General features: G+C 37.1%; 90 protein-coding genes (1 of these 90 only partly in view). 32 read left to right on the top strand and 58 right to left on the bottom strand.

Features of this window, described 5'->3' with window-relative positions; genetic code table 11:
* Positions 1-382: 382 nt before the first annotated feature.
* The 4 genes from QM491_RS03820 to QM491_RS03805 are packed head-to-tail and all read right to left on the bottom strand — an operon-like array spanning position 383 to position 3,034.
* Positions 383-1,153: a TIGR02757 family protein gene (locus QM491_RS03820; protein ID WP_283325913.1), complete on the bottom strand. Its 771-nt coding sequence runs from the start codon at positions 1,151-1,153 to the stop codon at positions 383-385.
* Between the two features lie 19 nt (positions 1,154-1,172).
* Positions 1,173-1,343, bottom strand: a complete 171-nt coding sequence (locus QM491_RS03815) for a hypothetical protein (RefSeq protein WP_166553315.1) — start codon at positions 1,341-1,343, stop codon at positions 1,173-1,175.
* A 52-nt stretch (positions 1,344-1,395) separates the two neighbouring features.
* A complete protein-coding gene (locus QM491_RS03810) occupies positions 1,396-2,418 on the bottom strand; it encodes a LysM peptidoglycan-binding domain-containing protein (protein ID WP_283325912.1) in 1,023 nt (340 codons plus the stop codon).
* The gene (locus QM491_RS03805) at positions 2,375-3,034 is read right to left on the bottom strand and encodes a DUF4905 domain-containing protein (protein ID WP_283325911.1); all 660 of its coding nucleotides are present in this window, start codon (positions 3,032-3,034) and stop codon (positions 2,375-2,377) included. Before QM491_RS03805 ends, QM491_RS03810 begins: the two co-directional genes overlap by 44 nt.
* Positions 3,035-3,717: 683 nt before the next feature.
* On the opposite strand from QM491_RS03805, the gene kdsB reads away from it, so the two are divergent.
* The 3 genes from kdsB (at position 3,718) to QM491_RS03790 (ending at position 6,174) form a co-directional block, all read left to right on the top strand.
* Positions 3,718-4,470, top strand: a complete 753-nt coding sequence (gene kdsB, locus QM491_RS03800) for a 3-deoxy-manno-octulosonate cytidylyltransferase (RefSeq protein ID WP_283325910.1) — start codon at positions 3,718-3,720, stop codon at positions 4,468-4,470.
* A 127-nt stretch (positions 4,471-4,597) separates the two neighbouring features.
* Positions 4,598-5,587 carry a DUF1028 domain-containing protein gene (locus QM491_RS03795; RefSeq protein ID WP_283325909.1) on the top strand — a complete coding sequence of 330 codons (990 nt, stop codon included), beginning with the start codon at positions 4,598-4,600 and terminating at the stop codon, positions 5,585-5,587.
* Positions 5,588-5,694: 107 nt separating this feature from the next.
* Complete coding sequence (locus QM491_RS03790) at positions 5,695-6,174, top strand: hypothetical protein (protein ID WP_283325908.1); 480 nt, start codon at positions 5,695-5,697, stop codon at positions 6,172-6,174.
* A 13-nt stretch (positions 6,175-6,187) separates the two neighbouring features.
* Here the strand turns inward: QM491_RS03790 and QM491_RS03785 are convergent, their stop codons facing one another.
* A complete protein-coding gene (locus tag QM491_RS03785) occupies positions 6,188-6,889 on the bottom strand; it encodes a hypothetical protein (protein ID WP_283325907.1) in 702 nt (233 codons plus the stop codon).
* Positions 6,890-7,027: 138 nt separating this feature from the next.
* Positions 7,028-7,777: a L,D-transpeptidase family protein gene (locus QM491_RS03780; RefSeq protein ID WP_283325906.1), complete on the bottom strand. Its 750-nt coding sequence runs from the start codon at positions 7,775-7,777 to the stop codon at positions 7,028-7,030.
* 240 nt (positions 7,778-8,017) lie between these two features.
* Here QM491_RS03780 and QM491_RS03775 point away from each other — a divergent pair, with 240 nt between their 5' ends.
* From QM491_RS03775 to QM491_RS03765, 3 genes are all read left to right on the top strand, one after another.
* Complete coding sequence (locus QM491_RS03775; RefSeq protein ID WP_283325905.1) at positions 8,018-8,311, top strand: hypothetical protein; 294 nt, start codon at positions 8,018-8,020, stop codon at positions 8,309-8,311.
* A gap of 26 nt (positions 8,312-8,337) precedes the next feature.
* Positions 8,338-9,291, top strand: coding sequence for a methylenetetrahydrofolate reductase [NAD(P)H] (gene metF / locus QM491_RS03770; protein ID WP_283325904.1), 954 nt, complete (start codon positions 8,338-8,340; stop codon positions 9,289-9,291).
* Between the two features lie 206 nt (positions 9,292-9,497).
* The gene (locus QM491_RS03765) at positions 9,498-13,235 is read left to right on the top strand and encodes a sensor histidine kinase (RefSeq protein WP_283325903.1); all 3,738 of its coding nucleotides are present in this window, start codon (positions 9,498-9,500) and stop codon (positions 13,233-13,235) included.
* A gap of 60 nt (positions 13,236-13,295) precedes the next feature.
* Here the strand turns inward: QM491_RS03765 and QM491_RS03760 are convergent, their stop codons facing one another.
* Positions 13,296-13,892: an NUMOD4 domain-containing protein gene (locus QM491_RS03760; RefSeq protein WP_283325902.1), complete on the bottom strand. Its 597-nt coding sequence runs from the start codon at positions 13,890-13,892 to the stop codon at positions 13,296-13,298.
* A 393-nt stretch (positions 13,893-14,285) separates the two neighbouring features.
* Positions 14,286-16,328 (bottom strand): hypothetical protein, encoded by a 2,043-nt coding sequence (locus tag QM491_RS03755; protein WP_283325901.1) that lies wholly within the window; start codon positions 16,326-16,328, stop codon positions 14,286-14,288.
* A gap of 166 nt (positions 16,329-16,494) precedes the next feature.
* Between QM491_RS03755 and QM491_RS03750 the strand changes: the two genes are divergently transcribed.
* Positions 16,495-16,857 (top strand): CoA-binding protein, encoded by a 363-nt coding sequence (locus tag QM491_RS03750; RefSeq protein ID WP_283325900.1) that lies wholly within the window; start codon positions 16,495-16,497, stop codon positions 16,855-16,857.
* Between the two features lie 194 nt (positions 16,858-17,051).
* Here QM491_RS03750 and QM491_RS03745 read toward each other — a convergent pair whose 3' ends face one another.
* The 6 genes from QM491_RS03745 to QM491_RS03720 form a co-directional block, all read right to left on the bottom strand.
* A complete protein-coding gene (locus QM491_RS03745) occupies positions 17,052-18,053 on the bottom strand; it encodes a beta-ketoacyl-ACP synthase III (protein WP_283325899.1) in 1,002 nt (333 codons plus the stop codon).
* Positions 18,054-18,296: 243 nt separating this feature from the next.
* Positions 18,297-19,046, bottom strand: a complete 750-nt coding sequence (locus QM491_RS03740) for a CDP-alcohol phosphatidyltransferase family protein (protein WP_283325898.1) — start codon at positions 19,044-19,046, stop codon at positions 18,297-18,299.
* A gap of 12 nt (positions 19,047-19,058) precedes the next feature.
* Positions 19,059-19,700 carry an MBL fold metallo-hydrolase gene (locus QM491_RS03735; RefSeq protein ID WP_283325897.1) on the bottom strand — a complete coding sequence of 214 codons (642 nt, stop codon included), beginning with the start codon at positions 19,698-19,700 and terminating at the stop codon, positions 19,059-19,061.
* A 110-nt stretch (positions 19,701-19,810) separates the two neighbouring features.
* Positions 19,811-20,506, bottom strand: coding sequence for an SAM-dependent methyltransferase (locus tag QM491_RS03730; protein ID WP_283325896.1), 696 nt, complete (start codon positions 20,504-20,506; stop codon positions 19,811-19,813).
* Between the two features lie 7 nt (positions 20,507-20,513).
* Positions 20,514-21,284 (bottom strand): alpha/beta fold hydrolase, encoded by a 771-nt coding sequence (locus QM491_RS03725; protein ID WP_283325895.1) that lies wholly within the window; start codon positions 21,282-21,284, stop codon positions 20,514-20,516.
* Positions 21,285-21,361: 77 nt separating this feature from the next.
* Entirely contained in the window at positions 21,362-22,198 is an 837-nt protein-coding gene (locus QM491_RS03720) for a glycerophosphodiester phosphodiesterase family protein (RefSeq protein ID WP_283325894.1), read from the bottom strand.
* 401 nt (positions 22,199-22,599) lie between these two features.
* On the opposite strand from QM491_RS03720, the gene QM491_RS03715 reads away from it, so the two are divergent.
* Together QM491_RS03715 and QM491_RS03710 are read left to right on the top strand one after the other, a co-directional pair.
* Positions 22,600-25,917 carry a TonB-dependent receptor gene (locus QM491_RS03715; RefSeq protein ID WP_283325893.1) on the top strand — a complete coding sequence of 1,106 codons (3,318 nt, stop codon included), beginning with the start codon at positions 22,600-22,602 and terminating at the stop codon, positions 25,915-25,917.
* A gap of 362 nt (positions 25,918-26,279) precedes the next feature.
* On the top strand, positions 26,280-27,674 hold the full coding sequence (locus QM491_RS03710; RefSeq protein WP_283325892.1) for a hypothetical protein: 1,395 nt from the start codon (positions 26,280-26,282) through the stop codon (positions 27,672-27,674).
* A gap of 76 nt (positions 27,675-27,750) precedes the next feature.
* Here the strand turns inward: QM491_RS03710 and QM491_RS03705 are convergent, their stop codons facing one another.
* The 4 genes from QM491_RS03705 to QM491_RS03690 all read right to left on the bottom strand — a co-directional run bounded on the left by QM491_RS03705 (position 27,751) and on the right by QM491_RS03690 (position 32,528).
* Positions 27,751-28,740: a UDP-glucuronic acid decarboxylase family protein gene (locus QM491_RS03705; RefSeq protein ID WP_283325891.1), complete on the bottom strand. Its 990-nt coding sequence runs from the start codon at positions 28,738-28,740 to the stop codon at positions 27,751-27,753.
* Positions 28,741-28,813: 73 nt separating this feature from the next.
* Complete coding sequence (locus QM491_RS03700; protein WP_283325890.1) at positions 28,814-30,127, bottom strand: UDP-glucose dehydrogenase family protein; 1,314 nt, start codon at positions 30,125-30,127, stop codon at positions 28,814-28,816.
* 202 nt (positions 30,128-30,329) lie between these two features.
* Positions 30,330-32,006 (bottom strand): alkaline phosphatase PafA, encoded by a 1,677-nt coding sequence (gene pafA / locus QM491_RS03695; RefSeq protein WP_283325889.1) that lies wholly within the window; start codon positions 32,004-32,006, stop codon positions 30,330-30,332.
* 78 nt (positions 32,007-32,084) lie between these two features.
* Positions 32,085-32,528, bottom strand: a complete 444-nt coding sequence (locus tag QM491_RS03690) for a type I restriction enzyme HsdR N-terminal domain-containing protein (protein WP_283325888.1) — start codon at positions 32,526-32,528, stop codon at positions 32,085-32,087.
* 514 nt (positions 32,529-33,042) lie between these two features.
* On the opposite strand from QM491_RS03690, the gene QM491_RS03685 reads away from it, so the two are divergent.
* Positions 33,043-33,816 (top strand): AMP nucleosidase, encoded by a 774-nt coding sequence (locus QM491_RS03685; protein WP_283325887.1) that lies wholly within the window; start codon positions 33,043-33,045, stop codon positions 33,814-33,816.
* Positions 33,817-33,874: 58 nt separating this feature from the next.
* Here the strand turns inward: QM491_RS03685 and QM491_RS03680 are convergent, their stop codons facing one another.
* Positions 33,875-35,221, bottom strand: coding sequence for a tetratricopeptide repeat protein (locus QM491_RS03680; protein WP_283325886.1), 1,347 nt, complete (start codon positions 35,219-35,221; stop codon positions 33,875-33,877).
* Between the two features lie 165 nt (positions 35,222-35,386).
* Here QM491_RS03680 and QM491_RS03675 point away from each other — a divergent pair, with 165 nt between their 5' ends.
* Positions 35,387-36,070 carry an OmpA family protein gene (locus QM491_RS03675; RefSeq protein WP_283325885.1) on the top strand — a complete coding sequence of 228 codons (684 nt, stop codon included), beginning with the start codon at positions 35,387-35,389 and terminating at the stop codon, positions 36,068-36,070.
* Positions 36,071-36,122: 52 nt separating this feature from the next.
* On the opposite strand, the gene QM491_RS03670 is transcribed toward QM491_RS03675, so the two are convergent.
* From QM491_RS03670 to argS, 3 genes are all read right to left on the bottom strand, one after another.
* Positions 36,123-37,022, bottom strand: coding sequence for a 1,4-dihydroxy-2-naphthoate polyprenyltransferase (locus tag QM491_RS03670; protein WP_283325884.1), 900 nt, complete (start codon positions 37,020-37,022; stop codon positions 36,123-36,125).
* Positions 37,023-37,343: 321 nt separating this feature from the next.
* Positions 37,344-37,970, bottom strand: coding sequence for a glutathione peroxidase (locus QM491_RS03665; RefSeq protein ID WP_283325883.1), 627 nt, complete (start codon positions 37,968-37,970; stop codon positions 37,344-37,346).
* 83 nt (positions 37,971-38,053) lie between these two features.
* A complete protein-coding gene (gene argS / locus QM491_RS03660) occupies positions 38,054-39,832 on the bottom strand; it encodes an arginine--tRNA ligase (protein WP_283325882.1) in 1,779 nt (592 codons plus the stop codon).
* A gap of 295 nt (positions 39,833-40,127) precedes the next feature.
* Between argS and QM491_RS03655 the strand changes: the two genes are divergently transcribed.
* The 4 genes from QM491_RS03655 to QM491_RS03640 all read left to right on the top strand — a co-directional run bounded on the left by QM491_RS03655 (position 40,128) and on the right by QM491_RS03640 (position 46,196).
* A complete protein-coding gene (locus tag QM491_RS03655) occupies positions 40,128-41,729 on the top strand; it encodes a hypothetical protein (protein ID WP_283325881.1) in 1,602 nt (533 codons plus the stop codon).
* 142 nt (positions 41,730-41,871) lie between these two features.
* The gene (locus QM491_RS03650) at positions 41,872-42,435 is read left to right on the top strand and encodes an L-threonylcarbamoyladenylate synthase (protein ID WP_283325880.1); all 564 of its coding nucleotides are present in this window, start codon (positions 41,872-41,874) and stop codon (positions 42,433-42,435) included.
* Positions 42,436-42,600: 165 nt separating this feature from the next.
* Positions 42,601-44,022: a CCA tRNA nucleotidyltransferase gene (locus QM491_RS03645; protein ID WP_283325879.1), complete on the top strand. Its 1,422-nt coding sequence runs from the start codon at positions 42,601-42,603 to the stop codon at positions 44,020-44,022.
* Positions 44,023-44,198: 176 nt separating this feature from the next.
* Positions 44,199-46,196 carry a sialate O-acetylesterase gene (locus tag QM491_RS03640; RefSeq protein ID WP_283325878.1) on the top strand — a complete coding sequence of 666 codons (1,998 nt, stop codon included), beginning with the start codon at positions 44,199-44,201 and terminating at the stop codon, positions 46,194-46,196.
* A gap of 88 nt (positions 46,197-46,284) precedes the next feature.
* Here QM491_RS03640 and frr read toward each other — a convergent pair whose 3' ends face one another.
* From frr to dusB, 6 genes are all read right to left on the bottom strand, one after another.
* A complete protein-coding gene (gene frr / locus QM491_RS03635; RefSeq protein WP_283325877.1) occupies positions 46,285-46,845 on the bottom strand; it encodes a ribosome recycling factor in 561 nt (186 codons plus the stop codon).
* A 114-nt stretch (positions 46,846-46,959) separates the two neighbouring features.
* Positions 46,960-47,670, bottom strand: coding sequence for a UMP kinase (gene pyrH, locus QM491_RS03630; RefSeq protein ID WP_283325876.1), 711 nt, complete (start codon positions 47,668-47,670; stop codon positions 46,960-46,962).
* A gap of 243 nt (positions 47,671-47,913) precedes the next feature.
* Entirely contained in the window at positions 47,914-48,411 is a 498-nt protein-coding gene (locus tag QM491_RS03625) for an acyl-CoA carboxylase biotin carboxyl carrier protein subunit (protein WP_283325875.1), read from the bottom strand.
* 21 nt (positions 48,412-48,432) lie between these two features.
* Positions 48,433-49,320, bottom strand: coding sequence for a DMT family transporter (locus QM491_RS03620; RefSeq protein WP_283325874.1), 888 nt, complete (start codon positions 49,318-49,320; stop codon positions 48,433-48,435).
* Positions 49,321-49,508: 188 nt separating this feature from the next.
* Positions 49,509-50,066 carry a hypothetical protein gene (locus tag QM491_RS03615; RefSeq protein WP_283325873.1) on the bottom strand — a complete coding sequence of 186 codons (558 nt, stop codon included), beginning with the start codon at positions 50,064-50,066 and terminating at the stop codon, positions 49,509-49,511.
* Positions 50,067-50,169: 103 nt separating this feature from the next.
* Positions 50,170-51,168 (bottom strand): tRNA dihydrouridine synthase DusB, encoded by a 999-nt coding sequence (gene dusB / locus QM491_RS03610; protein WP_283325872.1) that lies wholly within the window; start codon positions 51,166-51,168, stop codon positions 50,170-50,172.
* Positions 51,169-51,270: 102 nt separating this feature from the next.
* Here dusB and QM491_RS03605 point away from each other — a divergent pair, with 102 nt between their 5' ends.
* The 4 genes from QM491_RS03605 to QM491_RS03590 all read left to right on the top strand — a co-directional run bounded on the left by QM491_RS03605 (position 51,271) and on the right by QM491_RS03590 (position 54,553).
* Positions 51,271-52,200: a CPBP family intramembrane glutamic endopeptidase gene (locus QM491_RS03605; RefSeq protein WP_283325871.1), complete on the top strand. Its 930-nt coding sequence runs from the start codon at positions 51,271-51,273 to the stop codon at positions 52,198-52,200.
* Between the two features lie 130 nt (positions 52,201-52,330).
* Positions 52,331-52,552: a DUF2007 domain-containing protein gene (locus tag QM491_RS03600; protein ID WP_141234719.1), complete on the top strand. Its 222-nt coding sequence runs from the start codon at positions 52,331-52,333 to the stop codon at positions 52,550-52,552.
* Between the two features lie 95 nt (positions 52,553-52,647).
* A complete protein-coding gene (locus tag QM491_RS03595; RefSeq protein WP_283325870.1) occupies positions 52,648-53,484 on the top strand; it encodes a phosphatidate cytidylyltransferase in 837 nt (278 codons plus the stop codon).
* Between the two features lie 334 nt (positions 53,485-53,818).
* Positions 53,819-54,553, top strand: a complete 735-nt coding sequence (locus QM491_RS03590; RefSeq protein WP_283325869.1) for a carboxypeptidase-like regulatory domain-containing protein — start codon at positions 53,819-53,821, stop codon at positions 54,551-54,553.
* A gap of 413 nt (positions 54,554-54,966) precedes the next feature.
* Here the strand turns inward: QM491_RS03590 and QM491_RS03585 are convergent, their stop codons facing one another.
* The 3 genes from QM491_RS03585 to QM491_RS03575 all read right to left on the bottom strand — a co-directional run bounded on the left by QM491_RS03585 (position 54,967) and on the right by QM491_RS03575 (position 58,684).
* Positions 54,967-56,892, bottom strand: coding sequence for an OmpA family protein (locus QM491_RS03585; RefSeq protein ID WP_283325868.1), 1,926 nt, complete (start codon positions 56,890-56,892; stop codon positions 54,967-54,969).
* A 78-nt stretch (positions 56,893-56,970) separates the two neighbouring features.
* Positions 56,971-57,600 carry a 7-carboxy-7-deazaguanine synthase QueE gene (locus QM491_RS03580; RefSeq protein ID WP_283325867.1) on the bottom strand — a complete coding sequence of 210 codons (630 nt, stop codon included), beginning with the start codon at positions 57,598-57,600 and terminating at the stop codon, positions 56,971-56,973.
* 64 nt (positions 57,601-57,664) lie between these two features.
* Positions 57,665-58,684, bottom strand: coding sequence for a glycosyltransferase family 2 protein (locus QM491_RS03575; RefSeq protein WP_283325866.1), 1,020 nt, complete (start codon positions 58,682-58,684; stop codon positions 57,665-57,667).
* A 694-nt stretch (positions 58,685-59,378) separates the two neighbouring features.
* Here QM491_RS03575 and QM491_RS03570 point away from each other — a divergent pair.
* The 3 genes from QM491_RS03570 to QM491_RS03560 all read left to right on the top strand — a co-directional run bounded on the left by QM491_RS03570 (position 59,379) and on the right by QM491_RS03560 (position 63,854).
* Positions 59,379-61,652 carry an NADP-dependent malic enzyme gene (locus tag QM491_RS03570; protein WP_283325865.1) on the top strand — a complete coding sequence of 758 codons (2,274 nt, stop codon included), beginning with the start codon at positions 59,379-59,381 and terminating at the stop codon, positions 61,650-61,652.
* A gap of 458 nt (positions 61,653-62,110) precedes the next feature.
* Positions 62,111-62,470, top strand: coding sequence for an Hpt domain-containing protein (locus QM491_RS03565; RefSeq protein ID WP_283325864.1), 360 nt, complete (start codon positions 62,111-62,113; stop codon positions 62,468-62,470).
* 172 nt (positions 62,471-62,642) lie between these two features.
* Positions 62,643-63,854 (top strand): glycosyltransferase family 2 protein, encoded by a 1,212-nt coding sequence (locus QM491_RS03560; RefSeq protein WP_283325863.1) that lies wholly within the window; start codon positions 62,643-62,645, stop codon positions 63,852-63,854.
* 220 nt (positions 63,855-64,074) lie between these two features.
* Here QM491_RS03560 and QM491_RS03555 read toward each other — a convergent pair whose 3' ends face one another.
* The 10 genes from QM491_RS03555 to QM491_RS03510 form a co-directional block, all read right to left on the bottom strand.
* Positions 64,075-64,971 (bottom strand): glycosyltransferase family 8 protein, encoded by an 897-nt coding sequence (locus QM491_RS03555; protein WP_283325862.1) that lies wholly within the window; start codon positions 64,969-64,971, stop codon positions 64,075-64,077.
* 107 nt (positions 64,972-65,078) lie between these two features.
* Positions 65,079-66,242, bottom strand: a complete 1,164-nt coding sequence (locus QM491_RS03550) for a glycosyltransferase family 2 protein (RefSeq protein ID WP_283325861.1) — start codon at positions 66,240-66,242, stop codon at positions 65,079-65,081.
* Between the two features lie 62 nt (positions 66,243-66,304).
* The gene (locus QM491_RS03545) at positions 66,305-67,198 is read right to left on the bottom strand and encodes a glycosyltransferase family 2 protein (protein WP_283325860.1); all 894 of its coding nucleotides are present in this window, start codon (positions 67,196-67,198) and stop codon (positions 66,305-66,307) included.
* 109 nt (positions 67,199-67,307) lie between these two features.
* Positions 67,308-68,522 carry a glycosyltransferase gene (locus QM491_RS03540; RefSeq protein WP_283325859.1) on the bottom strand — a complete coding sequence of 405 codons (1,215 nt, stop codon included), beginning with the start codon at positions 68,520-68,522 and terminating at the stop codon, positions 67,308-67,310.
* Positions 68,523-68,548: 26 nt separating this feature from the next.
* The gene (locus QM491_RS03535) at positions 68,549-71,179 is read right to left on the bottom strand and encodes a GumC family protein (protein WP_283325858.1); all 2,631 of its coding nucleotides are present in this window, start codon (positions 71,177-71,179) and stop codon (positions 68,549-68,551) included.
* Positions 71,180-71,184: 5 nt separating this feature from the next.
* Positions 71,185-71,928 (bottom strand): TolC family protein, encoded by a 744-nt coding sequence (locus QM491_RS03530; protein WP_283325857.1) that lies wholly within the window; start codon positions 71,926-71,928, stop codon positions 71,185-71,187.
* 10 nt (positions 71,929-71,938) lie between these two features.
* Positions 71,939-73,117 carry a sugar transferase gene (locus QM491_RS03525; protein WP_283325856.1) on the bottom strand — a complete coding sequence of 393 codons (1,179 nt, stop codon included), beginning with the start codon at positions 73,115-73,117 and terminating at the stop codon, positions 71,939-71,941.
* 68 nt (positions 73,118-73,185) lie between these two features.
* On the bottom strand, positions 73,186-73,572 hold the full coding sequence (locus QM491_RS03520; protein WP_283325855.1) for a response regulator transcription factor: 387 nt from the start codon (positions 73,570-73,572) through the stop codon (positions 73,186-73,188).
* Entirely contained in the window at positions 73,541-74,977 is a 1,437-nt protein-coding gene (locus QM491_RS03515) for an O-antigen ligase family protein (protein ID WP_283325854.1), read from the bottom strand. The genes QM491_RS03520 and QM491_RS03515 overlap by 32 nt, the downstream gene beginning before the upstream one ends.
* Entirely contained in the window at positions 74,977-75,945 is a 969-nt protein-coding gene (locus QM491_RS03510) for a hypothetical protein (protein WP_283325853.1), read from the bottom strand. Before QM491_RS03510 ends, QM491_RS03515 begins: the two co-directional genes overlap by 1 nt.
* Positions 75,946-76,485: 540 nt before the next feature.
* On the opposite strand from QM491_RS03510, the gene QM491_RS03505 reads away from it, so the two are divergent.
* Positions 76,486-76,662 (top strand): hypothetical protein, encoded by a 177-nt coding sequence (locus tag QM491_RS03505; RefSeq protein ID WP_283325852.1) that lies wholly within the window; start codon positions 76,486-76,488, stop codon positions 76,660-76,662.
* Positions 76,663-76,851: 189 nt separating this feature from the next.
* Here QM491_RS03505 and QM491_RS03500 read toward each other — a convergent pair whose 3' ends face one another.
* The gene (locus QM491_RS03500) at positions 76,852-78,135 is read right to left on the bottom strand and encodes a cation:dicarboxylate symporter family transporter (protein ID WP_283325851.1); all 1,284 of its coding nucleotides are present in this window, start codon (positions 78,133-78,135) and stop codon (positions 76,852-76,854) included.
* A gap of 471 nt (positions 78,136-78,606) precedes the next feature.
* Between QM491_RS03500 and trxB the strand changes: the two genes are divergently transcribed.
* The 4 genes from trxB (at position 78,607) to bshB1 (ending at position 82,981) form a co-directional block, all read left to right on the top strand.
* Complete coding sequence (gene trxB / locus QM491_RS03495; protein ID WP_283325850.1) at positions 78,607-79,545, top strand: thioredoxin-disulfide reductase; 939 nt, start codon at positions 78,607-78,609, stop codon at positions 79,543-79,545.
* A gap of 85 nt (positions 79,546-79,630) precedes the next feature.
* Positions 79,631-80,749 (top strand): peptidoglycan DD-metalloendopeptidase family protein, encoded by a 1,119-nt coding sequence (locus QM491_RS03490; RefSeq protein ID WP_283325849.1) that lies wholly within the window; start codon positions 79,631-79,633, stop codon positions 80,747-80,749.
* Positions 80,750-81,010: 261 nt separating this feature from the next.
* Positions 81,011-82,120, top strand: a complete 1,110-nt coding sequence (locus QM491_RS03485; protein WP_283325848.1) for a peptidoglycan DD-metalloendopeptidase family protein — start codon at positions 81,011-81,013, stop codon at positions 82,118-82,120.
* A gap of 141 nt (positions 82,121-82,261) precedes the next feature.
* Positions 82,262-82,981, top strand: coding sequence for a bacillithiol biosynthesis deacetylase BshB1 (gene bshB1, locus QM491_RS03480; RefSeq protein ID WP_283325847.1), 720 nt, complete (start codon positions 82,262-82,264; stop codon positions 82,979-82,981).
* Between the two features lie 79 nt (positions 82,982-83,060).
* Here the strand turns inward: bshB1 and fabV are convergent, their stop codons facing one another.
* The 3 genes from fabV to pdxH all read right to left on the bottom strand — a co-directional run bounded on the left by fabV (position 83,061) and on the right by pdxH (position 86,155).
* A complete protein-coding gene (gene fabV / locus QM491_RS03475; protein WP_283325846.1) occupies positions 83,061-84,254 on the bottom strand; it encodes an enoyl-ACP reductase FabV in 1,194 nt (397 codons plus the stop codon).
* A 209-nt stretch (positions 84,255-84,463) separates the two neighbouring features.
* On the bottom strand, positions 84,464-85,318 hold the full coding sequence (locus tag QM491_RS03470) for a glycosyltransferase family 2 protein (RefSeq protein ID WP_283325845.1): 855 nt from the start codon (positions 85,316-85,318) through the stop codon (positions 84,464-84,466).
* A gap of 189 nt (positions 85,319-85,507) precedes the next feature.
* A complete protein-coding gene (gene pdxH / locus QM491_RS03465) occupies positions 85,508-86,155 on the bottom strand; it encodes a pyridoxamine 5'-phosphate oxidase (protein ID WP_283325844.1) in 648 nt (215 codons plus the stop codon).
* 261 nt (positions 86,156-86,416) lie between these two features.
* Between pdxH and QM491_RS03460 the strand changes: the two genes are divergently transcribed.
* Positions 86,417-89,896, top strand: a complete 3,480-nt coding sequence (locus QM491_RS03460; protein WP_283325843.1) for an amidohydrolase family protein — start codon at positions 86,417-86,419, stop codon at positions 89,894-89,896.
* Positions 89,897-90,039: 143 nt separating this feature from the next.
* Here the strand turns inward: QM491_RS03460 and acs are convergent, their stop codons facing one another.
* The 10 genes from acs to QM491_RS03410 form a co-directional block, all read right to left on the bottom strand.
* Entirely contained in the window at positions 90,040-91,992 is a 1,953-nt protein-coding gene (gene acs, locus QM491_RS03455) for an acetate--CoA ligase (RefSeq protein WP_283325842.1), read from the bottom strand.
* A gap of 570 nt (positions 91,993-92,562) precedes the next feature.
* A complete protein-coding gene (locus QM491_RS03450; protein ID WP_255491972.1) occupies positions 92,563-92,694 on the bottom strand; it encodes a hypothetical protein in 132 nt (43 codons plus the stop codon).
* A gap of 22 nt (positions 92,695-92,716) precedes the next feature.
* Positions 92,717-94,627, bottom strand: coding sequence for a propionyl-CoA synthetase (locus QM491_RS03445; RefSeq protein WP_283325841.1), 1,911 nt, complete (start codon positions 94,625-94,627; stop codon positions 92,717-92,719).
* A gap of 208 nt (positions 94,628-94,835) precedes the next feature.
* Positions 94,836-95,222: a response regulator transcription factor gene (locus QM491_RS03440; RefSeq protein WP_166551244.1), complete on the bottom strand. Its 387-nt coding sequence runs from the start codon at positions 95,220-95,222 to the stop codon at positions 94,836-94,838.
* 150 nt (positions 95,223-95,372) lie between these two features.
* The gene (locus tag QM491_RS03435; protein WP_283325840.1) at positions 95,373-98,081 is read right to left on the bottom strand and encodes a sensor histidine kinase; all 2,709 of its coding nucleotides are present in this window, start codon (positions 98,079-98,081) and stop codon (positions 95,373-95,375) included.
* A 757-nt stretch (positions 98,082-98,838) separates the two neighbouring features.
* Positions 98,839-99,066 carry a DUF6814 family protein gene (locus tag QM491_RS03430; RefSeq protein WP_283325839.1) on the bottom strand — a complete coding sequence of 76 codons (228 nt, stop codon included), beginning with the start codon at positions 99,064-99,066 and terminating at the stop codon, positions 98,839-98,841.
* 155 nt (positions 99,067-99,221) lie between these two features.
* Positions 99,222-100,784 carry an MFS transporter gene (locus QM491_RS03425; protein WP_283325838.1) on the bottom strand — a complete coding sequence of 521 codons (1,563 nt, stop codon included), beginning with the start codon at positions 100,782-100,784 and terminating at the stop codon, positions 99,222-99,224.
* Positions 100,785-100,904: 120 nt separating this feature from the next.
* Positions 100,905-102,380, bottom strand: coding sequence for a hypothetical protein (locus tag QM491_RS03420; protein WP_283325837.1), 1,476 nt, complete (start codon positions 102,378-102,380; stop codon positions 100,905-100,907).
* A 294-nt stretch (positions 102,381-102,674) separates the two neighbouring features.
* Complete coding sequence (locus QM491_RS03415) at positions 102,675-103,094, bottom strand: IS1/IS1595 family N-terminal zinc-binding domain-containing protein (protein ID WP_166551250.1); 420 nt, start codon at positions 103,092-103,094, stop codon at positions 102,675-102,677.
* Positions 103,095-103,584: 490 nt separating this feature from the next.
* Entirely contained in the window at positions 103,585-105,075 is a 1,491-nt protein-coding gene (locus QM491_RS03410; protein WP_283325836.1) for a helix-turn-helix domain-containing protein, read from the bottom strand.
* Positions 105,076-105,445: 370 nt separating this feature from the next.
* Between QM491_RS03410 and aceB the strand changes: the two genes are divergently transcribed.
* From aceB to fbp, 4 genes are all read left to right on the top strand, one after another.
* Positions 105,446-107,071: a malate synthase A gene (aceB, locus tag QM491_RS03405; RefSeq protein WP_283325835.1), complete on the top strand. Its 1,626-nt coding sequence runs from the start codon at positions 105,446-105,448 to the stop codon at positions 107,069-107,071.
* 498 nt (positions 107,072-107,569) lie between these two features.
* Positions 107,570-108,859, top strand: coding sequence for an isocitrate lyase (aceA, locus tag QM491_RS03400; protein WP_166551253.1), 1,290 nt, complete (start codon positions 107,570-107,572; stop codon positions 108,857-108,859).
* Positions 108,860-109,239: 380 nt separating this feature from the next.
* On the top strand, positions 109,240-110,817 hold the full coding sequence (pckA, locus tag QM491_RS03395) for a phosphoenolpyruvate carboxykinase (ATP) (RefSeq protein ID WP_283325834.1): 1,578 nt from the start codon (positions 109,240-109,242) through the stop codon (positions 110,815-110,817).
* A gap of 838 nt (positions 110,818-111,655) precedes the next feature.
* On the top strand, positions 111,656-112,699 hold the full coding sequence (gene fbp / locus QM491_RS03390; RefSeq protein ID WP_283325833.1) for a class 1 fructose-bisphosphatase: 1,044 nt from the start codon (positions 111,656-111,658) through the stop codon (positions 112,697-112,699).
* Positions 112,700-113,028: 329 nt separating this feature from the next.
* On the opposite strand, the gene QM491_RS03385 is transcribed toward fbp, so the two are convergent.
* The 3 genes from QM491_RS03385 to QM491_RS03375 form a co-directional block, all read right to left on the bottom strand.
* Positions 113,029-113,898: a carbon-nitrogen hydrolase gene (locus QM491_RS03385; RefSeq protein WP_283325985.1), complete on the bottom strand. Its 870-nt coding sequence runs from the start codon at positions 113,896-113,898 to the stop codon at positions 113,029-113,031.
* Positions 113,892-114,884 (bottom strand): glycosyltransferase family 9 protein, encoded by a 993-nt coding sequence (locus QM491_RS03380; RefSeq protein WP_283325832.1) that lies wholly within the window; start codon positions 114,882-114,884, stop codon positions 113,892-113,894. The genes QM491_RS03385 and QM491_RS03380 overlap by 7 nt, the downstream gene beginning before the upstream one ends.
* A gap of 357 nt (positions 114,885-115,241) precedes the next feature.
* A protein-coding gene (locus QM491_RS03375) for a hypothetical protein (RefSeq protein WP_283325831.1) crosses the window boundary here: on the bottom strand, positions 115,242-115,343 show its 3' portion. Its footprint extends 603 nt past the window's final position; only the last 102 of its 705 coding nucleotides appear in the window; its start codon lies off the right edge, out of view; it ends in the stop codon at positions 115,242-115,244.

The raw sequence follows: 115,343 nt of genomic DNA, 5'->3' as shown, positions 1-115,343 counted from the left end.
GCCCACCGCCGAAAGCCGTTACCTGAAAGCCCAAAGCCCAATCTTAAATTTTATTTTGCCCACTAACTCAAGTAGCAGTTAATATTAACTATTAGTATTTAGCGTTGGTAAATCTTTTATTCTATAGCCTAAGGCACTGAATATTAAGGTTGATTTTATCTGCTTTAATAAGCTAAAACCTAATAATATTTTCTGAAAAAAATATATTACACACCTAATACTACAGCTTATAGCCTACTTTGTAATAGCGCAATTTTGTTGTGCACTATTACTTACTTTTGGAAAAACATAGTTTTCCAAAAGTAACATACCTTTAGTCTAAAGATGTTGTTATTAAATATCAATGAAAAAATAAAAGTATTGTAGATTTTGTGGCGGAAACCTACATTTCTTTTTCTACACCAAGGCCAAATAAAGCAAAATCGTACTTAACAGGGTCGTTTGGGTCAAGAGTTCTTAAATTTTCGGTAAGTTCTAATGCTGTTAGCCAATCTGTATTTTGACGTTGAATCAAACCTAATTTGCGTGCAACACGGTCAACATGAACATCACATGGGCAGATTAACTGCGCAGGTTTGATACGATGCCAAATACCAAAGTCAACACCTTTGTCATCTTGGCGAACCATCCATCTCAAAAACATATTAATTCTTTTACAAGTAGATTTTCGCAATGGCGTTGCGATATGTTTTTGGGTTCTTTGCGGATAGTCTTCCAAACTAAAAAATAGTTGATGAAAGCCAATCAGTGCATTTTCTGTTGTATAGTCAGTCTCTTGCAAAAATCGTGCAAAAGCATCCTCTAAGGAGTCATATTTTGCATAATATTCTTTAAACCATTCGATAAAATAGAGGGTATCGGTAGCATTGAAGGTTCGATGCTTAAAATTGAGGAAACGTTTTAGGTCAGAAGATTGATGTTGGATAATGAACTGATGTGGCGCACCATCCATCAAAGTAACAAGTTCATTGCATTTATTGATAATGGTTTTGCGTTGCCCCCAAGCAAGTATTGAGGCCCAAAATCCCATAATTTCAATATCTTGTTTTTGGCTAAAAGAGTGAGGAATACAGATAGGGTCGTTGGGTATAAAATTAGGTTGGTTAAACTCTTGGAATTTTTCTTCCAAGAGTTCTATCACAAATGAGTTCATTCTTAGGAGTTAAAGCTTGCTATTTTTTGATTTTTGATGCCACAAAGGCAATAATTTTGGATGGAATAGATAATATCCAAACCAATACAGTATATAAAAATGCAAAAGTAGCAATAGCTGGAAAAGCTAATGTATAGAGGATATTAAAAATGATTCCTCCAGTTGTCAGTGGTCTTTTTTGTCTTGGCATAATATAAAAACAAACAAGGGATAGTTACTTCCGTAAATATCCCTTGCTCGAATTAAGGAGTCATATAATTAATTTCTGCTTTGATTCGTTTGTCAACGGGATTGAGTTTTTCAAAAGCCCGAGGCGATAATTTAATCACCACTTTGTCGGCACCAAGATCTGGCAAACGACCGATAACTTTCACCCAAATACTTTGTCCATTAGCAACGTTTTTTACATTCACTAAAGTTCCCACTGGAGCAGAGCGATGTAACGCTAGGTATTTTCCCGATTTGTCTTCTACATCAATTAGCTCAGCCAAACCTGTTTCAATTGTTTTCTTAAATCCTGATTGCGAACGACTCACCTCTGAAGACAGTTTTACCTCTGGTTCGGCAGTGTTCACTGGTACACTTGTAGCTGGCTGATTGTTGGTGGTGGTAGTTGGATAATTAGGCTGAACATCTACCTTTTGAATAAAATTTCTAGCCTCGGTATTATTTCTTTTGTTGGCTTCAGCTGGGTCGATAATTAAGACTTGCCCTACTTCCAAATTATCAGAAGATAGGCTATTCCATTTACGAATGTCTGCTACTGCAATATGGTATTTTGCCGCAATTCCGTATAATCCCTGTCCTGGTTCTACAAGGTGCGTAACCATTTTAGGAGCACTTGTACTAGAAGGCGCTTGTTGTTGAGGTGGCGTTGTTGGATATTGTGGTGTTGGATCAGGCTTACGTACAGGAGGTATCGACGCAGAAGATGAGCTACCCATAGTACGTAAAGATTTATTATATGGAATCTTCAGAATATCTCCAACCTTGATACCGTCTGGTGCACCTGGGTTTGCCGCTTTGTATTCGGGCACATTACTTCCAAATCTCTTTACGATTGAGAACAAAGTTTGCTTAGGATCCACTTTATATTTAACAAAAGTTTTGTCTCCTTCTCTAATCAAACCCAAAGAATCTTTTACTACCTCTTTGGCTTCGGCAACGACTGCTGAACCTGTCAAAACCAAGCAGGTAAATGTTAATTCACTAATGGATTTTTTAATTGAGCTCATAACCGTGTAATTGGCTTTTGTTCTTAACATATAGTAAAATTTCTGGTTTAACAGTGAAGGTGCCGAGACCTAATCCCTCTGATTCAGTAAGTAATTCGTTGAGCAATACTTCTTTACGATTGTTCACAACTAGAAGGTAATTCCAGAGCTTGTTTTCTTGGTAAAGATAGTAAGAAATAATAATCTTGTCTTTATATTCTAAATAATCTACTCCTTTTTGAATATCAACATTTAATAAACGGTAAAGGAATCGATGAATTGCTGGAAAATGCTCGTTTTGCTCAGTGTAATGGACTGGTTGCAAATAACGATAAGTCTGGCTGGAAAAATTATCTGGTACTTGAGGTATATACTCTGTTAGCTCGCCTGTTTGTATGTTTAAGTAATGTTTTTGAGTAACTTGAGGCTTTGTTTCTTCCGAAAACTCGATGAGCTCCACTAGATTATTATTGAGTTTTCCGAGACTTTGCCACCATGTATTGATTGGACTGGCTTGCTTCCAAATTAGTGCCACATGGACTAAATCTATGCAAATGAGCTCCACTTTTCGAAGTGTTTCATTCCTTAGTTCTGCAACCAAATGGTGTTCACTAAGTTGAATATTCCAGATTTTTTCTTGAAATGTAAATGCAAATAGTTTTTTCACAAACAAGTAATTGATTAACGAAGAAAAAAGGTTTTAGGTATGAATAATGTACTCCTAATTTTTGGAGAGATAGTTGGTGTCTCTACTTTTTTGACAAATACTCAACATTTGTTAAGCTATCATCCTAACGCAAAATTAAGACTTTACTAACAAAATATTTTATTTATCAATACCCTTTCCTTAAATTTAACGCCCTGATTAAAAAATACTTTTGTCATCTCAAATATCAATTAATAATCAATTCTGATGCCAAAAACGTATATAGTATTAGACTTTGTATAAATCTTGTTTAGGAATATTTAAGCATAAGTACAGAATTGTGAATGCTGAGTTTTAAGTTTAATTTTTTGTTTATCAACAATTGAAATAATCTAATGCTGCTTCATTAGGCATAATACTTCTATTATTTCATAAGAAATACTTTTTAACTTTTAGCCTACGGCATAAAGCCTAGAGCTTAAAGCAGGTAAAATTAAGTGATTTTTGCCCACTAACTTAAGTAATAATATAAATAATATTCACTCTGTTTTTAGTGTAAAGTGTTGATAAATAAAAAGTTATATTTAGGGTTACCAATTCAGTACTGATATTTAAGTATTCGTAGAGATAACAAATAATTCAAACTCTTGTTTAAGTACCGAGAGAAATGTAAAATTAAGCTCATTTTATTGAAAACTAATTGTATGAAAATTCTTGGAATAATTCCAGCTCGATATGCTTCTACTCGATTTCCTGCCAAACCTTTGGTGGATATTGGAGGTAAATCAATGATTCAACGTGTTTACGAGCAAGCTAGTTCAGCCAAAGTACTGACCAAAGTGGTGGTTGCGACTGACGATGAGCGAATTTTTGAACATGTACTTGCTTTTGGAGGAGAGGTAGTGATGACCTCTACCGAGCATCCAAGTGGCACAGATCGCTGTTTTGAGGCATTACAAAATGTAGAGGCTAAATCAGGCAATGTATTTGACTATGTGGTTAATATTCAGGGTGATGAGCCATTTATTCAACCGAAGCAAATTGAAATTTTGGCGGGTTGTTTAGATGGAGATACTGAGTTAGCAACTTTAATCAAAAAAATTGAAGATGAAACTACCTTGTTTAACGTCAATACTCCGAAGGTAATTTTTAATGAACTGAATGAAGCTATCTATTTTTCACGTCAAACGATTCCGCACTTGCGTGGGGTTGAGCAAAGTCAGTGGTTACATACACATGATTTTTATAAGCACATTGGAATCTACGCTTACCGTCGTGATATTTTAGGGAAAATAACATCGTTGCCCATGGCCACACTCGAAAAAGCCGAATCGCTGGAGCAACTTCGCTGGTTGGCTCATGGCTACAAAATTAAGGTAGCAGTAACGCCTTATGATAGCTTTGGAATCGACGTACCCGCGGATTTAAAAGAAGCAGTAGAAAGACTTAAGAAATAATATACTTCAGGTTATCAATAATGTTTTGATAACCTTTTTTATGCTCCGATGTTCACCCTTTGTAATGTGTATTCCAACAATTCTTTTGCAATACAAATTTTAAATCAACTTCAAATAACAAACAATAATGAAAAAACTATTTTACTTAATGACCTTTTGCCTTACGAGCTGGGCTAGTGTAGCTCAAAAAACACAACATAAAGAAGCGTTTGCTCATACTTTTTCAATTGTAGCACGTGACCCTAAGACTGGAGATATGGCGGTTGGTGTACAAAGCCACTGGTTCAGTGTTGGTACAACAGTTTCGTGGGCTGAAGCTGGTGTTGGAGCTATTGCCACACAAAGTTTTGTGAACAAGTCTTTTGGCATCAGAGGCTTGACTTTGCTTAAGGAAGGGAAAAATGCGCAAGATGTATTGGATATTTTATTGTCGGATGATCAAGGAAAGGAGGTTCGTCAAGTGGGTATTGTGGATGCCAAAGGAAATGTAGCAGTGCACACAGGCAAAAACTGTGTTGATTATGCAGGACATGTGAAAGGCACCCAGTTTTCGGTACAAAGTAATATGATGCTTACCGATAAAGTACCTGCTGCTATGGCAAAAGCTTTTGAATCAAGTGCTAATTTACCACTTGCCGAAAGAGTTTTAAAAGCAATGGAAGCAGCTCAAGCTGTTGGAGGAGATATTCGAGGAAAACAATCTGCTGCATTATTAGTGGTAAATGCTACAGACACAGGAAAGCCTTGGGATGATAATCACAAAGTCGATTTGCGAGTAGATGACCATATATTGCCCCTAGTTGAGCTGGCTAGATTACTGAAAGTGCAAAGAGCCTACGAGCACATGAATGAAGGAGATTTGGCTGTTGAAAAAAATGATATGAAAAAGGCAATGGAAGAATATGGCGCAGCTATGAAAATGTTTCCTAATAACTTAGAAATGCAATATTGGACAGCTATAGCTTTGGCAAATAGCCACGAAATCAAAAAAGCTGTGACGATGCTTAAAAAAATTTATAGTAAGGATATGAACTGGTTAGAGATGACCAAACGCTTGCCTAAAGTTGGTCTTTTGACTGTTTCAGATGCCGAACTCAAGCAACTTGTTCTGAGATAAAATAGTCCGAATACTCAATTCTAAATAATAAATAATGAATTTTATCTTTATTTAAGAAATTCTCTGCTTTTGTACGTTTAATTTTATTGCTTAAATATCCTTAATTTATGAAAACTAAATTCTTTTCTTTTATCCTTGTTTTGGCGTTAATGACGGCTTTTAGTCAACGTTCTCACGCACAATTATACAAGTCGGCATTGGGCTTACGCTTGGGAGCTGCTAATGGAATCACTTTCAAAACCTTTGTGAATGGCAATGCCGCTTTTGAAGCAATTGGTACTTTCCGTTATCGTGGATTCGGTCTAACAGGCTTGTATGAGGTTCATGGAAGGGCCTTTAACTCGAGAGATTTCAACTGGTTTATTGGTGGTGGTGGGCACGTCTACACATGGGGCGACGACAGACCAAGTTGGTTGACTGGCGATAAGCGTACAGTTTTGGGTCTAGACGGTATTCTGGGTTTGGAAGGCAAAGTTCGAACTATCCCTTTAGCGATAAGTTTAGACTGGAAACCTACTGTAAACATTATCAATTATTCTGGTTTTTGGGGCGATGAATTTGCCTTATCTTTCAGATATACGTTTTAAAAAGCAAAACACTTTAGTGTAATTCCTCCTCAATGTTTAGTTGAAGAGCTTTGATTTTTACAATGATATCTTCGTAAATATTCAACACAAACATTCTATTTCGTTTGATTCTGTAAAGGTCAAGAAGTAGAATGTTTTTTTGTTTAGTAGTAAGAACAATTGGGCTATTAATACCTGTTACCACGCCTTTAGTGTCAAAAATCAAATTTTCGGCAAAGTTGTCATTAAATTTAGAATAGTAGTTTTTATGAAATTGTAATTCTGAATATTCCTCCTCTAATTTTCTAATAGAATTATAGTCGTTTTCATATAGAGAGAGTATTTGTGACCTAAGGGAATCATTATCGATGATTTCTAATCCTTTCGACTTAAGAGTCTGATAACCAGAAGAGTTTTGGGTTGAAATAAAATCACGAAACAATCGAAAGTAGTAAACATTGGTCGAGTCATGATTGATAGGGAGTGATAATATAGCTTTTTGAAAGAAAGTGGTAGCTTCAATTCCCTGATTATGTCCCAACACATTGAGCTCTATATCTTGAATGTCCTGTTTTAAACCATTATTGATTTCTGATAAAATCTTGATTTCAACATATTTATCTTTCCGAGTTTCGTTCCAGTTATCGAGTGCAAAGGCTGCAAAAACACCAATAAAGATAGATAAAAACTCAAATCCAAACTTTTTGATAGCATCAATAGATATATTTTTTTTCATAAAATGATTTGATTCAGGGCATGAATGAAGGTATTAGTTTCGAATATTACGAGATATATCGCTTATAAACAACAGGAGGCACGAGCTTTATCGTGCCTCCTGTTGTTTATAGAAATACTAAGTTCTTGGTTTTGTTATTTAGTTAACAACATATTTCCCATCAGACGCAATCGTCACCTTAGGAAGTTTGTGAGTAGTTTCGAAGTACTGATACCCTGGTTTTAACCAAGACCAAAATTCGATTAAGTCGTTATTTGAACTAAATTCTTGTTTTAAAGCACTGTAATTTTCATCACTCAATTTTGTAGGGAAGATATGCACAGGAATATCATTGCCGCTATTTTTTGCTTTAATCGCAAACAGATATAGTTCGTTGATAAGTTCGTCACCAACAGGAATACAGCCGATTGTCAGGCATGAGCCATGGATAAAGATATTATCGCCAGGGTTGATTGGGTCGGCAAATTTGAGATCGGAGGCATTGGGATAACCTACTCGAAACGATAACACATACTCGCTTTGAGGATTGAAAGCATTCACGTTATAAAAACCTTCAGGCATTTGTCGGTCGCCAGAACGGCGTTTGGGGCCTAATACACCTGTGGTAGCACAAAAATCGTATGTTTTGGCTAAAGTATATTGTGTACTTTCTTGGTTTTTGACCCAAACTTCTAGGATTCGTTCTTTCTTGAAGGCCCGAATAAACATATCATACTTTTGCGTATTGATACCCTTTGCTTTTAGTAAATCCTCCACAGCCTTTCCTTTGAGTTTGACAGCTTCTCGCACACGTGGAAACTGTAATTGTTTAGAATAAAAAGAAGGATTTGTCTGGGCAAAACCTTCAAAGCCTAGGAGTGTAATAAAGGCTAGGAAAATGTGTTTCATGGTTCGGGTTGAATATTAAAGGTTCGAATAAATCTAAAAGCCAATTAGTAAGCTTAAGACGTGTTTATGTCAGAAAGTCTCACAAACAAGGTACAAAAAAGTGTGTAAAAGTCAAGGGAGGGGGTGGAATTCCTTTTGTGCCAAAATTAATACTTGCAATCAGATTTTCTGTAAAATATTTTATTGAATTGACCATATAGCGTAACTTTCCAACTTTAAAATGGAATCCTATACACAACAATGATTACAGCCTCTTATTTGAAAAACACCTTGTCGGAAGAATTTCCTCCTCAGGAATGCAATATATTTCTGAAAGCTCTTTGGTATGATGCAAAAGGCGATTGGGAATCGGCCCACGAAATAGCTCAGTCAAACGAAGGAAGTCAACCTTATGATCGTTTGCACGCATATTTGCATCGTAAAGAAGGCGACAACTGGAATGCCAACTATTGGTACTCACGTGCCAAATCCAAAATGCCATCTTATTCACTAGAAAAAGAATGGGAAAATTTGGTACTTGAATTACAACAATAGATTTAATTTTTAATTACAACTCACAAATGACTAAAATTACCCAATATATAGAAGAAGCAAAAGGGAAAACACTTTTCTCAATTGAGATTATTCCTCCCGTAAAAGGCGAAAGTATTCAAACATTGATGAATAATATTGAACCATTGATGGAGTTTCAGCCTCCTTTTATTGAAGTGACCTATCACCGAGAAGAGTTTATCGAGAAAGTAGTCAATGGAAGAATTGAGAAAATACCTACTCGTAAACGTCCAGGAACAGTTGGTATTTGTGCCTCGATTATGAATCGCTTCAAGGTAGATGCTGTACCACATGTGATTTGTGGAGGTTTTACGCAAGAGGAAACCGAAGACTTTTTATTTGATTTGCACTACATTGGTATCGATAACGTATTGGTATTACGTGGCGACCCCGTGAAAGGTAACGCAGCTTTTGTGCCAGAAAAAGGCGGTCATGCTTATGCTAGCGAATTACTCGAACAAGTAGTAAGTATGAATCAAGGAAAGCTTTTGCATGAGGAAACGGAAAGTTCGCCAACAAATTTTTGTATAGGTGTGGCAGGATATCCTGAAAAACATTTTGAAGCTCCCAACTTCCAAGTTGATTTTGAATATTTGCGAAGAAAAGTAGCATTAGGAGCCGATTATATCGTAACACAAATGTTTTTTGATAATCAAAAGTATTTTGATTTTGTGAAAAAATGCCGTGAAGAAGGAATCAATGTTCCTATTATTCCGGGACTCAAACCTTTGGCTACCCGTAAGCAGTTGACAGTATTACCAAGAATATTCCATTTGGATATTCCGATTGATTTAGTCAATGCCGTAAATACTTGCAAATCAGATAAAGATGTCAAACAAATTGGTATTGAATGGTGTATCCAACAATGTAAAGAATTGATAGATTTTGGGGCTCCAATTTTGCATTTTTATACCATGTCAAAATCAGAAAGTACACAAAAGATAGCTCAAGCTATCTTTTAAGATATAGATTAAAAACTAAAGGAAAGGCAGACTTCTTAGAGTCTGCCTATTTTTTTTAACGCTAGTTCATAAACGAAAAGCTGTTTTCAACGCCATTTAAACAGTTTCATCATGAATTACTCAAAGAATCCAAGTTACTTGCTTATTTTTGAGATAATAGAATCCAAATCAATTGCAAAACATCATTAAAGAGATAAGCGTCATACATGGTAATACATTTACAATCCTTCATAAGATTTATAGTACAAAAAAGAAAAATATTTCTTGGACTAGCTTTACTGACTTTTAGTTTAGCATTTTTGGTCTATTTTTTAAGTGAAAAAGGACCTGTAAGTGCTACTGAAGATAAGTATCTGTATGACGTCCAACAGAAAGTTCAGGAAGAGGTAAATGTTTCGCAGGAAGATTTACGAAAAATAATTGCTACGCTACAAACACTAGGAGCGAAGCCTCAATTTTCTCAATTTGCTGTTCAGGCAGCACATCCGTATTTTATCTTTAAAAATCACGAACTAATTTATTGGTCAGATTCAAGGTTTGTGCCTGAATATGAAAAAATAAGAGGAACTTATACTGCACGTTCTTTTGAGATAGATAGAAATAAATTTGTTGTTAATCATGGACAGTCGGGGGGGTACGAGATATTTTCATTGATAGAGTTATTTCGCTTGTACGAATCCGAAACCAATCATTTGAAATCTACGTATAATCCTTCTATTTTTTCAATTGATCCTCAAAATTTAAGTGTCGAAAAATCTAATAACCCACACTTAAATATTCATACCGAAGACCAAATATTTTTGTTTGTTGTTACTCCACCTAAAGCTGATAGTTTAAAAAATCAATCAATACCTGTCAATGTCATTGTGCTGGGGGTATTGGGTCTATTATTACTAACAGTATTTGTACTAAGTGTTATTTGGGTACTCAACCATGAACATCAATACGAAAAAGCTTTTGTATTATTAGGTGTTTTCTTGTTGGGGCTCAGAGGGATAATGTTATTTTATTCGTTGCCTTTTATTTTCTATGAAAGTAACCTCTTTAATCCCAAGTTTTATGCTTCATCGGCGATTGTCCCTTCATTAGGAGACTTGATGCTTAACTTGATAGTAGTATTTTTCTTGTTACTATATTTGGTCAATTACTACTACAAAATGAAGTTTTATCTTTGGGTGATGCACGTGTCCCAAAGTCTAAAAATAACTATAGCAAGTATTTTAGTATTTTTAAGTTTTTATATTTACAAAAGCCTCTATTTTGTTCTTGTAAATATTTATATTTTTTCTCAGTATCGACTCGATATTTCTCTAAGCATTGATTTTTGGGATAGACCCCTCAAAACCTCGTGTATTGGTATATTTTTGCTGGTAAGCTTAGTGTATTTCTTGGCAACACATGTATTTATCAATTTGTTTATTAAGCTTTTAAGGCTTACTAAGCCATTGGTTTATATGGGTATACTATTTGTTATATCCTTGTTTTGTATGGTGTTCTGGGCCTTGTTTTTTGATATTGGCATTGGCGTTCTAAGCTTACACGGATTATATATTGGACTCATAACTTGGATGCAATTTCCTCGTTATCTATATACTTTTCGATACCAAACTACCATCTATTTCTTTTCGGCATCGATTATTTGTGCAGCTATGGCTACCAATGTGGTATATAAACAAGCTATTCGAAGAGACTTGGTTATGAAACAACAATTGGGAAAGAAATATTTAGCTGAAAATGATGAAATAGGAGAGTTTTTATTGAGCAAACTTACGACTCAAGTCAAAGAAGATACGGCATTGTTGAGAATTGCCCGGAAGGCTGTTTTGCCAAGAGAAGAAGTGCAGAATTATTTCAAAAAGTCTTTATTAGATAACTACTTCGATTATTATGATGTAGAGATATCAGTATTCGACCCAGCGGGCAATTCGCTTTCTAACGTTGATGGCTCTTCTAGTTATGCCATGTACGAAAAAGAGTACAATAGATTAAAATACAAAACCAATTATCCTGACTTATTTTTTATTAATGAACCTCGCAACGGATTTGTAAAACAATATGTAGAGTTTATTCCTTTGGCAACTAATTTTGAAGATAAGGTAGGCTATATTGTTTTAGATCTTCGAGAAAGAGACGGTATCACAAAAGATGCTTTTTCTGATTTGACGATGTCTGATGGTTCCCAATTAGAACTTGGTAATTTCAGCTTTGCGGTCTATGAAAACGGACATATTGTTAATTCTGGTGGGAAAGGCTATAACTATGAGCGTAAAATGCCTTTGTCAGTTTTGAATAATCCTTTTTTGTTTACCGAAGGACTTACCAACAACGGGTACAAACACTTGGGTGTAACAGGAAAAAACAATAGAAAGATTATTGTTTCTTCAGAAGAAATGACTCCATCTGGATTGTATTCAAACTTTTCATTCTTGTTTTTGGTATTGGTGGTTACCATTATCTGTGTGATGTTGCTGTATTCGGTCAGATATGGTTTTACTCGTATGAATGTGAGTTTGGCAACGAAAATACAGATTTATTTGAATGTCGCTTTTTTGCTTCCATTGATATTAGTGGTGGGTATTACTTTAAGTATTATAGGAACAAAATTGGCAGAAAGCCAATCGCAGTCCTATTTGAGCCAAACTGAAAATGTAAGTATTAGCGTATGGCCAGCAGTAGAAAAATACGCTCAAGGTAAAATGAGCGAAGAGTTTTTGTCAGATACGCTGATAAAAATTGTTTCGAATAGTAAAAAATTCGTCAGTATTTTTGATACAACAGGAAAGCTATTAGCAACTAATAAAAACTTAATCTATCAAACCAACATGGTTTCAACATACTTGAATCCCTTGGCATACACAAAATTGATAGAAGAAAAAGAATTAAAAGTCAGCTTGAGCGAACAATTAGGTAATCTAACTTTTACAACCTCATTTTTAGGAATGCGCTCCAATGAAGGTCGTTTGTTGGGTATCATCAGTATTCCTTTTTATGATTCAAAAGTATGGTATGAGAAAGAAGTAAGCGCCGTGATTGGCTCTTTGCTAAATGCCTTTACTACTATATTTGTGATCTTGCTACTCTTATCATTTTTTGCCTCTAATGCACTTACTGTACCCCTACGGATTATTACGAATAAACTGCGAAAAATAGATTTGAGCAAAACTAATGAGGCATTAAGTTGGCGCTCAGACGACGAAATTGGGGTTTTGATTAAAGCTTATAATCAAATGCTTATTAAGCTAGAGGAGTCTAAAATTGCTTTGGCAGATTCAAATAAGCAGTCGGCATGGCAACAAATGGCAAAACAAGTAGCACACGAAATCAAGAATCCTTTGACACCAATGAAGTTATCTTTACAATTGTTGCAACATAAACTTTCGCGTGGGGTAACGATTGATGCTGTTCAGATAAAAGACCAAATAGATTCACTTACGGGTCAAATAGATAATCTATCTTATATTGCTAATTCCTTCTCGGATTTTGCCAGAATGCCTATTCCTAAGAAAGAGGTTTTTGACATTGTTGCAGAAGCCACCATGGTGATTAATCTATTCTTAGAAGATAAGACAATTCGTTTGATTAAAGATATTCCTGCCAATTCAATTTATGTAGTAGGAGATAAGCATCTTACTGGGAATATTATCAAAAACTTGATAGTGAATGCGATTCAATCAGTGCCTTCACACCGTAGTCCCATTATTACGGTACGTTTAATTAGAGGTATTGAAGCCATAACGTTTAGTGTAACCGATAACGGTATAGGTATTCCTGAAGAAGACCGAAGTAAGATTTTTATGCTTGATTTTAGTACTAAAGAACAAGGCTCTGGCGTAGGTTTGGCATTGGCAAAATGGGTAGTAGACAACGCCAAAGGGAGTATTTGGTTTGACACACAAACTAGCTCAGGCTCTACGTTTTACTTTACTTTACCTTTGAATCAATAAATGTTGAATTGAGGTAATACTTATAAAATAAAAGCGGTCGGAGATTAACTCCGACCGCTTTTATTTTTCATCATCCAATTTTACATGGCCCCAGTTTTCACCAGAGCGAATACGGTTAAGTTGGGTGTGAGTGATGCCAAATTGCTTTGCAATCATTTTCAGACGGTTTTTGTCTGAACGAAGCATCTTTTTAATCATCAAAACCTTACTTTCTGTGAGCTTATAGTTTTTGGTTCTTCTTGGAATAACTTTGTCTCTCACGGCTGGATTATCACGGTTATGAATGGTCATTTCATCACGTGTAACCCATTTCAAATTTTCCCAATGATTATTAAGCTTGTCGTGGTCGAGGTGAATCACAAATTTCTTCTCATCCGAGTCTTTTTTCAAGAAAAACTCAGCCACAAGTTTATGTACATAGCGATTTAAAGATTTATTGCCTTTTGCTCTGATATTCAATGATTTATATCCTTGAATTTTGGAGCCAGCAATAATTTCGCCATTTACAGGGTCATTTTGGAAACTTTTAAGTCTTCCATAGTTGGATACCTGATAACGAGGAGGATTTTCTACTTCAGTGAACGGAATATCCACCCATTTCTCGTTCCAGAAACTACTGATTTTGTTGATTTTCAACGCTGTTTTCTTTTCTGTCATGGGTGTAAAGATTAAGGATTATACAAATAAGATGGATTTAAACCTATTGTGTGATTGGTTTATTTCTAATCAATTAAATTTTATAAAGTAAGTAACGTAATTAAAGTGATTTATAGAGTTATTTTTTGAAGTTTAACCCCAATACTATTTATTTTGATAGCATTTGGTGCATCATTTAATAACCACAAATCAAATAGTGTCAATGATAATTGATTTATTGTAGCGAGCAATCCAACAATAAGATTACGAGAGTTAGTCATTTTATTGGGTTAGGTCTAATCAAATTATAGCACTCTAGAATAACTCTGAAATTAGTGATTTTGTTTCAAGCAATTCGTCATAAATATAACGAACTGCCTGAGTAAATATATTAAAAAGAGAATTAAAAATTGCTTATAATTTAAAAATTTTACATTCTCCTGCTAACATGCTATTAACGATAAAACCTCCATTTGATTGCTTAATGTTTTGCAATGGAGATGCAAAAGTTGAAAAAATATTTATGAGTTCTGTACCGTTTGATATACCTTTTAGCTCAATAGCAGTAATATGTTGCTCAATATCCAGATTGGCTAGAAATACGTAATTGGTTTCTCCCTCAATTTTCCAAGCAATAACCTTGTGCTGGTTCTGAATCGATGGCGGAATCAACCATTCTATTTTTTGATGTATGATCCTTGGCATCAATTGGTCAGCAATTATTTTGATTTGCTCTAAATTATGAAATAATTGTCCGTTTTTACCCCAAATGTACGGGCTATGAGTGGCTTTTGGTCCTTTCTCAAGCTGAAATACATACAATTTAGTGTAATGTTCGTTTGGAGCAGGTGTAGGATGTGAGTCACGTTGTTCGTAGCCCAAGCTCATGTACGATGGCATATCGGTCAGAAATAAGGCCATAAAAAGACGTAATTCGTTCCCTTTAAGATAAAATTCATCGAAACGAGGGTCATCTTTATCTGCTGTGATAATGGTAAAATTGGGTGCAAAACTGCGAGTTTGTGCCAATTCATGATAACGAGCAAATTCTGCAATAAATCTTGGCGAACCTACCACCATAGATTGCAAGTCGCCAAGGGTAGAATCAGTATCTGAACCTTCCAAATGTTCTTCTTCTATACCGTAGGCCATTTCGTTAGGAGGAGCCAAAAAACTTTCGGCAAAATATCCAAACGAAGGTTTATGTTGACGAATATAATGTTTAATGTATTTGTGAATATCGTAATACAAATCAGGATTAGGAGGTGTACCCTCAGGGCGCATTTGCACGTGTGACATATCGCCACGCATGAAATCAAAATTAAAATCGAGTGCAAAAGATAAGTAACGATTAGCCACATACTCCCAAACTTCTACACGGGGCTTTTCGAAATCTATCTCCCAATCGACATTATTATTTTTGGCTTCATGGAGTTTAAATCTTCCCAAAGGCCCAAAAACACGTGACATATTTTGTGGTTTAGCAATCACATAATCACGCCAAACTCTACCATCTTCATCTACAGTTTTTGCCTCATCGTGTGGGTCTACAACCAAACCACGATACGGTGGCGCCATAGTGGCAGGCACAGGCTCATAACCTTCTTCAAACAAATAACTAATAAACTGATTACGTCGTCCATTGCGTCCCCAAAGGTCTTTTTTCTGACCAAATAATACCAAAATTCGGTCTGATTCGCTTATTTGAGTATTGTCAAAAAATGCCTGAACATTGTTTGGATAAGGTATTTCTACCGAAGGTCCTACTTTTTGTAAGAACTCAAAAATACGTTCTTGAACTAGTATATGTAAATTCTCTTCATGATTTACTATGTCAAATTCTTTCCGTTGTAACCATTCAAAATATTGAGGATTGGCAAGAGCAATTTCTGAATAACGGTCAGTATGCGGAATCACATCCATGCCCACAGTTTTGCCTAAAGCATGTAGGATATTAACCACCACTTTCAACTGCTTTTCGACAGTATCCAAATGAGGATAATAACTAGCTAGTTCGGCATCATAGAACTCTGGATTGATGTTCCATCCAGCCATACCATACAAACTTGCTACCACGCCACATTCCCAAATAGGTAATAAATGAATCGAGGATTGCGAAGCTGGTAGCGTAAGTGAATATTTTACTACATTCCAAAAGCTCTGTATAGTTCGGACATTGATGCCGACCATATTGACTGTTTTGAGCCATTGACCATCAGGTAGTGATTTGACAGGACTATCGACAGTATTATTGGGGTTAATAGCTTGGTAAAAAGTAGTTTGCCCCAATTTTTTTTCTAATAAATAAGCAATCTGGGCGGTAGGAACCTTAACTGCTAATTCGGGCAAAAGATGTGGTATAAAGTTACTTTGCCCATTGAGATAGGGCGCAATTAAGTGCTGCTGATTGTTTGCCCAAAGCTGGCAAAAATCATCATGTGTATCTGGGATGTTCATAGATTAATATAAAAATGGATAATGGAACATAACAAATGTCAGAAATTCTGAAACTATTAGTTCTCTTAAATTTGTTTTAAAAGTAAACAAATTCTTGAAAATTACATATTTTTTACCTTTGATATTACTTTTAGTAGTAGGGTAAGGGGATGATATATAAATACTTATGGCAAAAAAAACCTTAGTGCTTGGCGCAACGAATAATTCGGCAAGATATGCCTACATCGCAACCAATATGCTTTTAAGTCACGGGCATGAAGTAGAGCTGTTAGGAATTAAAAAAGGAGAAGTGGCTTCTATTCCTATTCAAAATGGTTTTCCCGAACTGGAAAATATTGATACAGTTACTATGTACATTGGACCACAGCATCAGGCTGAATATTATGATTATATTCTGAATTTGCATCCAAAACGTATTGTATTTAACCCCGGAACCGAAAATGCGGAATTTGAGACTTTGGCACAAAATAATGGAATAGAAGTAGAAGAAGCTTGTACCTTGGTATTACTCTCAACAGGACAGTACTAATTTGAAAATTTGAAGATTTGAAAATGTGCTAATTGGGAAATTTAATGATAATTGAAAGGATTGATAAAAAATATGAGGTTGTTTAGCTCTATTTATCGACCTTATTCTCTATCTACGAAACATTTTCAAATCTTCAAAATGACAAATCTTCAAATTGATTAGTCTTCAAATCAGCACATTTTCAAATTAAATAACTACCACCTAATCAAAGCAGAGCCCCATGTAAAGCCACTTCCAAAAGCGGCCAAACATATCAAGTTTCCGTCTTTGACTTTTCCCATTTCCCAAGCTTCACTTAAGGCAATTGGGATGGAAGCTGCGGTGGTGTTTCCATATTTTTGGATATTATTCATCACTTTTTCCTCTGGTAGCCCCATTTGTTGACGAACATATTCTGAAATGCGTAGATTGGCTTGATGTGGTACTAATAGGTCAATATCTTCAGGAGATAAACTATTCTGTGCCAAAGCCTCTTTAATTACTTCAGGAAAACGAACTACAGCGTGTTTGAACACCATGTTTCCGTTCATAATGACTTCACCTGTATTTTTATCATCAAATAAATCATCATAAAAACGCTTTGGACGGCTACTGCCTGGGTCTTTTACATACAAATCTTCTGCGTAAGTTCCGTCGGCATGTAAGTGTGTCGAAAGAATTCGATGAGATGGGTCAGTAGTTGCTTGTACGACCGCAGCACCTGCGCCATCTCCAAAAATTACAGCAACGCCTCGACCTTCAGTCGAGTGATTGAGGAAAGTAGATTGTATTTCGGCACCTATGACCAAGATGTTTTTGTACATCCCCGAACGAATAAATTGGTCGGCTGTTGAAAGCGCATATATAAATCCCGAACATTGATCACGAATATCTAGTACTCCAATGTTTTGCATACCCAAATTACGTTGCAATACAAAGCCTGGTCCAGGGAAATAGTAGTCAGGAGTAATAGTAGCGTACACAATAAAATCAATTTCCTGTGGCGTCAATCCTGCCCGTTCAATCGCAATTTTAGCGGCTTCGGTAGCCATTGAGGCATTAGTGTCCTTACCATAAGTAAAATAGCGACGTTCTTTAATACCAGTTCGCTCGGTAATCCAAGTATCGTTGGTATCCATAATGGTTTCTAGATACTGGTTGGATATGATATTTTCAGGAACATAATGTCCTAGTCCAACAATTTTTGAATAATACATATTTTGCCAAGTGAATTAGTTTGTTGTTAATGCTAGTCAGAAATAATGAACGACTATTCTTTTTCGAAAAGCTAGTTGTTTATATTTCTGTCTAGATTTTGTGTAAAAGTAGGAAAAAATTATCTTTTTCAGTGGTAGTGCTTGTTTAAACAAAAAGTATTAGAAATCCATCATACCTAAAATATAAAGAGCTTCTTTCAAACTTTTGTTTAAAAGAAGCTCTTTTCATGATTTTGGAAATAGTTACTTTTTCTCCCCCATCAAATTATCAGCAATCGAAATCAAGATATAGATAAAGATAACCAATGGAATCGCAACAAACTTGAAAACCAAAATTAAGGCTAAGGAAAGTATTAAAAAGATATATTTAACCTGATTAGATTTCCAATCAAAGTTCTTGAATTTCAAAGCAAATAGGGGTATTTCGGCTACTAACAAATAAGACATTACGATAGAATAAATAATCAAAATATTGTAATTGAGTACATATTCACGGTATTCGGGATGATACACCAAAATCAATGGCAACGACGCCACTACCATACCATTGGCTGGCGTAGGCACTCCAATAAACGAATGACTTTGGCGGGTATCCACATTAAATTTTGCCAATCGTAACGCCGAAAATACAGCCAGCGCAAAAGCAATATAGGGTTTATAAAACCCAAATAACCCTACGGTACAAGTACCTGTTGTGCAACTTCCTTCAATCAGTTTGAGCATGATAAAGGCTGGCAAAACACCAAAAGTTACCATATCTGCCAAAGAGTCTAATTCTTTACCGATAGGAGATTGTGCATTGACCAATCGAGCAATAAAACCATCGAGCCAGTCACAAACCAATGCCATACCAATAAGGATAGATGGCAAAATTAATTTGTCAGGCTGGTCAATAAAATCTGGCGTGGAAAGAACAATATTTAACCCAAAAATCCCACAAAGTAAATTTCCACATGTGAGAGCATTAGGGATATGATTTTTGATTGAAAACATGCTATGTTGTGCTTAAAGTCTGACAAATGGATTATTCTTTTTCTCAAAACCAATTGTCGTACTTGATCCATGGCCAGGGTAAACTACGGTTTGGTCGGGAAGTGTGTAAAGTTTTGTTTTGATACTTTTTTCTAAATCTGCGAAGCTACATAAAGGTAGGTCTGTACGCCCTACACTACCTTTAAACAATACATCGCCACCAATCACAAAATTTTGGTCTTTGGCATAAAACACCACGTGCCCAGGCGCGTGTCCCGGCGTAAAGAAAACCTGTAAGGTACTATTGCCAAAGTTTATGTCTTTACCTTCTTCCAAATACTCATCTACAGAAGAATGCTCGTAGGCAGGAAATCCCCAGAAGGCTGCTCTATCAGGTGCTGTGTTTAATACTGGAAGGTCTTTTTCGTGTAAAAAGTAGCTAATGTTATAGTTTCTTTTGATGAAAGCATTACCCAAAATATGATCTATATGAGCGTGTGTATTGAGTAGCTTGACTGGTTTTAACTTTTTCTCTGAAATAAAATCGGTCAATGCCTTACGTTCTTCATACACATGACAACCCGGATCGATGATGACACATTCTAGGGTTTCGTCCCATAGAATGTAGGTGTTTTCTTGGAAAGGATTAAATGTAAATATTTCTATCTGAATCATTTTCTTGTAAGAATAAGTCTATATCGACAAAGTTATAAAAATTACTGAATAGTAAATGTTGCAATATAATGGTGGAACCTAGTATACCGAACTGTCTATTTACCTATCCGTTAAGCGCTCATCAAAAACATGGTTGGTTTTTTGTGTAAATCGGGCTTTTGTTTTTTCCATTCCGAAATAGTTTTGGTTTGGATAAACTCATCTTCGGCGCTTACATTACTCGCAATACAAAGCTTAATATTGCCTTGACAGGTTTGTAAAATATCCTCCAAAAATTGATTATTACGGAATGGAGTTTCCATAAATATTTGTGTTTGGAGTTTCTGAGCACTTTTTTCTAAATTTTTTAAAGATTTCTGTCTTTCAATTTTATCAATTGGTAAATAGCCATGAAAGATAAAAGATTGTCCTGAAAAACCTGAAGCCATCAAACCCAACAGAATAGAGGACGGTCCGACTAAGGGACATACTTTTATTCCTAATTCGTGTGCGATTTGTACAGCAACAGCGCCAGGGTCAGCTACGCCAGGGCAGCCTGCTTCAGACATTACACCAATGCTTGCATCGGCAGGAATTTGTTTAAAATAAGAACGAACTTTGTCGGAAGTGGTATCTTTATCTAATTCAAAAAATACTAGCTCGTCAATGACTTTGCCTAGCTTGAGTTCGCTAATACATCGACGAGCCGTTCGGATATTTTCTACAAAGTAATAATTTGTTTGTTTGACTACCTCCAATATTTGTGGTGCCAATACCTGCTGAGCGGTATTGGGTGCCAGCGTAGTTGGAATAAGATATAAGGTCATATACTCGCTATTGTACAAATTCTCTGGTGATTCTGATAAATTCTTGTGGATTGTCGGCCTGTATCCAGTGACCAGCACCCTCTACAGTAACTAACTCATAATTGGGGAAAATTTCCCAAATACGGCGTTCATCTTCGGGTTGGATATAGTGCGATTCGGAGCCACGAACAAATAATACAGGTTGGTCTACCACGTGCTCGTTGTTTAATTCATGTCCAACTACATCGATATTCTTAGTGATAACAGGGACATTGATACGCCAATCAAACTGATTTCCTTTTTCTGGATTTCTCCAAAGGTTTTTAATCAAAAACTGACGAACTCCTTCTTTTTCTTCAAAACGTTTTAATATTTCGTTGGCTTCGGTGCGGCTTGTAAGATTCGGGAGATCAACAGCGGCAAGCCCTTGCAAAATCATGTGATGATGCACGGGATAATATTTGGGCGCTATATCAACCACCATCATTTTTGAAAACGAATCTGGGTAGTTAAGTGCAAACTGCATAACGGTTTTTCCACCCATTGAGTGACCAATAATTACTGGATTCTCGATTTGATGATCGTCAATAAATTCTTTTAAGTCGGCAGACATCACTTCGTAATTGAACTCGTCGCTTCTTGGTGACTGACCATGATTACGCTGGTCGACCATATATACCTGATAAGTATCGGCCAAAACTTTCCCGATTGTAAGCCAGTTGTCCGACGAACCAAAAATACCGTGAAGAATAATAATTGCTTGGCCAGTTTCGCCAGCTTTTCTAAAATATAGTTTCATTTTCGAATATGAGAGCTTTCTAGTAAATGTACATTCCGAATGAAATACGCCTATCTGCTAAAATCTAAGAAGGAATGTTATTTGTTTTTTTCTGCAAAGATACGACTTACCTCGACAGGGTAATCAGTAATCATTATATCTAATTGAAGACTTTGTGCTAAATTCTGATAAAACGATGGCTCAAAAGGCTGAGGATGATTTTTAGTATTTTCGCTACAATCTGCCATAAGTCGAACACCTTTAGTTTTTAGTGCTGAAATAAGGGATACAGGAGTTTGAGGACTGACATAGGCAATTAGCTGCTTGAAATTAGGCTGAAAAGCTTGGATACTGTTCCAATCATCTTCATTCCTAATCAATGCAGATACATGTGTAGTAGACGAAAGTTGAAAAACCTCCTTCGTATCTTCAGGTTTGAAGGTAAGAAAAAGTACTCTCGAATCGAGTTGGTATTGCTGTACCGCTTCGTACACTTTTTTCAACAATCCACCTTTTACATCGAGCATTAGCCAAGCGTTTGGATGATTTTTGAGCCAAATCAGCATATCATTGAAGGAAGGGATAGGTATTTTTGAAATATTACCTTGACTATTTTTCAAAAAAGTTTTTGAAAGTAATGAGTCGCTGGATGTTTTAAGGAAGCCCGTAGAAGTTGTTGTTCTATCAAGACTTGTATCGTGTAAGATAAAGAGAGTACCATTCTGGTTTTCTCGAATGTCTAGCTCAAGAATAATAGGAGTGGAACTGGTATTTTTGTATGTATAGTTAAAAAGTGAAGGACTATTTTCAGGGAAATTTTGATAAAATCCTCCACGATGCCCACAAATTTTGAGATTTTGTGCAAAACTTTCTATACTATTAAAAAGTAGCATAGTAGAAGCAATCAGGAAAATAAAATTTCGAGTAGTATTCATTCCTCAAAAGATTTTTTAAAATGTTTGTTGAAAAGATTTTGGGAGCTACAAAAAACTAAATAAAATTCGGATTAAGTCATCTTTAAAATTGACTTGACTTATAGCAAAATTAAAACCTTTATCATGAAATATAGGTATATACATCAATTTTAAAGAATCTTTAAAAAATACTAATCTTATAGATTAACAAAATCTGATTGGTTTAGAATTCTTTTAGTTAAACTGTTTGGGTAAAAATTAGTATTATTTTAAGAGGCTAAATGACCAAAACTTAAAAATCAGTATATTACAATAAGGAAATTTACATTCAGTTAATTTTCGAATTTTGTTGTTACTAAATTTTTGTTGTTATTTTGTAGCCAAATCATCCATTCAGTTTCTAACTAAATTCCAAATTCACTATGTTGAAAAGAATCTTTACCACTAACGTAGTTGTATCATTGCTTTTTGCAATTATGGCTACAATTTCAAGTGTACAGGTTTTTGCACAGGTTACATCTTCATCAATTTCTGGTATTGTTACTGATAAGAAAGGTGAAGCACTTCCCGGCGCAAGTGTAATTGCTGTACACACTCCATCAGGTACACGTTATGGTGTATCCACAAACGCATCAGGTCGCTATACTCTACCAGGGGTACGTGTTGGCGGTCCTTTTACAATTAAAGTAACATTTGTTGGTTACAAAGAGCAAGTAAGAGAAAATTTATTTACAACACTTGGTACTGCAACAAACGCTAGCTTCACAATGGATGAAGATGGTGGAAAACAATTGGATGAAGTAGTTGTAAAAACTTCTCGTTCAGACGTATTTAGTTCTGGTCGTACTGGTGCCGCTGCTACTTTCGGTACAGGTGCAATCAATAGCTTACCTACAATTGGTCGTACAATTGATGATATCACCAAATACAATGCTTATAGCAATGGACGTTCTTTTGGTGGTCAAGATAGCCGCTTCAACAACTTTACCATTGATGGTTCTGTATTCAACAATGGATTTGGTTTGGGTAGCTCTTCACAAGCAGGTGGTCGTACTGGTACAACTGCTGTATCTTTAGATGCTATCGAACAAGTGCAAGTAAACATTGCACCATTTGATGTTCGTCAATCTGGTTTTGCTGGTGCTGGTATCAACGCTGTTACTCGCTCAGGTACAAACGAATTTACAGGTTCTGCTTACCATATCTTTAGAGGTAGTAGCCTTGTAGGTAAAAAAGCTGACGGTAAAGATTTACCAACTGTAAATATTGATGAGAAAACTACAGGTTTCAGAATCGGTGGTCCAATCATTAAAGATAAATTGTTCTTCTTCGCTAACTACGAAAACTTTAAAAGCTCAACTCCTGCATTGACTTGGTCTGCAAACCGTGCTGGAGCAACAGGTAACGTATCTCGTGTTACTGCGGCTGATTTAGAAGATTTAAGTAGTTTCATGAAAACCAACTTTGGTTGGGATGGTGGAGCCATCGATAATTATAATAATGATGTAACTTCGGCAAAAGCATTGATTCGTTTGGATTATAACATCAACAACAATCATAAGTTGTCTGTACGTTACTCACACCATGATTCTCAATCTGGTTCTATTATCAGTAACTCTAACTCAAGTAATACTGCTGGTAACGGTAACAGAACAAACTCTGCACTTGCTTTGTCAATGCAGAATACTGGATATGTGATTCAAGATAATACTCGTTCGATTGTAGCAGAATTAAACTCTACATTTAATAGTAAGTTTGCTAACAACTTTATTGCAACATACAACAAGCAAACTGAGGACCGTGTTCAACAAAACTTGTTTCCAACAATTGATATCTTAAAAGATGGATCTACTTATACTGCATTGGGGATGGATCCATTTACTCCAAATAACAAGTTGAATTATTCTACATTGAATTTGACTAACAACTTGTCTTATTTTGCGGGTAACCACACATTGACATTAGGTCTTGCTTACGAATACTTCACTTCAAATAACGTATTCTTCCCATCTTCAAATGGTGTTTGGGTGTATAACTCAATCGACGATTTCAAAACAGCAGCTTTAGCTTACAAAGCTAATCCAAACTTGACAACTTCTCCTGTTCCAATCGCTCGTTTCAACTATAGATATTCATTGTTACCTAACGGAGAAGAACCACTTCAAACTTTGAAGATTTCTACTTACTCTGCATATTTGCAAGATGAATTCCAAGTAAATGATCGTTTGAAATTGACAGGTGGTGTACGTTTTGATATTTTCAGCTATGATAACTCAACTTCAGCTTCATTCTATAACCCTGTTGTTGCTGGTTTGACATACAAAGATGAAGATGGCGCTAATTTGAAGGTAAATACAGGAGCATTCCCAACAGCTAAACTTTTGGTTTCTCCACGTATTGGATTTAACTACGATGTTAAAGGTGACAAAACTACTCAAATTCGTGGTGGTACTGGTATCTTTGTTTCACGTATTCCTCAGGTATTGGTTTCAAACCAATTGGGTAATAACGGTGTAAACACTGCATTGATTAGCCCTACAACAGCTGCTGATAGATTGAAATATCCATTCACATTGGATCCAAGTATTTATAAGCCAACTACTACAGATATTACAAAATTGCCTGCTTACGTAGTGAATGCTTCTAAAGAAGATTTGAAAAACCCAATGATTTGGAAGTCAAACATCGCTATTGACCAGAAATTACCTTTAGGTTTGATTGGTACAGTTGAAGCTATCTACAACAAAAATATCAACGCATTGCGTTATATCGATGCTAACTTGAACGCTCCAACAACAAAATTCGCAGGTGTTGATACGCGTGATAGATTCACTGGTACAAGATTTATCAACAGTGCTACTACTAACGTATTTGTTCTTTCTAACACTGACAAAGGCGAATCTTATTCATTTACTGCTAAATTAGAAAAACCTACTACTGACGGTTTTGGTGGTATGTTGGGTTATACTTATGCAGTTGCAAAAGACCTTCAATCAGTTGGTTCAACTGTTCAGGCTAACATTCCTACAGTTGCAGGTCAAAACTACTTAGGTGCTGCTTATTCTGATAACGATTTGCGTCACCGTATCGTTGGTTATGTTAACTACCGTTTGAACTATGGTGGTAAAATGGGTGGTTCTACTATGTTTACTTTAGGTATGGTATCTAACAGTGGATTTAGACAGTCTTATACTTTTGGTAACGACTTCAACAACGATGGTCAAATCAACGACTTGATTTTTGTTCCAAATAAAGGCTCTGACTTGAATTTTGTTAACCAAACAATCAGTGGACGTGTTTATACTGGAGCTGAACAAGCTGCTGCATTTGATGCATTCATCGAAGGTAACGATTACTTGAAAACTCGTCGTGGTCAATATGCTGAACGTAACGGTGGTTATTCTCCTTGGTTGACTCGTTTTGACTTTACTGTAGAGCAAGATTTCTATATCAAAGCTGGTAAAAACAAGAAAAACATTATCCGTTTGCGTGCAGATATCTTGAACGTTGGTAACTTAATCAACAACAAGTTTGGTGTAGGTTGGGTTGCTACTAACTTAAACCCATTGAGAGCAACTGTAGCTAGCGACGGTTCTGTAACTTACACATTAGGTACTCAAGTAGTACAAGATGCTGCTGGTGCTAACCAAACTATTTTGTTGCGTGACTCATTTGTTAAGAGTATCAACGTAAACAACGTATGGCAAGCACAATTCGGTATTCGTTATATTTTCGAATAGTTGAATATTTGACGACTTAACATATAAAAAAATCCCGCCTCACAAGGGCGGGATTTTTTTATATAACCCATAAGCTTAGATATTTCATGATATATAAATTTACTTAAAAGTTATTTTAATAGTTTATCCCATAAAATTGGAGTTAGTAATTATTATCGAAGAAAAAATAAATTAAATGAAGTAAAATAGCTTTTTCATTATTTTTTCATATTTTTATATCTATTGTACTTAGCTTCTATAATATTTGATTTTTATCTAAATATGCTTAAGCATATTGGTTTAAGACCTATTGATCTTAGTTATTATATCTATGATATTTTTATAAGTAAATTAGTTAGTTCACCAATAAATCAAATCAAATAATGAAAAAGTATAAATTTATTTTCTACCTATTCTGTTATGTTCTTGTGTCATGTAATCAAGATTCCCTCCTTAAAGAGCAAGACTTACATAAACCTTCTGCTCAAAGAACATTACCTGCGGGAGACCCTAATTTAAACCCTAATTGGGACTGGACTACCTCTAATTGGTATGTCTATTTTAATAATGCATCGGGTAGTATAGGCTCTGTATCAACTTTGAATCCATTCTTAGATGGTTCTCAGAAAATTTTTGGAAATACAAATCCAAGTCTAGCTGATATGTATCCAAATCAAGGATGGATGCTTGTAGCTCGTGATTTTGGAACCTCGACGGACGCAAATACTTTCCCTTTTTTATTACTGTACAATAAATATAGAGGGCTGTTAAGGGTTTGTGTTTTAAATACATCAAATGTACTTGCAACTTCGCAGCAAATTAAACTTAGTTTTGCTTCAGCTAGTTCCTATCCAAACTCATTCAAATTTTCTAGTACAAGAGCTGATTTGATAAATGGAAATGCAACGAATAACTTTTCACAAAGTGCTGTAACATTTGCAGGTCCGCAGCAATGGATGGTTGCTGAATTTAATGTTCAGGGTTATTCTTCAAATTTTGATGATTTTTCAGCATTTAATATTTCTGTATCAGATATTGTAGATCAATCATTGCAGTTAACTGGAAATATATCACTCGATGGAAGTGCACAGCCACAAGTAGGTGGTATGAGTTTTTGGGATGGAACAAAAATATTATCGTCATTTATTGCTTCAACTGTTGACCCAATTGCAAAAATCGTAAAAAAAGATATAAATTCATTGGTATGGCAGAATTCAGGAACTATTTTAGGTTCACTTATTGATGCAGTTTCAGGTTTTACTGGTGGAGGTACTCCTAGTAGCTACAATATAAAATTAAATGGAACTATTACTCAAAACGGTACATTAAGTCTCATTTCTCCCAAAACATCATTTAGTGTATATTTGAAGCCTATTAACACTACTGCATACCATGCAATTCAATCGATTCCATGGGGAGTATATAATATTAATCCAATCCCATATTATTTAGTGGAATATGCTGACAATGAAAACCCAGGTTATACAAGTTATTATTATGAACTAAGATTACCTGCTAACTTTATCACCTCTGTTCTTTCAATTAATCCAGCTATTTCGGGGCAAATTTCTCAAATAAAGGCAAAATTTATCGATAAAGGATTTCCTCAACAAACATTAAATTCTCCATTTATACCATTAAATGATTTTGAAAGTAACTATCAAAACTATATATTCCCTTTATCTAATAGTACATTCTCTCTTCAAGAGATTGGGTTACAAATTATTTATAACGATGGGACTATTGTTTATAATTCAATTCCTCTACATAATTTGTAATACGTTCTCAAAATAACTTTAAGTTTAAGTAAATAGCCCACTAAACACTTAGTGGGCTATTTACTTAAATTTAAAGTTATTTTCTTTCGTAATTTTCAAAACCTCTGTGATCTGCCATTTTGTATAGCTCATCGTTTGGTAATGACTTGAAGTATTCGTAAGTGATCTTTAGACCTTCTGCACGATTAACTTTTGGCTCCCAACCTAAAAGCTCCTGTGCTTTTGTGATATTTGGTTGGCGTTGTTTCGGGTCGTCTTTTGGTAATGGTAATGAAATCAATTTCTGGTTTGTTCCAGTTAATTTGATGATTTCTTCACCAAATTCTTTGATTGTGATTTCATCTGGATTACCAATGTTTACTGGATAAGCATAGTCGCTCAACAACAAACGATAGATACCTTCTACTAAATCGTCAACGAAACAGAATGAACGTGTTTGTGAACCGTCACCAAACATTGTTAAGTCCTCTCCACGCAACGCTTGACCGATAAATGCTGGCAATACACGACCGTCGTTCAATCGCATTCTTGGACCGTAAGTATTAAAGATACGAACAATACGAGTTTCTAAGCCATGATAGGTATGGTATGCCATCGTCATAGCTTCTTGGAAACGTTTTGCTTCGTCATATACTCCACGTGGACCTACTGGGTTTACATTACCCCAATATTCCTCTGTTTGTGGGTGTACCGTTGGGTCACCATAAACTTCCGAAGTAGAGGCAATCAATACTCTTGCATTCTTAACACGAGCCAATCCCAAACAGTTATGAATACCCAATGAACCTACTTTCAAGGTCTGAATTGGAATCTTCAAGTAGTCAATCGGAGAAGCTGGTGAAGCAAAGTGAAGAATATAATCTAATTCGCCTGGAACGTGGATAAACTTCGATACATCGTGGTGATAAAACTCGAAGTTAGGTAATTTGAACAAGTGCTCAATATTTTTTAAGTCACCTGTAATAAGGTTATCCATTGCAATAACATGATAACCTTCTTTGATAAATCTATCGCAAAGGTGAGAGCCTAAAAAACCCGCTCCACCTGTGATTAATACTCGTTTCATATTGTTTAGATTTCGCGATTTAGTGAACGAATATTTTTTATAATACACTCATTCACTAAATCACAATTCACCATTATTTAACTGCGTCTCTACCTACTGAGTAGTAAGTATAACCTAGTTCTTTCATTTGATCTAGTTCGTACAAGTTACGACCGTCGAAGATTACTTTGTTTTTCAACAACACATCCATTACCTCAAATTCTGGTGTACGGAATTGTGGCCATTCAGTCATAATCAATACCGCATCAGCATCTTTGATTGCTTCGTAAGGACCTTTTGTATAGGTGATAACATCTCCGATTACTCCCTTCACATTTTCCATTGCCTCTGGGTCAAATGCCTTGATAGTTACGCCCTCAGCCAATAACTCTTCAATATTGTATAAAGCTGGAGCTTCACGAATATCATCAGTGTATGGTTTGAATGCCAAGCCCCACATCGCAAATACTTTGCCTTTCAAATCACCACCGAAGTGTTCTTTGATAGTTGGGATTAATTTAGTCTTTTGGCCTTCATTTACGTTCATAACAGCCTTCAAGATTTGGAACTCGTATTCATTATCTGACGATGTTTTTGCTAAAGCCTGAACGTCCTTAGGAAAACAGCTACCGCCATAACCAATACCAGCAAATAAGAAGCGCTTTCCGATACGAGAGTCTGTACCAATACCACGACGGATATCGTCTACATTAGCACCCACTTTTTCACAAAGGTTGGCAATCTCGTTCATAAACGTGATTTTAGTAGCCAAGAACGCATTCGCTGCATATTTGGTCATTTCAGCCGAACGCTCATCCATGAAGATAACAGGATTACCCTGACGTACCAATGGTGCATACAACTTGTTCATCACAGCTTTTGCTTTGTCCGAACGAGTACCAATAACCACACGGTCAGGCTTCATAAAGTCTTCTACAGCTACACCTTCACGCAAAAACTCAGGATTGGATACCACATCAAAAAGTTCTTCAGAAGCATTTTTAGCAATAGCTGCGTGTACTTTCTCGGCAGTTCCTACTGGAACAGTACTTTTATCGATAATAACCACATACTGGTCAAGAATAGGGCCTAAATCATCAGCAACTTTCAAGATATATTTCAAATCTGCTGAGCCATCTTCGCCTGGAGGGGTTGGCAAGGCCAAAAAGATTACCTTGGCATCTTTGATTCCTTCTGCCAAATTGGTCGTAAATTTCAATCGCCCTTCAGCAGTATTTCTGTTGAACAATACGTCCAAGCCTGGCTCATAGATAGGAATGATACCATTCTTCATTTTTTCGACTTTCTTTTCGTCGATATCAACACAGGTTACTTGATTGCCTGTCTCGGCAAAGCAAGTCCCTGTTACAAGACCCACATAGCCTGTTCCAATTACAGCGATTTTCATAAATTCAGATGATATATTCGATTAAAGTTGGGAAAATATAAAATGCGGGTTAAGCGTTAAAAATTCTTTATGAATTTATACCTTTTCCTGCATGAATCATACCAAACTAGTTATTTTTCAAAAATAAGTTATTTTCTCTAGAAAAGTAAAAGAGACCCAATCTTAATTAGGTCTCTTTTAGTAAAAGGAACAAACATTCGTACTATTTTACGACATCTGTAATGATATTACCAACGGTACCGTTGGGTTCTAGTACATCTAATAAATCTGCAACTGTAGGGGCAATATCAGATATATTTGTACGCTTAGAGGTTTCACCGTGTTTGATTTTCCAGCCATACCACAACAATGGAATATGCGTATCATAGCGATATACCGAACCGTGTGTTGTACCTGTTTTACGTCCTGTAAACCATCCTGGGTTTAAGAAGTAAAGAATATCTCCACTACGTTTGACATTGTAGCCATTTTTGATATAACCAATCTGATATTCTGGTACAGTAGCATTCGCAAGATTTTGAAGATCAACTACATTGGCAACTTCAGGCCTTTTCAAGAGTGCTGCTTGAACTACCTCAAATACTTGAGCACGAGAAATATTTCTTGTTTTCAAGGTCTCATGGTTTAAGTAAATTTGATTGTTTTCATCAGCTCTTACATAATCTCCCTCGCCAAAAGAAGCTTTTAGTGCGTCTTTTACAGTATTAGTGATTGCAAGTCCGTCGGTTGTTCCAGCAGGAAGTTTTTTGGACTGCCAATAGCCAGGCACGTCTGCTACACCGTGGTCGGCACTCAAGAATACTAGTACATTGTCTTTGCCTAAGTAAGTATCTAAGAAACTTAACAATGACGCAATTTCTCTATCCAAACGGATATAAGTATCTTCTGCCTCAATCGAGTTTGGCCCAAAGGCGTGACCTACGTAATCTGTTGAAGAAAAGCTTACTGTCAAGAAATCGGTGCTTGCGCCTTTTCCTAATTGCTCATTTTGGATAGCCGAAACTGCAAAATCTTTAGTTAGTGAGTTACCATACGGCGTCGAACGAATCACTTCCAATAGATTCACACCTGCTTGTGCTGCAAGCTCATGAGGAAATACTGGTTTTTGTTCACCGCTCAATTTCCCTTCAAATGGTTGATCATCAGGAGTACTTTCAGTGTATTGCTCGATTGGTAACAAAGTATTCCAACCTTTTGCTACATATTTTTGAGGATTTTTCTGAGCATTAAATTCTTTAACCCAGTTTGGCAATTCATTCATATAAAATGAAGATGAAATCCAGAAACCATCTTTTGAATCAAACCAATAAGCAGCGTTGGCTGTATGACCAGCTGGTAAAATAGCGCCACGGTCTTTCAAGGCAATACCAATTGTTTTGCTTTGATGATTTTGAGCAATTTTTACTTGGTCTGTAATAGTTGAAACCAATAAGTTTTTGGGTGACATCAACCCCGCAGAAGTAGACGCTCCTACTGTTTTTACTGTCGAATCTTCTACACAATAAACGGTACGTCCAGATTTGCTATCAAACCATTCGTTTCCGATAATACCATCTACCGCAGGCACTGAGCCTGTAAAGATAGCTGCGTGCCCAGCTGCTGTAACAGTTGGTACATAATCGTAATGGTGATTACGGCAATTGAAGCCTTCGCCCATCAAACGCTTGAATCCTCCTGCTGTATATTTATTGCTGTAACGGTACAAGTAGTCATATCTCATTTGATCGACAACAATACCAATCACCAATTTGGGTTTACTAGGAACTGTTTTTACAACTGCTGTGGTAGCTTTAGAGGTACTCTTTATTGAAGTTTGAGCAGATAAATCTGTGACAACAGCACAAAGTCCAGCAAGCAGTGTTATGAGTTTTTTGTTCATAATGAAGGTAGTTTTTTGACAAAGATACATAATCATACAGCAATGATAGTGTGGCTTTGTAGTTATGAATTTATGAAATTATGGGAATAGGGGTAGGTTTTCCAAAAAGTTAATCTGGAAGGTATCCCAATTTGTTTGACAACAGTATTGACTCATGCCATTAGTAATTACTACATAAGGACTACGCAAAGTATGATTATATTGAGCCACTTGTTCAAACACCGCTTGTGTAAGTGGAACATAGGGAGCTTTACATTCGATAACCATAAATAGCTGACCCATTCTGTCAAATACCTGAATATCAGTACGTTTTTGGACATTGTTATAAGAAAGCCCCGATTCAAGTTTGATAAGACTTTTTGGATATGACAAATGAACAATAAGATAGTTGACAAAGTGTTGTCGAACCCATTCTTCAGGAGTTAGAAACAAATACTTTTTACGAAGCTGATCGAAAATGTATAATTTCCCATCTTTTTTTTGTAACTTGTAGTCAAATGTAGGAAGGTTCAATAATTCCATGTATTTCTACTGCACAGTTTGTTATGAAAATTAGATAAATCTTAACAGACTCGTAGCCTGTCAGTTAGCCTCAAAAAGGCAGTACTTCTTGTCTAACAAAATTTAGTAATAAAAATTAGACACTTTTAGTTAAAACAAGTTTAAGATTCGTTTAAATCATGACTTATTCTTGTTTCTCAGAAAATACCATCGTAGTATTAAACTGTTAAAATAACATTCTTTTTTGTGTTTTGATATGTTACGCATTTAAAAAATGGCGTACCTGCTTCAGCACACCTTATTTTAAAGGGCTATAGATAATAAATATTAGTGATGAGTTTTGAGTGGTGAATTTTGAGTGTAAATTTTTAATTATCACGATTTACTATTCAAAATGGGTTGAATTTCATAGTATTGTAGCTATCGGGTCAATAGTATTTTACATTCACAATTCATCACTCAAAATTCATCATTTAGATCAGTCTCCCTTTTCCCAATTAATTAACTTTTAAACAAAACCACGACTTCATCAAGTATGAAAACAAAAGAAGAAATTGTGACAAACTGGTTGCCACGATATACTGGCACAGCTATCGAAGACTTTGGTCAATACATTCTATTGACAAACTTCAAAAATTATGTTGATATGTTTGCAGAACAATTTGATGTACCAATTAATGGTATAGATAGACCCATGCAAACAGCCACAGCAAATAATATTACGATTATCAATTTTGGTATGGGCTCGCCAATGGCCGCTACTGTAATGGATATTTTGACTGCTATTTCTCCCAAAGCTGTACTATTTTTAGGAAAATGTGGGGGGTTGAAAAAGAACCTTGGTCTTGGAGATTTGATTTTGCCTATTGCAGCAGTAAGAGGAGAGGGTACTTCGGATGAGTATATGCCCAAAGAAGTTCCTGCACTTCCTTCTTTCCGTTTGCAAAGAGCTGTTTCTTCAATGATTAAAAAACATGAACTAGATTATTGGACAGGCTTGGTTTATACCACAAACCGTCGTGTTTGGGAGCATGATGAGCAATTCAAGCAATATTTGACAGATATTCGTGCGATGGGCATCGATATGGAAACGGCTACTATCTTTACGGTAGGTTTTGCCAACAAGATACCTCATGGAGCTTTGTTGTTAGTTTCGGATAACCCAATGACGCCCGATGGTGTAAAAACTGAAGAAAGTGATAAGAAAATCACCGCTAATTATGTAGAAAAACATCTTCAAATAGGAATTGATTCTCTCGAAGAACTAGCCATGTCAGGTGAATCGGTGAAACACTTAAGATTTGAATAAGCAATAAAAAAAACCTGCTGATGAGGCAGGTTTTTTATTTACCAGAAAAACTTTTATACTAGTTGCAATAATCACGAATTACTGCATAAGCTGCTGTATAACCTAATTCACCTGCTTTACTTAAGTCATTACATCCGTCAGTATCACCCAAAGCATGGCGAATAATACCACGAACGTAGTATGCTTCTGCATATTTTGGATTTAGCTTAAGGGCATTTGTACAATCCTGAATAGCACCACGTTGGTCACCAATCTGAGACTTTACCATTCCTCTAGTAAAATAAGCTTCTGCAAAAGTTGGATTAAGAGCAATAGCTTTGTTGTAATCTTCAATAGCGGCTTTGGTATCACCAATTTTTGCTTTTGACAGCCCACGGTTATAATATACTTCTGAGCGTTCAGAAGTCATTTCTGCCATTTTCAAACGCTCACTTACACCACTGCGTAACTCGTCCAAAACTTGTTTGGTAATAGGACCTGTATAAAGCACTTTTTTGGCTTCGATGTTACCAATTGCAATAGCTTTATTAAAATCATCGATAGCTTCTTTCGTGCGTCCAAGCTTATTTTTTGCAAAACCACGACCATAATACGCTGGTGCGTTTTCTGGGTCTTGGCTCAATGCACGGTCAAAATCGATTTGGGCACCAGCAAAATCTTCTGTTTGACTTTTGCAGTAACCACGATAGTAAAGTGATTCAGCATCTTCTGGGCTAATTTCAAGAGCTTTGCCATAATCAGCAACAGCACCTTTGTAATCACCCATTTTCATTTTACTGTAAGCACGACCAGAATAAGAAGATGGACGCTTAGGACTTAGTTCAATGGCTTTCGAGAAATCTTCCAAACTACCCTTAAAGTCTTCCAATTTTTGCTTTACTACGCCACGAGCAGCATAACCCAAAGCATTATCTGGAGTCAAGTCCAAGGATTTGTTGTAATCCGAAAGGGCTCCTTTATAGTTTTCTAATTTTGATTTACTGTAGCCACGACTAAAATAAGCATTAGCATCTACAGGATTCAAATCAATACCACGATTGTAGTCTTGAAGAGCACCTTTATGGTCTTCTTGTCTTGCTTTACTAGTTCCACGACCAATATAAGCATCAGAATATCTTGGGTTTAATTCGATAGCTTTGTCAAAATCATTGATAGCACCACGGTTATCTTTAAGGTTTGACTTAGTGACACCACGGCTATAATATGCTACCGCGTTGTCTGGTTGAAGCTGAATTGCCTGTGTGAAATAATTTTGAGCTAGTGGATAGTTGCCCTGACGACTCTGAACTACCCCTAAGTCCATTAACTCCTGAAAAGTCTGGGTGGGCGCAGTGGTTTGTTGTGAATATCCAGTAAAACTAAGCAGAGATATAGACAGCAGAGCAGAATAAAAACTCTTTTTCATAGGGTTAAATTTGAAAAAATAAGTTTTAGTGATAGGTTAGCTATCAAAATGATAGTAAATAGATAGATTAACCTTTAGATTTGTTTTATAACTTTGTAATTGCCAAAGTTTCAGCCAAATTACTGAAAAAATACCTTACAGCCAAAAGTTAAAAGATAAACTGTCATGAAATTTGCCTTTCCAAAGAGTAGAAAAAAGATATTGCTTGGGCTTATGCTCGGGACAACTGTCAGCTTGGATGGCTGTCGAGTAATCAATAAAAATCGTATCTATACCGATGAAAGATGGCATACTGTTCAACAGTCGCCTGCTACAACCAATCGGTCAGCTAACGACAAAACAGCTCCTTTGCTAACAGCCGACGAGAGGGTGGCTCAATATTTTGATCAGCAATTGGTCGACCTTCGAAAGCAAGTAAAGGTGAGCCCTGTTACTCGTGTCAATACCAAGCTTATACATATACGTTTTGATACCGATTCTTATTTTATCGGCAATTCAGATATACCTTCTGAGTTTGGTAAAATGAATATGGCTAGTCTTTCTCGTGTATTACTGTCGTATCCGCATACTGCAATCATTATGGAGAGCTATACCGATGCTAATGGTACAGATGCTTTTAATGATCGTTTGTCGTTAAAAAGAGTGGCACAGGTAGCCAATTGGTTAGTATTGAGTGGAGTATCCCCTAATCGTCTTAAGGCATTATGGTATGGGAGGCGTAATCCTGTAGCAAGTAATGATATTGAAGATGGACAGCGTATGAATCGCCGTGTGGAAGTGTTTATTATGCCAAATAAAACCTTGTTTGACAAAATCTCAACTGAAATGCGTGTATCAGGTACTAACTGACAAGGCCAGAGTATTGTATAAATTATACTCATACTCTAGCCCGAAAATGCTATTACAAAATTTGACTTAGTCCAAAAGTAAGTACAAAGAGAAGTGTTGTTAAAGCCATTCTTTTTAAAAATGGATCAATCTGAGCAGGTGTTTGTCCTTGAGAAATACCACGACCAATTTTTATTAATAAAGGAAGAGTAACAACAAACAGCCAATGAACCCAATTATTGCCTGACTCGTTGATTAATGTGTAAACTACAGCACACAAAAAGCCAACAATCAAAAGCCCCCAGTGATATATAACCGCCTTTTCTTTTCCTAACCTTACAGGAATTGAATTTTTCCCTGTTTTAGTGTCTGATTCTATATCTCGGATATTATTGATATTCAGGACGCCAACTGCAAATAAGCCACATGAACTAGCTGGTAAAAAATTTAACCAATCCAAGTTGTGTGTATATAAAAAGTACGTTCCTAATACCCCAACCCAACCAAAAAATATTAATACCGAAATATCTCCTAAGCCCATATAGCCATAAGGACGTTTGCCAACGGTATAGGTGATAGCCGCAATAATTGATAAAATACCAAGTCCAAAAAAGCCAATAATCGTTTGTGTATTAGTGTCTTTAAGTCCTTCGTAAATCAATAAAGAACCAGATGCCAATGACAATATAGACATGATAATCATAGCTTTGGTCATTTGTTCTCTGGTAATTGCCCCCGTTTGTACGGCACGAGTTGCTACGGTTCTTTCTACGCTATCTACACCACTTACTGTATCGCCGTAATCATTGGCAAAGTTGGAAAGAACTTGCAAAAAAGTAGTGGTAAGCACTGCCAACCAAAAGATTTTCCAAGAAAAAGCATCATGACCTGCTGCCAAGAAGCTTCCCATCAAAATACTCGCAAGTGCCAAAGGCAATGTACGAGGACGAGCCGCCAAAATCCAATTTTTCATTTTTTATATAAAAGTCTTTAAAGTATAAAATAAAACGAAAATAAGTAGAAAAGAATCCCTAGCAACACGCCAGACGATGACTCTTTTTCCAACAAAAATACCGAACATACAGTTACAAAAATAACCTGTACATTCGGTATTTGGATGTTTTTGTTTGAAATAAGTTAATGGGTAAAATAAAATTAATTTTACCCGCAATAGGCATTAAGCTATATGCCGTAAGCAAAAAGTATTTTTAACAAAATCATGAATACAATTTTTGCCTAGTGCCTACGGCTTACTGCCTAAAGCGTGTTTTAAGTTATCAAAAACAATTCATGATTACTTGTTCAACGCATCTTGGAATTCCTTGCTGTTTGGTTTTACGCCAGAAGCAAAAAAGTTTGTTAACTCTCCTTTTTCGTTAATCAAGTATTTGCAGAAGTTCCAACTTGGTTCTTTGTCGTTCCAACCATTCAATTCTTTTGTGGTAAGCCACTTGTACAAATCACATTTGCCTTCGCCTTTTACTACAACTTTTTCAAACATTGGGAATGAAACACCGTAGTTTTTTTGACAGAAAGAAGCAATTTCACTATTTGAGCCAGGCTCTTGTCCACCAAATTCGTTAGCTGGAAAACCTAACACAATTACTTTCGCTTTGTTGGCTTGATAGAAAGCTTCCCAGTCAGCATATTGTGGCGTATAACCACATTTCGAAGCAGTATTAAGGATAATTACTTTTTTACCTTTGTAATCTGCAAGATTTACATCTTTGCCATCTAATGATTTCATTTTGAAATCATAGAGCGTTTTTGCGGCTGCAAATTCAGCGTTCATTGGTCTGCTTTCAATAGAGTTTTTGGTAAAAGGAAGGGCTAATGCACTTAGCAAGCTTCCCACTTTCAAAAGTTTAAGAATCATGACAGTTACGATTGTTAAAAGGATGATAAACAAGGGCTTTTTCATAAAAACTAAAGCTGTAAGTTATCCAAGATTGCTAATCTAATCAAGCGAATAACAGATTTGGAACTGGATATTCGACAAACGGATTACATTCTTGTTGGTACTTTTATACCTAATAACGCCATAGCCTTCTTAATTGTTTCGCCAACTGCTTTTGAAAGCTGTACTCTGAACTGCATAGCTTCTGGACTTTCAGCATTAAAAATGCTCAATTCAGCAAATAAACGGTTATATGACTTTGCCAAATCATAAGCATATTGCGCAATGAGCGCTGGAGAATATTCACGTCCAGCATCGGCAACTTTTCTTGGATATTCGCTCAATGCAAAAATGATTTCACGCTCTACTTCATGTAGGCTTGTGTAGGTACTTGCGTCTTCGATATTGATATTTAAACCTTCTGCTTTTTTCAAAATCGAGCAAATACGTGCGTGAGTATATTGAATAAATGGCCCTGTATTTCCTTGAAAATCAATAGATTCGGCTGGATTGAAAAGCATACGCTTTTTCGGGTCAACTTTCAATAAGAAATATTTTAGCGCACCCATCGCCAACGTGCTATATAATTCCTCAGCTTCTTCGGTAGTAAATCCGTCGATTTTGCCTAATTCATTGGTACGCTCACGAGCGGTATCCTTCATTTCTTGCATCAAGTCATCGGCATCTACTACGGTGCCTTCTCTTGATTTCATTTTACCTGAAGGCAAGTCAACCATTCCGTAACTCAAATGGTAACAACCTTCGGCATAAGGGCGACCTAATTTTTTTAAAATTTTGAATAACACCTCAAAGTGGTAATCTTGCTCGTTACCTACCACATAGAGTGATTTTGACATACCAAAATCCTTGTATTTCAAATCGGCAGTTCCCATATCTTGAGTGATATATACCGAAGTGCCATCTTTACGAAGTACTAATTTTTGGTCAAGACCTTCATCGGCAAGGTCAATCCAAACCGAGCCATCTTCTTTTTGGAAGAAAACCCCAGAGGCTAAACCTTCCTCTACAGTTTCTTTTCCTAAGAGATAGGTATTAGATTCTTTATAGATTTTATCAAAGCTCACACCCATGGTTTCATACGTTTGATTGAAGCCTTCAAAAACCCAATCATTCATTTTTTGCCAAAGAGCTACTACTTCTTCATCGCCTTGTTCCCATTTCAAAAGCATTTCTTGTGCTTCTTTCATCAAAGGTGCTTGCTTTTTGGCATCGTCTTCCGACAAACCTTCAGCTTTCAGCGCTTCTACTTCTACTTTGTAGTGCTTGTCAAACTCTACATAATATTTACCTACCAAATGGTCGCCCTTCATGTCAGCAGAGGCTGGTGTTTCGTTTTGACCAAATTTTTGGTAAGCCAACATCGACTTACAAATATGGATACCACGATCATTTACAAGATTAGCCTTGATAACATTGTATCCATTGGCATCTAAGATTTGAGCTACAGAGTATCCCAAAAAGTTGTTACGAAGGTGACCCAAGTGAAGAGGCTTGTTGGTATTGGGAGAAGAATATTCCACCATGACAGTCTCATCTTTGGTAGGAAGTTTACCAAACGACGCATCACTTTTAAGGTGATTAAAAGTATCCTTCCAAGCAGTATCGGCAATAGAAATATTCAAAAAGCCTTGTACTACATTGAAGGTACTAACAACGGTAGTATTGCTGACCACGTAATTTCCGATGGCATTTCCAATTTCTACTGGAGACTTGCGAAGTGCTTTTACATAAGGGAAAACCACAAACGTGTAAAATCCTTCAAAATCCTTGCGGGTAGGCTGAAGGGCTATAGTTGGTTCGGAAACTTCAAACTCGGCCAAGAGGGCAGCTTGAATACTGTCTTGTAGTATTTTTTCGATATTCATTGCGCTAGGAAAATTTTCCAGTGTTTACTAAAAGGAAGAAAGTGAAGACCATAAAATATGGTAAAAAATCGTGTTTGACGAAGTGTACCTTCTACCGAAGTGCAAAATTAGCCAAAATCCCTTCGATAACCATATCGGAATAAGAAAACCTCTGTGCTTTTTCTTTTTCAGAAACCTTGAAATGTGTAAATTGTAAAATAGATATTGAGAGATAACAATCTGATGTAATGTTTGTTTTCTATTAAAAATGAACCAGTTGTCCGTTTAGTGCTATCATAAACCTTTTACCAATGCTATGAAAAAACACCTTACTATATTCCTTTCTTCTTTTGGGGTTTTTCCTATTGCTAGGAAGAATTTTTGGCGTATTGGCTTTGGGATGCTTTATATGCTATGTTGTTTGGCTAACTTTTCAGTTTGGGCTCAACTAGAAAAGGTCAACGAAGTTGAGTACATTAAAGACTATGGCAAAACGAAGGACTGGTCGGTAATTCCACTCAAAGAAAAAGGCGCTTTAGTAGTTTTTGATAATGCTGAGATATTTGGGAGAAATAGCCAATGGGAGTTTTATAGAATCGATTCTACCCTCAAAGAACAGTGGAATGTTAAATACACGCCTCCAGTAAGAATGGAAAACCTACTGACTTACTCAAATGCTGATTATATGTATTTCTTATTTGCAGAAACCGATGCGGATGATGTTGTCATTACTCGTGTCAATCTGAATTTGGGAGAAATTGATGAATTTAAAGGGAAATTAGTAGGTTTACGAACCATCAGTCATTTCAAGGTATTAGGAAATACAGCCTATTTTGCGGGTACTTATTTCGACAAGCCAGTTGTGATTTCATTTGCTTTTTTTAACGCTACCACAAAAGTTTTATCAGGAATATATGACAAAAATGTGACCATTAATTCTTTAGAGATAGATGAGATACGTAACGAAGTCAACGTAATTATTAATGAAAGAAGAAAAGGTATTTGTAGCATGTCTGTGCTATCTTATTCGTATATGGGCGATTTGCTGAGAACCAATCAAGTGCCGTTGGCTGATCATAAAAATGTCAATTTTGTCAGTGGAAGACTCCTATCTGTGTCGGAACAAGAAACGATTTTGGTGGGTAATTTTTCTACTAACTGTAGCAATTATTCAAAGGGCTTGTATCTGACACATTTTGAAAATGGAGAACAAACAGGAACGACTATGATTGATTTTTCGGAGTTGAGTAATTTTTTTGGATACTTGTCTCCCAAACGTCAGCAAAAACTAAAAGAAAAAATAGTCAGGAAAAAAAATGAAGGGAAGGACACTAATTTTAGCTATTTGCTACAAGTACATGATTTAATAAAAACAGAAAAGGGCGCCTTAGTTTTGGCAGAGGTCTATTATTATTCTCCTAACAATAATAATACCTTAGGTATCTACAATTATGCACCTGTAAGTATTGCACAAGTACAACGTATGCGAGCTAGGGCGGGGCGCTATCGTTATACACACGCTATTGTTTGCGAGTTTACGAAGGACGGGAAAGTACTTTGGGACGATGCCGTATCTTTGGGCTCTCTTGAGGGAAGTGGCTTGGCAGAGCAAGTGCAGGTATCCAAATACAAAGGAGATTGGGTAACTACTTATCTGGATAAAGGAAAATTAAATATTCAAAACTTACATAACGGAACAGGGGCATCAGATAAGGAATTGTTTGAGATAAAGTCTGATATTGAAAACCGCCATGTCGATGAGGAGGCAGAAGTGGCAGCTTGGTATGATAAGTATTTTCTAATTTGGGGAACACGTCAAGTGCCATCTAGAGGCGAAAACACTACAGGTTCTGAGGTGCTTTATATTCGTAAAATGTCCTATGCTCCAGAGCAATCTAGCCCAACTAGCCAAAAATGATATGTTGTATCCTCCATTGAAAACCCCCGAAGAAGGATAGAATGTTGTATCTTTGCGTGAAAATTGAAAAAAAATAGTTTTTCAGAGATGTATTTCATGGAAAACTTTTGCCAATAGAAATCTAAGACTAACATTTATAACAATGGTAGAACTATACAGAGAGGCATTGACACACTTGAAAAAAGGTGATACTTTGCTTTACCCGTCTGATACAATTTGGGGATTAGGCTGTGATGCACGCAACGAAAAGGCTGTAGAAAAAATCTTGTCAATTAAGCAACGGCCTCAAAACAAGGCATTTATTGTGCTTATATCAAAGATTGAACAGTTGTCTGAGTATTTGATTGAAGTGCCCGAAATTGCTTGGAATTTGGTGGAGTTTGCCGAAAAGCCTCTAACAGTTATTTATCCTAAAGGTAAAAACTTAGCGCCCAATTTAATGGGACCAGACGGTAGCGTAGCAATTCGTTTAGTAAAAGATGAATTCTGTAAAGGTTTGGTGCATCGTATGGAAAGAGCGATTGTTTCTACTTCGGCTAATATCTCAGGACAGCCAAGTCCAACACAATTTTCTGACATCGACCAGTCAATTATCGACAATGTAGATTTTATTCTTAAAAATCCTAAAGGGGAAAATCTCAATGCTCAGCCGTCCCAGATTGTTAAGATTGGCATGTACGGAGAGTTTGAGTTTATCAGAAAATAGTTATTGATTATCTGTTAGTATTATCAGTTTTCTATGCTTTGTATGAGCAAGAAAAATGGTAAATCCCAATAGACAATTGATTCAAAGCGATACACTTTGTTCAAATGTCATCAGAGAATGGAAAGAAGGGAGCAATAGCTTCAGGGTCTTTTACAAAACAATTTTATGAATTTTACAGAAACTTTAAATAATAATCCCATCTTCCAATTGGTGGCTAATTCGGCTCAACAGTTGAATGTACGAGCCTTTGTTGTAGGTGGGTTTGTACGTGATTTAATTTTAAATCGTCCTTCAAAAGACATTGATATTGTGTGTGTGGGTTCGGGGATTGAGTTGGCCGAACTAGTAGCCAAAAATTCTGGACGAGATGACACTTACTTGTCAGTATTCAAAAATTTTGGAACGGCAATGATACGTATTGATGATTGGGAGGTCGAGTTTGTAGGTGCAAGAAAAGAGTCATATCGTAGCGATTCTCGTAAACCAATTGTAGAGGATGGTACTTTAGAGGACGATCAAAATCGTAGAGATTTTACCATTAATGCTATGGCTATATCGTTGAATGTTAATGATTTTGGTCAGTTGTTGGATCCGTTTGATGGTGTTTCTGACTTGAGAAGAAAAATTGTTAAAACACCACTTGAGCCAGGCATTACTTTCTCTGATGATCCCTTGCGAATGATGCGTGCAGTACGTTTTGCAACACAATTAAATTTTGATATTCATCCCGACACATTTGATGCTTTGTTGTCGATGAAAGACCGTATTTCGATTATCTCGAAAGAACGTATCACCGAAGAACTAAATAAAATTATTCTTTCAAAAGTACCTTCTTACGGTTTTAAGTTATTGGATTCTTGCGGATTGTTGCAACTAATATTTCCTGAATTCTGTCAATTAAAGGGTGTAGAAACAGAAGAAGGAAAAGGGCACAAAGATAACTTTTACCACACTTTGCAGGTATTGGACAATGTCGCCAAAAAATCGGATGACCTTTGGACTCGTTGGGCAGCTATTTTACACGATATTGCCAAACCCGCTACTAAGCGTTTTGATAAGAAAAAAGGATGGACTTTTCATGGTCATGAGGAGTTAGGCGCCAAAATGGTAAAACCGATTTTTACCAATATGCGTTTGCCTCTCAATGAGAAAATGCGTTATGTTAAAAGCTTGGTTCGCTTACACTTACGACCAATTGCCTTGTCGAAAGAAACCATTACAGATTCTGCTTTGAGAAGACTACTTTTTGAGGCGGGCGAAAATTTGGAGGGATTAATGATTTTGTGTCGTGCAGATATTACTTCCAAAAATGGTGAAAAAGTAAAACGCTACCTACGTAATTTTGATATAGTTGAAATTAAGCTGAAGGAGGTAGAAGAAAATGATAAGCTACGTAATTTTCAACCAGTTATTACAGGTGAGATTATTATGGAAACTTTTGGTTTGACGCCCTCAAAAGAAGTAGGAATCATTAAAATAGCTGTTCGTGAGGCGATTATCGAAGGACAAATCGAAAATACTATGGAATCTGGTATGCCATTTATCCTTGAAGAAGGTCGCAAATTAGGTTTGAGTCCCAAATTGTAAGTTTTTGGTGGTAGGCTTTAGGTAATGTCGAGTTATTGCCTAAAGTCTATTACTCGTTGTATAAAACTATTTTGAATTCTATCATCCATATATCACTTCCACACAATTTGTTCCCCCGAACAAACATTTGAATCTTCTGAATTGTAGGCCACATATTTAAACAAACTCCTTGCTCAATGAAGACTTCCAGATTGTGGATATTCTCACTATTGCTACTGTTTCCCTGTCTTCTTTGGGGACAAATGACCGTTTTACATCCTTTCAATCGTCTGATTTTACAAAGAAACCTCTTTAATCAAGCAGATTTGGTGATTAGTGGCTATACCAATGTAGCCGCTACCAAAATAGAATATCAGCTTGTAGAAATAGGCAAGCCAGCCAAGGGATGGCAGATACTCGCAAGCAATGTTTTAAATCATGAATTTTCTGGAAAAGTAAAAGTCAATGCTGGTTTTTATGACCTTTATATACGTGCTTGGGTCAATAGTACGATTATCGATGAAAAAATCATTGAGCAAATTGGAGTAGGTGAGGTATTCTTGATTGCTGGACAATCCAATGCAATGGGGGTACAAGGGCTAGGCTCAAAAGATGCTTCTGAAAGAGTAATTGTAATTAATGATTTGAATAAGTATTTAGATGAAAAAGAGAACCTAACAATTGCTTCTAATGAGCCTATGCGACTACATAAAATGGAAAGAGCTTTGGCTAATACTAATATGTATCCATCGGGGGAGTCGTCATGGTTGTGGGGCGAGTTAGCAGACAAAATTGTTCAAAAATATCAAGTCCCTGTTTTTCTGTTAAATTGTGGTTGGGCGGCAGCTACTTCTGAAAACTGGAGTAAGTCTGCCAATGGAGAATTGGCTTATAATCAATATGTCAATAAAAATTGGCCTAACCAACAGCCTTATACAAATCTAAAAAACACGCTACAATATTTGGCTTCGCATACGGGTCTTAGAGCTGTACTATGGATGCAAGGCGAGTCTGATGCAGCTCATAATCAGACTTCTGCACAAAATTATGAGGCCAATGTGAAGAATTTAATTGAAAAATCTCGACAAGTTTTTGGCTACAATATACCTTGGTCAATTGCCCGTTCGACAGTTTCGAGCCGTAATGAATGGGCTGATTTGGTTATTAAAGGGCAGAATTCAATCATCAAGAATGTACCAAATACTTTTGCTGGCCCTGAAACAGATACTATTCAAAATCCCAGACCTATTACTCATGGGCATTTGGAAAATGTCAAAAATGGTATTCAGGGATTGACATTGGCAGCCACAGCATGGATGCGTACAATGGATACGACGTTTTTCAAAAAAGCAGTTCCCTATCAACCGCAATCTACACTGGTACCTAGGCTATTACCAGCACACTTACCATTTGGGCGAAATTTTGCGATTTATTTTCAAGGAATTACCAATCAAAATAAAATCTATCGAGTAGAACTTTTGGATAAGGATGGAAAATTTGTTGCGCAAATAGGTCAAGGAACAAGTAATCCAATTGTTGTCAATATTCAAAATGTGTCTCCTCTCGAAGTATATCGTTTGCGAATTGTTTCTGATGCTCCATTTTTGCAAAGTACGCTTTCAAATACTTTCACTTTGTCTGGAAGTTGGACGCCCTTAAATCAATTTACATTAGTCGAAAAAATAGATTCTCTACAGTTAAACTGGTCGTACGTAGAGGCATATTCTCCATCAAAAATCACAGTACAATATAGTAACAATCAACAAAGCTTTACGGATGTGTACACCGAAAACGCTAATAATACCTTGGAAGGAAAGTGGACAGTGATTCGCCCGAAAGAAGTATTTTCTTACTATAGATTAAAATTGATATTAGCCGATGGGTCGATAGTTTATACTGATACAAAATTAGTGATTGATTATTCTCAGGTTTTGGGAGTTGAAAACCCTAATTTATCGGTAAAAATCTTTCCGAATCCTACAAGTACCTATTTTGTGATTCAGGGAGTGAATGATGTCAGACAACTACAACTTTTTTCCAGTAATGGACAAGAAATTGTTGATATTAAATCGAATAGAGTAGGGGATGAATATGTAGTAGAGTTTTCAGAGACTATTCAGAATGGGACTTATTTGTTGAGGTTGCAAATGGCTAATAATCAGACATTATATCAGAAAATAATGATTCTAAAATAAAAAAAATAAACTTTCATATCGTTTTCTCAGTAACAAGATGAACTGAGAAAACGATATGAAAGTTGCATATAAAAATTTTGTAGCGAAATTACACCGACATAATATCTTTTTCTTTCTCTACAAAAATAGCTTCAACTTTTGCAATGTAGTTATCTGTAAGTTTTTGAACACGCTCTTCACCAGTTTTAACAGCATCTTCTGATACACCGTCGTTTTTCAACTTACGAATAGAATCATTCGCTTCTTGACGAACTTTTCTAACGTTTACCTTAGCTGTTTCGATTTCAACTCTTGCTTTTTTTACCAATTCTTTACGTCTTTCCTCAGTCATTGGGGGCAAGTTCAAACGAATAACTTCGCCATCGTTCATAGGCGAAAGACCGATATTTGAGTTGCGGATAGCCTTTTCGATTTCTGCAATCATTTTTTTCTCAAAAGGCTTCACTACGATTGAACGAGCATCAGGAATTGCAATAGACGCAGCACCTGTAAGAGGAGTCATCATACCATAGTATTCCACCTGAATCCCGTCGAGCATAGCGGGAGTTGCCTTTCCTGCACGAATCTTGGCTAATTCAATAGTTAGGTGCTTCATAGCGCCATCCATTGTTTCTGTGGCAGCATCAAGATAAAATTCTATTTCTTCCATTTGTTGTAATGAGTGGGTTGTGAAATTCAAATAGTTCGCTAGAGACTTTCAAAAAAAATCGGACAGCTCCAAGGTAAAACTACTTTGGGCTATCCGATGTTTGAATGCTATTTATTAGCTAATAAGAGTTCCTACATCTTCACCTTGAACAAGCTTAGTAAGATTGTCGGGTTTGTTCATATCGAACACGATGATTGGGAGTTTATTTTCTTGGCAAAGCGTAAACGCTGTTGCATCCATAATTTTCAGACCTTTACCTAAAGCCTCAGAGAATGAAAGCTGAGCATAGCGTGTAGCAGTAGGGTCTTTTTCTGGATCGGCAGTATATACACCATCTACACGAGTTCCTTTTAATACAACATCAGCTTCGATTTCGATAGCACGAAGTGCTGCTGCTGAGTCAGTTGTAAAATAAGGGTTACCAGTTCCGGCACTAAGGATAATAATTCTTCCTTTTTCGAGGTGGCGAATAGCACGACGACGAATCATTGGTTCACAAACTGCTTCGATTTTGATGGCAGTCATCAAACGTGTAAACATTCCATGCTTTTCTAATGAAGCTTGAATTGCCATACCATTGATTACTGTAGCCAACATACCCATGTAATCACCTTGTACACGGTCAATACCAACTTTGGCAGCACTTGCGCCACGGAAGATATTACCGCCACCGATTACAATTGCAACTTCGACACCTAAATCGTGTATTTTCTTGATTTCTTGGGCATATTGCTCCAAAATTGAAGGTTCGAGAACTTCGCCATCCGAACTGAGGGCTTCACCTGAAAGCTTAAGAAGAATTCTTTTGTACTTGGGTTTGTCCATGAGAATTTTTTTTTTCGGTCGCAAAGATAAACAAAGTTTTTTAGTTTGGAATAGCCCCGATTTGAAGTTCAGTGATTTTTATCTTTCTCTACACCGTATATGGGCTATTACCTAACGGCTTAGCGATTTGCGAACTCGCATGCACACAAAAATAGCCCAATTACTCAAAATATGTAATTGGGCTATTCAGTATTTATCAAAAGTGTTAGTAAATGGTTGAATTCACAGGTATTAGGTCTGATTTTATTCAAATTCAATCATTACTTGATTCTTTTCAACATTTTCACGTGCAGCTACTTTAATCGATTTTACTTTTCCGTCACCTGTAGCTTTTAGTACATTTTCCATTTTCATGGCTTCCAGAATCAATAAAGTATCGCCTTTTTGGACAGAATCCCCTACCGAAACTTTAATGTCGACCACTAAGCCTGGCATTGGCGCTTTGAGGTCATTCACTTTTGAGGAAGCCGCATTGCTCATCCCTAATTGGTCTAACAAAATATCAAAACGGTCTTTTACGCCAACAGTGTAAACGGAGTTATTGATTTTTAGGACAAAACTTTTACTTGCATAATCAGCTTCGATTACTTCAGCATTAAACGAACGGTTATTGTACAAAATACTGAAATTACCGTCTTGTGTCTTGGCAAAATCCCAGTCAAATGGCGCTCCATTTAGGAGGGTTTCGGTAGCATTTTGTTGAATATCGAAAGTCTTATTATTTACACTTGCTTTTAACATGGCTCCTTTAATTTTGTTTTGTTACGAACTTTTATTGACCAAATATACACCAACTAAAATAATTGACATACCTAAATAGTGCTCAATAAGTATAGCTTCGTGGTCGAGCGCCCCCCATATCATTGCAACAATTGGAATTAGATAAGTAACCGAGCTGGCCAAAACTGCTGAAGTCATCTGAATCAGTTTGTTAAACAATACCATTGCTATGGCAGAACCCATCACACCAAGCAAGGCTGCATAGCCCAAAGCTGGCAAGGCTCCATCTTGAGAAAGCCTGTCTACAAAATCTGTACTAAACAAAACTACACCTGATACAGGACCAATAGTCATAAATATACAACTGGTAATGACCAATGAGTCTAGCCCGATATTAGTAAGATATTTTTTGGTAAACTGTAGATTGATGCCGTATAAGAGAGTTGCCAAAATAACCAATAACGCGTACAAGTTGATGGAGATTTTTTCTTTTCCTGCCAAAACCAAAATTAGAGCACCCACAAAGCCAAGAATAATACCATAGAATTGTCGTTTTGTAATGCGATTTTTGAAAAATAATCCACCAATAATAAGAGTAAACAAAGGAGTTGTTGAGTTTAATGCTCCTGAAATGGCACTATCTAGCTTTGTTCCTGCCAGAGAGAAAAGAAAGGCAGGAAATAGATTCCCTAAGCACCCCACAATCAGAAATTTATACCAATCTTTAAAAGGAATTTTTTTGAGATTGTATAAAAAAATAGGGACAAAAAAGCAAAACGCCGAAAAGATTCGCAGTGAACCTACTTGTGATGCTTGAAATACATGAAGACTTTTTTTGACAAGGATAAAAGAACTACCCCAGACCAAGGCTAATAATATTAACAAAAACCAAGCGATGGCAGAAGTAGATTTGGTAGTAGTGTTGCTCATAAGAAACAATGTTGAATGAAGCTTTGACTATACATATCGTACAGCAAAACAGTTAGTAATGACAAGTTAATGCTTTTTTAACAACTAAAAATTGAAATAGAGTTTCCGAAATTTGAAAAAGAAAGAAATACGAGAAAGGAAGTCAAGATAGGAGAAGCAAGAACTACTGAAAAATAGGTCAATGAAACTTAAAACCTTGGACAATCGGTGCCTTTGCGAGTGCGGGAAGGAAGCTTTAGTCCACTTTTAAAACAACTAGTAATTCCCATTTGAAAAATTATCCCACTGTTATGAGAAGAGGAGGATGTTCCGATTTCGAAGTGAATACCAACAAAGGAACGAACCATAACCCTGATACCCAAAAGAATACCGACAGATGGCGCAAATTGTTTTTGATAATAATCACCTCCAATCATCGCTCCAAAATAAGGGTCTATATTGGCTTCATCAGAATTGATTAATTCTCCAAAGTGTTGATATCCTCTAAAACTAAGTTGCTTAAAATCTGAAAATTCTGAGGTGAATTGAGTGTACTGAATACCTAGTCCATAGTAGGGGCTTTTGGTTATACGTTTTTCGAGTCCGATACAAAAGAGTTGCGGACTGTTTTCGAGAATGCGTGTGGATTTATCCTTGTTTAGGTCGGAGCCATGGGCAAAGTAAAGATAGATAGGATGTAGTTGTTGCGCCGCAAGTATATGACTCAGCCCTATAAGGATAAGGGTTGATAGTATTATCCTTTTCACAGGTTCAAAAATTTCTACTTAGGATGGATTCTTGGTTACAGAGAGTATGATTATTTAAGTTCATACTCTCTAAAATAACGATACAGGCAAAAACTATACCGAATTACTCTACAACTAGCTCTCCTTGAGCATAGAATGCTTGTACATTGGCTAATATTTCTAAGATTTCATCATAACTAAAAGCAGTTACGAGACGCATTCTAAATTCTTTGAAATGAGGAATCCCCTTAAAGTAATTGGCATAGTGGCGGCGCATTTCGACGATTCCTACATGGTTACCTTTCCAGCGAATACTAAAGTCGAGGTGATGTTTACATACATCTATTCGGTCTTGAATGGAAGGTAGTGCTAAGTGCTCGCCCGTTTTTAAGAAATGTTTGATTTCGTTAAAAATCCAAGGATATCCAATTGAGGCACGCCCAACCATGATACCGTCGACACCGTAACGATTCTTATACTCCAAGGCTTTTTCAGGAGAATCAATATCACCGTTTCCAAAAATTGGAATTTTAATACGTGGGTTTTCTTTGATTTTGCCAATCAAAGTCCAATCTGCTTCTCCTTTGTACATTTGTACACGTGTACGCCCATGAATAGTCAAGGCTTCGATACCAATATCTTGTAGTCTTTCGGCTACTTCTTGGATATTTTTGGTAGATTCGTCCCAACCCAAACGAGTTTTTACAGTCACAGGCAAATGCGTGGATTCTACCACGGCCTTGGTCATTGCTACCATTTTAGGAATATCTTGCAACAAAGCCGCACCTGCACCTTTACAGGCTACTTGTTTGACAGGACATCCATAATTAATGTCAATCAAATCTGGACCTGCTTTGGTGGCAATTTCTCCACAAGCACGCATCGTTTCAATATCTGAGCCAAAAAGCTGAATGCCAATTGGTCGTTCGTACTCAAAAATATCCAATTTTTGTACTGACTTTGCCGCATCACGAATCAAGCCCTCCGAGGAAATAAACTCAGTGTACATTAGGTCGGCTCCGTTGGCTTTGCAAACCGCTCTGAAGGGAGGGTCAGACACGTCTTCCATCGGGGCAAGTAAAAGTGGAAACTCACCTAAATCTATATTTCTTATCTTTGCCATATTCAATTCTTGCCTGCAAGTGCTAGGTTTTGGTAAATTCCTATAACAAACAGCCTTTTAGAATTATCAAACTCACAATTTTGCTGTAAATTTACAACCAATATGGCACAATTTGATACTTTTTCGTCACAAACTGACAGACCCCTTTTCGCTAAAGTTTTGATTTTGTTTGGATTAACCCTTGTTTTTCTGGCGGTTGGTTCGGCAATTGGGCTAGCTATTTTCTCTAATATGACTGGTGTGCCAATGGCGCAATTCGCTACATTTCAGGCTAATCCTGAGCATTATCCTGATGCGTGGTATGCCATGATGCTCTTGCAAGCGCTTAGTACGCCTATTCCTTTTATTCTTTCGGCCTTAATTTATTGGAAGTATGTCGAAAAAAAGGAAATTAATCAGTGGTATCAACGCCAACCTGCGATATTAGTTTGGGGTATGGTGCTAGTATTGGTGATAGGTTTTATGCCCTTCGACTCGTTGTTTATAGAGTGGAATAAGTCAATTCAGCTACCGAATGCCTTGAAAGGGCTAGAGCAATGGATGCAGGAAAGCGAAGAGGCAGCTAAAAAAATCACTTTGTATTTTACTGATTTTAAGTCGTTTCCTCAATTTGTTGTGGCGCTTGTGGTAGTTGCAGGAACGGCTGCTATTAGTGAAGAGTTACTTTTTAGAGGGGTTTTACAAAATATATTACTCAAAAAATGGAATAATCCTCATTTGGCTATTTGGGTAGCAGCATTTTGGTTTAGCTTTATCCATTTTCAATTTTATGGATTAATTCCTCGAATGTTACTTGGAGCCATGTTTGGATATTTGTACTATTGGTCGGGAAGTTTAAGTTTGCCGATTTGGGCACATTTTGTGAATAATGGTTTCACGATTTTGATGAGCTATTTGTATAAAATTGGCGTTTTAGAAATAAATATTGTGGAAACAGATTCTGTACCTTTGACTACAGCCTTTGCTTCGGCATTGGCATCGGTGTTGATTTTTAGGAAAATTTATCAAGATACCGCTTTGAAAATTGAATAGTGAGTCAGTTGGACATCATAAGGGTAAATATTATCGCTGAATTATGAATGTAAAATGCTGATAATTAGAAATTCACAATTCATAACTCACAATTCAGCACTAATATTGAGTTTATAAACCATTTGAAATAATGAACGATTGGCAGAAGATATATGTGTCTGATAGTCCTTTCAAAACAGATTTGGCGAAAGCCTATTTAGTCGAAGAACATCAGATAGAAGCAGTTGTGATTAACAAAAGAGATAGTTCGTATCTATTGGGTGTATGTGAGCTATATGTACCTGCTAGTCGTGCCACTTTGGCGAGGTTTTTATTAGAAAATGAAGGCGGTTTTCAGGATTCGCTTCAATAAAACACAAAGCCTTTAGTTTACAAGAAGATAATTTATGCTTACTTAAAACTTAAGAAGCTATTCTAAATGAAATTTTAAATTTATTAAAGAAAAGGATGAAGGAAAAATTACAGGGTATGTCCAATCTTCAGCAACGTGTGATTGCTGCGGTCATTGCAATTCCATTTTTATTGTTTTGTATTATTTATAGCGACTGGACTTTCTATGTCTTATTTGCTTTGATTTCGGTATTGGCTCAATTAGAGTTTTACAAATTGCTAGGTTTGGATGGCAACGAGCCATTGACGTATTATGGTACTTTTTGTGGCTTTGTGCTCGTAACAGTCACTTTTTTGATTGAAAAAGGTATTATTCCTTACGAAGATTATTATGTATTGTCTCCGCTGATGGCTTTGATATTTTTTATAAAGCTTTACAAATCGGAAGATGAAAAGCCATTTAAGAATATCGCTTACACATTTTTAGGGGTAATATATGTTGCTTTGCCTTTTGCCTTAATTATCATTTTGGCTTTTTTAACACCAGATTTCAAATTTAGCTGGCAGCGACCTTTAGGTTGTTTGTTCTTACTTTGGGCGAGTGATACAGGAGCGTATTTTGCGGGTACAAAATTTGGCAAAACTAAATTGTTCGAAAGAGTTTCGCCTAAAAAATCGTGGGAGGGAAGCATCGGTGGTTTTGCAGCAGCTATGTTGATTGCATTTGTATTGACTCAATATTTCGATGATTTACAAGATTGGCAGTGGTATGTATGTGGCGCTATTATCGTAGTGGCTGGTACGTATGGCGACTTGGTTGAATCGCTTTTCAAAAGAAGTATTAAAATCAAAGATTCGGCCTCTACAATCCCAGGTCATGGTGGATTTTTGGATAGATTTGACGGTTTGTTATTATCGGTACCATTTATCATTACATTTTTGAAAATGTTTTAATTATTATAAACAATACAAAAAGTGCCAATGTTTCATAAAAAGAACATTGGCGCTTTTGCTTTTATAGGGGTGGATCATATAGATTTCTTAGTATTTTTTGTAAAAGAGAATTTACGTAAAAGATTAAATCTTATTGAGATTAGATTGAACTTAGATCTGAAAAAGGTGCTTTACTTTTGTGAGGTAATTCCGTATTTTAGTGTTGTAAATAAATATAGTGTTTTGGTAAAACGTTAAAAACTGTTAAACCAATACAGGACTACAAGGTCTAATCCTTTAAATTGTATAAGTTTGCGTATTCAATCCGTTGAAATTTCAAATTAAATATTATACCATGCGATTAGCATTTAGATATATTACCATACTAATACTCTTGGTGACAGGATTTTCTGTTAAGACTTTTGCTCAGGGGCAAGATAAGAGTGTTATTTTTTCGGGTAGGGTTGTTGCGGACCGTAGTTCTGAATTTTTGCCAAGTGCTTACGTTTTTAACCCAAATTCAGGAAGAGGTACTTTGACTGATAACTTAGGTAATTTTGCCTTGTATGTATATCCTGGTGATACGATTCAGTTTTCGTATGTGGGGTATAAAAAGCGATATTATGTAATTCCTAGAGAGGTAGAACAAACGCATCAGGCTTATGTGCGTATGTCCGAAGAAACCAGAATGTTGGCGGAGGTAAGGGTATATCCATATAGCACAGAAGAAGATTTTAAAAAGGCGTTTCTAGAAATGCAGTTGGATAATCAGGCAGGTCGTAAGGCATTAGCGAAGAATTTGGAACAATCAAAGTTGAATGTGTTAGCGCTAAAAGCAGGCTTGAGTGGGGCTGGTAATTTCCGAAACTTCTCTGACCAAATGACTTACAGTATGGCCAACCGTAACTTTATTTCGAGCCCTTTAATGACCTTAACAAACCCATTTGCATGGGCACAATTTATTCAATCAATCAAGCGTGGTGATTTGAAAAAAGATGATTATAAAAAGGCTTATGAGGATGCCCCAAGCGAAGGAGTAAGTCGTCAGAAAATTATGAAAGAAATTAAGTCTGGGGGCGGAGGTCAGTAATATTGAGTGAATTGTGATTTAGTGAATGGGTTATTATTTTTAGATTGAAATTTCACCAGTATAGATGCATTGTGTTAAGCATTCAAACTGTTTAAGTTTTAGAGAAAAAAGGTGCTTAGTTTGAGTTTATCGCATTCAACGTTTTAGTAAACAATACGATTCTTGACCATGATTTCATTTAGCGGGTAAATTTATTAATCCGTCATAAAATGTTTAAATAGTTTCATTATCAAAAAAGCGGTTGGAAATTATTTTTCCAACCGCTTTTTTGATATGCTATATCTGACTCGGCTCAAGACGTAATCATTGCGTCTCTACTGGTGAATTTCTTCTTAAAATAATCACTCATTCACTCACTCTCAATTCACACAATGAACTAGGGGTGACTCATGTTGGCGCTAGTCACACATTCTCTACAAAAACTTAACCTCAATTCTTCTATTAAGCTTTCTGTTTTCGTCTGAAGTATTGGGTACATAAGGCTTTGTTTCGCCGTATCCTTCTGCTTTAATTTTATTACTCGGAATACCTTTATTGACTAAATAATTCATCACTTCTTTAGCTCTTTTTTGTGATAAAACTAGATTGTCGGCATCTTTGCCTACATCGTCGGTATGCCCCGATATTTCGACTGAAAGCATAGGATTACTTTTTAGGAGAACTACTAATTTGTCAAGCTCAGTGGCAGATTGAGGTTGTAAATCCCACTGATTCGTCGCAAAGAAGATATTGTTCAAAATTTCTTTAGCATCTTTTTGAATAGGTTCAAGGCTGATATTTAATACTTTGTCGAGTGCGTGAGTTTGGCTGAAATCAAAATGAAGGCTTTTGAAAAAATACCCTTGTTTATTCACAAATAAGGCATATTCGCCCGAAGTATTTAATACCGAAATATACTGACCCGTTTGGGCATCAGAGATAAATTTTCCGACCGTTTGTGAAGGGTTTAAGGCTACTAATTCTAACTCTGCGGAAAGCTTTTGCTGTGTTTTAGCATCAGTTATCGTGCCTTTAAGATACGTTGTAGCTTGGATTTTGGCTTGTAATGAGCTGGGTAAAGTGATTTCTACGAGCTTAGATTTTTTATATCTTTCTCCTGTATCTTGTTCTAATGAGTAGTATCCTTTTTGTCCATCGGCAGTAATAAATAAGGCAACTTGGTCGTCCTGGGTGTTGATAGGATAGCCTAAGTTTTGAGGTGTAGTCCAACTAACCCCTTGCTTTTGAGACATAAATAAATCTAAGCCACCCATGCCTGCGTGCCCTTCAGAACTAAAGAATAGCGTTTGTCCATTGGCATGAATAAAAGGCGATAAGTCATCTTCTGAGGTATTGATGGTATTCCCTACATTTTGGGCCTTTTGCCATTGCCCTGTCGAATCTTGCTTACTAACCCAAATATCTCTTTTTCCGATACTTCCTCTTCTGTCAGATACAAAATATAAAGTTCTTCCATCGGCCGAAAGAGACGGTTGAGAGTCCCATTCGCCTGAGTTGACAGCCTGCCCCATATTTGCGGGCTTTGTCCAGTCGTTGCCATCTCTATAACTCACAAACAGATCACAACTTCCTAAGCTATTACGTCCTCCGCAGGCCGTAAATACCAACGTTCGACCATCGGCAGCAATACTGGCGGTTCCTTCATTTTGTGAGGTATTGATTAGTTCTGACAAACTTTGTGCTTGTTGCCACTGACTATTTGTCCATTTAGAAACATATAGATTCTCGTCACGATTGCTATAATTCTGTGCCGTGAATATCAATGTTTCTTTATCGGCAGTCAGAGTAGGAAAATACTGTGTGTCGAAAGCATTAATGGTATTAGGCAAGGTAAGGGGTTTTATATCGAGCGGCTGCTCAAGGGCTTTTAAGGCAAATTCGGCATTGGCGATACTTCTTTTGATTCGTTGAATAGTAAGGTTATTAGCTGGAGGAATTTTGGGAAGTAGTAATTCGAGGTAAGCTTTGGCTTTTTGGTACTCACCTTTTCGCATGTATAAACTGCCTAAAAATTGTAAGGCATTATTGGCAACACCAGCTTCGGGATTAGCATTATAGCTTTTTTCATAATTCAAGATTGCATTGCCAAACTGGCGATTTTGTTCGTACAAACGACCCAATTGGTAATAAGCTTCGGCAAAAAGGTTGTCTCGCTCAATAGCCTCCTCAAATTGTTGAAAAGCCTCATCAATTTTTCTTTCTTGCAAAGCCTGAAGTCCATCCTGATAGGCATTAATGGCCTTTTTATTAGTAGTAGAAAGATTTTGCTGAGCAGATACCTCGCTCATGATGAAGCATAAAAAGCAACCCAAAAGTGTCCAAAATCTAAAGGTATTCATAGTTGTTATAAGTAATAGGACAATGTTAAATAAAAAAGCCTGTCAGATGATTCATCCAACAGGCTTTTGTTTTTGACCTTACGGAATGTTCATAAATTTATGAACTTGTAACGAAATTCTCCACTTTGGATTGTCTTTTATGTATTCAATAATCAGCGGAAGAATTGTTTCTGATTTACTCCATTCGGGTTGGAGATACAAAAGGCATTCTGGAGCCATTTGTGCGGCATAGCCTTCGGCCCATTCAAAGTCACTAGGATGAAAAATAACTACTTTTAATTCATGTGCTTTTTCGAAAATGGCTGGATTAGGAGCTTTGAATTTTTTGGGCGAAAAACAAATCCAATCCCAATAACCTGTCACAGCTTCGCACACACCTGATGTTTCGATATTGGTTTGAATACCTGCATTATGAAGTGCATTTGTGAGCTCATCAAGTTGATGCATTAAGGGTTCACCACCTGTGATTACGGCCAATTTGCCTGGGTGCTTGGCTGCTTCAGTTACAATTTCATCTAATGTCAATTGTGGGTGTGCATTTACATCCCAAGATTCCTTTACATCACACCAGTGACAGCCAACATCACACCCGCCCAATCGGATAAAATAAGCGGCTTTTCCTTGGTAATACCCTTCTCCTTGTAGCGTATAAAATGCTTCCATCACTGGAAGAGTATTCCGTTTTATATTTTCTTCAATAATTGTCATATTTCTTATGCTCAGTAGTTTACTAATTAGTTTGTTATTAATCAAATGTACATATATGGCAAAATTACTCAACAATATCCCCAATCATAGCTTGTAATATTCCCAATTGACTAGAACCCAAGTGACAGTATTTGTGATAATTGCCCTTATAATAATTAACCAAAGCAGGAATAAAACGCTTGTATCGTGGTTTGAAAGGCAATTCAGCTCTTAAGTTATAGTGCTCAAATGCTCTGGCGAGAGGGTCTAACTCTTCAATTTTATGAGAGGTGTTTTCTAAGATATAGTCTATTATTTTTTTATAAAAAAGCGCTTTTGACAAGAATGGTCCAATTTTTTCGGTTTTAGGACGTGTAAAACGATTTTTTAAAGTTACCTTTTCTTGCACAATAGACTCATAACTTTTAGCTCCAACCTGTTGGGCTGGGTGTTGGCGATACCATATCAAATCTTCATTAATAAAGTCGATGGAGTTGGTAATAGATGCCAACATAGCAATCCAACCGTCATGGATAAAATCCTTATCTATTTGTGTTGGAAATGGGATAACTTCGCTGACAAAGCTTTTTCGAAAGCACATAGTGCAACCAGTAACACGATTTCCTGCCATCAAAATCTCAGTTGAATGACCATTTTTCCAACGTTGTAATTCATGTTCATAAAGGTTAACTGTTTCCCACATTTTCTTGCCCAAGCTATTCAAGTTTTCATCGACTAATAAGGCATTAGAAAACAAAACGTTTGTCTTGGGGTGTTGCGTCATGTACTTGCTCATTACCTCCAATTTGGTAGGAATCCAAAAGTCATCTTGGTCACAAAGCATAATTAAATCACCTGTACATAACGAAACTGCTCGCTCAAAGTTTTTGACTGTGCGCAATGCGGGCTTATTTTCATAAATATGTATTGGAAAGGGGGCTTCTATCGAACGAATTATTTCAAGGGTATCATCCGACGAATTATCATCACAAATGATGATTTCACTAGGTTTGAGTGTTTGATTGATTAAACTAGTGATTTGTGTTTTGATATACTTACTACCATTATAAGTACAAAGTGCTATCGAAATGGTGGGTACGTTCATTTTAATAAAGTCTTTCTACTAAAATACAATTAGTGTCAGTCTGTTTATGGGTTATTAGTGGAAAAGAGATTTATACAGGGCTTAGCTTATCGCAATCAGTTGTTTAGCAAGAATTATGTTATTGAAAATTAAGCTTGATACTAGTTAAATTAGAATTGCAAATTTACAGATAACTTCCGATTTTATCATGCGGATTTTATAAATAGCCCAAACCGTTTACTAAAAGGGTAAATTTGTAATCAAATACATTGTTACTTCTGCTTGTACCTACTTTTGTATTTACATTGCTAAATGTATATCAAATTGAAGGATATTTTAGGCTAAAATCCTATAGGATTGTACTTTTTACAAAAAAACTTTTCTTAAATCTTCGAGTGTCCTTTTATCGTTTTTTACTAAAGTTTAATGGTTTTCTTTTGTTTAAGCTTTTATCTAAATGTAATTATTCTGAAAAAAGTAAAAACTCTTCTAAAATATGTGCTTTTTGAGTCTGCTGTGATTTGGTCACTTGATATATTTTTTATAGACTTTTCAAAATCTATACGCTAATTTCGCCACTCTTTTATTCATCTAAAACTAATAAACTGGCGTATAACGTAAGGATACCAAGCGTAATGCCTAACGTTCGATACTTCACAAGATCGAGCACTTTTTTAACTTAAGATTATCCTCACGGGATTGTCGCCCAATCAACATGAAACAAAAATCTATTCGCAAGCAAGATGCCTTGGATTATCACTCCAAAGGCAGGCCAGGAAAAATTGCAGTTGTTCCGACCAAAGAAACAGAAACACAGCGTGACCTTTCACTGGCCTATTCTCCAGGTGTTGCAGAACCCTGTATCGAAATTGCCAACAATGTAGAAAATGTTTACAAATACACTGCTAAAGGAAACTTAGTAGCGGTGATTTCGAATGGTACTGCTGTACTCGGACTTGGGAATATTGGCCCCGAAGCAAGTAAGCCTGTTATGGAAGGTAAAGGCTTATTGTTTAAAATCTTTGCTGATATTGACGTGTTCGATATTGAGCTAAATACTCAAGATCCAGAAGAGTTGATTCGTACAGTAAAAGTATTGGAACCAACATTTGGAGGGGTAAACTTGGAAGATATTAAATCTCCTGAGTGTTTTGAAATTGAAGAGAGACTCAGACAAGACCTCAAAATTCCTATTATGCACGACGACCAGCACGGAACAGCGATTATTTCGGGTGCTGCGCTCATCAATGCATTGGAATTGGTAAATAAGAAAATTGATGAATGTAGATTCGTAATTTCTGGAGCAGGTGCTGCGGCTTTGTCTTGTGCTAAATTGTACTTGTTATTAGGTGCAAAAATTGAGAATATTTTGATGTTTGATAAGGACGGTTTGGTGCACAAGCGCCGTACCGACCTCAATAAATATGTTGCGCCATTTGCTACCAACACCGAAGGTATCGAAACCTTAGCCGATGCGATGAAAGGTGCTGATGTATTCTTGGGCTTATCGGTGGGTAATATTGTATCGCAAGATATGATTCGCTCGATGGCAAATGATGCTATCGTATTTGCAATGGCCAATCCAACACCAGAGATTTCGTATGAAGACGCTGTAGCTGCTCGTCCAGATATTATTATGGCAACGGGACGTTCGGATTATCCTAACCAAGTAAACAATGTATTAGGATTTCCGTATATTTTCAGAGGAGCGCTTGATGTACGTGCTACAGGAATCGACGAAAATATGAAAATGGCAGCAGCAAAAGCACTTGCTGAACTAGCCAAAAAACCTGTGCCAGATATTGTAAACTTGGCCTACAACGAAAAAAACCTGTCTTTTGGTCGTAACTATATTATTCCAAAGCCTGTTGACCCTCGTTTGATTACAACGGTTTCTATTGCGGTTGCCAAAGCTGCTATGGAATCAGGAATTGCCCAAAATCCTATTACGAATTGGGAAGCTTATGAGCAGGAATTGGCAAAACGTTTGGGATTGGATAACCAGTTGATGCGCTATATCATCAATCGTGCTAAGAGAACGCCAAAACGTGTGGTTTTTGCTGATGCTGAAAACCTGAAGGTATTAAAGGCCGTTCAACAAGCAAAAGACGAGGGTATTTGTATTCCTATTTTGTTGGGAAATGTGCAAAAAATCCAAGGCATTATCGAAGAACATAATTTGGAGCTAGGCGATGTAAGAATTATAGATACTCGTGACCCACAACATACAGACCAATTGAAGCATTACGGTGATATCTTCTTCGAAAAGCGTAAACGTCGTGGCTATAATCAGTACGAAGCTCACAAACAAATGCAGGTACGTAACTACTTTGCTGCTATGATGGTAGAAACTGGTGATGCAGACTGTGTTATTTCTGGTTTGACTCGTAATTACCCGAATGCTATCCGCCCTGCGCTTCAAGTAATTGGTCGCGACGAAGGTGTGAAAAAAGTATCGGGTATGTATATCTTGTTGACGAAAAAAGGACCATTGTTCTTCTCTGATACTACAGTAAACTTCAACCCGAGTGTTGAAGAAATTGTAGAAATTACAGAGTTGACAGCCAAAGCTGTTGAGCAATTCAATATTCGTCCGAGAATCGCCATGTTGACGTACTCTAACTTTGGTACTGCCGATGGTGAAGATGCAGTGAAAATGCGAGAAGCCACAGCGATTCTTCAAAGAAAGCATCCAGATATGATTGTAGAAGGTGAGATGCAAGCACACATGGCATTTGATACTGATTTGGTTCGTGAAAATTATCCATTTTCAAAATTGGCAGAAGAAGGGGCAAACGTATTGATTTTCCCGAATCTTTCGGCAGCAAACATTTCTTATAACTTATTGAAAGAAACAGGGGATATCGAATACATCGGACCAATTTTGCTTGGTTTGCGCAAGCCAGTACACGTATTACAATTAGGTTCGTCCGTTCGTGAAATCGTAAATATGGTGGCTATCGCAGTGGTAGAGGCGCAATCAAAGTAAAACTATTCAGAAAAAAGATATAGATAAACTAGAATATAGACAAAATAAACTCTTATGTTACCGCTTTGAGCAACAAGTTAAAAACAAACATTGCCTTTCGATAAATAGAGGAATTATTTTGCCTAAAGCATTTTTAGATAAAGTGCAATCCTAGATATAACCATAATTAGCAATTGCCTGTAGCTTTTTGTCTATGATCTTTCTTTTGAGTAATAAACTCACTTTGAAGGAAGTTTCGAGGTTTTTTCGGAGCTTCCTTCTTTGTATTTATAGGAATGCTAAAAAATAAACAAACTTACTTAAACAGATTTTTCATCACTTAACTATGTTAATCTTGATTATATCCTAAAAGGTTTTGAAACAAAAAGATAATGTAAGCCGATTTTTTTAGTATATTTGGCAACAGACTACCTTATCTTGTTCTAATACAAAAGCCCTAATCAAGACAATTTATAAAGATGTATTCATTCAGACGAAATATAGACCATACATACTTGGATGAGGTGTATGGAGGCGAACGTGACATTATTATTATGATGATGGGAGTATTTTTGTCAGACTCTGTACCTTCATGGGAAAGTGTAGGCACTCTTTTGGCAAATAATGATTTGGTTGCAGCTGGTCAGGTGGTACATCGCATCAAGCCTTCATTTACTATGGTTGGTCTTCAAGATTTTCATGAACCCGTTCAAGCTTTAGAGCATGCCTTAAAACAAGGTGTTGGGTCATCGATTATCCGAGATTTACACAGTTTAATTGATGAGGAATTAGCATTGATTATACCACAAATAGAGGCTTATTTATCGGAAAAAGCATAAAAATCAGCCTAAGTCCCCTTAAAATAGTTTATTAGAACGTATCGAAGCGTGCTTGACGGTGGTTGGAGGATATTTTTCTGATTATTGATTAAGTGGAATGGTGTTTGTTGAGTTCGATAACCATAAAACGTACTAAATCCTTCCTACTAATTATATCAAATATTCTAAGGGTATGAAACAATTTATTGAGATTCTCCTCGTCCTTGCATTATTCTTGGTTTTTTATACTTATATCGGCTATGGTATTGTAGCTTGGGTGTTAGTGAAAACTCGAAGCTTGCTAGGAAAAACCTTTAAAACTCATTTTGACCCCGAATATCTTCCTGAAGTTACTTTGGTAGTACCTGCTTATAATGAAATGAGCTGTATCGAAAGTAAACTTTTCAACTCTTTGAGCTTAGATTATCCTACCAAAAAAATTGAATTCCTTTTTGTGACTGAAGGGTCAACCGATGGTACTAGCGAGTATATCGAGTCGATATGCGCTCAATATCCCCATGTTCGAATGATTGGAGGCACCGCACGACGAGGTAAAATTGAGGCTATGAATATGGCTGTTCCGACTATTCAATCTCCAATTGTAATATTTACAGATGCCAATACAACGTTGAATAATCAAGCTATCAAAGCAATAGTACGACATTTCAAGGATGAAAAGGTTGGCGCTGTAGCTGGCGAAAAGCGTATCCAAACCAACGATACTGAAGCTGCCGCAGGAGCAGGCGAAGGTCTTTATTGGAAATATGAATCATTTTTGAAAAAACTTGATACTCAATTATATAGTGTAGTAGGTGCTGCGGGCGAGCTTTTTGCTGTGAGAACTCCTTTATTTAATCCTGTCGAAAAAGATACTTTGCTTGATGATTTTGTGATTTCTCTTCGTATCGCAGCCGAGGGCTATCGTGTTATATACGAGCCAGAAGCTTATGCCATTGAGCGTCCATCATTTTCTATTCAAGACGAAATGAAGCGTAAAATCCGTATCGCTGCAGGTGGTTTTCAAGCGATTGCGCGTCTAGGATTTTTGTTGAACATTTTCAAATATGGTTTGCTGTCCTTCCAGTATGTATCGCATCGGGCAATGCGCTGGGCTGTGGCTCCTTTTTGTTTACCTATTATTTACTTTCTCAATTTACTCTTGGTATTACAGTCTGAGCAAGGCTTTTTGCCACAGTCTTTCTATCTGCTTTTGTTGCTAGCACAAACGGCGTTTTATGTGATGGCTTTTGTAGGATATACTTTAGAAAACAAACAAATCCGTATCAAATTACTTTTTGTGCCTTTCTACTTTTCGTTTATGAATTGGTGTGCTATCAAAGGTTACGCTCGTTATCGCAACGGTCTTACTTCAGGTATCTGGGAAAAAGTTAAAAGAGCGGAGTAGTTTTTTTGAGGGGATAGCGGTGATGGTATAGGGTTTAGTTTTTTCTTTTAAGTGAACAGGCACAAAGTGTTTTTTGGGTATAGGGGCAAGGGTATAGGGTTTAGTTTTTTTTGAAAAAAGTGGGAAAAAGTAGGTTAAAAGTGAGTATATAGGATGTGACAGCGTTTTTCCCTAATCCCTAATCCCTAATCCCTAATCCCTAATCCCTAATCCCTAATCCCTACTTTTTAAAAAAATCTGGAATTTTCTCAATAATATTCATAATCTTCTTCAAATAGCGTTTGGTCTCGCCAACGGGCTTGTAGCCTTTCCACGCAGTTTGATTAAGGTAAAAGTCAAAACGCTCTTTATATTTGGGCAAGCTATCGTAGGTTTGATACATAGGTTTGCGACCAATAAAGTGAATCAAGTATGGTGGCTCAGGGTATTCGTCTGAGGCAAAGGCGTTCCATAATGGACTTAATTCAAGCCAACGATTTGCCATCACGATATTGAGACCGTACTGATCTGGATAGTTAGCATATTTTTCATTGTCTTTGATACATTGAACCACCTTTTCGGGACAGTTCTCTTTTCTCCATTTTTCAATATCAATAACCAAAATTCCTGTGTTGAAATATTTGGTATCAGCTTCAAATCCTAATTCTTTGTAATTGAGAATACCTCCCCAAGAATTACTAAAGACCAATAGTCGAGGGTCGATGACCGCACCCAATAGATTATTTCCTAAATCGATATTCCAAAGTTCTGCAATATCTTTCTCTACAATCATATCTACATCGAGGTAGATAATTTTGTCGTATTTTTCTGGGATAAAATAAGGAATAAAAATACGTGTATGAATATTTTTTGGATAAGAACTACGGTCAAAAGGTATATGTAAATTGTCAGGAATAGCGTCGTCAAGAGGAATCCAGTGTAGTAGCATTTTACTAGCATCCAACGATTGTGTTAGTTTTTTACGACTACTATTAGATACTTTATCTTCTACAATAAATACTTCAATCAAATCAGAACCTTTATGGTTCACTTCAATAGATTTTAAAAGTGCTGCCAGCAACACCAAATAATGGTCATCGCAGGCTACAATAATGGCTATATTAGTATTCTTTTCCATGTTTGGAGAATTAAATTCTTACTGAAAAATAAAAGAATGTTGTAGACAAAGTAACTGAATTTTGATGTGCTAAAAACTACTTTGCCCAATGCTAACAGCTGATATGCCTACGAATCATGTGGTGTATGAAGAAATTTCTTTTTGGCTTCACCCATTTTTAAAATCGCACGAATAAATCTAAAGAATAAAGAAGGTAATAACATGATTTCTTTCCATGTAATCAGACGTTTGAGAAAATCGGGTGTCGAGATATAGAAAGTAAATAATAATGTGACAAGCTGTCCCCATGCTAATACTTTAAAATTGAGGTCTCCAGAAAATATTGATATAAAAGAGAAAAACATTAACATTCCCAATAATATAATACGTGGAGGCAGAAGCGCCTGAAATACCTTATTAGCATAGTCGATATTGCCTTTGAAAAGATGTACGACCCCAGATGCAAAGTTTTGCTTTAGATATTTGAATTGAGCTGCAATCCAGCGAGTGCGTTGTTTTTCGAAAACTTCAGCATTTTGTACTTTTTCATCATATACAAATGCGTCTTCGATATAATCAAAAACAATTCCGCGTTTGAGCAGACGCATTTCGAGCTCTTTATCAAAACCTCCGATAGCATGAATTTCGGACATTACATCCACAAAAAGCGCATAATCAAAAGCCATACCTGAGCCAATCAATGCCGAAGATAAGCCTAATGCTCGGTGTCCTTTGCGAAGAATATGGTTGTTGATTTCTTCGCTTATGGCATCTAAGATAGCTGTAGGGGAATTGGTGTTTTTGGCAGTGCGGTGTCCTTGAACAACTTGATACCCTAAGTCAAAAGTAGCGTTAAGCTTGGTAATAAAATCAGTTGCCATAATGTTATCAGCATCCAAAATGAGTGCTACGTCGTATTGCACAGTTAATTGAGACATTGCATAGTTCAACGCTTTAGCTTTGGTCGAAGTTTCAAAGGTAACTTCGTAAGTCGTTATGGGTAACTCTTGTAATTGTGCAACAGTTTCGGGTTTGAGGGAGTCTGCAATCACAATTACATCAAAAAGTGCTTTAGGATAATCCTGAATCAGAGCTTTTTTAGCTGATTCCAAAATCACTTTATCTTCCTTGTAAGAAGGTAAAAATACGGCAAATTTTCTCTGAGTTTTTGGCGTACGTGTAGTTGTATTGGCATTTGTTGCTTTGCCAGCAATAGCAAATACCAATAGGTATAGGGTGAAAATTCCCAAAAAAATCAGAAAAAGAATAGCTAAGTTCAGAATAATACCCATCTGCTTATTGGTTTATAAGTTTGAAATTTTATATCAAAAATGATTAGGGAAACACTAAGTTGTTAACTTTTAAAGCTTTGCCAATACCCATTCAAGAATGGTTTAAAATATTCGAATTGACGATTTTTTAAGAACACTAATAAGTTTTTGGGAATAGACACAAACGTGAAAAAGCTTAAACTGATGAGCCATTGCCAAAGCTTAAAGTTGCGTCTCATAAACCGAAGTCGATTACGAGTAAGATAAAACATCTTGAGTGGGCTATTACGCCCTGTCGATACCGATTCTTTGTGTAATACTGTTGATTCGGCCACATACCAAACTACAAAACCATCGTTTCGGCACCTTTTGCACCAATCCAATTCTTCGTAATACAGAAAATAATCGTCGTGCATAGAGCCTGTTTTTTCAAGAACTTTTCTCGAAACGATAACAGCAGCGCCATGTATGTAGGAGGTTGGACCGCTTTGGTCGTATTGACCTTCGTCTTTTTGTTTTTTTCCGTAAGGTTCACCTCGTCCTGTAAGTACACTGATTTCGGGGGCACCAGCGTATTGAATCAAATTGTCTTCGTGAAAATATTTGATTTTGGGACTAGCCATGCCAATTTGTGTGTTTTCTTGCATGACTTTTACTAATGGCTCCATAAAGCCACTAGGAACTTCAGTATCGTTGTTGAGCAATAGCAAAAAGTCTCCCTTTGCCTGTTGAATGGCCAGGTTATTTCCTCCAGCAAACCCTAAATTTTCTTTACTATAAATAAAGTTTACCCAAGGGTAATCAGGCTCCAATGATTTGACATCATGTTGCGGACTACCATTATCAACGACAAAAACTTCGTAATTAGGATAGCTGATTTGATGGAAGGAATCCAAAAACTCACGGGTAACTTGCGGCTGATTATAGTTCACCGTAATGACCGACACGAGAGGATATGTGGAAAAAGAACTATTCATATAATGGCGGTATTATGGTAGCTTTTGGTTAGTATAATTACTGCTTGAGATTTTAATGTGAAGCAATCGACTGTCAGGTCAAAAAAGTTCATTGCTGGTAATTCAGATATTACGATGTCTTGGTATATCCTTTATAGAATTGCTCTAGTAAAGCATCTAATTGGAGTCCTCTTTGTTTCCAAGAGTTTTGCTGGGCTATTTCTACTCTGACTTGTTGTATATCGTCAGAGTCATTTTCTAATAAATCACGTACCGCATGTATGAAATTTTCGACATTTTCTGATACATGAATAGCCTTCCCAAACTCAGTCAAAGGCGCAAAATCTGTAGCTACGACTCCTAAACCAGCCGCCAAATATTCATTGATTTTCATTGGATAAATTGCGGCAGTCTGCTCATTTTTGATAAAAGGAATAATACCAATATGAAACTCTTTGAGATATTCCATTAATGCCGAAGGAGATTTAGCTCCTTCAAATTTGATATTAGGTATCTCTTTGAGTGGATCAGTTTGTATTTTAACATCAGACATATCATCTAGTACGCGTCCTACTATAATGATTTCGGTGTCTGGAAATTCAAGGGCTAATCTCTTTAAAATGTCGTAATCAATACGCTGGTCGATTGTACCAATATATCCAATTTTTTTCTTAGGGTTCTTCTGTGAAAGAGGAATAAAAGCCTTGTGAAAAAGCTCAAAGTCAACACCATTTTTTATGGTATAAATATTATTGTTAAGTAGTTTTTTGGAGTTTTGTAAACCTTCAGATGACACAATCACATAATGAGCCATTTTCATATACTGTGCTTCTAATCTAGGTCCATGTTCTTTGGCCCAATGACTTGCTCCAATTTCGTCATAACAATAATAGGTTTGAATATGTGGCTTAAAACTTTCATATAAACCAATACCATAGCTCGGGTTAAAGGCATTGATGACCATATACTCTTTACTTTTCAATTCATGAAGAGTTGTTTGTATGGTCTTGGCTTGCCAAAAGGAATTGAAACGTAATAGTTTATCAAATAAGGATAGTTTTTTGATAAAATTAATAGGAATTACAGGTGGGGTTGACAATACATAAATTGTAGCGCCGTTTTCCAGTACAATACTCCTTAATCGTTTTTTAAGTCCTAATATTCTTGCTACAGGAATCCCAAAAGGGTTTTTGAATATAGCCTGCACAACATCCTTAATGGTATATTGATAATCGACGTACAGTACCCTTCGGTGAGCGGCTAGCTCACTCATCAACTGAATGGTACTTTTGACGTAATCACCTTCCCAAGCAGGAAAAGCTACGCAAACGACATCGAATTTCATATAATAGGGTTATGTTATAAATACTTTTATGGTTGAATCTCTTTCTGACGAATTAAAGTTTTAACCGAATCATGACGTACCGAATCGGGAATAGAGTCTAACTGTGAAGGGTCAATAATTACCTCATCCAAATTATGGATAAGTCTATTACTTCGCACTTTTGCCAATGAGTCGATTTGATTACCTATGACAAAATCAGTAAACTTCTCATATTGTGATTCTGGAGTAGTTTTCCAGAATAAATATAAGGCGCAGATTCCCACAAATCCCATAGTGCCTAAACCCGCAGCGATTTTTATCCAACGATAACGACGTTTTTGTAATACCCGATAGTAACCTAAACCTTTCCCTTTTTCGGGTTTGATACTAGATTGTTGATCAACAGTGTTAGACGTTTCGGTACGAGATTCTACAAAATAAGTAAGTCCATTTTCTGTAAACCAAGCGCTTTCTTCTTCCTTCTTGAGCATCTCGTACTTCAATTTGACATTGGTACGTTTGCTTTGGTGGCGTTTGATGAGTAAATCTTTGAATTTGCGTCTAAACCATGAGCGCACCTTCGGGATTTCTCCAATAATACTTTCCAAGAAATCATGCTTTACTTTGTTGAGTAGTAAACCAATAGGATTTTGGGTGTTTTCTGTGTAGGTCTGAAAAACATACTGGTCGGCACTGTCCCATACGCGGGTGGAGTCAGCCAAAATTAAGGTAAAGGCTGCTTGTTTAACCAAATTCACAGGAATAGGATGACTAATAAGCGGAGGCAGCTCAAAAAAGATATATTCACAGTCGTCAAAAGTGTCTGTGACGTCTACATCATTTAAAGAAGTGGTACTAGCAAAGTTACCTCTGAGCATATATGCATACGAAAAATCACCATCGGTATAATTATGAGGGTTGATCCAAACGGACTTAGCACCACTTTCATTCAGTTTTGAGCATAATTTACTGATAAAATAGCTTTTCCCTTCGCCTTTACGAGTACTACAAAGGAGAACGAGTCTGGGTGTTTGGGCATTTTCACCATTGAGTCTCTTGATTCTCGAAATACATTGGTTGAGGGTATAAGTTTCAATAACATTGAATAAAATATTATGTTTTTGAGGGTCTATTAATGGTAAAGCACCCACAAATGGGACTCCAATTTCTTTTTCGGCTTTGGTAGGATGTTTGAGAGAATTATCCAAAAACTCACGACCTATAATCGAAACAATAACTAAGATTAATCCCGCCATAAAGGCAGCAACTATCAAGGTTGAACGTTTGGATGGTTCGGCCTTACTAGGATAAATAGGGGGGTCTATCACTCTCAAATTGATAGACATCATAAGGTTTTGCTCTCTTATTTTACTAAGATTCAAGCTTCCTAATATACTTAGATATTCCTTTTCGATTACACCAATTTCTCGCTCATAACGGCTAACAGTTGAGCCAAGTGGAGCAAAACGGTCATATTTCAAATCATATTCATGTTTTATATCTTTCAAAATCAAAAGTCGAGCTTGGCTTTTGTCGATAGAGATTGAGGCATTAATCCATTCGGAGAAATACATTTTAGCAGGTATGCCTGTTTTGGTATTACTCAGTTCATAATACTCAATAACGTTACTTTTAAACTTGTTTTCGAGTTGAGTTAATCGCTCACGTACTTGTGCAATTTCTTGTTCACGAGGCTTACTTTCAAACTCCATCAAGGTCAACCGTGTTGTGTAGAAATTGATAGAATCTCGTAAAGAAGCAAACTTTTTGCTTTTTGCCACAAGGTCATCTTTGAATCCGATTTTGTTTTCTAAATCCCTTAAAACAGCTCTATTAGATTCTATTTCAGAAATTAATGCTTGAATACGTTCTTCTAAGTCACCATCTTTTACGGTTACCATTTTGGTTTGCTCATAATAGTTGATGATACGATTTTGGCTTGAGAAGTTAGTAAGTTTATCTTCTGAGTTTTTCAATTTTGCACTTACATTACGAAGTTGCTCTTCAAAATAAGCTACAACATTGCCTGTCTCATGAATTTTGATTTGTTTATATTTACCAATAACGACATGAGTAATAAGCTCTAGGGTTTTCTTGACTACAGCAGGATCGCTTGCCGAATAAGAAATTTGAACCATGTCGCTATTGTTTTGGCGACTGACGCTAAAACGTGATAGAATTCCTGGTCCTGAGTAAATGCCTTTTTCGGCACCCATTAAGACTTTTGCTATTTTGCTTTCTGGCTTGACGATGTCGTCGTAAATATTCTGTAAAGTTTTGTCGTATGTAGAATCAGCAAGAGCATGAATTTCTTTTTCAGACAACACCTCTCTAAGTTTACCAAAAGTATATTTGCTTGCAACTGCTGAGTCAGGTTTTGTGAGCATGACATGCTGTGCTAGTAGGCGCAATCCTACCTCTTCCATGGAGCTTTTGGACTTCATGGTATTGAATAGGTTGTCGAAAGCGTTGCTTACCGTTACATTGTCGATTTTTGTAGCACCACTAGATTCGATGTTATAACCCGATGCCAAACCCGTATATAAAAGAGAGTTGGCTGTATATTCACGTACCTCATTTTTAGTCAGTCGAAAAACTGTAGCAGCAAGCGTAATTGGTAGAAGAATCACCAACCACTTGAACTCAATCATTAATCTGACAAAGCGAATCAAACTCATAATTTTTAAAATAATCTTTTACCTATCAATATCTCTAATAGCCTTACATTCATGATAAAAGTTTGTTTGGCATTTTCGTAAGCAACAGCCGCACTCGATGTCGATTCAAGAATTTTGGCCATATCAGCCACATTGATTTGACCTTCGGCAAATTCACGTTCTGCCATTTTTTTGTTTACTAATGATGATGTTTTCATTTCAATTGCAATTTTGAGAGCTTCGTGAGCGCCTGCTACTGCATAATATTTGGCGATAACATCATTTTTGATTTGGTCAATCACTAATTGCTTAGATTCTATTGCAATTTGCTTATCAGCTTTGGCAATTTTGGTAATATTTTTTTGAGTAATAAGCGTATTTATCGAAAAAGCGGCACCCAGTGACATTCGATAACCGTTGTTATAATTAGAAAAAGCTTCTAAATTTCCTGTTGCTTGTTGTACCAAAAGTGATTGATTTCCTGCTGAATAGCTTGTGCCTAAGCTAATACCACTTGTCCAAGATTTTTTCTGAACCATCAATTGTTGGTCAGCTTTGTGAATAATTTGCTCTTGTTGTTTTAGGGCAGGCGAATACTGGATAGCTAAGTCTATAATTTCATCGAGTGGAGGTAGTTGAAAATCCGTTTCGGGGGTTTTGGATGTTGTAACTTGGGCAAATGCCTTCTCATTGCTGACAAGTAATAGACAGCATATACTTAGGGCAATTGACCAAGTTTTCAACAAAGTAAGTTGTATGTTAATTATCATATATTCCAAATCAGACATTCTCAGATTGTAATAAAGCAGGGAAGGTCTTGAGGATAATCATCAAATCCATTTTGAAAGAAAAGTTTTTGGCATATTCTATATCCAATTGAATTCTTTCTTCTTCGGTCATATCTGTTTTACCTTTTCCCCTTTTGGTTACTTGCCAAAGCCCTGTTAATCCTCCTGGACCTGCAAAGCGATAAATATAGTCATCAGTTGTTAGCTTTTCGGCTTCGTACAAGGGTAAAGGTCTATTGCCTACCAATGAAATGTCGCCTGTAAAGATGTTGAACAACTGAGGTAATTCGTCGATACTGGTATTTCTCAAAAACTTCCCCAAGCGTGTGATACGAGGGTCGTTTTGGAATTTCATAAAAGCAACTTTACTATTTTTTTCTTGTAGATATTGTTTTTCACAAATACTCTTACCATCTAAATACATCGATTGCTCACATTTGACACCTTTGTTTCGGCAAGTATCACATAGTCCATCATTGGCATTTTCAGAAGGTTTTTCTTTAGTGTACATGTTTAAGTCGCCCATGTTCTTGATGAGCTGATCGGCATCTGTACGCATGGTTCTGAACTTATACAAGTCAAAAATCTTATATCCAGCGCCTACACGCTTTGATTTGTAAACAATAGGGCCTTTTGAATCGAGCTTGATTAAAATTGCTACCAAGATTAATAAAGGCGATAGCAACAAAATAGCAGTTCCTGTCGAAAGCACATCAAAAGTGCGTTTCCACCAAGGAATTTTTACGTCAAGTACATTTGACTTGGTTTGTTGCATAGCTACATAATGTCGTCGACGAACAAAGTAGTCTAAACGAACCAGAAGGTCACCTCTATCAAATTTATTCGTAAAAATATCGTCTCCTTTTTTTGATACAACTTCCTTAATCAAGCCTTGGTTTAGCTCAACCGAAGTGATAATTACAGGTAATGTTTTGGTCCATGCGTTATCTCGAACTTGCTCCAAAAATTTTAGTCCTCCCAAATATTTACTAATAATAACAGCATCTGGAGCATAGCTCGTTTTGAGTAGCTCTAAGGCTTCATCGGCAGATCCCAGTACCTGAACTTGGAGATCTTGTCCGAATTTTTTAAGGAAGTTGACCACAACATTTGAGTCATTTTCCACAAGGAATATTTTTTTTTGTGGAGAAGTATATTCATAATTTTCCATATAAAATATAAAGTCGGTGGGTTAGCTTAATGTGGTTGTAAGAAATATACTGAGGAACGTTTGGTCTTTTAAAATGGCTGTACACGTCGCATAATCGCTCTGATTTTGGCCTGTACTTCCATAGGATTAAAAGGCTTGAGCATGAAATCATCTGCACCAATATTCAGACAATCGATACGCTCTTTACTTTCGTCGGTTCCTGAAAGAATAATTACTGGAATTTGCCCAAAAAGGTTACTAGCTCTAAGAATCTTTAAAAATTCTTTTCCACTTAGATTTGGCATATTCAAGTCGGCTATAATAAAGTCTACGTCAAACCCTCCCTCGAGTAAAGAAAGAGCTTCCATTCCATCACCTTTTACCACTACATTGAAGTCTTTTTTTAGAAAATGCTCTAGGACAATGCGTGTGCTTTGTTCATCATCAATGATTAGTAGTGTCAATTGCTTGTTCATAATATTCATCTTTAGTAAAAACGTACAAAAACGAGATAGTCAAATATATTGCCACATTGGTGGGTAGTTGTCCGAGGATTTGGTTGCCATAACAAGCTACCAAAATACCAAACATCCCACTGTATAGTGACACCAATTTGTCTCGTAAAAGACAGGGCGGAATTTTCCAGAGCCTCAGTCCAAAATATATCATAAATGTGAGTAACATACCAACATGCACATAGAGACCCACTACGCCACATTCTGCCCAAATTTTGACATACCAACTATCTAGTGCTGTAACTGCTAAGAATGTTCCAGGAGAAAAACGTGTTCCCCAAAAACCAGCTGAGCCGATACCACCTCCAATAGGTCTGGAAGCCAAATAACCTCTTAGTTTTGCCTGATTTATCAAGCGTAATTGTAAAGAGGGGTCGTTGGGGTCAAGCCCTGTTCGCATTCGGTTGATTTGGTAATTACTTTGTCCTATTTTGGTGAACTTTAACATTCCAAAAAACATGACTGCTGCCATCCCGCCAATCACCAACATTTTATAGTTTTTGGACATTCCCAAATAAGCCATAAAGCCACCCATAACAACAAATAGTGCTCCTCGTGTGCCTGAAATAGACATTCCCCACAAACAAAAAAGTCCTCCTATCAGATAAAAAAGCTTGAAATTGCGATTCCCAAAGGGAGAAAGACTTAATAAAATACAAATCAAACCTATATGTCCCATGGCTGCACCATATTGCCCTGCATCAGAGTAAAAAGAAAAAACTCTTAGCTTTCCAAATAAGATATGTGTGGTGGCATTGCCTGAGCCCATCCAAGCTTGTTCCCAGCGGTCTAGCCCTACAAAAAGCTGTCGAGCGCCCCACAATGTAGCTATACAAGAAGCTATCATCCAGATTTTTAGGACTCTATCCAAATGCTTTTCTGTACGCATAAGTACAATTCCTAAAACTACAATAAGAATTAGATACAAAATCACCGCACGCATAGCATAAAACCATGCTTCTTTGCTTCTTGCTTCGGGGTTAAAAAACTCTAACATACAGTAAGCGCCCCAAACATAGATTGCAATAAGAATAGGATTGCGCTTCATGTCTGGCCAAGGGTCGCCTTCAAATCCTTTAAAGAACTCTGCCAGTAAAGCTATGACCAAAAATACGTCAATTGACAGACCAAGAGGACCTGCGTTGGCGTATCTTCCTACGCCGTTTACAAAAAAAGAAAATACTAATACCGTATAAAGCCCCAATACAGGATTACGAAAAATAGCAATTAGATACCCAATTACAAATGGCAAGGCAATAATGGTTGCCGCACCCATAATTTGGGCTTTGGCAACAAATATGCCAAGAATAATACCAGCAAAGATTATTCCTGATAAATATAGAATGTGTTTGGTTGTAACTCCCATCAAAGCGTAATAATTGACACTTGGTTGCCATAGCTAATTCCTTGAGAATTAATGGCATAAGCTCGGATATAATAGACTGTTTTCGAGCTCAGTCCCGACAAAGCACTACTAAAATTCCCTACAGAGCCTTGTTTGAAAATTGTTCGTTGACTAGCAGTAGAAGGATTAGGAGTTGTACTCCAACAATGCCCATATTCTGTTATTTCCGAACAACCAATATTAGAAATCGTACCATTGGCAATCGCACTCTGTGCTGAAATATTATCAATATTGTTAGACACCACTGTTGGCGCTGATTTACAAGATGTTATATATGTTATTTCATTTCCATAGGATATTCCTGTTGCATTTTTGGCGTAGGCGCGGATAATATATTTAGTGTTGTTATTTAAGCCACGAAGCTGACTAGTAAAATTTCCTTGAAATAGGGTAGACGTAAGAATTGTACGCTGATTATTGATAGTTGGAGTTGAAAGACCCCAACAATGCCCATATTCAGTAATAGCAGTGGCACCTTGGGCATTGATAATTCCTTGAACATTCAAAGTTCCTATACCTTCATCAGAGGCGTTTCCAGTAGTTACACTAGGTAATTGAACCGATAAAGTTTTGAAAGTTACTTGATTTGAATAAGAAGTTTTCAGCCCAATTCTTGAAAACGCACGTGCATAATACGTAGTAGCAGGTGCCAAATCATTGAGAGTACTCGAAAATACCTCTATCTGTGGTTGACCAGAATAGCTAACCAATGAATCGCGCGTAGTAGGCTCGCCTGTTTTGTTCCAACAAATGCCGTAAACATTGATAGAAGCATTACCCAAGCTTACAAATTCGGCAGTTATAGTGGCATCATAGTCCGTTACAATCCAATTGGGTCTTATCGTCAATTCAGGATAAACGAGCTGGTCTTCCAACTTGCATGCTCCTGTAATGAAGATTAAAAGGATTAGCAATGAATGTCTTAACATCTCAAACAAAGTATGGTTCAATAATTCATTAATTGACAAAAACCTTGCCAAGCCTAAATCGCACACAACACTGAAATTACTTAAATATACAAAAAATTCACTATTCAACACTAAATAAGTGAAAGGTGTCTTACTTAAGTATGATTATTGACATCTTGATAATATTAAATAATAAAATAATGGTTATTCTGTTTGCACATGTTTAGGCTAAGCATACACGCTTTTTCTGAAAAATACCTATGAATAATCTACGAATCTGATGGTGGCATTTTCAGAATTTATATTGATACACACTACTTAGGCTGGAATGTATTAAAGTTAGGAATAAATTTAATGGGAGTCCGTGCTTTAACTCTTAAGGTGTAGATAACATTAGTCATTTGTTTAAACTAAAGTAATACATCTAAGTTTATTTTTTCAACTTTTTACTCAAAAACTAAAACTATAGCTACACATATTGCCATGTTGTCGCATTGGAGCAACGTTTTCTGTTGTGAGTATGTCTAAATGGGTATAAAATCACTGCAAACACACTTACTCATGGACCAATTGTTAATAATTATTCAGATTTTTTTATTGATTTTTTCGGTAATATTTGTATTGAAATCTAAGCAAAATGTAGAAGAAAAACAGATAAGTATCAAAGGAAAAAAAGCTATTGTAGGTTTGAAAGCAAGGCACTATTTGACTGTAATTAACCGAAGTCATAAAGACTAAAATGATTATTAGGGTTCAGCTATTGAATATATAAAAAGTAAAATTAATTAAATTTGAGAAAGAACCTTTGGTATCAATGCAGAAATATGAGTTTAAAACCAATTTACGCTTCAAATAATTAATCTTTATCAGGATTCGATGGCAGTTTTTGATAGATAATATTCTAGATTTTAAACTCAAAATTCATTTTTAAGAGATTGCACCTTCGCGATCAAAAGCTTTTTTCATTTTTTCATGATCAAATTCTCTTTCATTGTTTGCAAGGAAAATCGTAGCAACGCCATTGCCGATAAAATTAGTGATTGCTCTTGCTTCAGACATAAATCTGTCGACACCCAGTAACAAGGCTAAACCTTCTACAGGGATAACGTGTACGGCTGTAAGGGTCGATGCCAGTACAATAAAACCACTTCCTGTAACCCCTGCGGCACCTTTAGAAGTGACCATCAGAATTCCAATAATGGTAAAGATTTGCTCCAAGCTCAAATGTACATTGAATACCTGAGCAAGAAAGATAGTGGCCATCGAAAGGTAAATCGTAGTGCCGTCCAAGTTGAAAGAGTATCCAGCAGGCACTACCAACCCAACTACCGATTTGGCACAACCCATCCTTTCAAGTTTTTCCATTAATGAAGGCAAGCCAGCTTCGGAAGAAGAAGTGCCAAGTACAATAAGTAATTCCTCTTTAATGTATTTTAAAAAGCTCCAAAGATGAACTTTGTAATATCTTAGAATAAAAAAAAGTACAACAAATACAAACACCCCCATCGTGATATACACCGTTATCATAAGCTTTGCCAAAGGAATCAGTGTTTTTAGTCCATACTTCGCAATAGTAAATGCCATACCCCCAAACGCTCCCACAGGAGCTAATTTCATAACCCCATGCAGACCAGCAAAGATATATTTTGATACCTTTTGAAAGACTTCAATGATTTTATCCTTTCCGTTAACATAATTTAATACTGAGCCAAGAACAATTGCTAATAACAAAACTTGCAAAGTACTATTATCCCAAAAGAATTTCATCCAACTAAATTCTGAAGCACCTTTGGTATATTTGGAGATGTCTCCGCCTTTAATAGCGTCGGTCACTACACCGTCTCCGGGACGAATCACATTGGCCACAATAATTCCGACGAGCAAGGCGATGGTCGTTACTATTTCAAAGTATAAAAGTGCTTTTCCTCCTAATTTTCCTACTTTTTTAAGGTCACCCATACTGACGATGCCTAGGGTAATGGTCAAGAAAATGATAGGATTAATAAATTGCTTAACAATACTAATAAAGATACCGCTCAAAAATTCACTCAAGGTATTGCCAATACTGACTTCGTTGCCCAAAAGCTTGAATTTAATTGGGTTTTCAAAAAACTTATAAAGTGCAATTTCTGGAGCAAAATGCCCTAACAAAATACCTGCTGTAATGGCCGTAAGTACCCAGAATGTTAAATTGGTCAGTAGTTTTTTCATAAAATTGGATAGTGATGATATATCTCTTTAAAATAGTTAGTTGTTTGGGTTTTATTCTCTTTTCGCTAGTCTTTGTATCCTCCATTTACAAATTTGATTAATTTTTGCACTTTTTTTGCATGGAAAACTACAGATATATGAAAAAACTGGTCATTGAACAGTAATAACTGTTTTAGTTACTAGGCGTTGATTCAAAATTTATTTTGATTAAGTAAATGATAGAACAGACTATTTTCTCTATAAATCTGATGACAGATACCCTGAAAAGTTATTCTCATGGCTTTGACTCAAAAGAATTTGGCGTTTTGGCATTAATCTGCAATTTTTGTATTCTCAAATGTGTTTATTCTGTAGACATATATGTAGGGGTAGGCCTTGCTGGATGCCATTTCCCTAATGTATAAGTCAAAATCTTCTGATTTTTAGAGGTTTCTAATAAAAATCAATCCAGTAAATATCTTAAATATTACAATGGCAGAACATATTAAATGCCTTATTATAGGCTCAGGGCCAGCAGGTTATACTGCGGCAATTTACGCATCACGCGCAGGTTTAGCACCAGTAATGTACCAAGGGGGTCAACCTGGCGGACAGCTAACAATCACTAATGACGTTGAAAACTTCCCTGGCTATCCAGATGGTATCCAAGGACCACAAATGATGCAAGATTTAGAAAATCAAGCTCGTCGTTTTGGAACTGATATTCGTTTTGGTATGGCTACTTCTGTAGATTTCTCGGTTTCTCCTAAAAAAGTAGTAATTGATGAAAGTATAGAGCTTACTGCTGATGCGGTAATTATCGCAACTGGGGCTTCGGCAAAATGGCTTGGTTTAGAATCAGAAAAAAAATATAACGGTTTAGGAGTATCGGCTTGTGCAGTTTGTGATGGTTTCTTCTACCGTAACCAAGTAGTGGCAATTGTAGGTGGTGGAGATACTGCTGCTGAAGAGGCTACTTATTTGGCTAATATTTGTTCAAAAGTACACATGATTGTTCGTCGTGAAGAACTACGTGCTTCTTTGATTATGCAAAAGCGTGTATTGAACAATCCTAAAATTGAAGTTCACTGGAATTCAGAAACTGATGAGATTTTGGGTGATGCTTCGGGTGTAACAGGCGCTCGTTTGAAAAATGTAAAAACTGGAGAAACTGAAGAGTTAACATTAACAGGTTTCTTTGTTGCCATCGGTCACAAACCAAATACAGATATCTTCAAAGACTATTTGAATTTAGACGAAGCAGGATATATCCAGACAATTAAGGGCTCTACAAACACTAATATCGAAGGCGTTTTTGCTTGTGGTGATGCACAAGACAACATTTACCGTCAGGCTGTAACAGCAGCAGGTACAGGTTGTATGGCTGCTTTGGATGCTGAACGTTGGTTGGCTGCAAATGAATTACACTAGTTATGAAATTTAGAGTAGTAAATGCTAATAGAGTCAACAATTACGTTTACTACTCAGATTCCTCTATAACTATAAATACAATACAATGAATATAAGAAGTAATTTTCTTACTGCATTTTTTGTATGTTCGGCTATGGTAGCTTGGTCGCAAGAGAAGGGTAGTTTTAAAAATAACCCTAAAATTAAAATCAAGGACAATACCGGACTTTACAAGGAAAAAGAAAAAAAGCAGGACGATTTGCTTGACGAAATGCCTAAACTTCAATTCAGAAACGAATTTGAAGTAGTAGATAAACAATCTACAACTACGGCAGGTAGTCAAAAGTTCGAGCCTGTTAGAGAAGTTAACGCTACTGTAAGTGCTTTTGATACTACATCAATCGATGAAAGAGAGCCTTTAGTGATAGAGATAGAGGAGGAGATGAAACCTTCAGGAAGTGACGACTTTGTAACAGTTGCTTCTTATTTTTCTATTTGGGATACCAACACTATTGATCCTTATGGAATCGATGTCAAAGATTTTGATGATGTAGTTGACCTTGAACTCTTTAACAAAGAGCAAGGTCGTTATTGGAGTGCCCCTACCAACGCCCCTAAATTGACTTCACAGTTTGGTCCTCGTTGGGGTCGTTTGCACGCAGGTGTAGACGTAGACCTCGAAACTGGCGACCCTGTGTATTCGGCATTTGATGGTATTGTAAGGGTATCTGGCTATGATGGTGGTGGTTATGGTAACTTCTTGGTAGTAAGACATTACAACGGTTTAGAAACACTCTATGGTCACCTTTCACGCAAAGGTTACGAGTCAGGAATGTTTGTAAAAGCTGGTGACGAAATTGGGAAAGGTGGTAATACAGGTCGTAGTACTGGCTCACACTTACACTTCGAAACTCGTTACGAAGGTAATCCTTTCAATCCTACTTATGTGATGAACTTTGCAGGAGAAGGCACTCAGCCAGTATCTGACCATTTGTTGGTTTCGGCACGTGTATTTGATACTTATGGCTTAGCTTTGGGTAACGAATATGGCGATGCTGGTAACAAAGTTGTTACTCGCCGTACTGCATGGACGGTAGCTCGTTCAGGTGATACGCTTTACTCTATTGCTAACCGTGCTGGAATTTCGGTAGAACGTTTAGCAAAAATGAATGGAATGAAGCTAAGCTCAAACTTGCGTGCAGGTCGCCGTTTGCGTATTCATTAGACGAAAAGATATTATTAGGTTATAGTATAAAAGCGAGATTGCCCATCGGGTAGTCTCGCTTTTTGTTTTCGAAGAATTCAGCATTTCTTTGCTTTAACCACTCGACCTTTTTTATTAAGATTTCCTTAGACCAAATAATAAAACTCTTTTATTCTGGTTTTAGTTATATATCACTAATTGAAAAGAAAGAATTGTTTATCAGAAAAAACTTACTGATTAGTAAACAGTTTATTGAAAATCAGACCCTAGAGTTAAAGTTTTATGAAAAAAGTATTTTTATTTTCTTTGAGTTTGCTGTGTATTTGTACTGTCGATTCGTTGGCGCAAAATGAAAGTGGGAGATATAAAAAACAGACAAAAATCAATAAACAGATTGTAACTGCACCCGCTAAAACCACCAAACAAGAAGAGTTTCTTCCTCCTTTAAAGCTCAAGCCAGAATACGAGACTTCTGCTCAGCAAAGTGTTACTGATGTTGGACGCAATCCGTACGAACCCATCCGTGCTATCAATTCTACAGTGAGTGCTTTTGACACAACGTCGGTTGATGAAGGAGATATTCGTCCAGTCGAGGTGATCGAAACTGTCAAAATCAATGGTTCAGATGATGTCGCTATGGTGGCAACCTACTACTCAATTTGGTCTTCCAAAAATATTGACCCTTATGGAATTAATGTCAAAAACTTTGAAGGGGTTGTAGATATAGAATTGTATAATGATGCCATGGGGTATCATTGGTCGTCTCCCCTGAAATCTGGTGATATTACCTCGAATTTTGGCCCAAGGTCACGTCGTTTACACGCAGGTGTTGATTTGGATTTGACTACAGGAGACCCCGTATATTCTACTTTCGATGGAATTGTCCGAATATCAGGTTATGATAGTAAAGGTTATGGTAAGTATTTTGTCATTAGGCATTACAACGGCATCGAAACGGTTTACGGTCACCTTTCACAAAAGTTTTTAGAGTCTGGGACTTATGTAAAAGCTGGCGATGTAATTGGCAAAGGGGGTAATACAGGAAGAAGTACAGGCTCACATCTTCATTATGAAACTCGTTATGAGGGCAAAGCATTTAACCCAACGTATGTGTTTTCATTCATAGGAAAAAATACTAAACCAGTGGATCAGCATGTCATGATTTCGGCAAGAGTTTTTGATACTTATGGAGAGATTTTACCGAATGAGTTTAATGAAAATGTTGAAAATGAAGAAGAATACCGCACCACTACATGGGTGACAATTCGAGAAGGAGATACCTTAGCATCTATTGCTAACTTTGCCAATATTTCTATCCCACAATTGGCAAAATTGAATGGAATGAGTACTTCTACTAAATTGAAAATCGGAAGAAGGCTCCGAATAAATTAATTTCGAAAATTTTGTTCTCTTTAGGATAGAGTCGAATTTTTGATTTAATATATTTGTTCAGAAGTAATTGGGCAATAATTATATATCTTGCTCATAAGACTTTTTATTTTATTCAAAACTGTTAGATAGATCTTCCATTAGATGAAATTAGATATTTTGGTGATGGCTGCGCATCCAGATGACGCAGAGTTGAGTTGTGCAGGAACAATTTGTTCTCATATTGCACAAGGCAAAAAAGTTGGTATTGTTGACTTTACTCGTGGTGAATTAGGTACTCGCGGTACACCCGAAATCCGCCAAGCCGAATCAGATGCGGCTTCTGCCATAATGGGGATTCATGCACGTGAGAATTTGGGCTTTAGAGATGGATTTTTTGTCAATGACGAAGAACATTTGATGAAGTTAATTCGTGTAATACGTCGTTATAAGCCTGAAACCGTTTTGGCAAATGCTATTTTCGACCGTCATCCCGACCATATCAAAGGTGCTGAATTGGCGGCAGATGCTTGTTTTAAGGCTGGTTTGCGTATGATTGAAACCTTCGAGGATGATGGAACACTACAGACAGCTTGGCGTCCTAAAAATGTCTATCATTATATTCAAGACCGTTATATTCAACCAGATTTTGTGGTAGATATTACGGCTTATTGGGATAAAAAAGAAGCCTCTATCCGTGCATTCAGAAGTCAATTTTTTGATCCTAGCTCAAAAGAACCAGAATCATATTTGTCTTCTCCAGAGTTTTTGAAATTTACAGAAGCACGTAATCGTGAGATGGGTCATGCCATTGGCGTTACCTTTGGCGAGGGCTTTACGAGTTACAAAAGAATAGGAGTAAAAGACCTTTCAGCATTGATTTAATTAGCTATTGAGTGATTTGTGATTGAGTGAATGAATAATAAATCACTCATTCACTCAATCATAAATCACTCAATATATTTTATGCTTGTAAGCCTGGGATTTCTACTACTTCATTAGTATCAGCAGTGTAATCAACGCCACCTACTTTGAAGCCGAACAAATTGTAGAAGTCATTGCTATATCCTTCCAAATCACCAATACTTGATAGGTTTTCGGTAGTTGCTTCTTCCCAAAGTGCTGCCACTTTAGCTTGTACATCTGCACGCATTTCCCAATCATCGATACGGATACGTCTTTTTTCATCAACTGGCACATTGCTACCTGTGTAAAGACGCTCGCTATACAAACGTTGAATTTGCTCGATACAACCTTCATGGATACCCTCTGCTTTCATTACTTTGTACAATAACGAAATATACAAAGGAATAACAGGAATCGCCGAACTAGCTTGTGTTACCAAAGCTTTGTTTACAGAAACATAAGCATTACCGCCAATATCGCTCAATTTATCAGCAATAGTGAAAGCCGTTGATTCCAAATGATCTTTGGCACGACCGATAGTACCTTTACGATATACTGGTTCTGTCAATTCTGGTCCGATATACGAATAAGCGATTGTCAAAGCATTTGGCGCTAACAAATTAGCAGCTTTCAAGCCATCAATCCACATTTCCCAGTCTTCGCCACCCATTACTTTAATGGTATTTTGGATGTCTTCTTCAGTACAAGGGTCAATTGAGATTTCAGTTACTTTTCCAGAGTGGAAATCAACCGTTTTATTTTTGAAAGGAGCACCAATCGGTTTCAATACCGAACGGTGAGTAATACCTGTAGTTGGGTCGGTACGTACTGGCGAAGCCAAGCTATATACAACTAAGTCAATTTGACCTAAATCTTCCTTAATAAGGGCAAGCGTTTTTTCTTTTACCTCGTTAGAAAAAGCATCGCCATTAATACTTTTTGCATACAAACCAGCTTCTTGAGCTTGTTTCTCGAATGCCGCAGTATTATACCAGCCTGGTGTAGCTAATTTGCCAGGTGCTGATGGTTTTTCGAAGAAAATACCAATTGTTGCTGCATCTGACCCAAAAGCACTGGTAATTCGTGAGGCCAAACCAAAACCTGTCGAAGCTCCGATTACTAATACACGCTTAGGACCGTCGATTTTACCTTTTGATTTTACGTAGTTGATTTGGTTAATTACATTTTGTTCACAACCTACTGGGTGTGCTGTTAGGCAGATAAATCCGCGCATTCTTGGTTCGATAATCATTCCAAATATTGTTTTTGTGATTGATACAATGTTGTAATTACCTGACTTTGAAATTGAGTGTTTATGAAATAGTCAAGTACTTACCCTAAGTTTGTTTCTAATATTTTGTACAAAACCTTGAAGGGTTTTTATCCGATAAAAGTACAAAAGTTGTATCGAGCTGACAAATTTTAATCGATTTTCCGCCATTTATCAGCCTCACAAATTCATTAAGAGGTTTTGGTATCGTGTGGTTTGAGAGGACTCAGATAGCTAAAAATTCGTTTAACTTCTTTCACTATTCTACTACCAACCATATTAAAAAAGCTTCCGTCTTTGTCTAGGGTACGTGTGCCTGTCCACACTCTGATATTGCTGCTTTTTACCTGAACAACTTTGCCAAACTGCATTAAATCAAAGGTCAAACGACCATCTTCTCCGCGTACATGTCGCATGACATAGCCCACCTTGAGGGCCTGAGCAGTTTTGTATCCCATAGTCATTCCCAAGGTATTGAGATAGGGGCGTTTCAACTGACGAATTTCAGCCATGACATCTTTCATCATTTCATAAATGGCGAGTTTCCAACGAGGCGTATGTTCATTGGCAATAAATGAATATCGACCATATACCACTGCGACATCGTCTGGACGAAGTGCATTTATCATTTGATCAATCCATTCAGGTTGGTACATACAGTCGGCATCGGCAGATAAGATATATTTTCCTCTGGCTTGCTCCAAACCCATTTGACGTGCAGGACCACAACCCTGAATAGTTTGGGTACAGCTACGAATATAGAGCTTATCCAATACCTCCTGAGTACGGTCGGTGGAGTTGTTGTTTACCACCAATATCTCAAACGGAATTTTTGTCTTAGAGTCAGCCAAAGAACCAATAGTTGGAAGCATATTTACTTCTTCGTTCCAAGCAGCAATGACAATGCTTACCTCTGGACGTTCAAAATCAACAAGTTTATGGAGTTTTTGATTGATATTAGCGAATACCTCTTCAGGAATATCATCTACGGTAGCGTAAGGATAGACGTATTGGTTGATCCAAGCAGGATTTTTAAAAAAGCTCATGTCTCTAGTCGGTTGGTATGGTATAAGAGCAATTTAAAGACTATTAAGATGAAATACAAATACCTTGCCAAGGGGCTAAAGAAGAAAAAAAAGGATAAAGAGAGGTTATTTAGTGATTTAGTGAATGGGTGATTTAGCATATTAAAATCACTCATTCACTCAACCACTCATTCACTAAATAATACAACTCTACGGCGAAAGTCTTTCGATTTTCCAGCTACCTGACTCTTCGAGCGTGTAAGCAATACGATCGTGGAGACGAGATGGGCGACCTTGCCAAAATTCGATATAATTTGGTACTAATCTATACCCGCCCCAATGTGCTGGTCGTGGCACATTCTGTCCTTCAAATTGTGCTATAAAGTTTTTTTCTTTCTCAATCAATACCTCACGACTTTCGACTACTTGACTTTGGTTAGATACCCAAGCGCCAATCTGGCTACCTCTTGGACGGACTGCAAAATAATCATCAGAATCCTTAGCGTCTACCTTCTCTATCGTTCCTTCAATACGCACCTGACGTTCTAATTCACCCCAGAAAAAGGTCAAACAAGCGTTAGGATTCGCATCCATTTCGTGTCCTTTACGGCTTTGGTAATTGGTATAAAAAGTAAAACCAGTGGCATCTAAGGTTTTTAGGAGTACAATTCTAGCGGATGGTTTGCCATCGGGCGAAACCGTACAAAGGTGCATGGCATTGGGTTCAAGAATTTGGCTATCAACGGCTTGATTAAACCATTTGTGAAACTCTTGAATAGGAGAGGGCAATACATCCGACACATCCAAACTCCCCTTGGTATAATTCTCTCGCAAGGCAGCAAGGTCAACTTTGTTCATGATTTGTTGGGTTTACTGTTTTCGAAAAACATAAAGCTATTTATTCAACCTAAAATAGTAGCGTGTTGTTTCATGAGCGCAATATTACGCCCTTCTCTTAATTTTAACAATGATAAAATACTGATTTTAGTTGCCTTATAGGATGATTGGAGTTTGGAATTGCTTTGAAAGTTCTCGAACACCTTGTATTTTAGGCTTATTGTTATTTTAAATGAAAAAATCTAAATCTCATCTCCATTCACTTTAACTTGTGATTTCATCATGAATCCAACCTTTATCAATCAAACTAAACTGAAAAATCTTGTCTTTGCACTTGGTCTGAGTGCCTTTGCTGCGGTCGGCATGACCGAAAGACAACAACATCTTTCCTTAAACAAGGATACAGGCGACAGTGTTAAAAAAGACACGACTAAGTATGTTCGTTACAAAGATTTACCCCTGAAGGCTTCTCGAAAGTTTAAATATCAAACCGATGAAGGAACTTGGATGTCTTTGGATATAAGTCCAGATGGTAAAAATCTAGTATTTGACCACATGGGTGACTTGTATTCAATTTCTGCTACTGGTGGAAAAGCTCAGAATATTACCAAAGGCTTGGCCTTTGATACACATCCAAGATATAGTCCAGACGGAAAAAAACTTTTGTTTATTTCCGATAGAAGTGGTTCCGACAATGTTTGGATGATTGATTTTGAGAAAAAAGATACTGTTCAAGTTACTAAAGACCGAGACCAAAACTACGAAGCAGCAGATTGGACTCCAGATGGAAATTATATTGTTTTTGCCAAAGGACGTATGAATGTCCAACTATGGATGGTTCATAAAGATGGAGGAGGCGGTGTGCAGTTGATTGACCAACCAGCCACATTAAAGACTATCGACCCAGCGGTAAGTCCTGATGGAAGATATATTTATTTCTCGCAACGCAATGGCGCTTGGAATTACAATGCCATGTTTCCTCAATACCAGATTGGTATGTATGATCGTGACAATGGCAAACGCACCACTATTACCTCTCGCTATGGTTCGGCATTTACCCCAACTATTTCGGGTGATGGCAAATGGTTAGTGTATGGTTCTCGTTTTGAAGATAAAACAGGTTTGGTACTGCGCAACTTAGCTTCTGGTGATGAAAAATGGTTAGCGTATCCAGTACAACGCGACGACCAAGAGTCGATTGCAACGATGGGAGTTTTGCCTGCAATGACTTTTACGCCAGATAATCAGTCGGTAATTGCTTCTTACGGTGGAAAAATCTATAAAATAGCCTTGAGTGGTGGTAGCCCAACACCGATTCCATTTACAGTAGATATGGACATAGAAATGGGGCCGAGATTAGAGTTTAAATATCCTATTAGTGATACGACTCGTACTTTGGCAACTCAAATTAGAGATGTAGTAAGCTCGCCAGATGGTAAGAAAATTGCTTTTACGGTACTGAACAGACTGTATGTAGCCGATTATCCAAAAGGAACACCGAAGCGATTGACTAATTTGGAGTTTACCGAAGCTCAACCAAATTGGTCAAATGATGGAAGTCAAATCACTTTTGTGACATGGACTGCTCAAGGAGGAAGTTTGTACAAAGTTCAAGCAGATGGAAGTAATCTGCAAAAAATCACTTCTTTACCTGCTCTTTATAGTCAACCAGCATACACTCCAAAGGACGATAAAATTGTTTTTATCCGTAGTAAAATGCGTGCTTATAAAGAATCCGTTGGTCCAGTAGCAAATGGTTCGGAAGATGAATTATGTTGGATTGATGCAAAAGGCGGTGATATTACTGTAATCGACCAAGCTAAAGGAAGAGAGTATCCTCATTTTGTCAAAAAACAAACCGATAGAATATATCTCAGCGGGGGTGATGGAAGCGTAGTATCTATCAAATGGGATGGTACAGACGAAAAAGTTCATGCGAAAGTTTCGGGTATTACCACTTACGGAATGAGTATCGAAGGAGAGGATTTTGCCCATAACTGCATGCTTTCTGAGCGTACAGCTTCGGCGATGGAAGTGAACCGTGCATCCAATGCTTCTAAAGTTTTGATGTCCCCAGATGGAGAGAAAGCTTTGGCTCAGATCAATAATGATATTTATTCGATGACGATTCCGCAAACAGGTAAAACGGTTTCTATTTCGGTAGCAGATGCTTCTTCAGCGCAGTTTCCTGCCAAAAAGCTCACTGATTTGGGCGGTGAATTCCCATCTTGGTCGAGTGATTCTAAGAAAATCCGTTGGGCTTTAGGGCGTTTCCATTTTGAATATGATTTTGACAAATCCGTAGCTTTTGAAGATAGTGTAAAATCAGCAAAGAAAGCACAAGAAAAAGCCAAAGCTGATTCAATCAGTAAAGCAAAAACAGATACAGTAAAAATCAAGACTGATGCTAAACCAAAAGTAGCTAAAGCGGCTGCTAAAAAGACTGACGATACTTACAAACCTAATGAAACAGAGATTAAGGTATATTATGAAAAAGATATTCCTCAATCTGCTATTTTGTTGAGAGGTGGTCGTATCATCACCATGAAAGGCGAAGAAGTAATTGCCAATGGTGATGTTTTGATAGAAAATAATCGGATTAAAGCTGTTGGAAAAAGTGGGACGCTTAAGGCATCAGGTGCTAAGGTGGTTGATGTAAGTGGTAAAACCATTATGCCAGGTTTTGTAGATACCCATTCACACATGTGGCCACAATGGGGTATCCAAAAAAATCAGGTTTGGATTTATGCCGCTAACCTCGCCTACGGTGTAACTACAACCCGTGATCCACAAACTGCGACAACAGACGTATTGACTTATAGCGATATGGTAGAAGCTGGTAAAATGGTAGGTCCACGTGTGTACTCAACAGGTCCCGGGGTTGGTTTTTGGTCATATAATATCAAAGATTCGACAGGTGCGAGCAATGCCCTTAAGCAATACAGTAAATATTTTAATACCAAATACATCAAAATGTATTTGACTGGTAATCGCCAATCTCGCCAGTGGATTATTAAAGCTGCCAAAGAACAGCAATTAATGCCAACAACGGAAGGTGGTTTGAACTTAAAATTAAATATTACAAACTTACTTGATGGCTACCCAGGACATGAGCATGCCATTCCTGTATATCCACTTTATAACGATTTAGTAAAATCTATTTCGTATTCAAAAATGGCAGTAACACCAACACTGTTAGTATCGTATGGAGGGCCATTTGCTGAAATTTATTACTTCGAAACAGAAGACCCATATCATGACAAAAAGATGCAATATTTCATGCCGTATGAAGAATTAGCTGAGAAAACTAGACGTGTGAGTGGTTGGTTTTTACCAGAAGAACATGTTTTCCAAAAACATGCAAAGTCTATGAAATCGATGGTAGAAAGTGGATCATTGGCAGGTATTGGTAGTCATGGCGAATTTCAAGGTTTGGGTTATCATTGGGAACTGTGGTCGATGCAAAGTGGAGGCATGAAAACACATGATGCCTTGAAAGTTGCGACTATTCTAGGCGCTACAGCCTTAGGTTTAGATAAAGATTTAGGAAGTATCGAAAAAGGAAAACTAGCTGATTTGTTGATTTTGGATAAAAATCCATTAGAAAATATTCGCAATTCGAATAGCATTAAAATGGTTGTAAAAAATGGTCGTGTGTATGATGCAAATACCCTTAACGAAACATATCCTAGCAATAACAAACTCATTCGTAGTGAATGGGAATTTGAAAAACCTGCTAAGACAACGAATATTGATGAGTAGATGTCTCTGTAGAGACGCCATGCTTTGCGTCTAAATATCAAAAAAAGCGGTCGAAAATAGTTTTCGACCGCTTTTTTTGATACTAAAATTCGGAATGAGAATAATCACTCAATTACTCATTCGCTAAATCACTAAATGTTTTCCTACAACGCACCAGCTTTGATTTCATCTACTACTGATGGATCAAGCAAGGTTGAAGTATCGCCCAAGTTACCAGTATCACCTTCGGCTACTTTGCGAAGAATACGACGCATGATTTTGCCTGAACGTGTTTTTGGTAAGCCCGATACAAACTGGATTTTATCTGGTTTGGCAATTGGTCCGATAATACGTGTTACCGTTGCCAAAATGTCTTTGCGAGTTAATTCTGAATCTCCAACATGTTTTTCGCAGATAACATAGGCATAAATACCCTGTCCTTTGATGTCGTGAGGATAACCCACTACCGCAGATTCAACCACACCCAAGTGCATGTTGATGGCATTTTCTACCTCAGCAGTACCAATACGGTGTCCAGATACGTTGATTACATCATCTACGCGACCAGTAATACGATAGTAGCCATCTTCATCTCTCATACAACCATCACCTGTGAAGTACAAGTTTTTGTAAGTTGAGAAATACGTTTGACGACAACGCTCATGGTCTCCGTAAGTAGTACGAACGATAGAAGGCCATGGGAACTTGATACATAAGTTACCCGAAACGCCATTTCCTTCGATTTCAACACCGTTTTCGTCTACCAAGATTGGCTGAACTCCCGGCAATGGTAAAGTAGCGTAAGCAGGTTTTGTTTTGGTAACATTGGCAATAGGCGAAATCAAAATACCACCAGTTTCGGTTTGCCACCACGTATCTACGATTGGGCAAAGTCCTTTACCTATTTTTTCATTATACCAATGCCAAGCTTCTTCGTTGATTGGTTCACCTACCGAACCTAATACTTTTAATGAGCTAAGGTCTTTTCCTTCTACAAATTTGTCGCCAAATGACATCAACGAACGAATAGCCGTAGGGGCAGTATAAAGAATATTTACTTTATGTTTTTCAACAATATCCCAGAAACGACCTGCATCTGGATAAGTTGGCACACCTTCAAACATCAAGGTTGTTGCACCACAAGCCAATGGACCATACACAATGTACGAGTGACCTGTAATCCAACCAATGTCAGCTGTACAGAAATGAGTTTGACCTTCTTCATACTGGAACACATTAGCAAAAGTATAAGACGAAAATACCATATATCCGCCTACTGTGTGAACTACTCCCTTAGGCTTGCCCGTCGAACCCGAAGTATATAGGATAAACAACATATCTTCTGAGTCCATTTCTTCGGCTGGACAGTCAGCCGAAACCAACTTCACTTCGTCTTCCCACCAGCAATCGCGACCCTTGAGCATCGAAACAGGGGTACGAGTACGAGTAGAAACAATCACGCGCTCAACACTTGGACATTGAATCAGGGCATCATCAACCGTAGTTTTCAAAGGAATTTCTTTGTTACCTCGGAAAGCTCCATCGGTTGTTACTACGATATTACACTGAGCATCGTTGATACGGTCGGCGATAGATTGGGCAGAAAAACCACCAAATACCACCGAGTGAATTGCACCAATACGAGCACAAGCCAATACTGCAATCGCCAATTCTGGAATCATTGGCATATAAATACAAATACGGTCACCTTTTTTAGCACCGTTTTTCTTCAATACGTTAGCAAAGCGACAAACTTGCTCATGCAATACTTTATAAGTAATTACTTGAGAAGGTTCGTCTGGGCTGTTAGATTCCCAAATAATTGCAGGCTGATTTCCTCTTGTTGCCAAATGACGGTCAAGACAGTTTTCAGTAATATTTAACTTTCCTCCCTTAAACCAATTCACCTTTGGTTCGGTAAAATTCCATTCTAAGGTCTTTTTCCAAGGTTTTCTCCAATAGAAGTTCTGAGCAATTTCACCCCAAAAGCTTTCTGGGTCTTCAACACTATACTGATACTTTTCTTGATAGTCTTCGAATGATTTTATTCTTAAGTCCATTGTGTGATTATGTTTTTGGCCTGCTCGTGTCTTCTTTGATAAATAACTTCTAAGCAAAGCTATTTTCTTTCATAGTCAAATCGACAGGTCTGAATAGAAGGTACGAATTGTTAAATTTTATACTGTAAAAATACAAGATGTTTTTTTCTTTATACTAACACTGTAAAATGTTTTATGCTAATTTAATATATATTTTATTGCTAAAATACTATATGCTTGTAATATAATACAAGTTGGAATTGGTTTGTTGTATTTTTCGAAGAGTTTTTGAATAAAATTGTATTTTTTATTGAAGTAAAAAAATATGAAATATTTTGCCGTAACAATTTGAGGTAGTAATGAGAGGAAAAAATGATATAGAAAATATTGCCGATTACCAAGGAATTAAATTATAGTTATAATAGCATTTACCTATAATTTTGAAGCAGAGAAATGCGCTAAAACAAGATTGGCAAAGCCACCTGTGCTTTGCCAATCTTGTAATGATGAGAAATATGTTTAAATGATGGTTCTGTAAGAAAAGTTTTGTTGAAATACCTATTTCGTGGATACTTTTGACACCTTTTGCAAGACGGAAATCACTTGAAATAAAATTTTCAAAACTCCTCACTCAAAACTCAACACTTCCTAGTGTCCTCCACCAATTTCAATTTCGCTAGTTGACATTACGTTTACCAACCAAATAGCTGCGCCAATAATGGCTGCTGCAATAATGATTCTCAAAATCCAGTTCGGTTTTTTTTCAGTTTCTGTGCTCATGTTACAATGGGTTTTAAGTGTTTTATACTTGTTTTTCGGTATATGCTAATCCAATGTTGCGCTCTTGCAAACGTTGGGCGATTTCATTTAAAATAGCTGGGTCATCAATAGTTGATGGAATACTGAATGTCTCTCCATCTGCAATTTGACGAATAATTTTGCGAAGGATTTTTCCCGAGCGAGTTTTAGGTAAACGTTTTACTAAAATAGTATTTCTGTAAAAAGCTACAGCGCCTATTTGCTCACGAATCAAAGCGATACTTTGTTGCTCAAGTGTATTTTCATCTATGTCTTGACCATCTTTCAGTACAGCAAAACCCACAGGACGTTGTCCACGAAGCTCGTCTGAGATACCTACTACGGCGCATTCAGCTACTGCTGGGTGTGAGGCAATGATTTCTTCCATTGCGCCAGTCGAAAGACGATGACCTGCCACATTAATGACATCGTCGATACGACCCATGATAAATACATAGCCATCTTGGTCGATAAAACCGCCGTCTCCAGTAAGGTAATAGCCTTCAAAGGTATTCAAATAAGATGTTCTGAAGCGATCATCATCATTCCAAAGGGTAGGTAAACATCCTGGAGGCATCGGGAGTTTGATACAAACATAGCCATCTTGACTAGGACCTAACTCTTCTCCTGCTTCGTTCAAGATTTTTAACTCAAAACCGCATACAGGTTTGGTTGCCGAACCTGCTTTTACTGGAAAAGCTTCGATACCAACCATGTTACCCACAATTCCCCAACCCGTTTCTGTTTGCCACCAGTGATCTAGAATTGGTAATTGAGTAATTTGCTGTAACCACTCAAGGGTAGGAGGGTCGCAACGTTCGCCCGCCAAGTAAATAGCCTTGAGCGAACTAATATCATATTTTGCCTTTAATTCGGCGTGAGGGTCTTCTTTTTTGATAGCTCTAAAAGCAGTTGGTGCAGTAAAGAAGCATTTTACTTTATGTTCTTCAATAACACGCCAGAAAGTTCCTGCGTCAGGTGTTTTGATTGGTTTACCTTCGAACAAGATAGTTGTACAACCATATATCAAAGGAGCATATACAATGTAAGAGTGTCCTACTACCCAACCTACATCTGAGGCTGCCCAATATACATCACCTGGTTGTACATCGTAAATAGTACGCATTGAGAAATTCATAGCTACCGCATGACCACCATTATCACGGACAATCCCTTTGGGCTTGCCTGTTGTTCCAGAAGTATAAAGGATATATAATGGATCTGTAGCATCGACTATTTCGCAAGGAGCTTCTTCCGACTTTTCAACCAATTGAGTATAATCCACATCGCGAATCTCAACCATGCTAGCTTGAGCCTGTGGACGCTGAAGAATCACACAATGGGCTGGTTTGTGCTCTGAAGCTTGGATAGCCTCGTCGAGAAGAGGTTTGTAAGGAATCACTTTTTCGAACTCAATCCCACAGGAAGCCGAAATCATTACTTTGGGTTTGGCATCGTCTATACGCACTGCCAGTTCGTGAGGAGCAAAGCCTCCAAACACTACCGAGTGGATAGCTCCTAATCGTGCACATGCCAACATAGCAATAGCCGCTTCAGGAACCATTGGCATATAAATCACAACAGTATCTCCTTTTTGAACGCCCAGGGTTTTGAGCCCACCTGCTAGTTTGGCTACTTCCTTGGTAAGTTCACTATAGCTATACTTTTTTATACTTTTGGTAGCTGGAGAGTCGTAAATGATAGCAGTTTGGTCACCTCTGCCGTTTTCTACGTGATAGTCAAGTGCCAGATAGGCAGTATTCATCTTGCCACCTTTAAACCAGCGATAGAAACCTTTCTCATCTACAGACAAGGTTTGCTGGGGAGCTTCAAACCACGAGATTTGCTGAGCCTGCTCGGCCCAAAAAGCCTCACGATTATCAATGCTGAATTGGTATTTTTCTGCGTAAGACATTGGTTTATAAGCTTATAAGTTTGTTTTGTTATAAATATAATAGGAGCAGTCAGTTTGGTAATATAATTTAAAACTACCCTAGCCATTCGTCATAATTGTTGGTTTATGAATGACTATCAGTTTGACTGATTCCATGAGAAAACATGAATATTTTCACAATACTAAATTAAGGGTTTACACTGAAAAATCGCGAAAAACTCCGCTAAACTTAGCTAGTTGCAATACCAAGGGCTAAAGCGTTGACTTTTGAGACCAAAGTACGTGTCGAAAAGGGTTTTGGAACATATAGGTCTGCGCCAATAGCATATCCTTTTTCCATATCTGATTCTTTATTTTTAGCACTCAAAAATACAATTTTGATATGACTTAGCTTGAGGGTACTCTTTACAAAACGGCATACTTCATAACCATCCACATTGGGCATCATAATGTCCAATAGAATAATGGATGGAATCTCACGTTCGATGATGTCAAGTGCTTCCTCTCCATCACGAGCAATAAATACCTGATAACCCTCTTTTTTCATCAGGAATTCAAGCGACATCAAAATGCCAGGCTCGTCGTCAACTACTAATACTTTTAATTGTTGTTTCATCTTTAATGAGTTAGTTTTATTAACAGGCACAAAGGCATACAGTGGCAAAGTGTATTTAGATTGATAAATAATTAGATAATTGTTTTTCTTGTTCTCCAATACTTTATTACACTTTGTCACTTTGTGCCTGTTCACTTTGTCCCTTTTATACTAAACCACTGGAAGCATAAAAGTAAATTTTGATCCATGTCCAACCTCGCTTTCTACCCAAATTTGACCTTGGTGTAGTTCAACGATTTTTTTGGAGATAGCCAGTCCCAATCCGCTTCCTTTGGGTTTTTTGATAGTTTGATCTTCTGCTTGAAAAAATTTGTCAAAAATGAGGCGCTGAAACTCTTTAGCAATTCCTACGCCATTGTCTTGAATACTCGTATAAATTGCACCTTCGACATAATGTGTTGCTATTTGGATTTCGCCTTTGTCTGCTTCACAATACTTAATGGCATTGGATATAAGATTTACGATAACCTGTACCAGTTTATCTCTATCAGCTTCAAATTTGGGAGCAAAACGGTCTGGCAAAAACACCACTTTTATGCCTTTTTCTTTGGCAGGTTGATACAGAGCATCTATACTATCTTTGACAATTTCTTGTATATCTACATTTTCTTTAATCAATTTCTGACGACCTGATTCGTATTTTTCAAGGTCTAGTACTTGGTTAATTAATCGACTCAAACGATCAGATTCCTTTACGACAGTACTCAAAAAATGTTCTCTTTCTTCTTGATCCATATCAGGATTATCGTAGACAATTTCTGATAATGCCCTAATAGAAGTCAGAGGCGTACGAATTTCGTGTGCTACTGTTGACAAAAAATCATCCTTGAGTTTGTCGGTTCGTTTCAAAATCTCATTAGCTTCCTTGAGTTCGGAGGTGGCTTTTTCAAGCTCGATAGATTTTCGGCGAAGCTCTTTATTGTTGACCATTAACTCCTGCGAAGCTCGAAGAATATTGACAACTTCGTCCATCGAAATATGTTCTTCCTTCGAAATCGAAGCCACCATAATGCGGGCAGAAGCTGCGCCTACGACGCCTGCCAAAAGCTTTTCGGAATAAGTAACAAGTTTAGGGTCAGCCTTTTTGTTTTCTAAATTTAAACTATGTTTTTGTGCAAAAAGCCGTAGTACTCTATCGGTTCGGCGTTCTCCAAAAAAGTTGATAAGTAAAGTTCTAATATCATTCAAGTAGGCTGTGCCACGCCAAATAGTGGTATTATCTGTGAACTTAGAATGACTAAAAATATCAACAAACGTTACTGCCTGATTGAGTTCAATAGAGGTAGATTTAGTGATTAATGAAAAAGATACATAGCTACCAATATTGAAAAACATACTCCAGAATACACCATGCGAGATATCATCCATACCCTCTAAGCCAAACAATGCGGATGGACGAAGAGCCTTGATACCCCAAAGACCTTCTTCTAAAATTGACTGGGGAAATATTCCTGCACCAATTAAAGAAGGAAGCACTAAGGTATAAAACCAAATAAACGTCCCTGAAAGAAGCCCAATAATTGCGCCTTTACGATTACCTTCTTTCCAATAGATACCCCCGATAATGGCAGGTGCAAACTGTGCCACTGCTGCAAAGGAGACCATTCCGATAGATACCAGTGAAAAATATTGTGCAATAGCCTTGGCATAGATATACGCCAACAGTAGAATAATGAATATGCTGACCCTACGAACATTATTGACTAAGCCACTCAGATTGTTTTCATATTTACCAATTATCTTTGGGTATGCCAATAAAATCGGCATAATTAAACTATTCGAAACCATGATACTGAGGGCGATGGTTTCGACAATGACCATACTTGTAGCTGCCGAAAATCCTCCGATATAGGTTAATAACGCCAAGAACTTTGCATCATACTTTAAAGGTATTGCTAATAAATAGTTATCAGGATTTACATCATGATTTGGAAAAAGCAACTCTCCTCCGAAGGCAATGGGTAATACAAAAATATTGATAATCAACAAATACAGTGGAAATAGCCACATTGCTTTGTTGAGGTGTTTTTCGTTGACATTTTCGACTACAGCTACCTGAAACTGTCTCGGCAAAAACAAGATAGCACTCATAGAAAGAGCTGTATGCCAAAACCAAGAAGAGTATTCGCCTTTGTTGCCATCCATTAAAAACTGAGATTTTAGCTGAGGATGTAAGGCTGCTTTGTTAAAAATATCACCAAAACCATTAAAAATTCCGTATGTAACGAAGATTCCTACTACGATAAAAGCCAATGCCTTGATAATAGATTCGGCAGCTATGGCTGCTACCATACCTTCATGGCGCTCGGTAGAATCGATTTTTCTCGTTCCAAAAATAATTGTAAAAAGTCCCAAACCCATTGAGATATAAAAGGTAAGGTCGTCTAGGAAAATATGGCTATTGGCTGGTGAGTCTGTACGTGTTAAAATTCTAAAACTACTAGATATAGCCTTGAGCTGAATTGCAATGTAAGGCAAAACTCCAACCAGAGATACGAGTGTAACAATAATCCCGAGTGTTACATTTTTGCCATATCTGGAAGAAATAAAATCTGCAATAGAAGTGATACGATATACTTTCGAGATTCGGATGATTTTACGAATCACTAACCACCAAAGAGGCATCATAAGGGTTGGTCCTATATATACCGAAAGGTATTCGATACCATAGCTTACGGCTCGTCCAACTGACCCATAAAATGTCCAAGCAGTACAATAAATAGCCAAAGAGAGCGCATATATGTACGGGTTGGTTACAAGGCTTTTGCCTTTTTGTGAACGTTTTTCGGCCCAGTATGCTACACCAAATAAAAATGCCAGATATAGCAAGGAAGCTAAAACTAAGATTATGCTATTCATCGTGATTCGAATTGTCTTGGTTTTTGTTTAGCTCTCTGACATTCAAATAAATGACCACAATCAAAATCAGCCAAAGTACAAAAACATATAAAAATAGGCTTGGGATGCCTGCTATTTGGGTCTCCAAATTAAAAATGGAAATAATCGGGAAGTTGTATAGCAGTAAAAACAAGCAACTTATGATAAAAAGTCTTTGCTCTTTTAGTGATTCTTTCATGTTTTTTAGAAATATGGTCGAATTGCTATAATATCGTCAATAGAAGCAAATTGCTGACAAGTATTCTTTGTCGTTTAAAATGTCTTCTCTGACCTATATTTTATTGCTTCATTTGTCTATTTAATTTATTTGCATCATTACCAATTTACCAGAAATATACTTCAACTAGAGATTTGATGATTCAAATTCCCCCAAAATACCGTTTTATTGAGGAAAACTGAGTTGTCAAATAGCTTTTATAGGGCTATATTGAGTATATATACATAATTAGTTATTGTGTCAAGCAAAATAATAAGAAATGAGACTTAATCAATAAAAAATAGACAATTACTTAGCTAAGTTGGTAGAGTTTTTGGAAAGTAGTATCCCCATAAACTAAGAATGTATGTCAAGAGCCAAAAATGACTTCATTGACATACATTACTCAACTCATCTATCCCTAAAAACTATTTTATGTTTTGTTAATGGTGTAAAGTCGTTTAAAATCTAAACGCTTTACACCAATACATTTTTGTGAAAGCCTAAAAGATTTGTTGTGAATTATGCGTTTTCTTCGCTAAATTCTCCTTGAAGAGCGTATTTTCCGAAAATCAACAAACCTCCTGTGATAATTGGTGTCAAAATAAACATAATGATGATACCAAATACCAAATCATCTTGTTTACCTGAACCTAATTTAGGAAGGCCTAAGACTGTGATGCCAAACCATGCGGCTGCGATACCGAGGACTATCCATACGATACCTAAAATTTTTTTAATTCCGTCCATTTTGTATAAAAATTTAGAATGTATTCAATAGAAGTTATTAGTTAAGTATGAGTGCTGAATTGTGAATGTAAATTTCAAAACTCACAATTCGCAATTCAGCATTAATACCAAAGAGTCATTTTTGCCTAAAGCCTAGAGCTAATAGCCTACAGCCATTACTCTACTCCTCCTTTTTTCTCTTTGATATACAACAAGCCGATTACAAAACAGATACCTGCAATCAACATTGGGTATTTCAAGCCTTCTAAGTAAGGTTGAGCATTTACTACAGTCTGACCTGCTTTTTCTGCTGCTTCGTTAGCATCTTTTGCTTTTGATACTAAGTAAGTAGCAATCGCTGGCATCAAACCTCCGAATACACCGTTACCAATGTGGTATGGTAATGACATAGACGTGTAGCGGATTTTTACAGGGAACATTTCTACCAAGAACGCTGCAATTGGACCATAAGCCATAGTTACAAACAATAACTGTACAAATACCATCCAAATCATTGTCCACTTGTCGCCTTCGTTCAATTTTACAGTTTTAACAACATCAGGTTTTGGAGCTTCTTTTGATGCGTCTGCCAATACCGTTACTTTTTTCACTTCTTTATATTTTGTACCGTCTGTGTATTCTTTTGTCACAGTCGTTGTAATCAAAGAATCTGATGTACCTTCTACCAAAGCACGTTTAACTTCTTCAGTAGTTTTAGCTGATATTTCTTCTTTGTTCTTGATGTTGGCTGTTTGGTAAATTTTCTCGTAAATAGGACGGTAGCAAAGTACACCTAATAACATACCTGTCAACATAATTCCTTTACGGCCAATTTTGTCAGATAACCATCCAAAAAATACAAAGAATGGAGTACCCATCATCAAAGCGATAATCAAAAGGGTGTTGGCTTGTTGGAAATCGATATTACAAATTTTCAACAAGAAGGTCTGCGCGTAGAACTGACCAGTGTACCAAATCACCCCTTGACCCATCGTAGCACCAAATAATGCAAGCAAAACATATTTGAAATTGTATTTATTACCAAACGACTCTTTCAATGGGTTGGCTGAAGTCTTACCTTCTGCTTTTGCTTTCGCAAATAAAGGAGACTCGTGCATATTTTTACGAATCAAAACCGATACATATACCATGATGATTGATACCCAAAACGGAACTCTCCATCCCCAATCTTCGAATTTTTCTTTACCTAATGAAGACTGAGTAATCAAAATTACTGCCAATGAGATAAACAAACCTGCTGTTGCTGTAATTTGAATCCAAGATGTCCAAAATCCTTTTTCGTTGGCAGGTGCATGTTCTGCTACATACGTGGCAGCACCACCATACTCACCACCAAGTGCCAAACCTTGTAACAAACGAAGTACAAGTACCAATAAAGGTGCAAAGAAACCAATCGTTTCGTAGCCAGGTACACAACCAATGGCAAAAGTAGCTCCACCCATTAGTACGAGTGTTACCATGAAGGTATATTTACGGCCAATCAAGTCACCAAGACGACCGAAGAAAAGCGCACCAAAAGGACGAACTACAAAGCCAGCAGCAAAAGTGGCAAGTGTCGATAAAAATGCTGCTGTTGGGTTGTCTTTTGGAAAAAATTGTGTTGAGATAATAGTAGCTAAGCTTCCGAAGATATAAAAGTCATACCATTCGATGAGGGTTCCAACCGATGAAGCTCCAATGATGGATGCTAGTCCTGCGGTAGATTTCTTTTCTGACATAGTTGCTAATGGTTAAACGGGGTTAATACTTTGATTTAGGGTAAAGTGGAAGTTTGAGGGGCTTAGTTCTACGCGCTCAGCCCCTCTGGCTTTGCTTTACAATTTTTTGTAAAAGTGATTTTAGAAATTATATACTACTACTGCTTGTAAACGATGGTTTGTTGCTGTAAACGAACGAGCTAAATCACCACTTGCAGGCTTGAATGAGATGCTACTTGGTAATGTTCCTACTGCATCTGGTACAGTGCCGTCTACATCTGCCCAGTTCATAGATGTGATTTCGTATTCAAGTGCAAACTTCATTTTGCCTGAATAAAAATCAACTCTTGGTGCTAATCTAAACATGCTGTCAAAAGTTCTTGTAGCACTGATACCTCTTCCTAAGAATGCTAAGCTACCACTTTGAATATCAGATTTGTTAATAGCATCTGACAAACCTAGGTTTTTCATATATCCCACAAATACAGCAGGTTGTACTTTCTTTGATTTAGTTGAAATCAGCTCACCCCAAAGGTTCCATTGATTTTGCGCTGCGTATTTCCACTCACCAGTGGTGGCATTACGATATTCAGCCAAACCACCTAAACCAACATACTGAGTATAGCTTTGACCGTACGTTGTATGAAACTTCGCCGTCAAATTATTGGAAGTATATTTGGCATAAGCCAACAAATTGAGGGTAAATAGGTTTGTCGAAATATTCTTAGAAATATTCGGAGCGCCTGTGCCTCCCCAAGCACCTGTACTAGGGTTTTGTGTATCAGTAATTCTTGGTCTAATTGTATTTCCTTCTAGACCGATGCTTGCCAAAAACTTTTTGTTTTCTACACCTAGTTGCGCTGCAAATGATGGAGTAGTAGCAAACTTGTAAGCATCAACACCAGTTCCTGAACCAAACGCACCTGCTGGACTAAATCCTTGTAAGTCGTAGCCAAACAACATTCCTGTAAATGAAACAATGTTCGAAAGTTTGTGTGTCAAGCGAACTTGTGGTATAAACGAGAACGGATTGAACGGAATACCTGTGTTAAAGTTGGCTGTTCCAGGAAAGCACTTTGGAATAAAATTTGGATTCCAATATTGCCCAACCAATAATTGTGTTTTGTTCCAATCCAACGCTACATAAGCGTGACGAAGGCGAAGTAGGTTTTCTGTTCCTCCTCCCGATGTTCCTGCCGTTCCGTTGGTGATACCAAAGAAGTCAGTTTCTAATACTCCACTTGCTTTGGCTCCAAAAGCGCTTATGCCACCGAATTTTACTCCTAATCTTGTAACAATGGCCGAGTAACCAAGTTGTGGGATAGCGTTTCCATCGTCGCTACCATTAGGAGTTAGTGTTGTTCCTGAGCGAGTTGGGAGGTTGGTAGCATCCGATGGATACACATCCAATACGCCATCTCTTAAATCTAAATTTCTTCTTGTATTATAATAAATGTCATTTCTCACAAATCCGTACACTGTCACTTTTTGCTCAGCAGGAGCCTCTGTTTTTGCTGGCGTTGACGCAGTTGTTGAACTAGAGGTTGTGCTACTTTGAGCAACAATGCTAGACGTACAAATAGCCGTGCCTAGCACCGACAATAAAAATCTTTTCATAATCGAAGAATGGTTTTTGTGGTCTTGTTTTGTTATAAAATTGCCTTATGAGGGTATTTTCAAAAAGAACTAAAAACAGCTCTATGGTTTTGTTTTGTTGTAATATTCTGTGCTTTTTTTGCACTGGTTTATGATACAAACCTCATAAAAAAAACTATACCAGCAATAGCAGTGGTATAGTTTTGCAATTTTTGTATAGTTTTTAAGCTATTTTATTCTTCGAAAAATGATAAAATTGGTGGCTAGGTGGCTTTTTTAGTAATAAATCAACGTTGAAAAACCCATCATTTTTATTTAATGTTTTAGTCTTTCCCATTTGATAAGCATAAACTTGTCACCTAATTCGGTTACAATCATACCTGCTCCTTTGAGGTTTTCTCTATTAGCATAAAATTCAGCTAATTCTTTGTGATTCAGTATTTTATAAGTGGGGTGGTATTCGTTTCCTTTTGGTACTTTTATTTGATATTTCTTTACCCAATTCATCACAGAAACGTGTGATACGCCCAATAATCGCTCAATTTCGCGGTAGGTAACCCCCTCAATATATAGCTGAAGCGCCTTGATTACATAGTATTGGGAGATACCTTTGCCTAGCTTCTCAACGGTAAAGTTGTAATTACAAGATTTACACTTGAAGCGCTGCTTATCCTTGATAACTCCGCTTTTGGTGACTAGAGATGAGTCACACTTTGGGCAATTTGGGTTTTTCATAGATTTTTTTGTGATATATTACGGTTAGCAAATATATATCATTTGAGCAACAATATAAAAGTTTTTGGATACTTATTTTTTCTACTGAAAAAATCCGAAATAAAGGTTTTATTCAAAATATTATTCTAAAAATGGATAATAATCGAAATATTATTTGTTTTGTCCAAAGTCGAGCATGAAACGTTGTACAAAACGAAGAATAATTTGACCTAAATGTTTTTTCGGTAGAAATAAAATTTTTGTCATTTTATGATAGGTCGAAATAAAAAAAATCTCTTAACAGCTCAAATCAATTCTCAAAATTCTCATTGTCTGCGACTTGTTGAATCTGTAAGTTGTACAAGACAAAGACAAAAGGGTCTATAATTTCATGTTTTTTGACAAAAAAAAATTGTTTATGGTCACTTTACCTACAAATAACTCAGTTATTTCTCGTTAGGTAGTAATGTAGAATTGTGAGTTGTGAATGTGAAATTTAGCTATAAACACTTTACTCCAACGAAGCAATCGCTTGTTTGAGTCGTTCTAGCGAATGTTTTTTGTCAAGCACCAAAGGTGGTTTCATACGTTCGGTACAATCTACAGCACCACATCTTTCACAAGTTTCGTTGACTTTTCGTCTTGGCAAAGCTGGGTCGTTAAGAAATTGCGCCATGCTTCTAAGATTATCATCAATCGCAAAGCCAAGCGTTACACTACTATTCATTTTTTTGTTGGGTGGCGAAGGTTTGGCTAAGGACATCACAAAATAATGATTATTGGTATCGATATATTCTGACACTTGAGCCTTACACAGTACCTTTTCAGAATCGTAGCCTTCTTCTTTTTGGATTTTTTCCAAATCCTTTAAGATAGTCAATGAAACCCAGCGACGACAATAGTGCTCATTGAGTGCCGTTCCATGAGGTGTATGTAGTTTAGCCAAGTGCATTTCTTTGGTCAAGTAAAACAGCTTATGGTCTACTTCATTATTAAAACGCAAAAAGAAAAGATTGTTGATTTTGAAATGACTTGTCATCAAATTCGATAAGCGATGATAGAACATCTCTGGCGTTGCATTAAACAATCTCATGATACTCAACATCATATCTCCATTCCATTTGGGACTAGCAAAGAAATATGTTAAACGGTCTACCAACACATTTTTATTGATAAGTACTGCACCTGCAAAGTAGGATGCTTTGAAATTGTTTAGTACTTGTTCAAAAGAGTTTACTTCTATTACTGATGAGATATATGGTCGGTTTTTTAGCTGTAAAAACTGGTATCCTAATTCACGACCAAAAGTAAAAGCTCTTTGTTCGGGACTTAAATCACCATTAACCAACAATTTCGATGTTTTTGGATTATACACCGAACGTATTGTTATCAGATCAGGATGACTTTCACGTGTGAATTCTTCGATTTGGTATCCATAAAAATTTTGAAGAATATCAGATAACAAAGTATCGTTAGGAGAGGTGATTTCTGAGATTTCGAAAAGTTTACGAAACTGCTGTGCCGATTCTTCAATATCAGGAAAATAATTATCGTACATTTCCTGATACGAGCGTAATACTGAAAAGTAAAACTGCTCGACACGCATATCATAGTTGCGGCTGATTTCGATAATCGTACTAATAAAGGCTGAAATTTTTGCAGGAGCCTCAGACATTAGTTCGATAAAGTCGGCTGGTTCGACTCCAAAAATCTCTAAAGGGAGTTCTGTTAAGATATTCGAATTAAGTAACTCGGCGATTGGTTCAAGCTGTTTGCTCAATTTTAGGGATACCAACGAATCATAATCTATATCTAAAGCGTCAGATAAAGCCATGATTTTTTCGGTTTTCGGATATTTTTTCCCTTTTTCTATCTCGTTCAAGTAGGAGATAGATAACCCAGATTTTTCTGCAACTTCACTCAAAGAGAGCTTTTTGTCTAGTCGTAACTGCCTGATTTTCAAGCCAAAGATTATTTTTACTTTATCACTATTTGCACTCATATCGTTTATTGTTTTTTCAAAATTACATATAAAATTTTAAAGAAAATAACGAAATATTAAAATTTAGCGAAATTTCGCTTGTTTTTTAAATTTCGCATTTTTAACTTTGTTTCGAAGTTCAGCAATAAGTTATTTCTTTTTTATCAGATATAAATAAAAGCTTTAGCGAATTTTCACAAAAAATAAATATTGTCTTTATGTGATAGATGTGGCTTGAATAAGCAAAACCAACGCATCAGATAGTTGAACATTAAGACCCAGAAAAAACCAAAAGATAAGCCTAAAGCGGAGTATTGTTATTTTACCTAATTGAAAAGACAATCCAACGTTTGTAGCTGTGAAAATAACAAAACAAAACCACCAGTAAGACATGAATCAGCATTCAATTCAAGGAGTGGAGATATTGGGAGAAGTATCACCGCAGTTTGAGACCATTCTGACCAAAGAGGCATTGACCTTTGTGCGTGATTTGCAAAGGATGTTCAATCGCCAGCGTTTGACTTTGCTCAATAGTCGTGTTCTACGTCAAGAACAAATCAATCAAGGTATTTTGCCAGATTTTTTGCCAGAAACTGCCGAGATTCGTCAGGCTGAATGGAGTGTTGCCCCAATTCCGCAAGACTTACAAGACCGTCGTGTCGAAATCACGGGACCCGTAGATCGCCGTATGGTAATCAATGCGCTCAATTCTGGAGCAAAAGTCTTCATGGCTGATTTTGAGGATGCCAATACACCTTCTTGGAATAATGTGATTGAAGGGCAAATTAATTTGCGTGATGCTATTCGTAAACAAATAGATTTTACGGCCGATAATGGTAAATTTTATGCGCTAAATCCCAACGTAGCGGTTTTGAAAGTGCGTCCTCGTGGTTGGCACATGGAAGAAAAACACGTGCTAATCGATGGAGAGCCAGCTTCAGCTTCGATTTTTGACTTTGGTTTGTATTTTTTTCATAATGCCTGGGAATTGATCAAACGTGGAAGCGGTCCGTATTTCTATTTACCCAAAATGGAAAGCCATCTTGAAGCTCGTCTATGGAATGATATATTTATAGCGGCACAAGATACCTTAGAAGTTCCGCAAGGCACAATCAAAGTGACAGTACTGATTGAAACGATTATGGCTGCTTTTGAGATGGACGAGATTCTGTATGAACTCCGAAATCATATTGCAGCGCTCAATGCGGGTCGTTGGGATTATATTTTTAGTTGTATCAAAAAATTCCATCAATTTTCAGAGCGTATTCTTCCCGATCGAGCGCAGGTAACTATGGCTGTACCATTTATGCGTGCTTATGCAAAATTATTAGTGCAAACTTGTCACAAGCGCAAGGCTCATGCCATAGGAGGGATGTCTGCGTTTATACCTAACCGTAAGGACGAAGCTATCAATAAAATGGCTTTTGAGCGTGTAAACGCCGATAAGGAACTCGAATCGAGTACTGGTTTTGACGGTACTTGGGTAGCTCACCCCGATTTGGTAGCGGTGGCATTAGTACCATTTAATAAAGCTTTGGGAGAAAATCCTAATCAAAAACAGGTAATGCTTGAAAATGAAGCCATTACTGGTGCAGAGCTTATTAATTTTACCATACCTAATACAGCCATTACCGAAGCAGGTATCAGAATGAATATCCAAGTAGGTATTCTGTACATTGAATCTTGGTTGAGAGGAGTGGGTGCGGCTGCAATTCATAACCTCATGGAGGATGCCGCTACAGCCGAAATCTCCAGAGCTCAGATATGGCAATGGCTTCATCATGGTGCCAAAACCGACCAAGGACAATTGATAGATACTGACTACTATAAGTACTTACTTAGCGATGAAATACAGAGAATCAAGCATTTAGTAGGAATTGAAAAATACGATGCTGGCAAATTTGTAGAAGCTATTCAATTGTTTGATAAACTCGTAACGCAAGAAGGATTCGACTATTTCCTAACAACCGATGCCTATGAAGTACTTCTTAGTCAGGAGGAAGCGCTTCAGAGTTAGGAGTTTTGAGTGATGAGTTGTGAGGGTAAAATTTTCATTGCCAATGATTTATCGAATAGTGTAGAGTCGATATTTTGATTATTTGGCAAAATTAGCTTCTCTAGTTCAAGACTTAGTCTTGGACTCACTTTTTTAACAGTTTAAAACTGTTTATAATGCATTTAAAGATATTTCTCATAAAATAATTGAAGCTTTTCTGCCTATGGCTTACAGCCTAAAGCATATTAATAACCAATAACTGTTCAGAGGGGTGTTGGCCTTGAGACACCCCAATGAGCTTATTTAGCTATACTTCTAGAACGATAGTACTTTGATGAGGTATGAGTTTTGAATGCTGAGTTTTGAGATTAATGGTTTGTTAATCAGTTGTTTGTAATTTTGATTCAAAATTTACTTCTAATAATTCACACTCATCACTCATCATTCACAACTCATCAATAGTCTGGTTCTGCTATGCGTATGCTTTTCTTATAACAAAACAAAAAACTAATTGAAATCATGAAAATTTCACAAGAAGAAAGAATCCAACAGTTGGTAACTGATTGGACTACAAACCCTCGTTGGGAAGGAATCGAAAGGCCTTATAGTGCTGAAGAAGTGGCTCGTTTGGCGGGTTCATACAAACTTGATTACAGTATTGCACGTATGGGTGCAGAGCGCCTTTGGAACTTGTTGAAAAATGATCATTGGGTAGCTGGATTGGGAGCATTGACAGGTAACCAAGCCGTACAAGAAGTACAAGCAGGTATGAAAGCTATCTATTTGTCTGGTTGGCAAGTAGCTGCGGATGCGAACTTGTCGGGCAATATGTACCCTGACCAAAGTTTGTACCCTGCCGATAGTGTTCCTGCGGTGGTGAGAAGAATCAATAACGCTTTGTTACGTGCCGACCAAATCCAGAATGTAAATGGTGATGGCGATGTACATTGGATGGTACCTATTGTAGCCGATGCAGAAGCAGGTTTTGGCGGTAATTTGAATGCCTTCGAGTTGATGAAATGGATGATTGAAGCAGGAGCATCTGGCGTACACTTCGAAGACCAGTTATCTTCTGCTAAAAAATGCGGTCACTTAGGAGGAAAAGTATTAGTGCCAACACAAGAGGCTATCAATAAATTAGTTGCGGCACGTTTGGCAGCAGATGTAATGGGCGTACCAACCTTAGTAATTGCTCGTACCGATGCAGAGGCAGCCAATTTGATTACGGCTGATGTAGATGAAAGAGATTTGAAATTTATCCAGGCCGATAAAGGAAGAACTTCGGAAGGTTTCTTCTATGTGAAAAATGGGCTTGAACAAGGTATCGACCGTGGCTTAAGCTATGCGCCATATTCAGACTTGATTTGGATGGAAACAGGTAATCCAGATTTAGGAATGGCTCGTGAGTTTGCACAAGGTATTCATGCCAAATATCCAGGCAAAATGTTGGCTTACAACTGCTCACCATCGTTCAACTGGGCGAAATTTATGGATGAGAAAAAGATGGAAACATTCCGTGAAGAATTAGCTGATATGGGCTATAAATTCCAGTTTATCACTTTGGCAGGTTTCCATGCTTTAAATACCGCTATGTTCGAGTTATCAAGTGCGTATGTACAACGTGGTATGGCTGGTTTCTCAGAATTGCAACAACGTGAATTTGCTTTACAATCTAAAGGCTTCAAGGCAGTAAAACACCAAGCATTTGTAGGAACAGGCTATTTTGACGCAATTCAAAATACTGTTACAGGAGGCTTGGCATCTACTGGCGCCTTGAAAGGCTCAACAGAAGAGGAGCAGTTTCATTAGAAATATTTAGTGAATGAGTGATTGAGTGGAGGTATAATTATTTGCGCCTTTACAGAAAAATACAATCACTCAATCACCATTCACACACTCACTAAATGTTTAGGTGAATAGTTTGGTTTGGATAAAGTCTGTCTCGTGTGTCAGGCAGGCTTTTCTTCTCAAAATCAGTATTTTGACCAATATTCATCAGTGCAAAAGTGCAATAATCATGATAGTTTCATTAAGGAAAAGGGAAAGTAAAAAGACTACTTTGCCCAATTGGCTGTTTGCCAATTTTCAGCCCAAGTTATAGCCTATTTTCTTGCTAACATCAAAAACATATTCACCAAATAAAACGGTTGCCTAAAAAACAGCCATTCATTCAAATCAATACAATCGTTATGAAACATGATATGCTAGCGGTAGACCTTAGTAAAACTGCCAAACCAATCGTTAATCATCCAGTATTCAAATTACATGGTGATATCCACCTTAATTTGCGTGTATCGACTTTGATTCAAGAAGCATTAAAGAATCAAGAAGGCGTATTGACTGATACAGGGGCTTTTATGTGTGATACTGGGAACTTTACAGGTCGCTCGCCCAAAGATAAGTTTTGTGTATATGATGACAAAACCGCTAATACTGTTTGGTGGGGTGATATCAATCAAACTTTTGATTCAGATAAGTTTGAGGCTTTGTATCAAAAAATGATTGCATTTGTGGCAAACAAAAAATTGTATGCTCGTTATGCGTATGCGTGTGCGTCGCCAACGCATCGTTTGAATATATTGGTGATAAATACTTTGGCATGGCATAACTTGTTTTGTAATCATCTATTTCTTCGTCCAGAAGAAGAGGAGCTCGATACATTCGAACCAGAATGGGTAATTTTGAATGTTCCAGAATTTGAAGCTGACCCTGCTGTGGATGGTACCCGTCAAGGCAATTTTACTATTATTGATTTTACCCGTAAGATTATTTTGATTGGTGGTACTGGCTATGCAGGTGAAATGAAAAAAGGCATTTTCACTGTTCTGAACTATATTTTACCACAAGAAAAACAAGTATTGTCGATGCACTGTTCGGCTAATATAGGTGCTGAGGGTGATACAGCATTATTTTTCGGTTTATCAGGAACAGGCAAAACAACACTCTCTGCCGACCCTGATCGTAAGCTCATTGGTGATGACGAACACGGTTGGTCAGACGAGGATGTATTCAATTTTGAAGGAGGATGTTATGCCAAAGTAATCAATTTAAGTGCTGAGCAAGAGCCAGAAATATTTGGCGCTATTCGTTATGGTGCTATTCTCGAAAATACTCGATTTGTAGAGGGAACAACAACCGTAGATTATACCAATCAGAGTGTAACCGAAAATACTCGTACAGCTTATCCTATTAATTATATTCCTAACGTTGCAGAGCCATCGATAGGAAGTTCGCCTAAAAATATCTTTTTCTTGACAGCAGATGCTTTTGGGGTATTGCCTCCAATTGCGAAGTTGAACAAAGAGCAAGCAATGTTCTATTTTGTATCGGGTTACACATCTAAACTAGCAGGTACCGAAATGGGAGTAAAAGAACCACAAGCCACGTTTTCGGCGTGTTTTGGAGCGGCATTTTTACCTTTACATCCTTTAAAATATGCTGATTTGTTAGGTAAAAAGATTAATAATGGCGAAGTAAATGTGTGGTTGATTAACACTGGCTGGACTGGAGGACCTTATGGTATTGGCTCACGCATGAAGTTGAAATACACTCGTGCCATGATTCATGCTGCGTTGGAAGGAAAATTTGCTGTAACTGTTTTCGAAAAACATCCGATTTTTGGCATTGAAATGCCAACGGAATGCCCAAATGTACCTACCGAAATTCTGAACCCAATCAATACTTGGGAAAGTCCAGAGGCCTACACCGAAAAGGCTAAATATTTGGAAGGCTTGTTTGAAGAGAATTACAAAAAATATGTTGGTTAGTCATAGTTCAATAAATTAGGATTTTTTTAATATAGGTAAAAGCTAGATTTTCATGGTAAAGTGCAATGCAATTCTGTAAGATTTAGTATTATAGTACCTATTCATTGCAATATTTTAGGATAATGCCTACCCACGAGATTAGATTTCTTTTATGCTGTACTTTTAATAAGTGTTAGCCTATCGGACAATCCTAATCTCGTGTTGGTTTTGGGGAAGTTTGGATGTTGATTTTCTGAAAAAATAGAGAATCAATAAAAAAATATTACCCCAAGCAGGACGGAATAGGAAAGTTATATGATTTCTGTTCAATAGGTTTGCATTTAATAACTTGTTCGGTTATTGGTTGTTGACACATAAACTACATGATTTGGAGCAATGATTAGCTGGTAAGTCACTTTCAAATCATGGTTTATTTGTCATAAGTCAATAGTCGAATAGCTACCAAAACAATCTAATATATCTTATGGGTATTTGGTGAGCTTCGTCTAGCGTAAAACTGTTTGCTCGATGGAATCATAAATAATATGGTGCTTTTAAAAAAGAAATCTAAAGTAGTAAAACTGGTAAAAGTACTTGCTGAAGATTTTGTTTTTTTTAAGTATAATTTTTATGTGATGCACAAAGAGTAATATAGAGTTAGAAAGTCAATTATTGGATATATTCAAGATAAGAGCTAGACTCTTATTCTTGATGTTTCTATTGGTAGACTTATAAGTTCATGTCTCTTGGCTCATATACCTTATGATTGATTCTGTTGGCGCAGTGAAAAGTTTGATAAAAGCGACCATAACCACTGTACTTAAAAATCACGTGTTACTCTTAAAACCAAGTGAAGAATATGACAGCAGAATCAACCCTTGCACTACCCGTTGGTACTACCCTCGACCGCTTTATTATGCGTCAACAAGAAGCTTTTGCTTTTGCCAAAGGAGAGCTTTCTCAATTATTGCGTGATATTGCGCTTGCATCCAAAATTATTGGCCGTGAAATCAACCGAGCTGGTTTGACGGATATCACAGGAGCTTTAGGTCGAGAAAATGTACAAGGTGAGAGCCAACAAAAACTAGACGTAATTGCCAACATTCGTTTCAAAAGAGCATTAGTAAATGGTGGTGAGGTATGTGGTATTCTTTCTGAAGAGGAGGACGACATTATCCAAACAGGTAACAACAACGCCAAGTACGTGGTAGCAATGGATCCTCTCGATGGTTCGTCAAATATCGACGTTAACGTTTCGATTGGAACGATTTTTTCCATTTACCGACGTGTAAGTCCAATTGGTACTCCAGCTACCCTCGAAGACTTCATGCAAGGTGGTCGTAAACAAGTGGCTGCGGGCTATATCTTATATGGTTCGTCGACTGTGATGGTTTATACTACTGGCAAAGGAGTTAATTGTTTTACCTACGAAAATTCGCTTGGTGAGTATTTCTTTTCTCATGCAGATATGGAAATGCCTACAACGGGAAAAATCTACTCTATCAATGACGCTTATTATGATGAGTTTGCTGAACCAATCAAATCTTTTATTGGGGATATGCGCAAAACTTCTGGTGCAATGGCTCGTTATATCGGCTCATTAGTAGGTGATTTTCATCGTAACTTGCTCAAAGGAGGGATTTATTTGTATCCACCTACGCGTAAAGCCCAAGATGGTAAACTTCGTTTGTTGTATGAATGCTATCCACTAGCCATGATTACCGAACAAGCAGGAGGGAAGGCTACCAATGGTATTTGCCCAATTTTGGATGTTGAACCTACGCAGATACACCAGCGTTCTGCGATTTATGTAGGCTCTTCCGAATTGGTCGATGACCTCGACAGTCGTTTGGCTGCCTACCACGAGTCTGTAAGTCGTCAGCTCAACGAGACGATTGTATAAAATCTATGATAATTTTCTGAAAAATATGATATAAAAAAGACCGTTCCACACCCGAACGGTCTTTTTTTGTAAGTACTAAGGCAAAATTAAAATAGTTTCACTGCTTTAAGCTCTAGGCTTTATGCAGTAGGCTAAAAGTTAAAAAATACTTTTCGTGAAATAATACGAGCTTTTTGCCTAATGCCTACGGCTTACAGCCTAATGCTTAATAATGCAATTTAATTTTACCCGCTTTAAGTTCTAGGCAATAGGCTAAAAATTTGAATATGCTTTTTATGAAACTATAGAAGTATTCTACCGAGTGCCCATAGCTGACAGCCGAAAGCTTTCTAGTCAATATATCTCTTCAAAATAGGGTCATAGCTATCAATACGACGGTCACGCAAATAAGGCCATGTGCTTCTGTAGTATTCTGTTTTAGCTAAATCTATTTCTTGAACATGAACTTCTTCGTTTTCGTGTGAGCCAAGATATAGCAATGAACCAAACGGATTTGCCACAAAACTGCCACCCCAAAACTGCTGGTCAGCTTCGCGACCTACACGGTTGACTGATACCACGTGTACGCCATTGGCTACTGCATGCGAACGCTGAATCGTCTGCCAAGCATTGTATTGCTCACGGTTGGTATTCGGATCCGTTTCGTTGGTATCCCAACCAATAGCAGTTGGATAGAACAACACTTCGGCACCCATCAAAGCCGTAATACGAGATGCTTCAGGATACCACTGATCCCAGCAAATTAAGATACCAATTTTTGCAAATTTGGTATCAAATACTTTGTATCCTAAGTCGCCTGGTGTAAAATAGAATTTCTCATAATACCCTGGGTCGTCTGGAATGTGCATTTTACGATATTTTCCTAAATACGTTCCGTCAGCATCCAAAACTGCAGTGGTGTTGTGATATAATCCAGCGGCTCTTTTTTCAAATAATGAAGCGATAATTACTACGCCCAATTCTTTGGCAACAGCCGATAAGGTATCTGTCGATGGACCTGGAATAGCCTCTGCTAATTTGAAGTTTTCGTGGTCTTCAACATCGCAGAAATATAATGAAGTAAATAATTCTTGAAGACAAACGATTTGAGCTCCTTTGGCGGCTGCCTCACGAATACCCGAAATGGCTTTTTGCATATTATCTGCCACATTTTCTGAGCAAGACATTTGCACTAAACCAATATTTACCTTTTTCATGATGTATAATTTGTTTTAAATATTTTTTTCTCTAAATCACTAAATTCTAAATCGTTTACACATTTAAAATGCCCAAGCGGACATTTTTCAAAACCAATTTTGGAACATGGTCTGCACTCGATTTCCTTATTCTCTATAGCTATAAATGGCGTTTGATAAGGATACATTCCAAATTCAGGAACGGTATTTCCCCAAATCGAAACGACTTTCTTTTTTAAGGCAGCCGCTACGTGCATCATGCCTGTATCGTGGCTAATTACCCAAAGCGATTGCTGAATCAACGAGGCTGACTGATTGAGATTACAATTGCCACAAGTATTCAGAATAAACTTTCCTTTCAGTGCTTCCACAACCTGTTCTGCCTCTGTTTTATCTTCTGGTCCACCAATCAGAATAATTGGATGCGATACCTCTTGGCATACTTCAATGATCTTTGTAACTGGAAGCTTTTTGGTTGCATGCTGTCCGCCAATGGCATAAACCACAAACCCCTTGCGATATTCTTCTGGAAGCCAGTCAGTAGGTAATTGGTCTTTTTCAGGGATAAAATAGTCTAAGCCTTTGTTATCATTCTTAATACCCAGCGTTGCGGTAGTAGCCAAATAGCGGTCTACGATATGAATATTGGGCATGAGATTTTTCTTAAACTTGACCAAAACCCATTTCCTGAAATTGAGTTTATCAAAACTAAAGGATTTGACCCCCAACCTAAACTTAATAATCCGTGTTCGTAAATTATTATGAAGGTCGATGACATAATCAAATTGTTCTGCTTTTAGTTCATCCACAAAAGTCGATAATGAGCTTTCCAATAGGTGGGTTTTATCCACGTACGGATTGTTGTTCAGTAAAGACTGATAGCTTTTTTTTGTCGCAAAATGTACTTGAGCATCAGGATATTGTTGTTTGATACAGCGAATTACGGGAGTTGTCAACACAATATCTCCAATAGATGAAAAGCGAAGAATAAGGAATTTTGTTTGAGGCATTGTGGCCAGCGTTAATTTTTCGCAAAGATACACAAAATACTTTTCAGAATCACTTTGCAGGTGCTTTTGAGGAATAGTCTTAATATGTAGCTAAAGACTCTAGCTCACATGAAGTGATTACTACTTTAATATTTTCCTCCAAAAACAATAATAGGCTTCTCTATCGGGAGAAGCCTATTAATAAGATTACCTAACCACTAATTGTTATTTGATGAGAATCTCTGTCGAAAGTCTATTAAACGTTGGAGACTACATGCTTACAAATATTCAGAAAGAACAATCAAGCTTGCAAATAATGGTTTGTAACAGGTCTTTTTCGTTTTGTAAATGGGCGAAAAGTACTAACATCTGGTTAGTTTAAATCCTTTTGAGGATGTACTTTTCTTGACCTTTTTTACCTTTCAGACAATCTTTGCTCTCTGAATCTACCTCTTGGCAATCTATGTTGTAGATAATCAA

The sequence above is a fragment of the Flectobacillus longus genome (assembly GCF_030056705.1).
GTDB lineage: Bacteria > Bacteroidota > Bacteroidia > Cytophagales > Spirosomataceae > Flectobacillus > Flectobacillus longus.
Note: the sequence above shows the minus strand (reverse complement) of the source record. Positions and strands in the feature narration are given on the sequence as shown.

Excerpts from the sequence above, each read along its gene's own strand:
- aceA (WP_166551253.1), top strand. The coding sequence starts at position 107,570 with ATGAAAATTTCACAAGAAGAAAGAATCCAACAGTTGGTAACTGATTGG.
- QM491_RS03760 (WP_283325902.1), bottom strand. The coding sequence starts at position 13,892 with ATGACAGAAAAGAAAACAGCGTTGAAAATCAACAAAATCAGTAGTTTC.
- QM491_RS03680 (WP_283325886.1), bottom strand. The coding sequence starts at position 35,221 with ATGAAAAAGAGTTTTTATTCTGCTCTGCTGTCTATATCTCTGCTTAGT.
- QM491_RS03575 (WP_283325866.1), bottom strand. The coding sequence starts at position 58,684 with ATGAACGTACCCACCATTTCGATAGCACTTTGTACTTATAATGGTAGT.
- QM491_RS03545 (WP_283325860.1), bottom strand. The coding sequence starts at position 67,198 with ATGAATAGTTCTTTTTCCACATATCCTCTCGTGTCGGTCATTACGGTG.
- QM491_RS03650 (WP_283325880.1), top strand. The coding sequence starts at position 41,872 with ATGGTAGAACTATACAGAGAGGCATTGACACACTTGAAAAAAGGTGAT.
- QM491_RS03530 (WP_283325857.1), bottom strand. The coding sequence starts at position 71,928 with ATGATAATTAACATACAACTTACTTTGTTGAAAACTTGGTCAATTGCC.
- QM491_RS03675 (WP_283325885.1), top strand. The coding sequence starts at position 35,387 with ATGAAATTTGCCTTTCCAAAGAGTAGAAAAAAGATATTGCTTGGGCTT.
- QM491_RS03380 (WP_283325832.1), bottom strand. The coding sequence starts at position 114,884 with ATGCCTCAAACAAAATTCCTTATTCTTCGCTTTTCATCTATTGGAGAT.
- QM491_RS03735 (WP_283325897.1), bottom strand. The coding sequence starts at position 19,700 with ATGATTCAGATAGAAATATTTACATTTAATCCTTTCCAAGAAAACACC.
- QM491_RS03565 (WP_283325864.1), top strand. The coding sequence starts at position 62,111 with ATGTATTCATTCAGACGAAATATAGACCATACATACTTGGATGAGGTG.
- QM491_RS03720 (WP_283325894.1), bottom strand. The coding sequence starts at position 22,198 with ATGAATACTACTCGAAATTTTATTTTCCTGATTGCTTCTACTATGCTA.
- QM491_RS03750 (WP_283325900.1), top strand. The coding sequence starts at position 16,495 with ATGGCAAAAAAAACCTTAGTGCTTGGCGCAACGAATAATTCGGCAAGA.
- QM491_RS03820 (WP_283325913.1), bottom strand. The coding sequence starts at position 1,153 with ATGAACTCATTTGTGATAGAACTCTTGGAAGAAAAATTCCAAGAGTTT.
- QM491_RS03435 (WP_283325840.1), bottom strand. The coding sequence starts at position 98,081 with ATGAATAGCATAATCTTAGTTTTAGCTTCCTTGCTATATCTGGCATTT.
- pdxH (WP_283325844.1), bottom strand. The coding sequence starts at position 86,155 with ATGAACAAAGTTGACCTTGCTGCCTTGCGAGAGAATTATACCAAGGGG.
- QM491_RS03815 (WP_166553315.1), bottom strand. The coding sequence starts at position 1,343 with ATGCCAAGACAAAAAAGACCACTGACAACTGGAGGAATCATTTTTAAT.
- QM491_RS03690 (WP_283325888.1), bottom strand. The coding sequence starts at position 32,528 with ATGGAATTATTGAACCTTCCTACATTTGACTACAAGTTACAAAAAAAA.
- QM491_RS03755 (WP_283325901.1), bottom strand. The coding sequence starts at position 16,328 with ATGAACATCCCAGATACACATGATGATTTTTGCCAGCTTTGGGCAAAC.
- QM491_RS03790 (WP_283325908.1), top strand. The coding sequence starts at position 5,695 with ATGAAAACTAAATTCTTTTCTTTTATCCTTGTTTTGGCGTTAATGACG.
- QM491_RS03485 (WP_283325848.1), top strand. The coding sequence starts at position 81,011 with ATGAAAAAAGTATTTTTATTTTCTTTGAGTTTGCTGTGTATTTGTACT.
- QM491_RS03445 (WP_283325841.1), bottom strand. The coding sequence starts at position 94,627 with ATGTCTTACGCAGAAAAATACCAATTCAGCATTGATAATCGTGAGGCT.
- QM491_RS03505 (WP_283325852.1), top strand. The coding sequence starts at position 76,486 with ATGGACCAATTGTTAATAATTATTCAGATTTTTTTATTGATTTTTTCG.
- pckA (WP_283325834.1), top strand. The coding sequence starts at position 109,240 with ATGAAACATGATATGCTAGCGGTAGACCTTAGTAAAACTGCCAAACCA.
- QM491_RS03525 (WP_283325856.1), bottom strand. The coding sequence starts at position 73,117 with ATGGAAAATTATGAATATACTTCTCCACAAAAAAAAATATTCCTTGTG.
- QM491_RS03500 (WP_283325851.1), bottom strand. The coding sequence starts at position 78,135 with ATGAAAAAACTACTGACCAATTTAACATTCTGGGTACTTACGGCCATT.
- QM491_RS03470 (WP_283325845.1), bottom strand. The coding sequence starts at position 85,318 with ATGAGCTTTTTTAAAAATCCTGCTTGGATCAACCAATACGTCTATCCT.
- trxB (WP_283325850.1), top strand. The coding sequence starts at position 78,607 with ATGGCAGAACATATTAAATGCCTTATTATAGGCTCAGGGCCAGCAGGT.
- kdsB (WP_283325910.1), top strand. The coding sequence starts at position 3,718 with ATGAAAATTCTTGGAATAATTCCAGCTCGATATGCTTCTACTCGATTT.
- QM491_RS03510 (WP_283325853.1), bottom strand. The coding sequence starts at position 75,945 with ATGTTAAGACATTCATTGCTAATCCTTTTAATCTTCATTACAGGAGCA.
- QM491_RS03590 (WP_283325869.1), top strand. The coding sequence starts at position 53,819 with ATGCGATTAGCATTTAGATATATTACCATACTAATACTCTTGGTGACA.
- QM491_RS03425 (WP_283325838.1), bottom strand. The coding sequence starts at position 100,784 with ATGTCAGAAAAGAAATCTACCGCAGGACTAGCATCCATCATTGGAGCT.
- QM491_RS03555 (WP_283325862.1), bottom strand. The coding sequence starts at position 64,971 with ATGGAAAAGAATACTAATATAGCCATTATTGTAGCCTGCGATGACCAT.
- QM491_RS03715 (WP_283325893.1), top strand. The coding sequence starts at position 22,600 with ATGTTGAAAAGAATCTTTACCACTAACGTAGTTGTATCATTGCTTTTT.
- QM491_RS03795 (WP_283325909.1), top strand. The coding sequence starts at position 4,598 with ATGAAAAAACTATTTTACTTAATGACCTTTTGCCTTACGAGCTGGGCT.
- aceB (WP_283325835.1), top strand. The coding sequence starts at position 105,446 with ATGAATCAGCATTCAATTCAAGGAGTGGAGATATTGGGAGAAGTATCA.
- pafA (WP_283325889.1), bottom strand. The coding sequence starts at position 32,006 with ATGAACAAAAAACTCATAACACTGCTTGCTGGACTTTGTGCTGTTGTC.
- QM491_RS03670 (WP_283325884.1), bottom strand. The coding sequence starts at position 37,022 with ATGAAAAATTGGATTTTGGCGGCTCGTCCTCGTACATTGCCTTTGGCA.
- QM491_RS03640 (WP_283325878.1), top strand. The coding sequence starts at position 44,199 with ATGAAGACTTCCAGATTGTGGATATTCTCACTATTGCTACTGTTTCCC.
- QM491_RS03780 (WP_283325906.1), bottom strand. The coding sequence starts at position 7,777 with ATGAAACACATTTTCCTAGCCTTTATTACACTCCTAGGCTTTGAAGGT.
- QM491_RS03520 (WP_283325855.1), bottom strand. The coding sequence starts at position 73,572 with ATGAACAAGCAATTGACACTACTAATCATTGATGATGAACAAAGCACA.
- QM491_RS03430 (WP_283325839.1), bottom strand. The coding sequence starts at position 99,066 with ATGGACGGAATTAAAAAAATTTTAGGTATCGTATGGATAGTCCTCGGT.
- QM491_RS03420 (WP_283325837.1), bottom strand. The coding sequence starts at position 102,380 with ATGAAAAGATTTTTATTGTCGGTGCTAGGCACGGCTATTTGTACGTCT.
- QM491_RS03535 (WP_283325858.1), bottom strand. The coding sequence starts at position 71,179 with ATGAGTTTGATTCGCTTTGTCAGATTAATGATTGAGTTCAAGTGGTTG.
- QM491_RS03655 (WP_283325881.1), top strand. The coding sequence starts at position 40,128 with ATGAAAAAACACCTTACTATATTCCTTTCTTCTTTTGGGGTTTTTCCT.
- QM491_RS03595 (WP_283325870.1), top strand. The coding sequence starts at position 52,648 with ATGAAGGAAAAATTACAGGGTATGTCCAATCTTCAGCAACGTGTGATT.
- pyrH (WP_283325876.1), bottom strand. The coding sequence starts at position 47,670 with ATGGACAAACCCAAGTACAAAAGAATTCTTCTTAAGCTTTCAGGTGAA.
- QM491_RS03775 (WP_283325905.1), top strand. The coding sequence starts at position 8,018 with ATGATTACAGCCTCTTATTTGAAAAACACCTTGTCGGAAGAATTTCCT.
- QM491_RS03550 (WP_283325861.1), bottom strand. The coding sequence starts at position 66,242 with ATGGGTATTATTCTGAACTTAGCTATTCTTTTTCTGATTTTTTTGGGA.
- argS (WP_283325882.1), bottom strand. The coding sequence starts at position 39,832 with ATGAATATCGAAAAAATACTACAAGACAGTATTCAAGCTGCCCTCTTG.
- QM491_RS03725 (WP_283325895.1), bottom strand. The coding sequence starts at position 21,284 with ATGAAACTATATTTTAGAAAAGCTGGCGAAACTGGCCAAGCAATTATT.
- frr (WP_283325877.1), bottom strand. The coding sequence starts at position 46,845 with ATGGAAGAAATAGAATTTTATCTTGATGCTGCCACAGAAACAATGGAT.
- QM491_RS03710 (WP_283325892.1), top strand. The coding sequence starts at position 26,280 with ATGAAAAAGTATAAATTTATTTTCTACCTATTCTGTTATGTTCTTGTG.
- dusB (WP_283325872.1), bottom strand. The coding sequence starts at position 51,168 with ATGGCAAAGATAAGAAATATAGATTTAGGTGAGTTTCCACTTTTACTT.
- QM491_RS03515 (WP_283325854.1), bottom strand. The coding sequence starts at position 74,977 with ATGGGAGTTACAACCAAACACATTCTATATTTATCAGGAATAATCTTT.
- fabV (WP_283325846.1), bottom strand. The coding sequence starts at position 84,254 with ATGATTATCGAACCAAGAATGCGCGGATTTATCTGCCTAACAGCACAC.
- QM491_RS03745 (WP_283325899.1), bottom strand. The coding sequence starts at position 18,053 with ATGTATTATTCAAAAATTGTTGGACTAGGACATTATGTTCCTGAAAAT.
- QM491_RS03620 (WP_283325874.1), bottom strand. The coding sequence starts at position 49,320 with ATGAGCAACACTACTACCAAATCTACTTCTGCCATCGCTTGGTTTTTG.
- QM491_RS03810 (WP_283325912.1), bottom strand. The coding sequence starts at position 2,418 with ATGTTAAGAACAAAAGCCAATTACACGGTTATGAGCTCAATTAAAAAA.
- QM491_RS03570 (WP_283325865.1), top strand. The coding sequence starts at position 59,379 with ATGAAACAAAAATCTATTCGCAAGCAAGATGCCTTGGATTATCACTCC.
- QM491_RS03490 (WP_283325849.1), top strand. The coding sequence starts at position 79,631 with ATGAATATAAGAAGTAATTTTCTTACTGCATTTTTTGTATGTTCGGCT.
- metF (WP_283325904.1), top strand. The coding sequence starts at position 8,338 with ATGACTAAAATTACCCAATATATAGAAGAAGCAAAAGGGAAAACACTT.
- QM491_RS03600 (WP_141234719.1), top strand. The coding sequence starts at position 52,331 with ATGAACGATTGGCAGAAGATATATGTGTCTGATAGTCCTTTCAAAACA.
- bshB1 (WP_283325847.1), top strand. The coding sequence starts at position 82,262 with ATGAAATTAGATATTTTGGTGATGGCTGCGCATCCAGATGACGCAGAG.
- QM491_RS03450 (WP_255491972.1), bottom strand. The coding sequence starts at position 92,694 with ATGAGCACAGAAACTGAAAAAAAACCGAACTGGATTTTGAGAATCATT.
- QM491_RS03460 (WP_283325843.1), top strand. The coding sequence starts at position 86,417 with ATGAATCCAACCTTTATCAATCAAACTAAACTGAAAAATCTTGTCTTT.
- QM491_RS03585 (WP_283325868.1), bottom strand. The coding sequence starts at position 56,892 with ATGAATACCTTTAGATTTTGGACACTTTTGGGTTGCTTTTTATGCTTC.
- QM491_RS03625 (WP_283325875.1), bottom strand. The coding sequence starts at position 48,411 with ATGTTAAAAGCAAGTGTAAATAATAAGACTTTCGATATTCAACAAAAT.
- QM491_RS03765 (WP_283325903.1), top strand. The coding sequence starts at position 9,498 with ATGGTAATACATTTACAATCCTTCATAAGATTTATAGTACAAAAAAGA.
- fbp (WP_283325833.1), top strand. The coding sequence starts at position 111,656 with ATGACAGCAGAATCAACCCTTGCACTACCCGTTGGTACTACCCTCGAC.
- QM491_RS03605 (WP_283325871.1), top strand. The coding sequence starts at position 51,271 with ATGGCACAATTTGATACTTTTTCGTCACAAACTGACAGACCCCTTTTC.
- QM491_RS03665 (WP_283325883.1), bottom strand. The coding sequence starts at position 37,970 with ATGAAAAAGCCCTTGTTTATCATCCTTTTAACAATCGTAACTGTCATG.
- QM491_RS03415 (WP_166551250.1), bottom strand. The coding sequence starts at position 103,094 with ATGAAAAACCCAAATTGCCCAAAGTGTGACTCATCTCTAGTCACCAAA.
- QM491_RS03785 (WP_283325907.1), bottom strand. The coding sequence starts at position 6,889 with ATGAAAAAAAATATATCTATTGATGCTATCAAAAAGTTTGGATTTGAG.
- QM491_RS03560 (WP_283325863.1), top strand. The coding sequence starts at position 62,643 with ATGAAACAATTTATTGAGATTCTCCTCGTCCTTGCATTATTCTTGGTT.
- QM491_RS03685 (WP_283325887.1), top strand. The coding sequence starts at position 33,043 with ATGAAAACAAAAGAAGAAATTGTGACAAACTGGTTGCCACGATATACT.
- QM491_RS03440 (WP_166551244.1), bottom strand. The coding sequence starts at position 95,222 with ATGAAACAACAATTAAAAGTATTAGTAGTTGACGACGAGCCTGGCATT.
- QM491_RS03645 (WP_283325879.1), top strand. The coding sequence starts at position 42,601 with ATGAATTTTACAGAAACTTTAAATAATAATCCCATCTTCCAATTGGTG.
- QM491_RS03705 (WP_283325891.1), bottom strand. The coding sequence starts at position 28,740 with ATGAAACGAGTATTAATCACAGGTGGAGCGGGTTTTTTAGGCTCTCAC.
- QM491_RS03580 (WP_283325867.1), bottom strand. The coding sequence starts at position 57,600 with ATGACAATTATTGAAGAAAATATAAAACGGAATACTCTTCCAGTGATG.
- QM491_RS03700 (WP_283325890.1), bottom strand. The coding sequence starts at position 30,127 with ATGAAAATCGCTGTAATTGGAACAGGCTATGTGGGTCTTGTAACAGGG.
- QM491_RS03730 (WP_283325896.1), bottom strand. The coding sequence starts at position 20,506 with ATGACCTTATATCTTATTCCAACTACGCTGGCACCCAATACCGCTCAG.
- QM491_RS03410 (WP_283325836.1), bottom strand. The coding sequence starts at position 105,075 with ATGAGTGCAAATAGTGATAAAGTAAAAATAATCTTTGGCTTGAAAATC.
- QM491_RS03740 (WP_283325898.1), bottom strand. The coding sequence starts at position 19,046 with ATGTTTTCAATCAAAAATCATATCCCTAATGCTCTCACATGTGGAAAT.
- QM491_RS03540 (WP_283325859.1), bottom strand. The coding sequence starts at position 68,522 with ATGAAATTCGATGTCGTTTGCGTAGCTTTTCCTGCTTGGGAAGGTGAT.